Annotated in this window: 107 protein-coding genes (1 of these 107 running past the window's edge); 47 read left to right on the forward strand and 60 right to left on the reverse strand. The window is 65.2% G+C overall.

Annotated elements, in window-relative coordinates; all coding sequences use genetic code 11:
* Positions 1–229: 229 nt before the first annotated feature.
* Complete coding sequence (gene creC / locus DFR40_RS09535; protein ID WP_121458266.1) at positions 230–1,657, reverse strand: two-component system sensor histidine kinase CreC; 1,428 nt, start codon at positions 1,655–1,657, stop codon at positions 230–232.
* Between the two features lie 3 nt (positions 1,658–1,660).
* Positions 1,661–2,335 carry a two-component system response regulator CreB gene (gene creB / locus DFR40_RS09540; RefSeq protein ID WP_121458267.1) on the reverse strand — a complete coding sequence of 225 codons (675 nt, stop codon included), beginning with the start codon at positions 2,333–2,335 and terminating at the stop codon, positions 1,661–1,663.
* A 158-nt stretch (positions 2,336–2,493) separates the two neighbouring features.
* Between creB and purM the strand changes: the two genes are divergently transcribed.
* The 5 genes from purM to DFR40_RS09565 are packed head-to-tail and all read left to right on the forward strand — an operon-like array spanning position 2,494 to position 9,318.
* Positions 2,494–3,534: a phosphoribosylformylglycinamidine cyclo-ligase gene (purM, locus tag DFR40_RS09545; protein ID WP_121458268.1), complete on the forward strand. Its 1,041-nt coding sequence runs from the start codon at positions 2,494–2,496 to the stop codon at positions 3,532–3,534.
* On the forward strand, positions 3,506–4,078 hold the full coding sequence (locus tag DFR40_RS09550) for a septal ring lytic transglycosylase RlpA family protein (RefSeq protein WP_170160195.1): 573 nt from the start codon (positions 3,506–3,508) through the stop codon (positions 4,076–4,078). The genes purM and DFR40_RS09550 overlap by 29 nt, the downstream gene beginning before the upstream one ends.
* Positions 4,075–5,154, forward strand: coding sequence for an efflux RND transporter periplasmic adaptor subunit (locus tag DFR40_RS09555; protein ID WP_245985656.1), 1,080 nt, complete (start codon positions 4,075–4,077; stop codon positions 5,152–5,154). Before DFR40_RS09550 ends, DFR40_RS09555 begins: the two co-directional genes overlap by 4 nt.
* Positions 5,151–8,189 (forward strand): efflux RND transporter permease subunit, encoded by a 3,039-nt coding sequence (locus tag DFR40_RS09560; RefSeq protein WP_121458270.1) that lies wholly within the window; start codon positions 5,151–5,153, stop codon positions 8,187–8,189. Before DFR40_RS09555 ends, DFR40_RS09560 begins: the two co-directional genes overlap by 4 nt.
* Before the next feature lies 1 nt (position 8,190).
* Positions 8,191–9,318: a response regulator gene (locus DFR40_RS09565; protein ID WP_121458271.1), complete on the forward strand. Its 1,128-nt coding sequence runs from the start codon at positions 8,191–8,193 to the stop codon at positions 9,316–9,318.
* On the opposite strand, the gene miaA is transcribed toward DFR40_RS09565, so the two are convergent.
* Genes miaA through mutL form a run of 3 tightly spaced genes read right to left on the reverse strand, consistent with a single transcriptional unit; the run spans position 9,308 to position 14,812 of the window.
* Positions 9,308–10,249 (reverse strand): tRNA (adenosine(37)-N6)-dimethylallyltransferase MiaA, encoded by a 942-nt coding sequence (miaA, locus tag DFR40_RS09570; RefSeq protein WP_121458272.1) that lies wholly within the window; start codon positions 10,247–10,249, stop codon positions 9,308–9,310. The two genes, DFR40_RS09565 and miaA, sit on opposite strands and share 11 nt — an antisense overlap.
* Positions 10,250–10,276: 27 nt before the next feature.
* On the reverse strand, positions 10,277–12,982 hold the full coding sequence (locus tag DFR40_RS09575) for a bifunctional diguanylate cyclase/phosphodiesterase (RefSeq protein WP_211329773.1): 2,706 nt from the start codon (positions 12,980–12,982) through the stop codon (positions 10,277–10,279).
* Between the two features lie 30 nt (positions 12,983–13,012).
* Positions 13,013–14,812, reverse strand: coding sequence for a DNA mismatch repair endonuclease MutL (gene mutL / locus DFR40_RS09580; RefSeq protein WP_121458273.1), 1,800 nt, complete (start codon positions 14,810–14,812; stop codon positions 13,013–13,015).
* Between the two features lie 43 nt (positions 14,813–14,855).
* Here mutL and DFR40_RS09585 point away from each other — a divergent pair, with 43 nt between their 5' ends.
* The 9 genes from DFR40_RS09585 to DFR40_RS09625 all read left to right on the forward strand — a co-directional run bounded on the left by DFR40_RS09585 (position 14,856) and on the right by DFR40_RS09625 (position 22,395).
* Positions 14,856–15,500, forward strand: coding sequence for a DedA family protein (locus tag DFR40_RS09585; protein WP_121458274.1), 645 nt, complete (start codon positions 14,856–14,858; stop codon positions 15,498–15,500).
* Positions 15,500–16,201, forward strand: coding sequence for a hypothetical protein (locus DFR40_RS09590; protein ID WP_121458275.1), 702 nt, complete (start codon positions 15,500–15,502; stop codon positions 16,199–16,201). Before DFR40_RS09585 ends, DFR40_RS09590 begins: the two co-directional genes overlap by 1 nt.
* Before the next feature lie 2 nt (positions 16,202–16,203).
* Complete coding sequence (gene purN / locus DFR40_RS09595; protein ID WP_121458276.1) at positions 16,204–16,851, forward strand: phosphoribosylglycinamide formyltransferase; 648 nt, start codon at positions 16,204–16,206, stop codon at positions 16,849–16,851.
* Between the two features lie 7 nt (positions 16,852–16,858).
* On the forward strand, positions 16,859–17,848 hold the full coding sequence (locus DFR40_RS09600) for a DUF3108 domain-containing protein (protein WP_121458277.1): 990 nt from the start codon (positions 16,859–16,861) through the stop codon (positions 17,846–17,848).
* Entirely contained in the window at positions 17,845–19,107 is a 1,263-nt protein-coding gene (locus DFR40_RS09605; protein ID WP_121458278.1) for an RsmB/NOP family class I SAM-dependent RNA methyltransferase, read from the forward strand. The genes DFR40_RS09600 and DFR40_RS09605 overlap by 4 nt, the downstream gene beginning before the upstream one ends.
* The gene (locus tag DFR40_RS09610) at positions 19,104–20,369 is read left to right on the forward strand and encodes a mechanosensitive ion channel family protein (protein ID WP_121458279.1); all 1,266 of its coding nucleotides are present in this window, start codon (positions 19,104–19,106) and stop codon (positions 20,367–20,369) included. The genes DFR40_RS09605 and DFR40_RS09610 overlap by 4 nt, the downstream gene beginning before the upstream one ends.
* 146 nt (positions 20,370–20,515) lie before the next feature.
* The gene (locus DFR40_RS09615; protein ID WP_121458280.1) at positions 20,516–21,019 is read left to right on the forward strand and encodes a hypothetical protein; all 504 of its coding nucleotides are present in this window, start codon (positions 20,516–20,518) and stop codon (positions 21,017–21,019) included.
* Entirely contained in the window at positions 21,019–22,056 is a 1,038-nt protein-coding gene (locus tag DFR40_RS09620; protein ID WP_147431309.1) for a hypothetical protein, read from the forward strand. Before DFR40_RS09615 ends, DFR40_RS09620 begins: the two co-directional genes overlap by 1 nt.
* Before the next feature lie 159 nt (positions 22,057–22,215).
* Positions 22,216–22,395 (forward strand): hypothetical protein, encoded by a 180-nt coding sequence (locus DFR40_RS09625; protein ID WP_147431310.1) that lies wholly within the window; start codon positions 22,216–22,218, stop codon positions 22,393–22,395.
* Here DFR40_RS09625 and DFR40_RS09630 read toward each other — a convergent pair.
* Positions 22,379–23,158, reverse strand: coding sequence for a ParA family protein (locus tag DFR40_RS09630; RefSeq protein WP_121458283.1), 780 nt, complete (start codon positions 23,156–23,158; stop codon positions 22,379–22,381). The two genes, DFR40_RS09625 and DFR40_RS09630, sit on opposite strands and share 17 nt — an antisense overlap.
* Positions 23,159–23,297: 139 nt before the next feature.
* Between DFR40_RS09630 and DFR40_RS09635 the strand changes: the two genes are divergently transcribed.
* Genes DFR40_RS09635 through DFR40_RS09660 form a run of 6 tightly spaced genes read left to right on the forward strand, consistent with a single transcriptional unit; the run spans position 23,298 to position 27,697 of the window.
* Complete coding sequence (locus DFR40_RS09635; protein ID WP_121458284.1) at positions 23,298–24,470, forward strand: aspartate aminotransferase family protein; 1,173 nt, start codon at positions 23,298–23,300, stop codon at positions 24,468–24,470.
* 3 nt (positions 24,471–24,473) lie between these two features.
* Complete coding sequence (gene argF / locus DFR40_RS09640) at positions 24,474–25,394, forward strand: ornithine carbamoyltransferase (protein ID WP_121458285.1); 921 nt, start codon at positions 24,474–24,476, stop codon at positions 25,392–25,394.
* 32 nt (positions 25,395–25,426) lie between these two features.
* Entirely contained in the window at positions 25,427–26,659 is a 1,233-nt protein-coding gene (locus DFR40_RS09645; protein WP_121458286.1) for an argininosuccinate synthase, read from the forward strand.
* Positions 26,660–26,662: 3 nt separating this feature from the next.
* Positions 26,663–26,884, forward strand: a complete 222-nt coding sequence (locus DFR40_RS09650; protein ID WP_121458287.1) for a DUF2788 domain-containing protein — start codon at positions 26,663–26,665, stop codon at positions 26,882–26,884.
* Positions 26,885–27,196, forward strand: a complete 312-nt coding sequence (gene ppnP / locus DFR40_RS09655; RefSeq protein WP_121458288.1) for a pyrimidine/purine nucleoside phosphorylase — start codon at positions 26,885–26,887, stop codon at positions 27,194–27,196. It begins immediately after the preceding gene.
* A 6-nt stretch (positions 27,197–27,202) separates the two neighbouring features.
* On the forward strand, positions 27,203–27,697 hold the full coding sequence (locus DFR40_RS09660; RefSeq protein WP_121458289.1) for a YajQ family cyclic di-GMP-binding protein: 495 nt from the start codon (positions 27,203–27,205) through the stop codon (positions 27,695–27,697).
* A gap of 56 nt (positions 27,698–27,753) precedes the next feature.
* On the opposite strand, the gene DFR40_RS09665 is transcribed toward DFR40_RS09660, so the two are convergent.
* A complete protein-coding gene (locus DFR40_RS09665) occupies positions 27,754–28,467 on the reverse strand; it encodes a type 1 glutamine amidotransferase (RefSeq protein WP_121458290.1) in 714 nt (237 codons plus the stop codon).
* 16 nt (positions 28,468–28,483) lie between these two features.
* On the opposite strand from DFR40_RS09665, the gene DFR40_RS09670 reads away from it, so the two are divergent.
* The 8 genes from DFR40_RS09670 (at position 28,484) to DFR40_RS09705 (ending at position 36,072) form a co-directional block, all read left to right on the forward strand.
* Positions 28,484–29,122, forward strand: a complete 639-nt coding sequence (locus DFR40_RS09670; RefSeq protein ID WP_121458291.1) for a retropepsin-like aspartic protease family protein — start codon at positions 28,484–28,486, stop codon at positions 29,120–29,122.
* A 9-nt stretch (positions 29,123–29,131) separates the two neighbouring features.
* Positions 29,132–29,389 (forward strand): hypothetical protein, encoded by a 258-nt coding sequence (locus DFR40_RS09675; protein WP_121458292.1) that lies wholly within the window; start codon positions 29,132–29,134, stop codon positions 29,387–29,389.
* Complete coding sequence (locus tag DFR40_RS09680; RefSeq protein ID WP_121458293.1) at positions 29,386–29,973, forward strand: CoA pyrophosphatase; 588 nt, start codon at positions 29,386–29,388, stop codon at positions 29,971–29,973. The genes DFR40_RS09675 and DFR40_RS09680 overlap by 4 nt, the downstream gene beginning before the upstream one ends.
* A 39-nt stretch (positions 29,974–30,012) precedes the next feature.
* The gene (locus DFR40_RS09685; protein WP_121458294.1) at positions 30,013–30,936 is read left to right on the forward strand and encodes a CobD/CbiB family protein; all 924 of its coding nucleotides are present in this window, start codon (positions 30,013–30,015) and stop codon (positions 30,934–30,936) included.
* Positions 30,937–30,960: 24 nt separating this feature from the next.
* Complete coding sequence (locus tag DFR40_RS09690; protein WP_121458295.1) at positions 30,961–32,142, forward strand: acetyl-CoA C-acyltransferase family protein; 1,182 nt, start codon at positions 30,961–30,963, stop codon at positions 32,140–32,142.
* Between the two features lie 217 nt (positions 32,143–32,359).
* The gene (locus DFR40_RS09695) at positions 32,360–33,772 is read left to right on the forward strand and encodes a circularly permuted type 2 ATP-grasp protein (protein WP_121458296.1); all 1,413 of its coding nucleotides are present in this window, start codon (positions 32,360–32,362) and stop codon (positions 33,770–33,772) included.
* Positions 33,773–33,774: 2 nt separating this feature from the next.
* Complete coding sequence (locus tag DFR40_RS09700; RefSeq protein WP_121458297.1) at positions 33,775–34,725, forward strand: alpha-E domain-containing protein; 951 nt, start codon at positions 33,775–33,777, stop codon at positions 34,723–34,725.
* A gap of 132 nt (positions 34,726–34,857) precedes the next feature.
* Entirely contained in the window at positions 34,858–36,072 is a 1,215-nt protein-coding gene (locus tag DFR40_RS09705) for a BaiN/RdsA family NAD(P)/FAD-dependent oxidoreductase (RefSeq protein ID WP_121458298.1), read from the forward strand.
* Here the strand turns inward: DFR40_RS09705 and DFR40_RS09710 are convergent, their stop codons facing one another.
* The 4 genes from DFR40_RS09710 to DFR40_RS09725 all read right to left on the reverse strand — a co-directional run bounded on the left by DFR40_RS09710 (position 36,073) and on the right by DFR40_RS09725 (position 41,212).
* Complete coding sequence (locus DFR40_RS09710) at positions 36,073–37,686, reverse strand: NAD(P)/FAD-dependent oxidoreductase (protein ID WP_121458299.1); 1,614 nt, start codon at positions 37,684–37,686, stop codon at positions 36,073–36,075.
* 1 nt (position 37,687) lies between these two features.
* Positions 37,688–38,140 carry a c-type cytochrome gene (locus DFR40_RS09715; RefSeq protein ID WP_342767611.1) on the reverse strand — a complete coding sequence of 151 codons (453 nt, stop codon included), beginning with the start codon at positions 38,138–38,140 and terminating at the stop codon, positions 37,688–37,690.
* A gap of 111 nt (positions 38,141–38,251) precedes the next feature.
* Positions 38,252–39,706, reverse strand: coding sequence for a HupA family protein (locus DFR40_RS09720; RefSeq protein WP_121458301.1), 1,455 nt, complete (start codon positions 39,704–39,706; stop codon positions 38,252–38,254).
* 207 nt (positions 39,707–39,913) lie between these two features.
* Entirely contained in the window at positions 39,914–41,212 is a 1,299-nt protein-coding gene (locus DFR40_RS09725) for a tetratricopeptide repeat protein (protein ID WP_121458302.1), read from the reverse strand.
* On the opposite strand from DFR40_RS09725, the gene DFR40_RS09730 reads away from it, so the two are divergent.
* Positions 41,177–41,998, forward strand: coding sequence for a transglutaminase-like cysteine peptidase (locus DFR40_RS09730; protein WP_245985659.1), 822 nt, complete (start codon positions 41,177–41,179; stop codon positions 41,996–41,998). The genes DFR40_RS09725 and DFR40_RS09730 overlap by 36 nt on opposite strands.
* Positions 41,999–42,071: 73 nt before the next feature.
* A complete protein-coding gene (locus DFR40_RS09735; protein WP_121458303.1) occupies positions 42,072–44,150 on the forward strand; it encodes an HD domain-containing phosphohydrolase in 2,079 nt (692 codons plus the stop codon).
* Positions 44,151–44,165: 15 nt separating this feature from the next.
* On the opposite strand, the gene DFR40_RS09740 is transcribed toward DFR40_RS09735, so the two are convergent.
* The 8 genes from DFR40_RS09740 to DFR40_RS09775 all read right to left on the reverse strand — a co-directional run bounded on the left by DFR40_RS09740 (position 44,166) and on the right by DFR40_RS09775 (position 49,702).
* Complete coding sequence (locus DFR40_RS09740) at positions 44,166–44,462, reverse strand: hypothetical protein (protein ID WP_211329774.1); 297 nt, start codon at positions 44,460–44,462, stop codon at positions 44,166–44,168.
* 210 nt (positions 44,463–44,672) lie between these two features.
* Positions 44,673–45,278 (reverse strand): urease accessory protein UreG, encoded by a 606-nt coding sequence (gene ureG, locus DFR40_RS09745; protein ID WP_121458304.1) that lies wholly within the window; start codon positions 45,276–45,278, stop codon positions 44,673–44,675.
* Positions 45,279–45,285: 7 nt separating this feature from the next.
* On the reverse strand, positions 45,286–45,972 hold the full coding sequence (locus tag DFR40_RS09750; RefSeq protein WP_121458305.1) for an urease accessory protein UreF: 687 nt from the start codon (positions 45,970–45,972) through the stop codon (positions 45,286–45,288).
* Positions 45,969–46,508 carry an urease accessory protein UreE gene (gene ureE / locus DFR40_RS09755; protein WP_121458306.1) on the reverse strand — a complete coding sequence of 180 codons (540 nt, stop codon included), beginning with the start codon at positions 46,506–46,508 and terminating at the stop codon, positions 45,969–45,971. Before ureE ends, DFR40_RS09750 begins: the two co-directional genes overlap by 4 nt.
* A 1-nt stretch (position 46,509) precedes the next feature.
* Complete coding sequence (gene ureC, locus DFR40_RS09760; RefSeq protein WP_121458307.1) at positions 46,510–48,216, reverse strand: urease subunit alpha; 1,707 nt, start codon at positions 48,214–48,216, stop codon at positions 46,510–46,512.
* Entirely contained in the window at positions 48,216–48,521 is a 306-nt protein-coding gene (locus DFR40_RS09765) for an urease subunit beta (protein ID WP_121458308.1), read from the reverse strand. Before DFR40_RS09765 ends, ureC begins: the two co-directional genes overlap by 1 nt.
* 13 nt (positions 48,522–48,534) lie before the next feature.
* Positions 48,535–48,837 carry an urease subunit gamma gene (locus DFR40_RS09770; RefSeq protein ID WP_121458309.1) on the reverse strand — a complete coding sequence of 101 codons (303 nt, stop codon included), beginning with the start codon at positions 48,835–48,837 and terminating at the stop codon, positions 48,535–48,537.
* A 10-nt stretch (positions 48,838–48,847) separates the two neighbouring features.
* Positions 48,848–49,702: an urease accessory protein UreD gene (locus tag DFR40_RS09775; RefSeq protein ID WP_121458310.1), complete on the reverse strand. Its 855-nt coding sequence runs from the start codon at positions 49,700–49,702 to the stop codon at positions 48,848–48,850.
* Positions 49,703–49,872: 170 nt separating this feature from the next.
* On the opposite strand from DFR40_RS09775, the gene DFR40_RS09780 reads away from it, so the two are divergent.
* A complete protein-coding gene (locus DFR40_RS09780; protein WP_147431311.1) occupies positions 49,873–50,289 on the forward strand; it encodes a hypothetical protein in 417 nt (138 codons plus the stop codon).
* Here DFR40_RS09780 and DFR40_RS09785 read toward each other — a convergent pair.
* The 9 genes from DFR40_RS09785 to DFR40_RS09825 all read right to left on the reverse strand — a co-directional run bounded on the left by DFR40_RS09785 (position 50,274) and on the right by DFR40_RS09825 (position 59,301).
* The gene (locus tag DFR40_RS09785; protein WP_121458312.1) at positions 50,274–52,571 is read right to left on the reverse strand and encodes a hybrid sensor histidine kinase/response regulator; all 2,298 of its coding nucleotides are present in this window, start codon (positions 52,569–52,571) and stop codon (positions 50,274–50,276) included. The genes DFR40_RS09780 and DFR40_RS09785 overlap by 16 nt on opposite strands.
* Positions 52,568–53,680: an ABC transporter substrate-binding protein gene (locus tag DFR40_RS09790; RefSeq protein WP_121458313.1), complete on the reverse strand. Its 1,113-nt coding sequence runs from the start codon at positions 53,678–53,680 to the stop codon at positions 52,568–52,570. Before DFR40_RS09790 ends, DFR40_RS09785 begins: the two co-directional genes overlap by 4 nt.
* Before the next feature lie 84 nt (positions 53,681–53,764).
* Positions 53,765–54,613, reverse strand: coding sequence for an NADPH-dependent 7-cyano-7-deazaguanine reductase QueF (gene queF, locus DFR40_RS09795; protein ID WP_121458314.1), 849 nt, complete (start codon positions 54,611–54,613; stop codon positions 53,765–53,767).
* Between the two features lie 30 nt (positions 54,614–54,643).
* Complete coding sequence (locus tag DFR40_RS09800; RefSeq protein ID WP_121458315.1) at positions 54,644–55,372, reverse strand: amino acid ABC transporter ATP-binding protein; 729 nt, start codon at positions 55,370–55,372, stop codon at positions 54,644–54,646.
* Complete coding sequence (locus DFR40_RS09805) at positions 55,353–56,009, reverse strand: amino acid ABC transporter permease (protein WP_121458316.1); 657 nt, start codon at positions 56,007–56,009, stop codon at positions 55,353–55,355. The genes DFR40_RS09800 and DFR40_RS09805 overlap by 20 nt, the downstream gene beginning before the upstream one ends.
* Positions 56,006–56,674: an amino acid ABC transporter permease gene (locus tag DFR40_RS09810; RefSeq protein WP_121458317.1), complete on the reverse strand. Its 669-nt coding sequence runs from the start codon at positions 56,672–56,674 to the stop codon at positions 56,006–56,008. Before DFR40_RS09810 ends, DFR40_RS09805 begins: the two co-directional genes overlap by 4 nt.
* A gap of 44 nt (positions 56,675–56,718) precedes the next feature.
* Entirely contained in the window at positions 56,719–57,510 is a 792-nt protein-coding gene (locus DFR40_RS09815; protein WP_121458318.1) for a transporter substrate-binding domain-containing protein, read from the reverse strand.
* A 25-nt stretch (positions 57,511–57,535) separates the two neighbouring features.
* Complete coding sequence (locus DFR40_RS09820; protein WP_121458319.1) at positions 57,536–58,213, reverse strand: FadR/GntR family transcriptional regulator; 678 nt, start codon at positions 58,211–58,213, stop codon at positions 57,536–57,538.
* 218 nt (positions 58,214–58,431) lie between these two features.
* A complete protein-coding gene (locus DFR40_RS09825; protein ID WP_121458320.1) occupies positions 58,432–59,301 on the reverse strand; it encodes an outer envelope protein in 870 nt (289 codons plus the stop codon).
* A gap of 400 nt (positions 59,302–59,701) precedes the next feature.
* Between DFR40_RS09825 and DFR40_RS09830 the strand changes: the two genes are divergently transcribed.
* From DFR40_RS09830 to DFR40_RS09840, 3 genes are read left to right on the forward strand one after another with little or no spacing between them, the layout of a single operon-like run.
* Positions 59,702–60,727, forward strand: a complete 1,026-nt coding sequence (locus tag DFR40_RS09830; RefSeq protein WP_121458321.1) for an ABC transporter substrate-binding protein — start codon at positions 59,702–59,704, stop codon at positions 60,725–60,727.
* A gap of 54 nt (positions 60,728–60,781) precedes the next feature.
* Positions 60,782–61,561, forward strand: coding sequence for an ABC transporter ATP-binding protein (locus tag DFR40_RS09835; RefSeq protein WP_121458322.1), 780 nt, complete (start codon positions 60,782–60,784; stop codon positions 61,559–61,561).
* An 11-nt stretch (positions 61,562–61,572) separates the two neighbouring features.
* Positions 61,573–62,349, forward strand: coding sequence for an ABC transporter permease (locus DFR40_RS09840; RefSeq protein ID WP_121458323.1), 777 nt, complete (start codon positions 61,573–61,575; stop codon positions 62,347–62,349).
* 45 nt (positions 62,350–62,394) lie between these two features.
* Here the strand turns inward: DFR40_RS09840 and DFR40_RS09845 are convergent, their stop codons facing one another.
* Positions 62,395–63,354, reverse strand: a complete 960-nt coding sequence (locus tag DFR40_RS09845; RefSeq protein ID WP_121458324.1) for a LysR family transcriptional regulator — start codon at positions 63,352–63,354, stop codon at positions 62,395–62,397.
* Positions 63,355–63,449: 95 nt separating this feature from the next.
* Between DFR40_RS09845 and DFR40_RS09850 the strand changes: the two genes are divergently transcribed.
* Both DFR40_RS09850 and DFR40_RS09855 read left to right on the forward strand, forming a co-directional pair.
* Positions 63,450–64,640, forward strand: a complete 1,191-nt coding sequence (locus DFR40_RS09850) for an MFS transporter (RefSeq protein WP_121458325.1) — start codon at positions 63,450–63,452, stop codon at positions 64,638–64,640.
* Between the two features lie 112 nt (positions 64,641–64,752).
* On the forward strand, positions 64,753–66,633 hold the full coding sequence (locus tag DFR40_RS09855) for a potassium transporter Kup (RefSeq protein ID WP_121458326.1): 1,881 nt from the start codon (positions 64,753–64,755) through the stop codon (positions 66,631–66,633).
* 69 nt (positions 66,634–66,702) lie between these two features.
* On the opposite strand, the gene DFR40_RS09860 is transcribed toward DFR40_RS09855, so the two are convergent.
* The 10 genes from DFR40_RS09860 to DFR40_RS09905 all read right to left on the reverse strand — a co-directional run bounded on the left by DFR40_RS09860 (position 66,703) and on the right by DFR40_RS09905 (position 78,741).
* Positions 66,703–66,921: a hypothetical protein gene (locus DFR40_RS09860; protein ID WP_121458327.1), complete on the reverse strand. Its 219-nt coding sequence runs from the start codon at positions 66,919–66,921 to the stop codon at positions 66,703–66,705.
* A 189-nt stretch (positions 66,922–67,110) separates the two neighbouring features.
* Positions 67,111–68,430, reverse strand: coding sequence for a guanine deaminase (gene guaD / locus DFR40_RS09865; RefSeq protein WP_121458328.1), 1,320 nt, complete (start codon positions 68,428–68,430; stop codon positions 67,111–67,113).
* Positions 68,431–68,436: 6 nt separating this feature from the next.
* On the reverse strand, positions 68,437–69,798 hold the full coding sequence (locus DFR40_RS09870) for an 8-oxoguanine deaminase (RefSeq protein ID WP_121458329.1): 1,362 nt from the start codon (positions 69,796–69,798) through the stop codon (positions 68,437–68,439).
* Between the two features lie 10 nt (positions 69,799–69,808).
* The gene (locus tag DFR40_RS09875; protein ID WP_121458330.1) at positions 69,809–70,729 is read right to left on the reverse strand and encodes an ABC transporter permease; all 921 of its coding nucleotides are present in this window, start codon (positions 70,727–70,729) and stop codon (positions 69,809–69,811) included.
* Positions 70,730–70,741: 12 nt separating this feature from the next.
* A complete protein-coding gene (locus tag DFR40_RS09880; protein WP_121458331.1) occupies positions 70,742–71,800 on the reverse strand; it encodes an ABC transporter permease in 1,059 nt (352 codons plus the stop codon).
* Positions 71,787–73,319 (reverse strand): ABC transporter ATP-binding protein, encoded by a 1,533-nt coding sequence (locus tag DFR40_RS09885; protein ID WP_121458332.1) that lies wholly within the window; start codon positions 73,317–73,319, stop codon positions 71,787–71,789. Before DFR40_RS09885 ends, DFR40_RS09880 begins: the two co-directional genes overlap by 14 nt.
* A gap of 2 nt (positions 73,320–73,321) precedes the next feature.
* Positions 73,322–74,329, reverse strand: coding sequence for a xanthine dehydrogenase accessory protein XdhC (gene xdhC, locus DFR40_RS09890; protein WP_121458333.1), 1,008 nt, complete (start codon positions 74,327–74,329; stop codon positions 73,322–73,324).
* A 1-nt stretch (position 74,330) separates the two neighbouring features.
* Positions 74,331–76,649, reverse strand: coding sequence for a xanthine dehydrogenase molybdopterin binding subunit (gene xdhB / locus DFR40_RS09895; RefSeq protein ID WP_121458334.1), 2,319 nt, complete (start codon positions 76,647–76,649; stop codon positions 74,331–74,333).
* Entirely contained in the window at positions 76,646–78,151 is a 1,506-nt protein-coding gene (gene xdhA / locus DFR40_RS17245) for a xanthine dehydrogenase small subunit (RefSeq protein ID WP_121458335.1), read from the reverse strand. Before xdhA ends, xdhB begins: the two co-directional genes overlap by 4 nt.
* A gap of 95 nt (positions 78,152–78,246) precedes the next feature.
* Entirely contained in the window at positions 78,247–78,741 is a 495-nt protein-coding gene (locus DFR40_RS09905; protein WP_121458336.1) for a nucleoside deaminase, read from the reverse strand.
* Between the two features lie 157 nt (positions 78,742–78,898).
* Between DFR40_RS09905 and DFR40_RS09910 the strand changes: the two genes are divergently transcribed.
* From DFR40_RS09910 to DFR40_RS09935, 8 genes are all read left to right on the forward strand, one after another.
* Entirely contained in the window at positions 78,899–79,978 is a 1,080-nt protein-coding gene (locus tag DFR40_RS09910; protein WP_121458337.1) for a BMP family ABC transporter substrate-binding protein, read from the forward strand.
* Positions 79,979–80,157: 179 nt separating this feature from the next.
* Entirely contained in the window at positions 80,158–80,727 is a 570-nt protein-coding gene (locus DFR40_RS09915; RefSeq protein WP_170160197.1) for a S1 family peptidase, read from the forward strand.
* Between the two features lie 288 nt (positions 80,728–81,015).
* Positions 81,016–82,518 (forward strand): DUF2779 domain-containing protein, encoded by a 1,503-nt coding sequence (locus DFR40_RS09920; protein WP_121458339.1) that lies wholly within the window; start codon positions 81,016–81,018, stop codon positions 82,516–82,518.
* Positions 82,519–82,525: 7 nt separating this feature from the next.
* Entirely contained in the window at positions 82,526–83,485 is a 960-nt protein-coding gene (locus DFR40_RS09925) for a helix-turn-helix transcriptional regulator (protein ID WP_121458340.1), read from the forward strand.
* Between the two features lie 3 nt (positions 83,486–83,488).
* Positions 83,489–83,809: a hypothetical protein gene (locus DFR40_RS09930; RefSeq protein ID WP_121458341.1), complete on the forward strand. Its 321-nt coding sequence runs from the start codon at positions 83,489–83,491 to the stop codon at positions 83,807–83,809.
* Between the two features lie 146 nt (positions 83,810–83,955).
* Complete coding sequence (locus DFR40_RS16995) at positions 83,956–84,276, forward strand: hypothetical protein (RefSeq protein WP_147431313.1); 321 nt, start codon at positions 83,956–83,958, stop codon at positions 84,274–84,276.
* 582 nt (positions 84,277–84,858) lie between these two features.
* Positions 84,859–85,500, forward strand: coding sequence for an FtsZ/tubulin family protein (locus tag DFR40_RS17000; RefSeq protein WP_147431314.1), 642 nt, complete (start codon positions 84,859–84,861; stop codon positions 85,498–85,500).
* A 39-nt stretch (positions 85,501–85,539) separates the two neighbouring features.
* Positions 85,540–86,565, forward strand: coding sequence for an adenosine deaminase (locus DFR40_RS09935; protein ID WP_121458342.1), 1,026 nt, complete (start codon positions 85,540–85,542; stop codon positions 86,563–86,565).
* Positions 86,566–86,601: 36 nt separating this feature from the next.
* On the opposite strand, the gene DFR40_RS09940 is transcribed toward DFR40_RS09935, so the two are convergent.
* The 17 genes from DFR40_RS09940 to DFR40_RS10020 all read right to left on the reverse strand — a co-directional run bounded on the left by DFR40_RS09940 (position 86,602) and on the right by DFR40_RS10020 (position 103,547).
* Positions 86,602–87,225 carry a response regulator gene (locus tag DFR40_RS09940; protein WP_121458343.1) on the reverse strand — a complete coding sequence of 208 codons (624 nt, stop codon included), beginning with the start codon at positions 87,223–87,225 and terminating at the stop codon, positions 86,602–86,604.
* The gene (locus DFR40_RS09945) at positions 87,222–87,950 is read right to left on the reverse strand and encodes a sensor histidine kinase (protein ID WP_147431315.1); all 729 of its coding nucleotides are present in this window, start codon (positions 87,948–87,950) and stop codon (positions 87,222–87,224) included. Before DFR40_RS09945 ends, DFR40_RS09940 begins: the two co-directional genes overlap by 4 nt.
* Before the next feature lie 158 nt (positions 87,951–88,108).
* Positions 88,109–88,600 carry a chemotaxis protein CheD gene (locus DFR40_RS09950; protein ID WP_121458345.1) on the reverse strand — a complete coding sequence of 164 codons (492 nt, stop codon included), beginning with the start codon at positions 88,598–88,600 and terminating at the stop codon, positions 88,109–88,111.
* Positions 88,597–89,409 carry a CheR family methyltransferase gene (locus tag DFR40_RS09955; protein ID WP_121458546.1) on the reverse strand — a complete coding sequence of 271 codons (813 nt, stop codon included), beginning with the start codon at positions 89,407–89,409 and terminating at the stop codon, positions 88,597–88,599. Before DFR40_RS09955 ends, DFR40_RS09950 begins: the two co-directional genes overlap by 4 nt.
* 51 nt (positions 89,410–89,460) lie before the next feature.
* The gene (locus DFR40_RS09960; protein ID WP_121458346.1) at positions 89,461–92,040 is read right to left on the reverse strand and encodes an EAL domain-containing protein; all 2,580 of its coding nucleotides are present in this window, start codon (positions 92,038–92,040) and stop codon (positions 89,461–89,463) included.
* Positions 92,041–92,053: 13 nt separating this feature from the next.
* On the reverse strand, positions 92,054–92,626 hold the full coding sequence (locus DFR40_RS09965; RefSeq protein WP_121458347.1) for a chemotaxis protein CheW: 573 nt from the start codon (positions 92,624–92,626) through the stop codon (positions 92,054–92,056).
* A 17-nt stretch (positions 92,627–92,643) separates the two neighbouring features.
* A complete protein-coding gene (locus DFR40_RS09970) occupies positions 92,644–94,569 on the reverse strand; it encodes a methyl-accepting chemotaxis protein (RefSeq protein ID WP_121458348.1) in 1,926 nt (641 codons plus the stop codon).
* A gap of 27 nt (positions 94,570–94,596) precedes the next feature.
* Complete coding sequence (locus DFR40_RS09975; protein WP_121458349.1) at positions 94,597–96,873, reverse strand: chemotaxis protein CheA; 2,277 nt, start codon at positions 96,871–96,873, stop codon at positions 94,597–94,599.
* Positions 96,874–96,877: 4 nt separating this feature from the next.
* The gene (locus DFR40_RS09980; protein ID WP_121458350.1) at positions 96,878–97,204 is read right to left on the reverse strand and encodes an STAS domain-containing protein; all 327 of its coding nucleotides are present in this window, start codon (positions 97,202–97,204) and stop codon (positions 96,878–96,880) included.
* A 9-nt stretch (positions 97,205–97,213) separates the two neighbouring features.
* On the reverse strand, positions 97,214–97,582 hold the full coding sequence (locus DFR40_RS09985; protein WP_121458351.1) for a response regulator: 369 nt from the start codon (positions 97,580–97,582) through the stop codon (positions 97,214–97,216).
* A gap of 11 nt (positions 97,583–97,593) precedes the next feature.
* A complete protein-coding gene (locus DFR40_RS09990; RefSeq protein WP_121458352.1) occupies positions 97,594–98,811 on the reverse strand; it encodes a methyl-accepting chemotaxis protein in 1,218 nt (405 codons plus the stop codon).
* A gap of 281 nt (positions 98,812–99,092) precedes the next feature.
* Complete coding sequence (locus DFR40_RS09995; RefSeq protein ID WP_121458353.1) at positions 99,093–99,590, reverse strand: GNAT family N-acetyltransferase; 498 nt, start codon at positions 99,588–99,590, stop codon at positions 99,093–99,095.
* A 45-nt stretch (positions 99,591–99,635) separates the two neighbouring features.
* Positions 99,636–100,130, reverse strand: a complete 495-nt coding sequence (locus tag DFR40_RS10000; protein ID WP_121458354.1) for an ureidoglycolate lyase — start codon at positions 100,128–100,130, stop codon at positions 99,636–99,638.
* Positions 100,127–101,155, reverse strand: a complete 1,029-nt coding sequence (gene alc, locus DFR40_RS10005; RefSeq protein WP_121458355.1) for an allantoicase — start codon at positions 101,153–101,155, stop codon at positions 100,127–100,129. The genes DFR40_RS10000 and alc overlap by 4 nt, the downstream gene beginning before the upstream one ends.
* Positions 101,152–102,093, reverse strand: coding sequence for an allantoinase PuuE (gene puuE / locus DFR40_RS10010; RefSeq protein WP_121458356.1), 942 nt, complete (start codon positions 102,091–102,093; stop codon positions 101,152–101,154). Before puuE ends, alc begins: the two co-directional genes overlap by 4 nt.
* 1 nt (position 102,094) lies before the next feature.
* Complete coding sequence (locus DFR40_RS10015; RefSeq protein WP_121458357.1) at positions 102,095–102,829, reverse strand: aspartate/glutamate racemase family protein; 735 nt, start codon at positions 102,827–102,829, stop codon at positions 102,095–102,097.
* A gap of 7 nt (positions 102,830–102,836) precedes the next feature.
* The gene (locus DFR40_RS10020; RefSeq protein WP_121458358.1) at positions 102,837–103,547 is read right to left on the reverse strand and encodes a GntR family transcriptional regulator; all 711 of its coding nucleotides are present in this window, start codon (positions 103,545–103,547) and stop codon (positions 102,837–102,839) included.
* 319 nt (positions 103,548–103,866) lie between these two features.
* Between DFR40_RS10020 and DFR40_RS10025 the strand changes: the two genes are divergently transcribed.
* Positions 103,867–105,300 (forward strand): NCS1 family nucleobase:cation symporter-1, encoded by a 1,434-nt coding sequence (locus tag DFR40_RS10025; protein ID WP_121458359.1) that lies wholly within the window; start codon positions 103,867–103,869, stop codon positions 105,298–105,300.
* A gap of 211 nt (positions 105,301–105,511) precedes the next feature.
* Here the strand turns inward: DFR40_RS10025 and DFR40_RS10030 are convergent, their stop codons facing one another.
* The 3 genes from DFR40_RS10030 to DFR40_RS10040 form a co-directional block, all read right to left on the reverse strand.
* Complete coding sequence (locus DFR40_RS10030) at positions 105,512–105,997, reverse strand: YegJ family protein (protein ID WP_121458360.1); 486 nt, start codon at positions 105,995–105,997, stop codon at positions 105,512–105,514.
* Positions 105,998–106,063: 66 nt separating this feature from the next.
* On the reverse strand, positions 106,064–106,438 hold the full coding sequence (locus DFR40_RS10035) for a hypothetical protein (protein ID WP_121458361.1): 375 nt from the start codon (positions 106,436–106,438) through the stop codon (positions 106,064–106,066).
* 444 nt (positions 106,439–106,882) lie between these two features.
* Positions 106,883–107,182: a hypothetical protein gene (locus DFR40_RS10040; RefSeq protein ID WP_211329775.1), complete on the reverse strand. Its 300-nt coding sequence runs from the start codon at positions 107,180–107,182 to the stop codon at positions 106,883–106,885.
* Positions 107,183–107,226: 44 nt separating this feature from the next.
* On the opposite strand from DFR40_RS10040, the gene DFR40_RS10045 reads away from it, so the two are divergent.
* The gene (locus DFR40_RS10045) at positions 107,227–108,252 is read left to right on the forward strand and encodes an IS110 family RNA-guided transposase (protein WP_121458362.1); all 1,026 of its coding nucleotides are present in this window, start codon (positions 107,227–107,229) and stop codon (positions 108,250–108,252) included.
* A 416-nt stretch (positions 108,253–108,668) separates the two neighbouring features.
* Here DFR40_RS10045 and DFR40_RS17005 read toward each other — a convergent pair whose 3' ends face one another.
* Entirely contained in the window at positions 108,669–109,052 is a 384-nt protein-coding gene (locus tag DFR40_RS17005; RefSeq protein ID WP_147431316.1) for a hypothetical protein, read from the reverse strand.
* Between the two features lie 1,198 nt (positions 109,053–110,250).
* On the opposite strand from DFR40_RS17005, the gene gpt reads away from it, so the two are divergent.
* A protein-coding gene (gene gpt / locus DFR40_RS10060) for a xanthine phosphoribosyltransferase (protein ID WP_121458365.1) crosses the window boundary here: on the forward strand, positions 110,251–110,489 show its beginning. 274 nt of this gene lie beyond the right edge of the window; 239 of the gene's 513 nt are visible here — the first part of the coding sequence; the start codon lies at positions 110,251–110,253; the stop codon falls past the right edge of the window.

Below are 110,489 nucleotides of genomic sequence, written 5' to 3' on the forward strand. Positions count from 1 at the left end.
ACAATTCACCAGCAGCATCTCCATTAGTAATGAATAGCCCGAGTTACATGACTTCCTCGCCCAACACTACAATCCACCGGACCTTCGGCAAGCTGCGCTTGCCTTCGTCCGGTGATTTTCAACGTTGAACTTCCGCTTTCACAAACAACCAGCTTCCGCTTCGGGTCGATAGCTGTTGTCTAGAAATCAGCGGCTGAAACGCCCCTTTGACCGAATTACAACCGGAGTCCTAGGTACGCCGCAGCGTCAACCGCGCTTCCCCGCCACCCTCCGGATGATTCGCAAACCCCGCCTCGCCACCGTGCAGTCGCGCCACCTCCCGCACCAACGCCAACCCCAACCCCGTGCTCTTCTTCCCCGTCGCCGGCCGGGGCAGGGAATAGAAGCGGTTGAAAAGCTGCGCCAGCGCGTAGTCCGGGGCGCCGGCGCCGTGGTCGCGGATGCGGATTTCGGCGGTTTCGACGGTCGACCGCAGAATTAGCGAGATTTCGCCGCCGTCGGGCGAGAACTCGATGGCGTTGTCGAGCAGGTTGAGGACGGCCTGGCGCAGCAGGAAGGCGTCGCCGTTGAGGGTGATACCCGGTTCGGCGTCGATGACGCAATGCAGGTTGCGGGCGGCGAGCGCCAGCTGGCGGTCGGCGACGGCGGTTTTCAGCAGTTCGGCGAGGTCGACCGTCAGATTGGCGCCGGGCGCCTGCAGTTGTTCGACGCGGGCGAGTTGCAGCATGCGTTCGATGATGTCGCTCAGCCGGCCGGCCTGTTCGCCGATGCTGGCGGCGAAGCGGCGGCGGTCTTCGGCCGGGAGTTCGTCTTCGAGGATTTCGGCGGCGCCGATCACGGCGGTCAGCGGGCTTTTCATCTCGTGCGCCAGGTTCTGCACGTAGCGTTCGACGTACTGCTTGCCTTCGAGCTTTTCGCGCATCGTCGCCAGCGCCTGCGCCAGTTCGGAGAGTTGGCGGCCGCCGCCGCTCGGCGGTTCGGCCTTCCGCCCTTCGCTGACGGCGCGGGCGTAGTCGCGCAGGCGGTGGATCGACCAGCTGAGCCAGGCGGTGAACACCAGGCCGATCAGCGCCGTCGCCAGCAGCAGCGTCAGGCCGGAAGCGCGCACGCGGTCGGTGGCGCGCTCGACGAAGGGGGCGATCGAGGTCATCGGCTTGGCCAGCGAGACGACGCCGATCAACTGGCCGTCGCGGCGCACCGGCGCGGCGACGTGCATGACCGAGGTGCTCGGGTCGTTGGCGTCGTAGCGGCTCTGGCGGGCGCCGTATTCGCCGCGCAGGACGCGGGCGACGTCGTTCCATTGGGAAAAATCCTCGCCCCTGGCTTGCCCGGCCGAGTCGTAGACGACGACGCCGCGCGCGTCGGTGAGGTAGATGCGCAGGTCGACGCTGTCTTTCCTGATGCCGTAGATCTCGGCATTCGGATGGCGCTGCAGTGCGGCGGCGACGGCTTTGGCGAAGGCGCCGTCCTCGATGCGCCCGGCGGCGAGTTCGCCGGCGGCCAGTTCGGCGAGCAGGTTGGCGCTGTCGACCAGGCTTTCCTCGGTGGCCTGGCGGATGCTCGGCTCGCTCTCCTTGACGAAGGTGTAGAGCACGAACCAGGCGGCCAGGCCGACCACCAGGAAATAGCCGAAAAACAGGCGGACCGAGATGTTCACGGTTCAGGTCGCCAGGCTGTAGCCGAGGCCGCGATGGGTGAGGATGACCTCGTCGTCGCGCACCGCGCGCAGCTTGCCGCGCAGCGTCTTGATGTGGGTGTCGACGGTGCGCTCCAGGCTTTCGCCGTCGTCCTGCCAGACCGCCGCCATGATCTGCGGGCGGCTCAGGATGCGTCCCGGGCGTTCGAGCAGCAGTGCCAGCAGCAGGTATTCGTAGCGGGTCAGCGCCAGCCAGTGGCCGTGGTAGGCGATGCGCAGGCCGTCACGGTCGACGGCGAATTTCGCCGGTTTTTCAGGTTGACCGCGAGATTCGCCGTTGGCGTGCAGGCGGCGCAGGATGGCGCGCACCCGCGAGGCGACCTCGCGCGGGCTGAACGGCTTGGTGACGTAGTCGTCGCCGCCCAGTTCGAGGCCGACGATGCGGTCGACCTCGTCGGAACGGGCGGTCAGGAACAGCACCGGCAGGTCGGAGTCGCGGCGCAGCGCCCGACAGACGTCGAAGCCGGTGATGTCGGGCAGGCCGACGTCGAGCACGACGAAATCGATGCCGCCTCGTTGCAGCCGCGCCAGCGCCTCGCCGCCCAGCGTGCAGCACTCGGTGGCGAAGCCCTCGGCGCGCAGCGCGTAGCTCAGCGTATCGGCGATGGCCGGTTCGTCGTCGACGATCAGGATCTTCATGATGGCGGCAATGATAAGGCAAGGCCGGCGAAAATCGGCCGCGGCGGCCGGTTGACCGTGACAATCCGCCGGCCGGCGGCAAACCCGCAGCAAACCCTTAGGATGGCGACGGGTTTCGGGTAAAATCCGCGTTTTTCAGCAGCTTGGCCTTGTCCATCATGACCCAGAATACCTCCCTCTCCTACCGTGATGCCGGTGTCGACATCGATGCCGGCGATGCCCTCGTCGAGCGCATCAAGCCCCTGGCCAAGAAGACGCTGCGCGACGGCGTGCTCGGCGGCATCGGCGGCTTCGGCGCCCTGTTCGAGGTGCCCAAGCGGTACAAGGAGCCGGTGCTGGTGTCCGGGACCGACGGCGTCGGCACCAAGCTCAAGCTGGCGTTCGACCTGAATCGTCATGACACCGTCGGCCAGGATCTGGTCGCGATGAGCGTCAATGACATCCTGGTGCTCGGCGCCGAATCGCTGTTCTTCCTCGATTACTTTGCCTGCGGCAAGCTCGATGTCGATACCGCCGCGGCGGTTGTCGGCGGCATCGCCAAGGGTTGCGAACTGGCCGGCTGCGCGCTGATCGGCGGCGAAACCGCCGAAATGCCGGGCATGTATCCGGCCGGCGAATACGACCTGGCCGGTTTCGCGGTCGGCGTCGTCGAGAAATCCAAGGCCATCGACGGCAAGTCGATCGCCCCGGGCGACGTGGTGCTCGGCTTGGCCTCTTCCGGCGCCCACTCCAACGGCTACTCGCTGGTGCGCAAGATCATCGACCGCTCCAAGCCGGACATGAACGCGCCGTTCGACGGCGACCGTTCGCTGGCCGACGTGGTCATGGCGCCGACCCGCATCTACGTCAAGCAGGTGCTGGCGACCATGGAAAAGGTCGCAATCAAGGGCATGGCCCACATCACCGGTGGCGGCCTGCTCGAGAACGTGCCGCGCGTGCTCCCGGAAAACACCGTCGCCGAGCTGGAAAAGGCCGCCTGGCCGCGGCCCAAGCTGTTCGACTGGATGCAGGCCGAAGGCAATGTCGCCGAGAGCGAAATGCACCGCACCTTCAACTGCGGCATCGGCCTGGTTGTCGTCGTCGCTGCGGCCGACGCCGATGCGGCGATGGCCGAGCTGAAGGCGCAGGGTGAAGCGGTTTACCGCATCGGCAAGATCCGGGCGCGGCAGGGTGACGAGGCGCAGACCGTCGTTATCTGATCTCGTCAGGCGGGTCGCGGCGCTCTGCTGCGGCCTCGGCCTGGCCGGCGCCGTGGCGGCCAGCGAGCTGTCGGCGCCGGCGACTGTCGTAGACGGCCTGGCCAGCTTCTACGGCGGCAAGTTTCACGGTCGACCGACGGCCAGCGGCGAAAAGCACGACAAGGCCGTATTCACCGCCGCCAGCAACCATTTTCCACTCGGCAGCATGCTTGCCGTGATGCGCCCGGCCAACGGCCTGTGCGTCATCGTCCGGGTCAATGACCGGATGCATCGCCGGCAGCGCGCGCGCATCGTCGACATCTCGCGTGGCGCCGCCGATTACCTCGAAATGCTCAAGGCCGGCGTTGTCCGCGTCCGCGTCGCGCCGTTGCGCGACGACTGGCGCCAGCGCGGCGTCGCCGCCTGCGGCGATGCCTTCGCACCTTGCCCGGGATGTGCGGCAGTGGCCGAAAGCGCCGCAGCGGCGGGCGAGGCGGGGAATCTTGGGTACAATCCCGAGACTATAACCATTCTCAAGCCGGACACCGGCCTTTCCCACCAATGAACCAGATGACTCGTCGCGGCGTCGTCGCGCTTTCGCTTGTCGGCCTCTGCGGGCTGGCCTATCTTGCCTGGTCGGCCAACCGCGGCGCGGCGCCGGCCGCCGCCCAGGTGGCCGCTGCACCGGGGCCGGTGGTGGTCGAGGCAGCCAGCGTCGCCGCCTTCGATTTCGCCGACGAGACCAGCGCCGTCGGCACGCTCAAGGCGGGCGAATCGGTGGTGCTGCGCCCCGAGGTCAGCGGCCGCGTCGTCGGCATCGGCTTCAAGGATGGCGCCGTCGTCGGCAAGGGCGACCTGCTGGTCGCCTTCGACGCGACGATCCAGGATGCCGAGGTGGCGCAGGCGCGGGCCAACGTCGAACTGGCACGGTCGACCTACCGGCGCAACCAGGAACTGCTCGAGAAGAAATTCATCAGCCCGCAGGCGCTCGACGCCTCCGGCGCCACCTTGAAGGTTCAGGAAGCGGCGCTCCAGCTGGCCGTGGCCAAGGCCGAGAAGATGCGCATCCGGGCGCCGTTCCGCGGCGTCGTCGGCCTGCGCTCGGTGAGCGTCGGCAGCTACGTCAAGGAAGGCGAGGAACTGATCAACCTTGAGGAAATCGGCAGCCTGCGCGTCGATTTCCGCCTCGCCGAAATCTATTTCGGCCGCCTGCAGAAGGGCCAGGCGCTGGAAATGACCAGCGATGCGCAGCCGGGCAAGCGCTTCGCCGCCATCGTCGAGGCGATCGACCCGCAGATCGACCCGAACGGCCGCTCGATTGCCGTCCGCGCCCGTTTCGACAACGCCGCCGGCGAGTTGCGGCCGGGCATGTTCGTGCGCGTCCGCCTGGCTTTCGGCGAGCGCAAGGGGGTCCTGATGGTGCCCGAGGAAGCGGTCATTCCGGGCGGCCAGCCGGCCGTCTTCCAGGTCGTCGACGGCAAGGCGGTACGCACGCCGGTGCGCCTGGGCATGCGCCGCGACGCCCGCGTCGAGATCACCGAGGGGCTCAAGCTCGGCGACGTCGTGGTCAGCGCCGGCCAGCTCAAGCTCAAGCCGGGTGCGCCGGTGCGGGTGCAGCAGGCGACGCAGGCCAAGCCATGAAGATTTCCGAGATCTGCATCGAGCGCCCGGTCTTCGCGACCGTGCTCTCGCTGGTCGTCATGCTGATCGGCATCGTCTCCTACGACCGCCTGTCGGTGCGCGAGTATCCGAAGATCGACGAGCCGGTGGTCACGGTATCGACCGATTACCGCGGTGCTTCCGCCGACATCATCGAGTCGCAGGTGACCAAGCCGCTCGAGGACTCGCTTGCCGGGATCGAAGGGGTCGAGGTGATCACCTCGATCTCGCGCGCCGAGCGCAGCCAGATCTCGGTCCGCTTCAAGCTCGAGCGGGCGCCGGATTCGGCCGCCGCCGACGTGCGCGACCGCGTCTCACGGGTGCGCAGCCGCCTGCCCGACGAGGTCGACGAACCGGTCATCGCCAAGGTCGAGGCCGACGCCAATCCGATCATCTGGCTGGCCTTCTCGTCCGACGTGCATACGCCGCTCGAAGTCACCGACGTCGCCAACCGCATCGTCAAGCCGCGCCTGCAGACGCTGCCAGGTGCCGCCGACGTGCGCATCTTCGGCGAGCGCAAGTTCTCGATGCGGATCTGGCTCGACAAGCAGCGCCTGGCCGCCTACCAGCTGACCCCGGCCGACATCGAGGAGGCGTTGCGCCGGCAGAACGTCGAGGTGCCGGCCGGGCGCATCGAGAGCCGCGAGCGCGAGTTCTCGGTGGTGGCGACGACCGACCTGCGCACGCCCGAGGAATTCGCCGCCGTCGTCGTCCGCAGCGTCGATGGCTATCCGGTACGCATCGGCGATGTCGCCCGGGTCGAGATCGGGGCCGCCGCCGAACGCAGTTCGGTGCGCTTCCGCGGCCGTTCGGCGGTGTCGCTGGGGCTGATCAAGCAGGCCACCGCCAACCCGCTCGAACTGTCGCACGCGCTGCGCGCCGAGTTGCCGCGGATTGCCGCCGAACTGCCGGCGGGGATGACCGTGGACATCTCCAACGACACCTCGATCTTCATCGACCGCTCGATCAAGTCGGTGTTCTCGACCATCGCCGAGGCCATCGTGCTGGTCCTGGCGATCATTTTCTTCTTCCTGCGCAACCTGCGCGCGACGCTGATCCCGCTGGTGACGATCCCGGTCTCGCTGGTCGGCGCCTTCGCGATCATGTTCGTGCTCGGCTTCTCGATCAACACGCTGACCCTGCTGGCGCTGGTGCTGGCGATCGGCCTCGTGGTCGACGACGCGATCGTCGTCCTCGAGAACATCTTCCGCCACATTGAGGAAGGCATGCCGCGGCGCGAGGCGGCGTTCAAGGGGGCGAAGGAAATCGGCTTCGCCGTCGTCGCGATGACGCTGACCTTGGCCGCCGTCTATGCCCCGGTGGCTTTCATGACCGGGCGCACCGGCAAGCTGTTCATCGAGTTCGCGCTGACCCTGGCCGGCGCCGTGCTGGTCTCCGGCTTCGTCGCGCTGACGCTGTCGCCGATGATGTGCTCGGTGCTGCTGCGCCATGAAGAGAAGCATTCGCGCGGCTTCATCCTCGTCGAAAACTTCCTCAACGCCTTGAATTCCGGCTATCGCAGGCTGTTGACCGTCGCCTTGCAGCGACGCTGGATCGTCCTCGTCGGCTTCGTCGTCGTCGCTGCCGCCTGTGCCGTGCTGCTCAAGGCGCTGAAGTCGGAACTGGCGCCGATCGAGGATCGCGGCATCATCGTCGGCGTGATCAACGGGCCGGATGGCGCCACCCTCGACTACACCGAGAAATACGCCCGTCAGCTTGAAGGCATCTACGACAGGACCGCCGACATCGACCGCTATTTCGTCGTCGCCGGCAGCCCGACGGTCAATGATGGCATTTCCTTCGTCGGCCTCACCGACTGGAGCGAGCGCACCCGCCACTCCAAGGAAATCGCCCGCGAGCTGCAGCCGCAGTTCGCCGCCATCCCCGGCGTCCGCGCCTACCCGGTGACGCCGCCGTCGCTCGGCCAGAGTCCGCGCGACCGCCCGATCAACTTCGTCATCGCCACTTCGGCGCCCTACGCCGAACTGCTCGAGGTGACCCAGGTCTTCATCGCCGAGCTGGCCAAGAACCCCGGGCTGACCAACGTCGATACCGATCTCAAGCTGAACAAGCCCGAGCTGTCGGTCGTCGTCCGCCGCGACAAGGCGGCCGACATCGGCGTCCCGGTCGAGACCGTCGGGCGGACGCTGGAGACCTTCCTCGGCGGCCGCCAGGTGACCCGCTTCAAGCGCGACGGCGAGCAGTACGACGTGATCATCCAGGTCGCCAATGCCGATCGCCGCAACCCCGAGGACATCCGCGACATCTACGTGCGCGGCGCCGACGGCAGCATGGTCTCGCTCGACAACCTGCTCGACATCGGCGAAACGGTGGCACCGCGCGAGCTCAATCACTTCGGCCAGCGCCGGGCGGTGACGATCACCGCCAACCTGGCCCCCGGCTACACCATGGGCGAAGCCCTGGCGGCCATGGACGCGATTGCCGCGGCGACGCTGAAACCCGGCTACGCGGTCGATTACAATGGCCAGTCGCGCGAGTTCCGGCAATCGTCGTCGTCGCTGGCGCTGACCTTCGGCCTCGCCCTGGCCTTCATCTACCTGGTCCTGGCGGCGCAGTTCGAGAGCTTCCGCGATCCCCTGATCATCATGCTCACCGTGCCGCTGTCGATGGCCGGTGCGCTGTTCGCGCTGTGGGCGACCGACGGCACGCTCAACGTCTATAGCCAGATCGGCCTGGTCACGCTGGTCGGCCTGATCACCAAGCACGGCATCCTCATCGTCGAGTTCGCCAACCAGTTGCAGGAAAAGGGCATGGCCCTGCGCGACGCCGTGATCGAGGCCGCCGAGCTGCGCCTGCGGCCGATCCTGATGACCACCGGCGCGATGGTCCTCGGCGCCGTGCCGCTGGCCCTGGCCAGCGGTGCCGGCGCCGAATCGCGGCAGCAGATCGGCTGGGTGATCGTCGGCGGCCTGCTGCTCGGCACGGTGCTGACGCTGTTCGTGGTGCCGGCGGTCTACACCTTGCTGGCGGCAAAAAAGAGCAGCGGAGAAAACTGATATGGAGAAACTACTACGAGTCTTTGTCGTCGACGACGATCCGATCCTGCTTGACGTCCTTGGCGCCGCGCTCGAGGACGATTTCGAGCGCGAATTCTTTACCTCGGGCGAGGCCTGCCTGGCGCGCATCGCCGAGTGCCGACCGGACATCATCATCCTCGACCTGACGCTGCCCGGGATCAGCGGCTTCGAAATCTGCCAGCGGCTCAAGGACGACTGGGAGACGCAGGACATCCCGATCCTGTTCGTCTCCGCCAGCGACGACATCGACACCCGCCTGCTCTGCTACGAGGCCGGCGGCGAGGACTTCATCACCAAGCCCTTCGACCCGGCCGAACTGCTGCGCAAGGTCAAGGTTGCCGCCCGCATCCTCGGGCAGAAGCACGCGCTGCACGAGCAGGCCGGCTACGCCCAGCGCACGGCGATGTCGGCAATGGTCAGCATGGGCGAGCTCGGCGTCGTCCTCCAGTTCCTGAGCAAGTCCTTCGCCTGCGGCACGCGCGAGGAACTCGGCGCCGCGCTGCTCGAGGCGGTGCGCCAGTACGAGCTGAATTCGGCGGTGCAGTTGCGCATGGACGACCAGGCGCTGTCGATGAGCGAGAACGGCATCGACCTGCCGCTCGAGGTCTCGGTGCTCAACCACGTTCGCCATTCCGGGCGGATCTTCCAGTTCAAGACGCGCTGCGTGTTCAACTACGGGCACGTGACGCTGCTGGTCAATAACATGCCGCTCGACGATCCCGACCGCTGCGGCCGCATCCGCGACAACGTCGCGCTGCTCGCCGAGGGCGCCGACGCCCGCATGCGGGCGATCGAGGCGGCCGAGCTGGCGCGCCATCGCCGGGCCAGCATCGAGGCCGCGCTGCCACGCGTGCAGACGACGCTGGAGGCGGTGCAGGCGAATTACCGGCGCAACTCGCTGGAACTGACGCAGGTGATGATCGAGTTCCAGGAGGCGCTGTCGAAGTCCTTCTTCACGCTCGGCCTGACCGAGTCGCAGGAAGAATCGATGACGGCGCTGGCCAGCACCTACATGCAGCGGATGGTGGCCAGCCAGGACGCCAGCCTGCAGACCATCGGCCAGCTCCAGGAACTGGCCTTCAGCCTGGAGCAGGTGCTCAGGCGCTGAGGAAGCCGGCGACGCGGGCGGCGACCCGGTCGACCAGCGCGCTGTCGAGGCAGTCGAAATGCTCGGCAGCGAAGGAGTTGCCGAGCCAGGTGATCTGGCGCTTGGCCAGTTGCCGGGTGGCGAAGACGCCGCGGTCGCGCATCTCGTGGCGCGGCATCAGGCCGTCCTGGGCTTCCCAGACCTGGCGGTAGCCGACGCAGCGCATCGACGGCAGGCCGAGGTCGAGCCGGTATTTTTGCCGCAGCCGGGCGACTTCGTCTTCCAGTCCGGCCGCCAGCATGGCGTCGAAACGCTGCCCGATGCGCTCGTGCAGCGCGCTGCGCTGGCTCGGCAGGAGCGCGATCTGCAGGAAATCGTAAGGTGCCGTCTGGCGTTCGCCGGTGGCCAGCAGTTCCGACATCGGCCGGCCGCTGCTCAGGCAGACCTCAAGCGCGCGCTGGATGCGCTGGCTGTCGTTGGGCGGCAGGCGGGCGGCGGTCGCCGGGTCGAGTCGGGCAAGGCGGGCGTGCATCGCCGGCCAGCCGTCGCGGGCGGCCTCGGCGTCGAGGCTGGCGCGCAGTTCGGCGTCGGCTTGCGGCAGTTCGGCGAGGCCGTCGAGCAGGGCGCGAAAGTAGAGCATGGTGCCGCCGACCAGCACCGGCACGCGGCCGGCAGCGGTGATCTCGGCCATCGCGGCGAGGGCGTCGGTGCGGAAGCGGGCAGCCGAATAACGCTCCTCGGGCGTGATCAGGTCGATCAGGCGATGCGGGTAGCGCGCCAGCGTCGCCGCGTCCGGCTTGGCCGTGCCGATGTCCATGTCGATGAACACCTGGGCCGAGTCGACGCTGATCAGTTCGACCGGCAGGCGGTCACAAAGCGCCATCGCGGCGGCAGTCTTGCCCGATGCGGTCGGGCCCATCAGGAGGATGGCGGGGGGAAGGCGGGACGTCATGGCGGCGAATGCTAGCACGAGCCGCCGTCAGTCCGGGATGCGGCCCCCGTCGCCGAGACGGCGCAGCAGCACCTCGGCCTGGACGCCGTCAGCCGGGCGCCCGAAATGGTAGCCCTGCATCAGCCGGCAGCCCTGCGCCAGCAGGAAGTCGATCTGCTGCGGCTGCTCGACGCCTTCGGCGATGACTTCCTTCTGCAGGCTGCCGGCGATGCCGATGATGGCGCGGACGATGGCGATGTCGTCGCCGTTGTCCGGCAGGTCGCGGACGAAGGACTGGTCGATCTTGATCCGGTCGAAAGGCAGCCGTTTCAGGTAGCCGAGGCTGGAATAACCGGTGCCGAAGTCGTCGACCGATAACTTGATGCCCAGCCCGCGCAGTTCCTGCAGCACCTCGACGATGCGCTCGGTATCGCGGACGAAGGCGCTTTCGGTGATTTCGAGTTCGAGCCAGCGCGCGTCGAGACCGGTGTCGGCGAGAACGGCGGCGATGTGGCCGGCCAGTTCGGGCTGACGCAACTGGACCGCCGACAGGTTGACCGCGATCACCACCGGCGGCAGGCCCATGTCCTGCCAGGCGCGGTTCTGGCGGCAGGCCTCGTGCAGCACGCGACTGCCGATCTGGTTGATCAGGTTGCTTTCCTCGGCGATCGGAATGAAGCGGGTCGGCGGTATTTCGCCCTGTACCGGGTGATGCCAGCGGACCAGCGCCTCGAAGCCGATCAGGCGACCTTCGGCCATGTCGACCTGGGGCTGGTAGTGCACGTGAATCTGGTTGTCGTGCAAGGCCTGGCGCAGGCTGTTCTCGAGCGTCACCCGTTCGGAGATGCGGGCGTTCATGTCCGGCGTGAAGAAGCGGTAAGTGCCGCCGCCGGCCGCCTTGGCCTGGTACATGGCGGTATCGGCGTTCTTGAGCAGGGCGCCGATGTCCTGGCCGTCCTGCGGGTAGCTGCTGATGCCGATGCTGGCGCCGACGCGCAGTTCGTGGCCGGCGACGACGAAGGGTTGGGCGAGGGCGTCGTTGAGGCGCTGGGCGATCACCGCCAGGCGCGCCGGCGAGCCGTAACCGCGGATCAGGATGGCGAATTCGTCGCCGCCCTGGCGGCTGATCGTGTCGCGTTCGTCGAGGTTCTCGGCGAGGCGGCGTGCCGCCTGCAGCAGCAACTGGTCGCCAACCTCGTGGCCGAGCGTGTCATTGACGTTCTTGAAGTGGTCGAGGTCGATGAACAGCAGCGCGATCTGCGCCTGGGCGCCGAGCGTCTCGGCCAGCGCGCTGGCCATGTGGTCGGCGAGAAGGACGCGGTTGGGCAGGTCGGTGAGCAGGTCGTGCTCGGCGAGGTGGCGGATGCGCTCCTGGTCGGCGTGCAGCTGGGTGATGTCGCGGGCGACGCCGGCAATGCCGGCCAGCTCGCCGGCATCGTCGAAGACCGGGGTGGCGATGTATTCGAAATGGCGCAGCTTGCCGCCGATGAAGGCCTGGCTGTCGACACATTTTTGTTGACACTGTTGCGCCAGCACCGCGGCATCGAGTTCGGCCAGCGGTTGTGCTGCCTCGGCTGGCCAGACCTGGTCGATGGTGTGGCCGAGCAGGCTTTCCGCCGGCTTGCCGGCGAGCCCGGCGAAGGCGTCGTTGACCGCGATCAGGCGGTGCCGGCGGTCGCTCAGCCAGGCCGGGTCGGGCAGGCTGTCGAGCAGCGCGCGGCTGCGCCGGAAGGTGGTTTCGTAAGCCCGGGTCATGCCCTGGGCGATTTCGCGGGCGCGGTCGTAGGTGCGCAGCCAGACGATGATCCAGCCGCTGAGCACGGCGCCGAGCACGGCAATGCTGAGCAGGCCCCAGAACAGCTGGCGGTGCCAGTTGGCGAGGTAGTCCGCTTCGGCGTGGCCGACCAGCACGTAGAGCGGGTAGTCGGCGACGCGGCGGACGACGTAGAGGCGTTCGACGCCGTCGACCGCCGAGCGCGTGGTGTAGCTGGTCTGCTGTTCGCCGCTGGCGATCATCGCGCTGAGCCGCTCGCTGGCCAGCGGCTGGCCGAGCATCTGGGGCGCCGCCGGGTAGCGGGCGATCAGCCGGCGCTCGCTGTCGATCAGCGTGACGCTCTGGCCGGCGCCGAGGCGCAGGCTGGCGAAGAAGGCCTGGAAGTAGTCGGCGCGCACGGCCGCCTGGACCAGGCCGGAGAACTCGCCGGCCGGGGTTTCCAGGCGGCGGCTGAGGGTGATCACCCAGTTGTGGGTGATGCGCGCGAACAGCGGTTCGGAGATGACCAGGCTGCCACCCGGTTCGTCGCGGTTCTGGTGAAAGTAGTCGCGGTCGTCGATGCGTGCGGAGAACAGCTTGCCGCTGGCGTCGTGGATGAAACGGCCGCTGGCGTCGGCGACGCGCAGGCTTTGCGATTCGGCGGCGATCAGCGACAGGTAGCGGGCCAGCGTCGGGTTGATCGCGCGCCGGTCGGGGGCGCGGCCGGCGATGTCGGCGTTGAGCTGCAGCTGGGTGGCGAGCAGGATGGTGTCGACCTTCTCGACCGTGCTGCGGGCGTGGCCTTCGAGGACCCGGCCGAGGTTTTCCAGCGCCTGGCGGGCAAAGCCGGTTTGGCTGCCGTGCGCCAGGTAGAGACCGCCGCCGACCAGCGCCGTGTAGCTGAGCAACGCCACCAGGCCGAGCGCCAGCAGGATCTTTCGCCGCCAGGGGTCGTGGCTTGAACGGGGCAGCGTCGACGACCGGGCGGTGAAAAAAGTCATTGCATGGGCTATGGCCTTGGTAATACCCGATTATTGTCCGCGCAGAAACAGTTTGTCGAGTTCGTTGAGCGACAGTTCGCTCCAGGTCGGCCGTCCGTGGTTGCACTGGCCGGCGCGCTCGGTCTCTTCCATCTGGCGCAGCAGCGCGTTCATCTCGGGCAGCGCCAGTTGCCGGCGGGCGCGCACCGCGCCGTGGCAGGCCATGGTCGCCAGCAGTTCGTTGCGCCGCGCGGTGGCCAGCTGGCTGATGCCGTGTTCGCGCAGGTCGGCGATCAGCGAGCGCGCCAGCGCCACCGGGTCGCCCGACTGGAGCAGCGCCGGCACGGCGCGTACGCCGAGTTGCCCGGGGCCGAGCGGGGCGATCTGGAAGCCGAGTTCGGCGAGCGCTTCCGCGTGTTCCTCGACCGCCGCGACGTCGAGCGGATCGGCCGAGAAGACGGCCGGGATGAGCAGGTTCTGGGTCGCCACCTGGCGGCTGTCGAAGGCGTTCTTCAGCTTTTCGTAGAGGATGCGCTCGTGCGCCGCGTGCATGTCGACGACGATCAGGCCGCGTGCGTTCTGCGCCAGGATGTAGATGCCGTGCAGTTGCGCCAGCGCGTAGCCGAGCGGCGGACCGTCACGGTCGACGGCGATTTCCGGGCGGAATTGCGGCGCTTCGGCGGCGCTGCCGGCGTGGGCGGCCCGGGCGAAGGCCAGGTAGCTGGCGACTGCCGGCTCCTCGACGCCGAGGCTGGCCTGGCGCGGCGCTGCGGAGAAGGCGGCGGCGGGCGGGCGCGGCGGCGGGCTGGAAATTGGCGCAATCTGACGGTCGACCGTCAGATCCGGCATTTTTTCCGGGGCCGGGGCCTGGATCGGCGTCGCCAGCGTGCGCTGGATGGCGTGGTAAACAAACTGGTGTACGGCGCGCGAATCGCGGAAGCGGACTTCGGTCTTGGCCGGATGGACGTTGACGTCGACCAGCCCGGGGTCGATCTCGAGGAACAGGCAGACGGCCGGCTGGCGGGCGCCGTGGAGGACGTCGCGGTAGGCCTCGCGCAGCGCGTGGCCGATGATCTTGTCGCGCACGAAGCGGCCATTGACGAAGACGTTCTGGCCGTCCTTGGCCTCGCCGGCGCGGGTCGGATCGATGGCGAAGCCGTGCAGCGAAATCGGCCCGGCGGCGGCGTCGACCGTGCGCGATGCGGCGACGAAGTCGTCACCGACCACCTCGCCGATGCGCCGGGCGCGGTCGGCCGGGGCCAGCTGGAACAGGCTGCGCCCGTTGTGCGTCAGGCTGATGGCGACGTCCGGCCGGGTCAGCGCCAGGCGGCGGACGGCGTCGGCGCAGTGGGCGAACTCGGTGCTCTCCGACTTGAGGAACTTGCGCCGCGCCGGGGTGTTGTAATAGAGGTCGCGCATCTCGACCACGGTGCCGGCCATCAGCGCCGCCGGTTCGGGTGCGGCACCATTTTCGCCGCGCAGCTTCCAGGCATGCGCGGCGCCGCGTTCGCGGCTGGTGATGGCGAGCCGGGCGACGGCGGCGACCGAGGCCAGCGCTTCGCCGCGAAAGCCGAAGCTGGCGACGCGTTCGAGGTCGTCGAGGCTGGCGATCTTCGAGGTGGCGTGCCGGGTCAGCGCCAGCGCCAGTTCGTCGCGGGCGATGCCGCAGCCGTCGTCGGTGATGCGGATCAGCTTGACGCCGCCTTCCTCGAGATGCACCTGGATCGCCGTGCTGCCGGCGTCGAGGCTGTTTTCGAGAAGCTCCTTCAACACGGAGGCGGGTCTTTCGACGACCTCGCCGGCGGCAATCTGGCTGATCAGGAGGTCGGGGAGGCGGGCGATGGTCGGCATGCCCGGATTATAATGCGGCCTCGATCAAAGCCCGGTCCTGCGCATGGAACTGCTCACCCAATTCATCGACATCATCCTCCACCTCGACCAGTACCTCGCCGTCCTCGTCCAGGACTACGGGTTGTGGATCTACGCCATCCTCTTCTTCATCGTCTTCGCCGAGACCGGATTCGTCATCTTCCCCTTCCTGCCCGGCGATTCGCTGCTCTTCGTCGCCGGCGCGCTGGCCGCGCTCGGCCAGGGCGGCATGGACATCACCACGCTGTGCGCCGTCCTCCTCGTCGCTGCCGTGCTCGGCAACACGGTCAATTACCAGATCGGCCGCTTCCTCGGGCCGAAGGTCTTCCACTGGGAGAACTCGCGCATCTTCAACAAGGCGGCGCTGCAGAAGACGCACGCCTTCTACGAGCTGCACGGCGGCAAGACCCTGATCATCTCGCGCTTCCTGCCGCTGTTCCGCACCTTTGCGCCGTTCGTCGCCGGCATCGGCGCGATGTCCTGGGCCAGATTCACCTTCTACAACCTGGTCGGCGCCGCCGCCTGGGTGCTTTCGCTGTGCCTGGCCGGCTACTGGCTGGGCAACCTGCCCTGGGTCAAGCAGAACCTGTCGCTGCTGATCGTCGCCATCATTGCCGTCTCGCTGGTGCCGGCGGCGATCGGCTACCTGCAGCACCGGCGGACCGCCTGATGCGCTGGCTGCTGCTCGCCTGCCTCGCCGTCGCCCTGGTCGGCTGCTCGACCCGGCTCGGCCGCGACGGGCGCAGCGATACCACGGTCAACGCCCGTTACCTGCTGAAAACCGAGGTCGACCGCATCGCCGACACCACACGCCGCGAGATCGGCGACGGCCTGCTGCTGATCGCCGACAAGCTGTACAAGCGCAATCCGCGCGAGTGGAAGCGCGCCGGCCTGGCCAGCCGCGAGGCTGCCGTCGACCGCCTGCGCCAGCGTGTCCGCCACGACTGGCCCGAGCTGGGCGGCCAGCGCGAGCGGCTGGCCGCCCAGCAGGCGTTCACCGAGACTTACGCCGGCGACCGCGTCGCGGCGCTGATCTTCGGGCTGCTGACGATGGTCGACGCCGCCTTCGAGCACAAGGACGATTTCTACGTCCTCGACAGCCTGAACGAGATCAAGCTCTACAACGCCGCGCGCAACATGGAGATCGCCATCTGGAAGCTCGGCCACGACCGGCGCACCGGCGGCGAGCTCTTCCTGCTCTCGAACGAACTCGATCCGGCCAACCGCAACCTGTCCTTCGAGCGCGAGTTCGGCCGCGTCATCGGCCTGCTCGACCTGATGGCGCAGGTCGTCGCCGACCGCAACGGACGCACGCTGTCGCGGGTCACGCAATCGGTGGCGACGGCCATCTTCCTTCCCGTAGGTTTCTGAACATGAAAAACATCGTCATCCTGATTTCCGGTCGCGGCAGCAACATGGAGGCGCTGATCGGCGCCCGCGACCGCGGCGATCTCCCGGTCAACATCGCCGCCGTGATCAGCAACCGGCCCGACGCCAAGGGGCTGGAAATCGCCGCCGCCGCGGGCATTGCCACCCGCTGTCTCGATCACAAGGCCTACGCCGGGCGCGACGCGTTCGACGCCGCGCTGGCCGCCTGCATCGACGAATTCGCCCCCGACCTGGTCGTCCTCGCCGGCTTCATGCGCATCCTGACGCCGGACTTCGTGCGCCATTACGAGGGCCGCCTGCTCAACATCCATCCCTCGCTGCTGCCGTCCTTTCCCGGCCTGCACACGCACCAGCGCGCGCTCGACGAGGGCGTGCGCATCCACGGCTGCACCGTGCATTTCGTCACCGCCGAACTCGACCACGGCCCGGTCGTCATCCAGGCCGCGGTGCCGGTGCTCGACGGCGACGACGAGGCGAGCCTGGCGGCGCGCGTGCTGGGCCAGGAACACCAGGTCTACCCGCAGGCCGTGCGCTGGTTCGCCGAAGGCCGGCTGAGCCTCGCCGACGGACGCGTCCGCGTCGCCGGCGAGGCTGCCGCGGCGACCGCGCTGGTCGCCCCGGGTTTGCGTTGAAGGTGCGATGCGGCGCCTGCTGATCGCCGCCCTCGTCGTCTCCTTGCTGGTGCACGCCTGGGCGCTGTTCGGCATCGATTTCGGGATGTTCGGCGAAAGCGAGCCCGAGCTGCCGCCGCTGCAGGCCGAACTGCGCCCGCTGCCGCCGCCAGCGCCAGCCGTGCCGGCCCCGCTGCCAGCGCCGGTGGTCGAAGCGGCGCGCGCCGAGCCGCCGGCCGCGGCGCCGGAAATTGCCGAAAACCGACCGTCGACCGTGGACGCCGTGGCGCCGCCCGAGCCCGTCGACAGCGAAAGCGCCGCCGTACCGCCGCCGGCGCCTGAACCGATGGCCGCGGCGCTCGCTGGCGGCGGCCGGCTGGCCTTCGTCGTGGTCAAGGAATCGCTCGGCATGCAGATCGGCCGCGCCGTCCATCGCTGGGAATTCGCCGCCGACGGCAGCTACCGCCTGCACGCGATGATCGAGACCAGCGGCCTGGCGGCGCTGATCAAGCCGCTGCGCCAGGAGCACGAAAGCCGCGGCCGGCTCGGCCCCTACGGCCTGCAGCCGGAACAGTTCCGGGTCTTCCGCAACGGCCGGCCGCGCGGCGAAAATGCCGATTTCGACTGGTCGACCGCGGAAGTCCGCCTCGAACGCGACGGCAGCGTCCATCGCGTCGCCCCGGGGACGCAGGACCTGCTCTCGCTGAACTACCAGCTGGCCTACCTGAAGGCGCCCGAGAACGGCGCCACGATCGGCGTCGTCACCGGCCGCAAGTACGAGCGCTACGCCCTCGATTCCTTCGGCGAGGAAGAGATCGAGACGCCGGCCGGGCGTTTCCGGACGCTGCACCTGCGCGCCGCCGGCGAAACCCTGAGCGAAATCTGGATTGCGCTCGACCACTACCGCTTGCCGGTTAAAATCCGCTTTACCGATCGCAAGGGCGACAGCTACACGCAGCTCGTCACCGAACTCGACGGCGCCGAACCGGCGCCGCCGCAAGACTTAGGAAAACCATGAAAGCCCGCTTCACCCCAGCCCTCTTTGCCCACGCCGAAGCCGTCCTCGGCGAGGTGCTGCGCTTCGCGCATCCGGCCGATGCCGTCGTCTCCCGCTACTTCCGCGAGCATCGTCAGCTCGGTCACGCCGACCGCGGCTTCGTCGCCGAGACGGTGTTCGCCGTGCTCCGCCGCGGGCGCAGCATCGAGGCGCGCTGCGCCGGCCGCCTGTCCGACCGCCAGCGCCTGCTGGTGACGCTGGCGCTGACGCGCGGCTGGGGGCTGCGCGAACTGGCGCCGGTGCTCAACGCCAACGAGCAGGCCTGGCTCGAAGCCGCCCGGGCGCTGCCCGAGGCCGGGCTGCCGCCGGCGGTGCGCTGCGACCTGCCGGACTGGCTGCACGCCCGCCTGCTCGGCCAGTATCCGGAAGCCGAGGTCGAACAGCTGGCCGCCGCGCTCAACCGTCCGGCGCCACTCGACCTGCGCGTCAATACCTTGAAGACGAATCGCGAGCAGCTGCTCGGCGAACTCGCCGCGGCCGGCATCGAGGCCGTCGCCGGCCAGTGGTCGTCGCTGGCCGTGCGCCTTGCCGACAAGCCGGCGCTGGCCAAGCACCCGCTCTTCCTCGGCGGTGCCTTCGAGGTCCAGGACGAGGGCAGCCAGCTGCTCGGCCTGCTGGTCGAGGCCCGGCGCGGCGAGATGGTCGTCGACTTCTGCGCCGGCGCCGGCGGCAAGACGCTGCTGCTCGGCGCCCAGATGCGCAACACCGGCCGCCTCTACGCCTTCGACGTCTCGGAAAAGCGCCTCGCCAACCTGAAGCCGCGGCTGGCCCGTTCCGGGCTGTCGAACGTCCATCCGGTGCGCATCGAGCACGAGCGCGACCTGAAGATCAAGCGCCTGGCCGGCAAGGCCGACCGCGTGCTGGTCGATGCGCCGTGTTCCGGCCTCGGCACGCTGCGCCGCAATCCCGACCTGAAATGGCGCCAGGACGCGGCGGCAATCGCCGAACTCGGCGCCAAGCAGACCGCCATCCTCGATTCGGCAGCGCGCCTGGTGCGCCCCGGCGGTCGCCTGGTCTATGCCACCTGCAGCCTGCTCGCCGAGGAAAACGAGGCGGTCGTCACCGACTTCCTCGCCCGGCATCCGGATTTCGTGCTGATGCCGGCGTCGACCGTGCTCGAACGCCAGGGCATCGCCCTGCCCGGCGACATGCTGCGCTTGCTGCCGCATCGCCACGATACCGACGGCTTCTTCGCCGCCGTGCTGGAGAAGCGGGCATGACCGAGCACCAGGCGCTGCGCCTGCTGAGCAACCTGCTCGACGATTTCAGCGACCCCGCCTTCATCTGGCAGCTGGTCGCGCTGTTCGCCAGCCTGTTCGGCGCCTGGCTGGTCGCCCGTTACTGGCAGACGCGACCGGCCCAGGGCGAACGCGGCCGTCTCGGCCAGATCGGTGCACGCCTGGCCTTCCCGCTGACCGGGATGCTGCTGACCGGCGTCGCGCAACTGGCGCTCAAACCTTTCTTCGCGGTCACCCTGCTCAAGCTGGCGATGCCGCTGCTCGGCTCGATGGCGCTGGTGCGCGGCGTCATCTTCGTGCTCCGCCAGGCCTTTCCCGGCGCCGGCTGGCTGACCGCCTGGGAAAAACTGATCGCGACGCTGGTCTGGGGCTGGCTGGCGCTGTACATCACCGACCTGGCGCCGTTCGTGATCGAGGGGCTGGAGCAGGTCGATTTCCGCATCGGCAAGCAGCACCTCAACCTCTGGCTGATCGCCAGCGGCGCGGTGACGATCTTCCTCACCGTGGTCTTCGCGCTGTGGATCGCCGGCGTCATCGAGGCCCGCCTGATGGGCATGCGCAGCCTCGACGCCAACCTGCGCATCGTCGGCGTGCGCGTTGCCAAGGCGGTGCTCACCGTTGTCGCGATCATTTCCAGCCTGGCCCTGGTCGGCATCGACATGACCGCGCTCTCGGTATTCACCGGCGCCCTCGGCGTCGGCCTCGGATTCGGCCTGCAGAAGATCGCCAGCAACTACGTGTCCGGCTTCATCATCCTGCTCGAGCGCTCGATCCGCATCGGCAACATCGTCCAGATCGGCAGCGACGCCGGCGAAGTCACCCAGATCACGACGCGCTACACGGTGCTCAAGCACCCCGGCGGCACCGAGTTCATCGTGCCCAACGAGACGCTGATCGGCAGCACGGTGCAGAACCAGACCTACTCGGACCGCCGCCTGCGCCTGGCGACGACGCTCGGTGTCGCCTACGACAGCGATCTCGAACTGGCGATGCAGCTGATGGTCGATTGCGCCCAGGCGCAGGCGCGCGTGCTCGCCGATCCGGCACCGAAGGTGGTGCTGACCCAGTTTGCCGACAGCAGCATCAACCTCGAACTCGGCTTCTGGGTCGACGACCCGGAGAATGGCCGCATGAACGTCGTCTCCGAGATCAACCTGGCGATCTGGCGCGCCTTCCGCGAGCACGGCATCAGCATTCCCTTCCCGCAGCGCGAAGTGCGCATCCTCAAGGGCGCCGGCGAGTAGATCGGGAATCTGACGGTCGACCGTGCCCGCCGGCCATTTATCGGTGGCAATGTCATTGGTTTATGTTGTTGACATTGTCGTTGCCGGCGCCTAACTTGGCCTGATCGGGATGCGAGGGGGCGGCGATGCGGGCGAGGGCGGTCGGGATGGCGGGCTTGTGCCTGTGGCTGGCAGGGCCGGCGGCGGCACAGGATGAACTGGTCGAGATCGCCGAGGTGCGCTGGACGCGTGCCGTCGATCCGCTGACCCGGCAGCCGGGGGCGGCGCTGGTGACGGCGCCGGCGCGGACGCCGCTGACCCTGTGGATGCGTCTGCGCGCCGGCGAGGCCGGGCTGGCCAGGCTCGCCGCCGACGGCCGCCTGCCGTTGCGCCACCGCTGGTTCCGCGAGAGCTTCGCTGGCGTCAGTGCCGAGGGCGTCAGCGAAATGACCGATTCGATCGTCCTCGAGGCCGGCAAGCGCGAACTGCTCGGCCGTCTGCGCCGCGAGGCCGAGGCGCGCGGCAGTTTCGACTGGCGTACCTGGAGCGGCAAGGCCAGGCCCGGGCCGGGCCGCTGGAGTGTCGCCGTCGTCTATGCCGACAACACGCCGGTGCTGTGCCGCGGCGACGGCGCGCCGCAGCCCTGCCGTTATGCGATCACGGTGAAATGATGACGAGCCATCGCGACCCCGTGCTCGCCGGCGCCATCGGCGAAGCCCGCCTGCTCCTGGCCTATGCCGCCGAGAACGGCATCGCGCTCGATCCCGCGCTGGTCGCCACCATCGTCGGCGCCCAACTGTCCGGCGATCCGGCCAGCGCGGACGATGTCGATGCCCAGGCGCGCTTCTGGCTCGCCTTTGCCGCCGTCGCCCGGGCCGTGCATCCGGTTTCGGCCGACAGCATCGCGGCGACGATGACTCGCCACGAGCGCCGCGGCTTCGCCGCCGGCCTGCTCGATCGCCTGCTCGGCAACAAGCCCACCAGCCATGCCGAACGCAGCATCTACCGGTTTTCGCTGCTCTCCTTTGTCGTTCTCGTCTGCCTGCTGGCGACGCAGATGTACTGGGTCATCGGCGCCCGCCTCGAGGCCCAGTCGGGCCAGCTGATCGGCCAGGCCGAGGCGCTTTCGGGGCAGATGCTCAACCTGCGCAAGGCCCGCCTCGCCGACGATGCGCCGGAAGTCCTCCAGCTCGAGGCGGCCGGTGAACAGCTAGACCTCGAGCTGGCGATCCGGGTCGATGCGCTCGATCGCTGGAACGACGTCTGGCAGGCCTTGCTTCCCGGCATCCGTCGCGACCACGATGACGCTGCCGCGGCCAGTCCATTCACCACGCTGCGCAAGGCCAGACTGGAAGCTGGCCTGGCCAAGGAATGCATCGAACTCTACCTGCTGCCGCTGCTCTACGGACTGCTCGGCAGCTGCCTGCATGTGCTGCGCTCGCTGTCGGCCGGCATCGAGCGGCGCACCCACGTGCCCAGTCGGCTCTATCAGGTGCGCATCTACACCGGTGGGCTGGCCGGCCTGGTCGTCGGCTGGTTCGGCCTGGGCGGAGAAGCGGCCGGGTCGCTGGCCTCGCTGACGCCGTTCGCGCTGGCCTTCCTCGCCGGCTACAGTGTCGAAGTCCTGTTTGCCTTCATGGACCGCCTGGTCGCCGTCTTTGCCGGGCGGCGCGACGCCGCCGGCAGCGAGGCCGGTCCGCGCCGCTGAGGCGGATTTGCCGAGGCTGCCCGGTGATTTGCATGCGAATCGATTGTAATTCTCGAAACGACTGCATATACTCGGCGTACAGCTTTGATCTAGCGGGGGTTTTCTATGCTGGCTGGAACAATCAGCAAGTATCTGTTCCGGATCCGGACACGCAATGGCGTGATCGTCGAACACCTTTCGTTCTACGGTCGCGACGAAACGGAGGCGCGGCGCAAGGTCGCGCAGATCTACAACCACTGCGAGGTCCTGGAATGCGTGCCGCACCAGGTGACGATGAACGGCCGCCTGGGCACGGTCAACTACGAGGACGTGGTCGACCTGATCAGCGCGTCGTCCTGATCGGCAGGCTGCCGCGTTCGACCAGTTCGTCGAACAGCGCCCGGTAGTCGTGGGCGCCGGTGCTGCTCGCGTTGTGCCGGAAGACATCCTGGTTCATCGACGGGCTCTCGGCGACGGTGACGTTCTCCGAGATCGCGGTGTCGAGGACTTCGTCGCCGTAGCGTTCGCGCAGCTTGTTGCGCACGTCGTCGCTCATCCGCCGCCGGCGGTCGAAGCGGGTCAGCAGGTAGTAGCGGGGGATGCGCCGCTTCATCACCGGTTCGAGCACCTGCAGCGTCCGCGTGATCTGGTCGGCGGCCTGCAGCGACAGGTAGTCGGTGGACACCGGAATGACCAGGCAGTCGCTGGCGAAGATCGCATTCAACGCGAGCACGCCGATATACGGACAGCAGTCGATCAGGCAGTGGCGCTCCGGGTGTTTTTCCTCGAGCACGTCTAGACCGTGGCGCAGCTTGTTGAGGATCGCCGGTCCCTTGCCGAAGATCGAATCGACCTTGATCAGTTGCTGGTGGGCCGGGATCAGGCGGCCGATGTTCTCCCAGTCGACTTCGAGTTCCTCGAGCGCGCGCAGGTCCTGGAAGAAGGCAAACAGGCTGTGTCCGGATTCCAGCGGCGTCTTGCCGTGGATGCTGGATAGATGGCCCTGCGGATCCAGGTCGATCAGCAGCGGCGGGTTGCCGGAGCGCTGCAGCGCGGCACCGAGATTGAGCGCGGTAGTCGTCTTTCCGACCCCGCCTTTCTGGTTGAAGATGGCGATTCGCATGGTTTGGCCGTTCTATACAAGGCGCTATTTTTCACTTAACATTCAGCTTTCTGCAACTCTTTCCGGATATTTTTGCCGGTCCGCGTTGCAATCGTTCCGGCGGCGATGGCCGCCGTTTTCGTTTTATGGGGTTTGCCTCATGTCGCATGTCATGAACACCTACGCCCGCCTGCCGGTGGCTTTCAGCCATGGCAAGGGCAGCCGGGTCACCGATACCGAGGGCCGCGAGTACCTGGATGCGCTCTCCGGGATCGCCGTCAATACCCTCGGCCATGCCCATCCCAGGCTCGTTGCCGCGATTGCCGAGCAGGCCGGACGCCTGATCCACACTTCCAATCTTTACGGTGCCGTCGGCCAGGAGCGTCTTGCCGACCGCCTGTGCGCGCTCTCCGGGATGCAGGAAGTCTTCTTCGGCAATTCCGGCGCGGAAGCCAACGAGGCCGCGATCAAGCTGGCACGTTTCTACGGCCACAAGAAGGGCATCGAACTGCCGACCGTGATCGTCATGGAAAAGTCGTTTCACGGACGGACCATGGCCACCCTGTCGGCGACCGGAAACTACAAGGTCCAGGTCGGTTTCGAGCCGCTGGTCGCCGGTTTCGTCCGGGTGCCTTACGGCGATCTCGATGCCATTCGCGCCGTCGCCGAACAGAACCCCAACATCGTCGCGGTGATGCTCGAGGTCATTCAGGGCGAAGGCGGCATCCACCTGCGCGAGCCGGCCTACTATCAGGGGGTTCGCCAACTTTGCGATGCCCATGACTGGCTGATGATCTGCGACGAAGTCCAGTGCGGCATGGGCCGGACCGGCAAGTGGTTCGGCTACCAGCAGGTCGGCGTCCAGCCGGACATCGCGACCCTGGCCAAGGGACTCGGTTCCGGCGTGCCGATCGGTGCCTGCATGGCCGGCGGCCGTGCCGCCGGACTGTTCGGTCCGGGCAATCACGGTTCGACCTTCGGCGGCAATCCGCTGGTCTGCGCAGCGGCCCTGACGACGCTCGACTGCATCGAGGAAGAGGGCTTGCTCGCCAACGCCGAAAACATCGGCAAGCTGATCCGCCAGCGTCTGGCGGCCGGACTGGCCGATGCCCAGGGCGTCGTCGATATCCGCGGCCACGGTCTGATGATCGGCATCGAACTGGATCGCCCGTGCGGGGTGCTGGTCACCCAGGGGCTGGCGGCCGGTCTGCTGATCAACGTTACCGGCGATACCGTGGTGCGCCTGCTGCCGCCGCTCAACTTCAGCGAGCGTGACGCCAGCGAACTGGTTGACCGCATGATTCCGCTGATCAAGGCCTTCCTGGCGGGGTAAGACATGGCGATCAAGCACTTCCTGCAGTTCAAGGATTTTTCCCGCGACGAACACCAGTACGTTTTCGAGCGTACGCGCTGGATCAAGGACCAGTTCAAGTCCTACCAGAAGTACTGGCCGCTGACCGACCGCACGCTGGTGATGATCTTCGAGAAGGCGAGCACGCGCACCCGCCTGTCGTTCGAGGCCGGCGTCCAGCAGCTCGGTGGCTCGGCGATCTACCTGAACACCCGCGACTCGCAACTGGGCCGCGGCGAGCCGGTCGAGGACGCGGCCCAGGTGATCTCGCGGATGAGCGACATCGTGATGATCCGCACCTTCGAGCAGGAAATCATCGAGCGCTTCGCCGCCAATTCGCGGGTGCCGGTGATCAACGGCCTGACCAACGAATACCATCCCTGCCAGATCCTCGCCGACATCTTCACCTACATCGAACATCGCGGCTGCATCCAGGGCAAGACGGTGGCCTGGGTCGGCGACGCCAACAACATGTGCAACACCTGGCTGCAGGCGGCGGAAGTCCTCGATTTCAAGGTGCATGTGTCGACGCCGCCGGGCTACGAATTGAACCCGGCCCTGATCGCCGGGGTCGACGCTTCGCGCTACGCGGTTTTCGGCGATCCGATGGACGCCTGCCGCGGTGCCGACCTGGTGACCACCGATGTGTGGACGTCGATGGGCTACGAAGCCGAGAACGAGGAAAGAATGAAGGCCTTCGCCGACTGGTGCGTCGACGCCGAGATGATGGCGGTCGCCGACCCGAAGGCGGTGTTCATGCACTGCCTGCCGGCGCATCGCGGCGAGGAGGTCACCGCCGAGGTCATCGACGGTCCGCAGTCGGTGGTCTGGGACGAGGCCGAGAACCGGCTGCATGTCCAGAAGGCATTGATGGAATACCTGCTGCTCGGCCGGCTGAAGGTCTGAGCGGCATTGTCAAAACGTAACGGGAAAAGCAAATGAGCGACGTCAAGAAAGTGGTTCTCGCCTATTCGGGCGGTCTGGATACCTCGGTCATCCTCAAGTGGCTGCAGGATACCTATCAATGCGAGGTGGTGACCTTCACCGCCGACCTCGGCCAGGGCGAGGAGCTCGAGCCGGCACGCGCCAAGGCGCTGAAGTTCGGGATCAAGCCGGAAAACATCTTCATCGACGACGTGCGCGAGGAATTCGTGCGCGATTTCGTCTTCCCGATGTTCCGTGCCAACACTGTCTACGAAGGCGAATACCTGCTCGGTACCTCGATCGCCCGGCCGCTGATCGCCAAGCGCCTGATCGAGATCGCCAATGCCACCGGCGCCGACGCGATCTCGCACGGTGCGACCGGCAAGGGCAACGACCAGGTCCGCTTCGAGCTCGGCGCCTATGCGCTCAAGCCGGGCGTCAAGGTGATCGCGCCGTGGCGCGAGTGGGACCTGCTGTCGCGCGAGAAGCTGCTTGCCTACGCCGAGAGCAACGGCATCCCGATCGAGATGAAGCACCGCAACGGCGGCTCGCCCTACTCGATGGACGCCAACCTGCTGCACATCTCCTTCGAAGGCCGTCACCTCGAAGACCCGGCGGCCGAAGCCGAGGAAAGCATGTGGCGCTGGACGGTGTCGCCGGAAGCCGCGCCGGATGCCGCGCAGTACCTCGATCTCGAGTTCGAGAAGGGCGACCTGGTCGCCATCGACGGCGTGCGCATGAAGGCGCACGAACTGCTGGCCAAGCTCAACGAACTCGGCGGCAAGCACGGCATCGGCCGTCTCGATCTGGTCGAGAACCGCTACGTCGGCATGAAGTCGCGTGGCTGCTACGAAACCCCGGGCGGGACGATCCTGCTGCGCGCCCACCGTGCCATCGAGTCGATCACCCTCGACCGCGAAGTCGCCCACCTCAAGGACGACCTGATGCCGCGCTACGCCAGCCTGATCTACAACGGCTACTGGTGGAGCCCGGAGCGGCGTGCGCTGCAGGCCCTGATCGATCACACCCAGTCCACGGTCAACGGTTCGGTACGTCTGAAACTGTACAAGGGCAACGTCATCGTCGTCGGTCGCGACTCGAAGAGCGATTCGCTGTTCGACCCGACCATCGCCACCTTCGAGGACGATGCCGGCGCCTACGACCAGAAGGACGCGGGCGGCTTCATCAAGCTCAACGCCCTGCGCATGCGCATCGCCGCCAACCTGCAGGCGAAGAAGGGCAAGTAAGCGATGGAAGGCACCGTATTCGGCCTGAACGAGGAACAGATCGCCGATTTCTTCTCGACCTGGGGCGTCGGTGCCTTCATCCTGTTCATGCTGTTCATCATCGGCGAGATCGCCTGGAAGTCGAAAGCCGGCAAGACGGGCACCTTCGTGCTGTTCTTCGTGCTCGCTTTCGGCATGGTCGGTTTCATCGCCAAGTCCGTCATCCAGAAAATGTGGGGAATTTGAATGTCGCAATACGACAACGTTTCGGTGGTCAAGCAGGCCAATGTTTATTTCGACGGCAAGTGCGTCAGCCATACCGTCATCCTTGCCGATGGCACGAAGAAGACGGTCGGCGTGATCCTGCCGTCCAGCCTGACCTTCAATACCGGCGCGCCGGAAATCATGGAAGGCGTCGGCGGTTCCTGCCGCGTCAAGCTCAAGGGCGAGAGCGAGTGGAAGACCTACGCAGCCGGCCAGTCCTTCGACGTGCCCGGCAACTCGAGCTTCGAGATCGCCTGCGACGAGCCCTATCACTACGTCTGCCACTTCGGGTAAGCGACCATGCCGAGCTTTGACTTCACCTCCGAAGCGGACATGGTGGCGTTGAAGAACGCCGTCGACATCACCGCCCGCCAGATCGACAATCGCTACGACTTCAAGGGAACCTCGGCCAAGGTCGAGCTGAACGAGAAGGACAAGGTCATCACCCTGCACGGCGACTCCGATTTCCAGCTCGACCAGATCAAGGACATCCTCTTCCCGGCGATGGAGAAGAAGGAGGCCGAGAGCACCAAGCGTCTCGATCACCAACCGGTGCAGAAGGTCTCGGGCAACAAGGTCAAGCAGGAACTGAAGATCAAGAACGGCATCGAGACCGAGATGGCGAAGAAGATCGTGAAGATGATCAAGGATGCCAAGCTCAAGGTCCAGGCTTCGATCCAGGGCGACGAAGTGCGCGTCCAGGGGGCCAAGCGCGACGATCTGCAGGAGTGCATCGCGCTGGTCAAGAAGACGATCACCGACTTCCCGATCCGCTACGGCAATTTCCGCGATTGATCACGGTCGACCGTCGAAAAGGCACAAAAAAGGCAGCCGCGGCTGCCTTTTTTCGTTTACCGGCGCAGTCCCTCGATCCACACCGAATAAAGCCGCTCCGACAACCGCCGCATCGCCGGCAGCCCGGCCGCGATTCCCGCCTGCATTTCGGCCGGCGTCTGGGCGCTGGGCAGGTCGGCGACAGCCAGTGCCTCGTCGGCCCATTGCTCGCACCAGGTGGCGATCATCTCCGGCGTCATCTCGACATGGCACTGCATGCCCAGGTGCGGACCGAGCGCGTACATCTGGTTGGCGCAGTAGGCGCTGGCGAACAGGCGGCTGGCACCGGGCGGGATGCTGAAGGTCTCGCCGTGCCACTGGAACACCGTCGCCGGCTGCGCGGCCAGTTCGCCCAGCCAGTGGCGGGCGATGTCGTCATCGGTGGCCAGTGCCTCGCCCCAGCCGATTTCCTTGACCGGGTTGCCGCTGACGCTGCCGCCGAGCGCCTTGCTGATCAGCTGGCCGCCCAGGCAATGCCCGATCACCGGGATGTCGCGGGCGACGGCGTCGCGGATCAGGGCACAGACCGGCTCGATCCAGGGCAGCGGATCGTTGACGCTCATCGGCCCTCCCATGAAGCAGAGACCGGCGTAATCGGCGGCCGATGACGGCACCGCCACGCCTTCGTCGATGGCCACCAGCGTCCATGGAATCCCGTGCTGCTCAAGGAATATGGCAAAATAGCCCGGACCTTCTGTGGGGGAGTGGCGAAAAATGGCAACAGGTTTCATGGCAGCTTGGCTGAGGATGTTCCGGTTGCGGCATTTTACGCTTGCCGGCCTGGCCTGTCTGGCCGCTGCGGCGTCGGCGCAGGAGGTCGGCCTGGCCGGGATCATGGGCAGCAAGGCGCTGCTGATGATCAACGGCGCACCGCCGCGGGCAGTGCCGGTGGGGACGACGGTCGACGGGATCAAGGTGCTGTCGATCCAGGGTGACCAGGTGGTGGTCGAGATCGGCGGGCGCAAGCGGCCGTTGCGCGTCGGCCAGCATGCCGTCGGCACGATTGCCGACGACGCCGGCGACAAGGTCGTGCTGACTGCCGACGGGCAGGGGCATTTCGTCACCACGGGAACGGTCAACGGCGTTTCGGTGCGTTTTCTGGTCGATACCGGGGCCAGCATGATTTCGCTCGGTGCCAGCGACGCGCGGCGGATGGGGCTGGACTTCAACCGCGGCGAGAAGGGTATCTCGCAGACCGCCAACGGTCAGACGATGATCAGCATCGTCAAGCTCGACAAGGTTCGCGTCGGCGGCATCACGCTGCACCAGGTCGACGCGGCGATTCACCAGAACGACCTGCCGGTCGCGCTGCTCGGCATGAGTTTCCTCAACCGGATGGAAATGCTGCGCGACGGCAACACGATGACGCTGAAAAAGCGCTTTTAGGAGAGAACGATGCCGCAAAGGGATCAGGAAGTTGCGCTGCTGCGCGAAGAATTGGAAATGCTGATGCGCGAGCGCCAGGGGTTGCTGCGCGTCGTCGGCGCCAGCGCCGCACTGATCGCCTCGCTCGACAGCAAGCGCCTGCCGGTCGGTGCCGTCGAGGCGGCCGACGTTGTTGCCACGACGATCAACGGACTCGCCGAGGAAACCCTGCAGGATGCGCTGGCCGCGGTGCACGCCGAAATCGAGGAGGGACCGGCGGCGGCATGAGCATCGACCTGGCACGCCTGCGGCAAAGCCTGCTGGCGCAACCGCCCGATGGCGAGGCAGTGATCGAGGATGGCGCGACGCAGGCGGTGCTGACACCGGCTGCCGTGCTCTTCCCGATCGTCCGGCGCGCCGGCGGCGATACCGTGCTGCTCACCCAGCGCACCGCGCATCTGCGCGACCATGCCGGACAGGTCAGCTTTCCCGGCGGCCGTGTCGAGGCCGACGATGCGTCGCCGCTGGCGACCGCGTTACGCGAAACCGAAGAGGAAATCGGCCTCGCCCGCAGCCATGTCGAGCTTCTCGGCTACCTGCCCGAGTACCGTACCGGCACCGGTTTTCGCGTCGTTCCGGTGGTCGGGCTGGTGACCCCGCCCTTCGAGCTGAAGCCCGATCCGTTCGAAGTTGCCGAGGTTTTCGAGGTGCCGCTTGCCTTCCTTCTCGACGAAAGCAACCACCAGCGCCATTCGGTCCATCTGCGCGGCGCCCTGCGTCATTACTACGCCATGCCTTACGGCGACTACTTCATCTGGGGGGCAACCGCCGGCATGATCCGTTCGCTGACCGAAAGGCTTGTGGTATCTTGATGTTCTAGTCCAACCCGCCGCCCACGGTCCTCTGTTTCCATGAGCCTCTTCTCGCTGATCGCCGTCTTCCTGATCGAGCAATTCAAGCCGCTGGACTATCGCCGGATCGTCGCCGAACCCTTGTCGGCCTGGGCCGCTTTCGTCGAGTCGCGCTTCAACGCCGGCGGTCGTCACCACGGTCTGGCTGCCTGGATGATCGCCGTCGCCGTGCCGGTCGTTCTGCTGGCCATCGTCTATCTGGCGCTGCATGCGCTGAACCCGCTGCTCGGTTGGGTACTCAACGTCGGCGTCCTCTACCTGACGATGGGTTTTCGCCAGTTCAGCCATCACTACACGGAAATCCAGCTGGCGCTGCGTCTCGGCGACCTCGAGCGCGCCCGGCTGCTGCTCGGCGAATGGCAGGATCGTCCGACCCAGGGCCTGAGTGCCGGCGACGTCGCCCGCCTGGCCATCGAGGGCGCGCTCGGCGCCTCGCATCGCCACGTTTTCGCCGTGCTGCTCTGGTTCGTCTTGCTGCCCGGACCTTGCGGCGCCTTGCTCTACCGTCTGGCCTTGATCGTGCGCGACCGTTGGACAGCGGCCGAGGCGGCGGAGCATAATGAATTTGCAAGCTTCGCCAGGCAAGCTTTCGCCGTCATCGACTGGCTGCCGCAGCGGACCACCGCCGCCGCCTTCGCCGTCGTCGGCGATTTCGAGGATGCGGTGCACTGCTGGCGGACCCAGCCGGCATTCTGGCCGGAGCGCGAACTCGGTATCGTCCTGGCCAGCGGTGCCGGTGCACTCGGTGTTCGGCTGGGCGGTTCGGTGATCGACGAAGGCGAGGTTGCCGACCGTGCCGAGCTTGGCCTGGGCGATCCGGCCGATGTGGATTTCATGCAAAGTGCCGTCGGCCTGGTCTGGCGTGCCACGGTGCTGTGGATGTTGTTGCTCTTTTTGTTGGGGCTTGCCAGTCTGGCAGGCTGAAGAAATTTTTACGAGGAGTTCTACATGAGCAGAGAAGTTGTCGTTCTGAGCGCAGTCCGTTCCCCGATCGGTTCCTTTGGCGGTTCCCTGGCCGATTTCGAGACCAGCGAACTGGCCGGTATCGTGATGAAGGAAGCGATCGCCCGCTCCGGTGTCGATCCCCAGCAGATCAACTACATCACCGTCGGCACCACGATGCCGACCGATTCGCGCTACGCCTATGCCTCGCGCGTCGCCTCGATCCAGGCCGGCCTGCCGATGGAGTCGGTGGCCATGCAGGTTTCCCGCCTGTGCGCCTCCGGCCTGCAGGGCATCGTGACCACGGCCCAGAACATCATGCTGAACGATGCCGACTACGGTATCGGTGGCGGTGTCGAAGTCATGTCCAAGGCCGCCTACCTGATGCCGGCGCTGCGCTCCGGCGCCCGCATGGGCGACACCAAGGCGATCGACTCGATGGTCGCCGTCCTGACCGACCCGTTCGGCGTCGGCCACATGGGTATCACCGCCGAAAACCTGGCGGCCAAGCACGGCATCAGCCGTGAAGCGCAGGATGAGTTCGCCGTCGAATCGCAGCGCCGTGCCGCGGCTGCCATCGACGCCGGCCACTTCAAGTCGCAGATCGTGCCGATCGTCAAGCAGACCAAGAAGGGCGAGGTCGTTTTCGATACCGACGAATACGTCAAGCGTGGCACGACCCTCGAAGCCCTGGCCAAGATGAAGCCGGCCTTCAAGAAGGACGGTACCGTCACCGCTGGTAACGCTTCCGGCATCAACGACGGCGCTGCCTTCTTCGTGCTCGCGGCGGCCGATGTCGCCGCCAAGGCTGGTTACAAGGCGCGTGCCCGCATCGCCAGCTACGCCGTTGCCGGCGTGCCCAACGATGTCATGGGCGAAGGCCCGATCCCGGCGACCAAGCTGGCCCTGAAGAAGGCCGGCCTGACGCTGGACCAGATGGATGTCATCGAATCCAACGAAGCCTTCGCCGCGCAGGCCCTGTCGGTGTCCAAGGTGCTCGGCCTGGATCCGGCCAAGACCAACCCGAACGGCGGTGCCATCGCCCTCGGCCACCCGGTCGGCTGCTCCGGTGCCTTCATCGCCACCAAGGCCCTCTACGAACTGGAACGCGTTGCCGGCAAGTACGCGCTGGTCACCATGTGTATCGGCGGCGGCCAGGGCATTGCAGTGATTCTCGAGCGCGCCTGATTCGCGTCCAGCGATCGCGCACAACCCGCCGGAGCGATCCGGCGGGTTTTTTTATTTGCACCAAACTGTTTCGCTGCACCACGCTGTCAAAAAATTGCACCAGCATGGGGCGTTCGGTTTCATCGGGATTTCCTAATCCGCTGTTTCAATGTGCTTTTCCGTTATGGCACGGATTCTGCTGATTTCGTGTCGCAAGCCTTCTCACAAAGAGTCCGACATGAACTTCTATAACGAGATGTATGACGCCAACGGAGGCGTCCGGGAGCACTACAAGGGATATGCAGCCTGGCTGGCAGCGACGCCGCCGGAGCGCATCGAGCGCAAGCGGGCCGAAGCCGACCTGGCCTTTCACCGCGTCGGCATCACCTTCGCCGTCTATGGCGAGGAAGCGGGCAAGGAACGGCTGATTCCCTTCGACATCATTCCGCGGATCATTCCGTCAAAGGAGTGGAAGTCGCTGGAGCGCGGCATGCGCCAGCGGGTCAAGGCGCTGAACATGTTCCTCTGGGACATCTACCACGAACAGGAGATCCTCAAGGCCGGCAAGATTCCGGCCGAACAGGTGCTCAACAACGCGCAGTATCGCGCGGTGATGCGCGGTGTCGATGTCCCGGCCGGCATCTATGCGCATATCGCCGGTGTTGACGTGGTCCGGGCCGGCGCCGGCGAGTTCTACGTGCTCGAGGACAACCTGCGCGTACCGTCCGGTGTGTCGTACATGCTCGAGGACCGCAAGATGATGATGCGGCTGTTCCCCGAACTGTTCGCCAAGCACAAGGTGGCGCCGGTCCAGCACTATCCGGACATGCTGCTGGAGAAGCTGCGCGCGGTGGCGCCGCAGGGCATCGCCGATCCGACCGTGGTCGTGCTGACGCCGGGGGCCTACAACAGCGCCTATTTCGAACACAGCTTCCTGGCCCAGCAGATGGGCGTCGAACTGGTCGAGGGTCGCGATCTCTTCGTCAAGAACGAGACTGTCTACATGCGTACGACCCAGGGGCCGCAGCGGGTCGACGTGATCTACCGCCGGATCGATGACGATTTCCTGGATCCCCAGGCCTTCCGTGCCGATTCGGCACTCGGCGTGCCGGGCATCCTCAAGGCTTACCAGGCCGGCAACGTGACGCTGGCCAACGCCATCGGTACCGGCGTCGCCGACGACAAGTCGATCTACCCCTATGTCCCGGAGATGATCCGCTTCTACCTAGGCGAGGAGCCCATCCTCAACAACGTGCCGACCTGGATGTGCCGCAAGAAGGACGATCTTGCCTACGTCCTCGATCACCTGGGCGAACTGGTGGTCAAGGAGGTGCACGGCGCCGGCGGCTACGGCATGCTCGTCGGCCCGGCTTCGACCCGGGAGCAGATCGAGCATTTCCGCCAACTGCTGCTGGCCAAGCCCGACGGTTACATCGCCCAGCCGACGCTGGCCCTGTCCAACTGCCCGACCTTCGTCGAGGAGGGCATCGCGCCGCGCCATCTCGACCTGCGCCCCTTCGTGCTGTCCTCGGGCAAGTGCGTGAACATGGTGCCGGGCGGGCTGACCCGGGTCGCGCTGACCAAGGGCTCGCTCGTCGTCAATTCGTCGCAAGGCGGCGGTACCAAGGACACCTGGGTTCTGGAGGATTAATCATGCTGAGCCGTACTGCCGATCACCTGTTCTGGATGTCGCGCTACATCGAGCGCGCCGAGAACCTCGCCCGCCTGCTCGACGTCACCTGGCAGATGTCGCTGGTCCCGCAATCCGAAGAGGCCGCCAACCAGAGCTGGGCCGGGATCATCGCCCTGAACAGCCTGGAGGAGGCCTACGCCGCCAAGTATTCGACGGTCAACGGCGAAAATGTGCTGCGTTTCATGGTCAGCGATCACGACAACTTCTCGTCGATCCACAGCTGCCTGCGGCTGGCCCGCGAAAACGCGCATGCCGTGCGCGGCACGCTGACCACCGAGATGTGGGAGACGATGAACTCGACCTGGCTGGAGGCGCGGGAAAGAAGCTTCGAGCAGATCGCCAACGCCGGTATCGGCGACTATTGCGAATGGGTCAAGATGCGTTCCTCGCTGTCGCGCGGGACGACGCTGGGCACGCTGCTGCAGGACGAGGCCTTCCATTTCATCCGCCTGGGTACCTTGCTCGAGCGTGCCGACAACACCGCCCGCATCCTCGATGTGAAGTACCACGTGTTGCGTCCGCACGGCGAGGAAGAGGAGGCCACCGATTTCTACCAGTGGGGGGCGCTGCTCCGCTCGGTGTCCGGTTTTGAGGTCTATCGCAAGGTTTACCGTGACGTGATCACCCCGGAGCGGGTCGCCGAGCTGCTCATCCTCAACAGCGACATGCCGCGCTCGCTGCGCTTCTGCCTCAGCGGCGTGGTCAAGAACATCGAACTAGTGGCCAACAGCCATTCCGGCGAGACCTTGCGCCAGGCCGGACAGCTGTACTCGCAATTGCGCTACGGGCGGATCGAGGACATCCTCAAGGACGGTCTGCACGAGTGGCTGACCGACTTCATGGATCGCATCTACCTGCTCGGCGACGGCATCAGCAAGGATTTCCTGGTACCGATGAGCGAGGCCGCCTGACGCAGGTTCGCCGAGTCAGGCGTTCTCCAGCACCACCGGCGCGCTGCCGGTATCGGCCGGGGGGCGGCAAGCATCGGCTGCCATCGGGCGGTGCTAGAATGCGCCGCCTGATGCCCAGCGAAGCGATTTTCCATGCAATTTGACGTGATCGTCATCGGTGCCGGCGCCGCCGGCATGATGTGCGCCGCCCAGGCCGGCGCCCGCGGCCGGCGCGTGTTGCTGGTCGACCACGCCGACAAGCTGGGCGAGCGCATCCGCATTTCCGGTGGCGGGCGCTGTAACTTCACCAACCGCAGCGTCAGCGCCGACAACTACCTGTCGCAGAACCCGCATTTCTGCCGCTCGGCGCTGGCCCGTTTCACCCAGCACGATTTCATCGCGATGCTCGACAAGCGGCGCATCGCCTACCACGAGCGCGAGCACGGCCAGCTGTTCTGCAACGATTCGGCCGAAGAGATCATTGCCATGCTGCGCGACGCCTGCGTCGAGGCCGGCGTGCGCTGGGCGATGCCGTGCGCCGTCGCCGGCGTCGAGCGCCTGGAAAATGACACGCTGCTGCCGTGGCGGGTGCTGACCGATCAGGGGACGTTCCGCAGCCAGTCGCTGGTCGTCGCCACCGGCGGCCTGGCGATTCCGAAGATCGGTGCTTCGCCCTTCGGCTATCGCCTGGCCGAGCAGTTCGCCATTCCAGTGGTCCCGCCACGGCCGGCGCTGGTACCGCTGGCGCTGGCCCCGGAGCTGCTCGAGCCGCTCAAGCCGATGGCTGGCGCGACGCTGGACGCCAGCGCCCGCTTTGATCAAGCCGCCTTCCGCGAAAACGTGCTGATCACCCATCGCGGCCTGTCCGGGCCGGCCATCCTGCAGATATCCAGTTACTGGCAGATGCAGGAATACCGTAGCGGCAAAAAGCGTCCGGTCGACATCGACCTGCTCCCGGGGATCGACGCTGGCGATTGGCTGGAAAGCCAGCGCCAGGGCCGCGTGCATCTGCCCAACCTGCTTGCCGAGCGCCTGCCGCGGCGTTTCGCCCATGAATGGTGCATGCTGCAGGGCGGCGACAAGGCGGTGAACCGGCCGATCGGCGAACTCGGGCGCCGCGACCTCGAGCGCATCGCCGGCCTGCTCAACGCCTGGCCGCTGATGCCGGCGGGCACGCTCGGCTTCGCCAAGGCGGAAATTACCCTCGGCGGCGTGTCGACCGTCGCATTGTCGTCAAAGACCATGGCTGCGCGCGACGTGCCCGGCCTCTACTTCATTGGCGAAGTGGTCGACGTCACCGGCTGGCTGGGTGGTTACAACTTCCAGTGGGCCTGGTCGTCGGGCTGGGTCGCCGGCCAGTTCGCCTGATCAGGCCTGCATCATCGCCCGGGCCACTGCCTCGGCGACCTTGATCCCGTCGACGCCGGCCGAGAGGATGCCGCCGGCGTAACCGGCGCCTTCGCCGGCCGGATAGAGGCCGCGCGTGTTGATGCTCTGGTAGTCGTCGCCGCGCTTGATGCGGATCGGCGACGAGGTGCGCGTCTCGACGCCGGTGAGCACCGCGTCGGCCATCGCGAAACCGTGGATCTGCCGGTCGAAGGCGGGGATGGCTTCGCGCAGCGCGTCGATGACGAAGGCCGGCGCGCAACTGCTCAGGTCAGTCATGTGCACGCCCGGCTGGTAGGACGGATCGACCTGACCGAGGACGGTCGACGGCCGTCCGGCGAGAAAATCGCCGACGCGCTGGGCCGGTGCGTCGTAGTTGCTGCCGCCGGCGAGGAATGCCTGGCTTTCCCAATGACGCTGGAAATCGACGCCGGCCAGCGGGTTCTGGCGGTAGTCGCCGGGAAAGTCTTCCGGCTCGACATTGACCACCAGCGCCGAATTGGCGTTGCGCTCGGCGCGGGAGTACTGGCTCATGCCGTTGGTGACGACGCGGCCGGGTTCCGAGGTAGCGGCGACCACCTGGCCGCCCGGACACATGCAGAAACTGTAGGCGGCGCGGCCGTTGGCGCAGTGATGGACGAGCTTGTAGTCGGCGGCGCCGAGCAACTCGTTGCCGGCATTGGGGCCGAAGCGGGCCTTGTCGATCAGTGTCTGCGGGTGCTCGATGCGGAAGCCGATGGCGAAGGGCTTGGCTTCGACATAGACGCCGCTGTCGTGGATCATCTGGAAGGTATCGCGAGCGCTGTGGCCGATCGCCAGCACCACATGGCGGCTGGCGATACGCTCGCCGCCGGCGAGTTCGACGCCTTCGACCTGGCCGTTGGCGATCTGCAGGCGCTCGACGCGGGCGCCGAAGCGAATTTCGCCGCCCAGTTCGCGGATCGTCGCGCGCATGTTCTCGACCATCTTGACCAGCCGGAAGGTGCCGATGTGCGGCTTGCTCACGTACATGATCTCTTCAGGCGCGCCGGCCTTGACGAATTCGGCCATGACCTTGCGCCCGAGGAAGTTCGGGTCCTTGATCTGGCTGTACAGCTTGCCGTCGGAGAAGGTGCCGGCGCCGCCTTCGCCGAACTGGACGTTCGACTCCGGGTCGAGCACGTGCTTGCGCCACAGGCCCCAGGTGTCCTTGGTCCGCTCGCGCACGGCCTTGCCGCGTTCGAGGATGATCGGCCGGAAACCCATCTGCGCCAACAGCAGCCCGGCCATCAGGCCACAGGGGCCCATGCCGATGACCACCGGGCGCTCGTTCAGGCCTTCGGGGGCGCGGGCGACGAAGTGGTAGTCCATGTCCGGCGTCGGCACGACGTGGCGGTCGTCCTTCAGGCGGGCGGCGACGCGGGCTTCGTCGCGCAGTTCGACGTCGATCTGGTAGAGCAGGACGATGGCCGATTTCTTGCGCGCATCGTGGCTGCGCTTGAACACCGTGTAGCCGATCAGTTCGTCGTCGGCGATACCGAGCCGGGCACACAGCGCCGGGCGCAAGGCTTCCGGCGGGTGATCGAGCGGCAGCTTGAGTTCGGTCAGGCGCAGCATCTCAGCGCGCCTTGAACGGTTTGTGGCAGCTCTGGCAACTGTCGTACACCGCCTGGTAGGTTTTTTCGACGGCCGTCTTGTCCTTGCTGCGGGCGGCGGCGAGGAGGGCGTCGGTGGCGGCAAGGAATTTCTCCTTCTCCGCGATGAAGCGTTCCGGCTCCTGCCAGACCCGCTCGGTGGCCTTGGTCGGCGGATAGTTGGTGTCCGGACCGAAATGCGCCCAGGGCGCATCCCGGCGCTCGACCAGCCGCGTTGCCAGGTTCAGGAAGCGGTCTTCCTCGTAGCGCTTTTCGCGCAGCATCACGCCCATCGGCTCGAAGCTGCGGATGATCTCCTTGAATGCCTCCTGACGCGTCTTCACCGGCTGGCCGGGGCGGGTATCTTCGACCTCGCCGCAGGCGGCAACGAAAATCAGGGAAACGAGGGCAAGGGCTTGATAAATCCGGTTTTTCATCATCTGCTGCACGAGATTCTGGCGGAGGGCGGATTATACCTGCCGCTCCCGCCTTCGCTGAGCAGCAAAGAAAAAGGCGCCCGCAGGCGCCTTTTCCGGAGCAAGCTGGTCTTACTTGTTGCCGGTTTGCGATGGCGTCACGACCGGCGCAACCTTGTTGACCAGGAAGAGGGCGTTCTGGGTTTGCACCACCTGCTCGCTGACCACCTTCTGCACGCTGGAGACACCACCGATCGAGGCGGCGTCGCTGCCATAAATCCGGCCATTGACCGAACCCTGGTAGCTGGTTCCGCTTTGATTGAACTGGCTGGCAGAAATGTTGTTCGAACTGATCTTCGAGCCACTGATGGTGCCCGAGGCATTGAAGTTCATCGCCTGGGCGTCATGCCCGCCATACCAGCTGCCGTTCCAGGTGGCGTCACCGAATTTCACCTGCATCGCGACGTAGCCCTGACGATTCCCGTCATAGCTGCCGCCCAGATAGGAGGCGGTGATGTTGTTTGCCCGCAGGGCGCTCAGTTGCTCTTGCGAGGTTTCCAGGCCGGCGACGTAGTAGCCTTCAATTCCGTTCATCATCGGGCGACGTTCCATCTCCGACTCGCCGCCGCCGCCGTAGGTGTAGGCAGCAATCCGGCCAACTGCGACATTTTCGTCGGAATAGCGGATGGCATCGGTAAAGGGGGAAACTTTCTTGACGATCGGGTACCAGTCCCAGCCGTGGCGGGTCGGCACCGGAATGTAGCCTACGACCATCGAGGTGTCCGGAATATACGAGCTTGCTTCATCGGCCTTGCGATTATGGGAAAATCCGGAGGCGAAGGCGTAGCCGTTTTCGCCGCTTCCCCAGGCGTCAAAATGGTGCAGGCCGTCATCCCGGTTGTCGTAGCGCTGGCCTTCGCCAACGATCTGATAAGGAACCCAGCGGAAACCGCGGCCGGGAATCCAGACCAGACGCTGCCCGTATTCGGCAAGATTGTAGGAGCCGCCGCCAAAATAGGCGTTGAGCGGGCCTGAAGATGCGACCTCGGTGGTCCCGTCGAGCGTGCGCAACTTCCACGATGCCGTACCGGGGTAGTCCGGGGCGTAACCCTCGCCGCCTTCGTCGAACATGAACTTGGCGAAAGCAGGGAGTTCTTCTCGCGGCGTCGGCGTCAGGGTCATCGCAAACTCGCCGGCAGCGTAGTTGCTCGACGGGCCTTCCTCGCTGACAAGGGCTCTCTTTGGCGAGTCGCTGTTGCTTGAGTAGATGGCATAGCCGCACCAGTTGCCGGTGCCACAGAAGTTGTCATTGGAGAGCGTCGGGCTTTGGACTTCCGGCAGGGTTCGGTAGGGGGCCGAATTGCCGCCTCCGATGAATGCCAAAGGATTTATGGTCGGACCGCCGGCGGCAGGCTCGACAAAGGCTGACCACGGCCCCCATTGATCAACGGAATCATCGGCAACCGTAACGTTTGCATACGAGCGGGTGCGCTTCCAGTCGTCCTCATTGAAGGTGGCAGCCTGCGCCAGCGAGGCGCTGAGGATTGCCGAAATGGCTGCAGCGATGAGTGTCTTGGTGTTTTTCATGATGGCTCCTCAGGTGGGTGTCTGGCGGGCAAGGGCAAACGCATAAATTATGAGATCATCTTACGGAGGCGAGGAGAGGCGGGCAATTGTACTTAAGTGCAGTTGTCTGCATCTTTCCGGGGGGTTCGCTTCCAGTTTAGTTCGGTTGGCTGTATCCGCAATAAAAAACGGCCCCTCCTGGGGCCGTTTTTGGTAAGTGTCTCAGCTTCAGAACATGCGGGAAAGACTGAAGCCGGTGACTTCGCGAGCGTAGGTGTAGATATCGACATTCGAGTCGGTGTCGGTACGCTGCCAGTTACCGGAGAATTTCCAGTCTTTCAGTAGTCCTTCACTGAATGTATGGGTCAGCCCGATTTCCAGTCGCTGTTCCGATTCCTTGCGGGCGATACCGAATACTGGTTCCTCCCCCTTGAATTTGGCCTTGCGGTAGGTATAACGGGCGTAGACGCCGCCTTTTTCCCAGGCTGAAGCATTGGCGCCGGCAAAAGCTTCCCAGCCCTTGTTGTCGAAGCGCAGCGTTTCTGCATTTTCGCTGAATCCCTTGGCGCCGATCTGGGCGGCAAGCTTGCCTTGCAGGAAGATGTGTCCATAAGATGCGCCGGCCGAGAAGAAGTCGGCATCACGACCTTGGTCTACCGTGCGCACGAAGTTTTTGTGCATGGCGAGAGCTTCGATGTTGATTTCGCCGTTTTTGTGCAGGAATGTCATGGTTGGCGAAACCGAGTAGAAAGTGCCGAGGCGGTTGTCACCCAAGGCCAGCTCGTCAACCTGGAAATTGACCTTGCCGCGCCACTGATTCGGTGCAATCCAGCCGGGGCCGGTGGCCAGGGTCACTGCGGTCAGGTTGAAATCGTCTTCCCTGAAATAGCCTTTGTGATATAGCGAGGCGCTGCTCTGCCAGATGAAGCGGGTCGGGCTTTCGCCGATGCGGACGACGAAGGGGGAGTTATAGGTGTGGATGGCGCTGATCTGCGTCATGCCAGCCCAATCACTACGGGGTTTCGAGCCAGGGTTCAGGACCAGTCCACCGGGCAGTGTCGTGGAACTCGGGCCGACATTGACGTTGGTATCGTATTGCAATCCTGCATCGAAACTGAAATTCCAGTTGTGCGGTTTGGCCGACAACGCAACCTCGTCGCGTTTGATCTGGGCCATGAAGGCAAGTACTGCGAGGCGGACGTTGTCTGGGGTTTTGGGATCGTCCAGTACGCGTTGGGCTTCGGCCGTTGCACGCGCATAGTCAAGTGCGCGGAAATAAGCGACAGCCAGTTCCAGGCGGGCACGTTGCAGGGTAGGGTTGTTGCTGAGAACGGTTTCCAGCGCTTCGATCGAACTGTAAATCTTTGCTTGCTCGCGCAGGAAGATGCCTTGCTTGAACAAACGTTCGGTATCGGCTGTCGTGGCGCTTTCCTCGCCCTGGGCCAGCGGAGGCAGCAATGCCAACGCCAGCGATGCGAGCACGAGTTTGCCGTGGCCGCCGCCGTTTCCGGTTTTTGCTTTGATCATGTATCGTTTCCCCCGAAGCGCGGAATCGTTTCCGCATGTTCCATTGAATTAAAAGAAATTTATTATATGACGATGTGGGCGGCGGAAGTGAATTCTGTCTGCCGCTTTTTCTTGCGGCGGCCGCCTTGTGTTTTTTCTGCCTCGTGCCGCCTTGCTGTGTGGGCGGGACGTGGATTTCTCGGCCTTTTCTTCCTGTGTTTTTCGCTTGCCACTCTGGCGGTTGATCAGTCAGACGTTGCAGGTCTGTTCGGCTACAAGGAACGGCGAAACGAAGGTTTCGGGATGTTCCCGCAATGGGTTTCGGTGATGCAGCGCCATGCGGTGGATATGGCGGCGCCGCAGAATTGTCCGGTCAACCTGTGCCGGGTGCCGGAATGGCAGAGCCTGATCGCATCGCTGCAGGGACGTGGCCTGCGCGAGCAGGTACTGGCGGTCAACGAGTTCGCCAATCGCTTTCGCTACGTGCTCGATCAGGACAACTATGGCCGGTCCGACTACTGGGCGATACCGCGCGAGTTCCTGACGCTGGGCGGCGATTGCGAGGACTACGCGATCATCAAGTATTTCTCGTTGCGACAACTCGGGGTGCCGGCCGAGGTGCTGCGCGTCGTCGTCGTGCAGGATACCAACCTGCGCATTCCGCATGCTGTGCTCGCTTTGCGCGTGCAGGACGATATCATCGTGCTCGACAACCAGATTCGGGATGTCGTCTCGCACCGCAAGGTCGCCCACTACCTGCCCGTCTTTTCGGTCAACGAACAATACTGGTGGATGCACCTGCCATGAAGCCGGTTTCCGCCATCCGTTTTTGCAGCCCTGTCCCAACCCTTGACGATTCCGTGCATCCGAAGGAACAACCATGAGCCAAACCCTGCCAAGAAAACAGCTGATTCCCGCATTGCTGGGGTTCATCCTGATCTTTGCGATCGGCGCCCTGTCGATTTCGTCCTTCGTCGACCGGGCCCGGCAGCGTGACCTGCGTGCCTGGGAAAGCATGCTCGGTGTTCTCGCCGACAGCCGGCAGCAGGATGTCGAGCGCTGGCTCGAGGTCCAGGCCGCGGTGATGCAGGAGCTGGCGGACAATGCCTCGCTGCGCTTCTACGTCTCCCAGCTTGATGCTGCGCAGGCCGCCGGGGCCGGTGACGGCGAGGGCAACGCAGCGCAGGCGGCCTACCTGCGCAACCTGGTCGAGGCGACGGCTGAGCGCGCGCTGTTTTCCGGTGGCACTCAGGGCAAGGTCCAGGCCAACATCGACCGGGCTCTCGATTCCGGCATCGTCGTCGTCGATTCAGCCGGCCGGCCGCTGGTCGAGACCTCCGGCTTCCGGCTCGACGACACGCTGCGCACTTCGATGCTGGCGGCGATCAAGGACGGCAAGCCGCAGTTGCGCGATGTCTACGAGAATGGCCGGGGCGAACTGGTGATCGGCTTCGTTGCGCCGGTCTTCCCGGTCCAGATGACCGGCGGTGCCCGGCCGCTGGGGGCGGTGGCCGGGGTCAAGCGGGTGCGCGACGAGCTGTTCCCTTTGCTCAAGCGGCGCGGCGGTCTGGCGGCGCACGAGGAAACCGTGCTGCTGCGCAAGGACGGGGCCGAGCTGGTTTTCGTCTCGCCGACGGCCGACGGCGCCCAGCCCTTGCGCCGGCGTCTGCCGGCGACCGCCGGCGGTCTCGTCGAAAGCGCCGCGATCGAAGCCGTCGGCGGCTTCTTCAGCGGCAGCGATCATGCCGGGCGCGAGGTCCTGGCGGTCAGCCGGGCGCTGCGCGCGGCACCATGGGTGCTGCTCAGCGCGGTCGATGCCGGCGAGGCGCTGCGCGAGTCGCAGGACCATCGCCGCTTCCTGCTGACGGCCTTCTCGCTCGCTTCGTTGCTGCTCGGCTGCGCGCTGGTGGCTGCCTGGTGGCACGGTTCGTCGGTACGGGCGCGGGCATCGGCGGCGGCGCTCGAGGCAAAGACGCGGCAGCTGTCGCACCAGTCGGCGCTGATGCAGAGCGTCATCGACGGCAGTCCCGATCTGATCTTCACCCTTGACGACGGTCGTCTCGGTTTCAGCAACCAGGCCTTTGCGCTTGCCGTCGGCGGTCATGCCGAGACGCTTGCCGGCAAGACCCTGTCGAGCATCATCGGTCCGGCCGCGGCGACCAGCCTGGCGGCCCTGCTGGCCGACAGCGCGGCCAGCGGGCAGCCGGTGTCGCGGATGCTCGAGATCGAACTTCAGGGCGTCGCCCGGACGATGTACTGCACGGTGCTGCCGATCGTCGGGGCGACGGCGTCGGCGTCGGTGCTGTGCATCGTTCGCGACATGACCGAGGCGCAGCGCGAGCAGTCCCGCCGGCAGCGGCTGATGCAGCAACTGGTGGCGGCGCTGACTTCGATCGTTGATCGCCACGACCCCTACTGCGCCGAGCATTCGATGCGCACCGCGCTGGTCGCGACCGCGGTCGGGCGCGAGCTCGAGCTGCCGGCGGCGGCGCTCGAGCGCCTCGACATGGCGGCGCGCCTGGCCAACCTGGGCAAGATCTTCCTGCCGCGCGAACTGCTGACCAAGGCGGAGACGCTGTCGGCCGACGAGCAGAAGCAGGTGCAGTCGCACGTCCAGCTGACGCTCGACGTGCTCAGTGACATCGATTTCGACGGGCCGGTCCTCGACATCGTCGCGCAGAAGAACGAGTACCTCGATGGCAGCGGCTATCCGGCCGGGCTGGCGGGCGACGCGCTGTGTCTCGAGGGGCGCATCCTGGCCGTGGCCAATGCCTTCGTCGCGATGGTCAGCGCGCGCTCCTACCGCGCCGGGGTCTCGCTCGAGGAAACGCTCGGCCTGCTGCTGCGCGATGCCGGCGTGCGCTATGACCGCCACGTCGTCGCGGCCCTGTTCCATGTCGCCGAGAACCGGCCGGAGTGGATCGACTGGTCGGCGCCGGCGCCGCGCGATCCGGCCTGAGCGTCTGCACGCGCCTTACCAGGCGCGGGCGCCCATCAGGTAATTGCGGGTTTCCTGCGGTTTTTGCCGTTCTTCACCGGTCGACGGTGAAATTGCCGCCGGCTGGCCGACCGGCAGCAAGTGGTCGCGCAGGCGCAGGACCATGACCAGCAGATCCTCGTCGGCGGCAGCTTCCTCGATTTCGTTGAGGCGCTGGCGGGCGTAGGCCGGGTCGCGGGTCAGGCGCTCGAGATCGACCGTCTCGCCGAGCGCGCGCTTGACCTGCAGTTTGAAGCGGGCGAGCAGCTGGGCCATTTCCATCTTGTTGTCCATGCGGCGTTTTCTCCTCGTCGTTGCAGCGTCCCGTTGGGGTCGGGGCTGAACTGCAAGGTAGCGAGAATCGTGCCGGATGTTGCGCTGCAAAAAATGCCTTGAAAATCAGTTTTTTGCAGTTTGCTCGCGAAATGGCGGTGCGTTTCGACGCCAGCGACTGGTGCGGCAGGCGCGCCTTTCGGGCGAAATTGGTGCGCTGCCGCAGCCGGATCAGAGCATGCCGCGCTCGCGGATGAAGGCGATGATCGTCTCCAGTCCCTCACCAGTCTTCAGGTTGGAAAACACGAAAGGCCGTTCGCCGCGCTGCGCCTTGGCATCGTGCGCCATGACATCGAGCGAGGCGCCGACCAGCGGCGCCAGGTCGATCTTGTTGATCACCAGCAGGTCGGACTTGGTGATGCCGGGGCCGCCCTTGCGCGGGATCTTCTCGCCGGCGGCGACGTCGATGACGTAGATGGTCAGGTCGGAGAGCTCCGGCGAGAAGGTCGCCGCCAGGTTGTCGCCGCCGGATTCGACGAGGACCAGCTCGACGCCGGGAAAGGCGCGTTGCAGGCGGTCGACCGCTTCCAGGTTGATCGAGGCGTCCTCGCGGATGGCGGTGTGCGGGCAGCCGCCGGTCTCGACGCCGATGATGCGCTCGGGCGCTAGCGCCGAGTGATTGACCAGGAACTTGGCATCCTCGGCGGTGTAGATGTCGTTGGTCACCACGGCCATGTCGATCTTGTCGCGCAGGGCCTGGCACAGCGCCAGGGTCAGGGCGGTCTTGCCGGAACCGACGGGGCCGCCGATGCCGACGCGCAATGCTTGTTTGCTCATGTTTTTCCTAGGATCTGAAGAGACGGGAATACTGGGTTTCGTGGCGGGCGCAGGCGATGGCGAAGGCCGGGGTGAAGTTCGACCAGGCGCTTTCCGGCAGTGTCAGCGCAGCGGCAGCCACCGCCGGGATGCGCCCGCCGAGTTCGGCGAGCAGGCGCTGGCCGCTGGCCTGGCCGAGCGGCACCGCCTTCAGCGCGGCCATCACCTGGTTTTCGGCCCAGGCCCAGAGGTAGGCGGTCAGGGCCGCTTCCGGGTCTATCCGCCAGCTCGCGGCGAGGCCGGCCCAGCCGGTCGGGAAGGCGATCTCGTCGAGTCCGGCCAGCGTCGCTTCGACATCGGCGAGCGCCGGGTCGCGCAGGTCGCGCACCAGCCGGTGCAGCGAAAAGCCCATCTGGGCGGTTTCCGCGCGCAGCTCGGCGGATTCGCGGCTGGCCAGGAATTCGCCGTTGAGGCGGGCGATTTCGTCGCGGTCGTTGACGGTCCACGCCGCGATCAGGGCAAAAACCAGCGGCGCCTCGTAGCGGCCGATGCCATGCGCGAGCAGGTCGGCGATCCAGCGGCCGGCGCTTGCCTCGTCGCGGATGACGCCGGATTCGACCGCCCATTCCAGGCCTTGCGAATAGGTGTAGGCGCCGACCGGCAGCGCCGGACTGGCCAGCTGCAGCAGGCGGGCGAGTTGCAGGGAAGCGGTCAACGCGGCTTGAACTCGTGGATTTTCGGTACCGAGCGGTGTGGACCGTGACCGGGGTTGTGCAGGTCGGCGTGTTCGGGCTCGTCGCCGTGGTGATGGTGCCCGCCATGTGCCCCATACGCGCCGGATTCCGGCTGGAACGGGGCTTCCGTTTCGCTGATCGCGCAACCAAGGCCGCGCGCCATGTCGGCCAGCACGTGGTCGGTCTGGAAGCGCAGCTTGCCGCCGTTTTCGGTCGGCAGGATCTGCACCGGGACGTGCCGGTTACCGAGATGGTAAGCAGCGCGGGCGAACAGCAGCGGGCTGTCGGCGACGGCCTCGATCAACCTTTCCGGCGCGGCGAGGATTTCGACGACGGCCGAACCGTCTTCCGCCGCCAGCTTGTCGCCGCCGTGCAGGTGGTCGCCGCGCTCAAGAAAAATGCCGGCTTCGGTGCCGGAAGCGAGCTTGACCTTGAGGCGGCTGCGCTTGCGTTCGTCGTAGGCGAGCGCCACCGAGTCGGTGGCGGCTTGTTGCGTGCGTTGGTTGAGGATGAGCATGTCAGAACAGGAAGTAACGTTGCGCCAGCGGCAGTTCGGTGGCCGGCTCGCAGACGAGGTGCACGCCGTCCGCCTTGACCACGTAGGTTTCGGGATCGACGGTGATTTCCGGCGTGGCGCCGTTGTGCACCATGTCGGTCTTGGTCAGCGTGCGCGTGCCGGAGACGGCGACCAGCGGTTTGGCGAGGCCAAGCGCCTTGATGGCCGGATTTTGCAGCGCTGCTTGCGACACGAAGGTCACCGAGGTTTTCAGCGCCTTGCCGAAGCTGCCGAACATCGGCCGGTAATGCACCGGCTGCGGCGTCGGGATCGAGGCGTTGGGGTCGCCCATGGCGGCGGCGGCGATCATGCCGCCCTTCAAAATCAGCGACGGTTTGACGCCGAAGAAGGCCGGTTTCCACAGCACCAGATCAGCCAGCTTGCCGACTTCGATCGAGCCGACGGTGTGCGCGATACCGTGGGTCAGCGCCGGGTTGATGGTGTACTTGGCGATGTAGCGTTTCACCCGGAAATTGTCGTGGCGGGCGCTGTCTTCCGGCAAGGCGCCGCGCTGCAGCTTCATCTTGTGCGCCGCCTGCCAGGTGCGGATGATGACTTCGCCGACGCGGCCCATGGCTTGCGAATCGGAAGACATCATCGAGAAGACACCGAGGTCGTGCAGGATGTCCTCGGCGGCAATCGTCTCGCGGCGGATGCGCGATTCGGCGAAGGCCACGTCCTCGGCAATCGCCGGGTCGAGGTGGTGGCAAACCATCAGCATGTCGAGATGCTCGTCGATGGTATTCACCGTGTACGGCATGGTCGGGTTGGTCGAGCTGGGCAGGACGTTGGGCAGGCCAGCCGCCTTGATGATGTCCGGCGCGTGGCCGCCGCCGGCGCCTTCGGTGTGGAAGGTGTGGATGGTGCGGCCCTTGAAGGCGCCAATCGTCGCCTCGACGAAGCCCGATTCGTTGAGCGTGTCGGTGTGGATGGCGACCTGCACGTCCATCTCGTCGGCGACCGACAGGCAGCAGTCGATGGCGGCGGGCGTCGTGCCCCAGTCCTCGTGCAGCTTGAGGCCGATGACGCCGGCCTCGACCTGCTCGCGCAAGGCTTCCGGCAGGCTGGCGTTGCCCTTGCCGAGGAAACCGAGGTTCATCGGGAAGGCGTCGGCGGCTTCGAGCATGCGGTGGATGTGCCAGGGGCCGGGTGTGCACGTCGTTGCATACGTGCCGGTCGCCGGGCCGGTGCCGCCGCCGATCATCGTGGTGACGCCGGAGTAGAGCGCTTCGTCGATCTGCTGCGGGCAGATGAAGTGGATGTGGCTGTCGATGCCGCCGGCCGTGACGATCATGCCTTCGCCGGCGATGACTTCGGTGCCGGGGCCGACGACGATGGTCACGCCGGGCTGGATGTCCGGGTTGCCGGCCTTGCCGATGGCGGCGATGCGGCCGTCCTTCAAGCCGATGTCGGCCTTGACGATACCGGTGACGGCATCGACGATCAGCGCGTTGGTGATCACGGTATCGACCGTTTCAGCGGAAACCCGCTGGCTCTGGCCCATGCCGTCGCGGATGACCTTGCCGCCGCCGAATTTCACTTCCTCGCCGTAGATCGTGTAGTCCTTCTCGACCTCGATGATCAGTTCGGTGTCAGCCAGGCGCAGGCGGTCGCCGGTGGTCGGGCCGAACATTTCGGCATAGGCCTGACGGGTGATTTTATTAGCCATTACAAAGCTCCCTGAACGAGGCCGCGGAAACCGTAGACCTTGCGTTCGCCAGCCAGCGCGACCAGTTGCACGGTGCGGCTCTGGCCCGGCTCGAAACGCACGGCGGTACCGGCGGCGATGTCGAGGCGGTAGCCGCGCGCGGCGTCGCGGTCGAAGCTCAGGCCGGCGTTGGTCTCAAAGAAGTGGTAGTGCGAGCCAACCTGGATCGGCCGGTCGCCGGTGTTGGCGACGACCAGCGTGATCGTCGGGCGGCCGGCGTTGAGTTCGAGTTCGCCGGCTTCGGCGAGGAGTTCTCCGGGGATCATCGCGTGCTCCAGATCAGACAATCGGATGGTGAACGGTCACCAGTTTGGTGCCATCGGGGAAGGTCGCTTCGACCTGGATCTCCGGGATCAGCTCGGCGATGCCGTCCATCACGTCGGCGCGGCTGAGCACCTTGGTCCCGGCGTGCATCAGTTCGGCCACGGTCTTGCCGTCGCGGGCGCCTTCCATGATCGCGCAGGTGATCAGCGCCACCGCTTCCGGGTAATTGAGCTTCAGGCCCCGGGCCAGGCGCCGTTCGGCGAGCAGGCCGGCGGTGAAGATCAGCAGCTTGTCTTTTTCTCTTGGCGTCAATTCCATGACGACTCCTTCAGGTATTCCAGATTCTGGGCAAAACGGCCGGTCGGCCGCAGCAGGCCGGACGCAGGATTTTCCATAATTCGATGCACCACAGCCGGGCGGCCTCGCTGTTGTCGCCGAGATAGCGAGCAAGCAGCATGCCCGGCAGTACGGTGATGCCGTGGCCTGCGCCATCGCCGGGGGCGACGGCGCGCAAGGCCTCGAGCAGGCCGGCGGCCTGCTGCGGCAGTTCCGGGAAGCTGCACTGCAGCGTCGCGCAGACGGTCGCGCCGGACCAGCCGGCCGGGCTGGCGAGCATGGCGTCGCCGCCATCGACGCGGCCGCGTTCGATCCACAGCGGGCGCTGTTCACGGTCGACCCGCGAAAACAGCGAAAAATGCCCGCGCGTGAAACGTTCGCCGGCGGCGGCGCGCCCCAGGCAGAGGATGTCCCAGCCCAGGTAGCGGGCGTCTGCGGCGAGGCTGACGCGGGTCTCCATGCGGGCGAGCGCGCCGTCGAAAACGATCGCCTCCTGCGGCAGCCATTCCAGCGTCGCGCCGGGGCCGACCTCGAGCCGCACCGTCTGCGATGCCTCGGCGCCGCCCGAGCGATACCACTTGCCGGCGCCCGGGGTGGTGATTTGTGCGTGCGTCTGACGGTCGACCGTGATGCCGATCGATAAATGGTCGCCGCCGGCGATCCCCGACGGCGGGTGCAGCAGCAGCGCCTGGCAGACGCCGTCGCCTTCCGGGTAGAGCGCCTTCTGCACGCGCAGCGGGCCGCGGTGGCGATTCTCGCCGAGCACGCTGCGTTCGCCCTGGCGGTGGAAGGCAAGGTGGAGCTCGGCTTGCCAGGTCGGCGCGGCATCGGGAAGGCGTGAATTCATGCGCGGGATTATGGGCCAGCCGGGCCATCCCGGGAATACGCAACAATACGCAGGCGACTACCGGCAAGGGCTTGCCCTAGGTGCATGCCGGGTGGATCGGGCGTAGCATCCGCGATGGTTTTTTTGCCGGCGCCGGTGCGCCGGCCGGACTGCTGACCAAGGAGGGGGCGATGGCGTGCGAACTGCTGTGGGAACCGGAAGGCGTGCTCGCGCGATTTTCCGGCGTCATTGGCGGTCCCGAGTTTCTCGCCGCGGTTGCCCGCATCCAGAGCGATCCCCGCTTCGACGATGTCCATTACGTCATCCACGACCTGAGCGCGGCAACCCCGGCCGGGCTTGGCGAGAACACGCTGATCGAACTGGCGGCGCTGCATCTCGGGGCCTGCGCCTCGACGCCGAACTGCCGCATCGTCTTCGTCGGCTGCGCGCCGACGCTGGCCGCGAACATCCTGAAAATCCTGATGGCGCCGCTGGCGATGTCCTACGAGGTGGCGGTGCACGCCGACGTCGAAGCGGCCCGCGACTGGCTGGCAGCGCAGCCGCAGCTGTTGCGGATGAGCGACGTGATGGGCTACTGGCGCGCCTGAGCGCGGCGGGTCAGCGTTTCCAGCAGCAACCGGTAGAAACGCTCGGGGTCGATCGGCTTGGTCAGGAAATCGTCCATGCCGGCGGCCAGGCAGCGGGCGCGGTCCTCGGCGAAGGCGTTGGCGGTCATCGCCACGATCGGCAGCAGCGCGCCGCCGGGTAGCCGGCGGATCTGCCGGGTCGCCTCGAGGCCATCCATGCGCGGCATCTGCATGTCCATCAGGACCAGGTCGTAAGCCCCGGCGGCCACCTTGTCCACCGCCACCTGGCCGTCCTCGGCAGCCTCGGCGACCAGGCCGGCCTCGTCGAGCAGCATCAACGCGATCTCGCGGTTGACCGGTTCGTCCTCGACCAGCAGCACGCGGCGGCCGGCATGGCGGCGGCGCAGCTGCAGCTCGATGTCCTCGCTCGCCGGCGTCGCCGCCGTCGCGTCGGCGGCCGGTTTCTTCAGCCGGGCGGTCAGCCAGAAGGTGCTGCCCTCGCCGGGCACGCTGCTGACGCCGACTTCGCCGCCCATCGCCTCGGCGATGCGGGCGGTGATCGCCAGGCCCAGGCCGGTGCCGCCGTACTTGCGCGTGGTCGACGCGTCGGCCTGCTCGAAGGCCTTGAACAGCCGCGCCTGCGTCGCCGGCTCGACGCCGATGCCGGTGTCGCTGACTTCCAGGCGGATCAGTGCTTCGTTCCCGCTATCCTCGAGCAACAGGCCGCGCAGGCGGATTTCGCCGCGCTCGGTGAACTTGATCGCGTTGCCGGCGTAGTTGAGCAGCGCCTGCTGCAGGCGGGTCGGGTCGCCGAGCAGGCGTTCCGGCAACTCGGTGAAATCGGTGTGCAGCGCCAGCGACTTGGCGCGCGCCCGCTCCTGGATCATCGAGGCGACGTTCTCGAAGAGGCTGCCCGGGCGGAACGGTGTTTCCTCGAGTTCGAGCTTGCCGGCCTCGATCTTCGACAGGTCGAGGACCATGTTGATGACTTCGAGCAGGTGCTGGCCGGCCGCTTCCAGCTTGTCGAGACGCACCGACTGCTCGGGCGGCAGGCCGCCGCGGCGGATCAGGTGGGCCATGCCGCTGATCGCGTTGAGCGGTGTCCGGATTTCGTGGCTCATGTTCGCCAGGAAGGTGCTCTTGGCCAGACTGGCGGCCTCCGCCGCTTCCTTGGCCTGCGACAGCGCGGTGGTCCGTTCGACAACGCGGGCCTCGAGGCCGCTGTTGAGTTCGCGCAGTTTCTGCTCGCGCTCGAGGATGGTGTCGGCCATCCGGCCGATGTTGGCCGAGAGCCGGTTGAATTCGACGATGCGTCCGCGTGGCCAGTCGCTGACCGCCTCGCCGCGGGCGACCCGGTCGGCGCGCCGGATGATGCCGGTGAGCGGGCGCAGCAGGCGCGAGGCGCCGTAGAGCGCGAGCAGCGAGCCGATCAGCAGCGAGGCCAGGAAACCGCCGCAGACGATGAGCACGGTCATCCGGATTTCCGGATGCTCGAGGCCGGCCGGCAGGCGGGCGATGAAGATCCAGCCGAGCTGCGCCGAGCGGGCGCCGCCGACGTAGTGGTTGTGGCCGTCGATGGCGAACTGGCGCGGCAGCGGCTGGTTGGCGAGGATGGCGGCGAGCAGCGGCGACGAATAGAGATTGACGCCCATCCGCGTCTCCGACTCGGTGTCGGCGAGCACCTCGCCGCGCTGGTCGATGACCCAGATCGCGCGCTGCTGGTCGACGGCGCCGTGGCGGCCGATGTCGAGCAGGTAGGACAGCGGCAGTTCGGCAATCAGCGTGCGCCGGTCAGCGAGCGGCACGGCCAGGCCGACGGTGACCAGGCCGGTGAGCGGCGACAGGTACTTGTCGCTCCACACCGCCGTCCGCTTCTGCTGGACCTCGCGCAGCAGCGGCGCCGCCGACAGGTCGCTATCGACCACCTCGGCCTGCAGGTGGGCGTAGCTCGGTGCCAGGCCGGCGGCGCTGACCCGGCCCTGCGGCGAGATCAGGTAGAGGGCGCGGAAACTGCGGCCGTTCTCCGCAGCGTGGTCGAGCAGGCGGTCGGCGACGCCGCCGTTCTCGACGGCATTGGCGAGCAGCGCCAGTTGCTCCTGCAGCGCGCCGAGCTGCAGTTCGATGCGCAGCCCGAGTTCGCGGGCATCGCCCTCGGCGCGGGTGCGGATCTCGTCCTCGAGTTGCGGGATCCGGTTGAGCAGGAAGATCGAGCCGACGATGGCGAAGCTGAGCACCGAAGTCAGTGCCAGCAGGGCGCCGAGGTAGAGGTGGAGTCGCCATTCGCGGCGCCGGCGCTCGCTCATCGGACCTGGGTCAGCCGGCCGCTGCGGATTTCGGTGAAGAACACCTGCCGCGTGGTGTCGCCGTTGGCGTCGAAAACGATGCTCTGCTGGGCGCCCTGGTAGGGGCCGTAGCTGAGCAAGGCGTGCTTGATGTCCTCGCCCGGCCGGCGCTTCTGCAGGGCGGCGATGACCACATTGGCGGTGTCGAAGGCGAGCAGCGAGAACGAGCCGAACTCGCGCTGGAAGCGCTGGCGGTAGCCGTCGCGGAACGCCTGGAAGGCGGCACCGGGATCGTCGCGGTCGTAGGCGTGGGCGATCAGCAGGCCGTCGACGGCTTCGCCGCCCATCTCGCTGAGCAGTTCGCCCGAGGCCGCCCATTCGGTCGAGGTCAGGCGCAGCCCGGGGGCCTGCCGGCGCGCCTGCTGGCAGAGGCGGGCGGTGTCGAGCGAGCTGGCGACGAAGAGCAGGGTGTCCGGTCGTGCCGGCAACAGGCGGGCGATGACCTCGGCGAAGCTCGGCGTCGCCGCCGATTCGAACAGGCTGGTTTGCGGCACGCTGCCGCCGAGATGCTCGAACTGGGCGCGGAAGGCTTTTACCCAGGTGTCGGAGTAGGGCAGGTTGGAGGCGTCGAAGGCGATCCCGACGCGGCGGGCGCCGCGCTCGTAGAGCACCGTTGCGTGGTGGCGGGCGGCTTCGCCGGTGGTGCGGTTGACGCGGAAGAAGTTGTCGTCCTTGCCGTGGAAGTCGGTCGAGGCGACGGTCGGGCTGATCATCACCTGGCCGGCGCGGTTCATCAGCGGAACGACGATACTGGCCATCGAGCTGGTCACCGGGCCGATGATGATCTCGGGTTTGAGGGCGATCAGTTCCTCGGCGGCGCGGATCGCCTGTTCGCGTTCCTGGCCGTCGTCGCGGACGATCAGCTCGATCGGCCGGCCGTTGATGCCGCCGGCGCGGTTCTGCCGCTCGACGGCGAGGATGACGCCGTTGCGCACGCTTTCGCCGAAATCCGAGCCGCGGTCGGAGAGGCCGGCGAGCAGGCCGATGCGTACCGGCTCGTCGCTGCCGCAGCCGGCCAGCAAGGCGAGCAGGCCAGCAATCAGCAGCGGCGCACGCAAAGGACCCTTCACTCGTCTCTCCCCCCTGGATAACGAGCCAACAGTCTAGCGCGTTCCGGCGCCGCCGGCACCAGTCTGGTGCAGGGTCGGCGGCGTTTACTGGCGGATTTCGCGGGTGTTGCCGGGCAGCGCGAACTCGCCGCTGCTGCGGAAGGGGTTGATGTCGAGGCCGCCGCGCCGGGTGTAGCGGGCGTAAACCGAGAGCGCCTCGGGGGCGCAGCGGCGGCTCAGGTCGCAGAAGATGCGCTCGACGCACTGCTCGTGGAACTCGTTGTGGTTGCGGAACGAGACCAGGTAGCGGAGCAGGCCGGCGTGGTCGATCGGCCGGCCGCGGTAGCGGATGATCACCATCGCCCAGTCGGGCTGGCCGGTGACCAGGCAGTTCGACTTGAGCAGGTGCGAATACAGGGTTTCCTCGGTTTTTGCCGTTTCCGGGGCGTCGACCGTGGACAACAGTTCCGGCATCGGCTGGTAGTCGGTGCAGTCGATGTCGAGCTCGTCGAGGGCGATGCCCTGCGGGTATTCGATGACATTTTGCGGTCGACCGCGCAAATCCTCGATTTTTGCCGTCACCGGCGCCCCGGCCGCGGCCGAGAGGTCGCGCTGCAGTGTCGTGACGACCGCGGCGAGGTCGGCGAAGACGGTCTGGTTGAAGGAGTTCAGGTAGAGCTTGAACGACTTCGATTCGATCAGGTTCGGGCTGTCGGCCGGAATCCGGAAGCTGCCGACGGCGACCACCGGTTTGCCGCGCGGGTTGAGCCAGGACAGCTCGTAGGCGTTCCAGATGTCGGCGCCGACGAAGGGCTGCGTGCCGGCCGCGATGCCCAGCTCGGCGCGCTTGAGCTGGCGCGGGATCGGGTAGAGCAGTTCCGGCGCGTAGTCGCTGCGGTACTCGGTCGGCTTGCCGAGCGGGGAAAGGGTGCTGGGGTCGAGGGTCGGATTCATCGCCGCGATTTTACCGGAGCACCCCGCCGTTCAGTTGATCGAGCCGATGAAGCTGGCCAGCTCCGGCGTGCGCGGGTTGGCGAACAGCTCCTGCGGGTCGCCGGCCTCGTGGATGCGGCCCTGGTACATGAACACCAGCTTGTCGCCGACTTCGCGGGCGAAGCGCATCTCGTGCGTCACCATGATCAGCGTCATGCCCTCGGCGGCGAGGGTCTTGACCACGGCGAGCACCTCGTTGACCAGCTCCGGGTCGAGCGCCGAGGTGATTTCGTCGCAGAGCAGCACGCGCGGCTGCATCGCCAGCGCCCGGGCGATCGCGACGCGCTGCTGCTGGCCGCCGGAGAGCTGGTCGGGAAAGGCGTCGAACTTCTCGCGCAGGCCGACCTTGTCGAGCATCGCCAGCGCCAGCTCGCGGGCCTCGGCGTCGCCCAGCTTGCGGACGATGCGGGTGGCAAGCATGACGTTCTGGCCGACCGTCAGGTGCGGGAACAGGTTGAACTGCTGGAAGACCATGCCGACCTTCTGGCGCAGTGCGCGCAGGTCGGTTTCGTGCGGGTGGATGCGTTCGCCGTCGACCTCGATGCAGCCTTCGTCGAAGCTCTCCAGGCCGTTGATGGTGCGCAGCAGCGTGCTCTTGCCCGAACCGCTGCGGCCGATCAGGGCGATCACCTGGCCTTCCTCGATGTCGAGGTCGATGCCGCGCAGCACGTGGTTGCTGCCGAAATGCTTGTGCAGGGCGTCAATGCGCACGAGAGCCATGGATTTTCCTTTCGAGGATGCGGGAGTAGGCAGAAAGCGGGTAGCACAGGGCGAAGTAGCCGAGGGCGACGAAGCCGAAGACGAGGAAGGGCTGGTAGGTGGCGTTGGCGAGCATGGAGCCGGTCTTGGTCAGCTCGACGAAGCCGATGATCGAGGTCACGGCGGTGCCCTTGACCACCTGCACCGAGAAGCCGACGGTCGGCGCGATGGCGATGCGCAGCGCCTGCGGCAGGATCACGTAGCGCATCTGCTCGACGTGGGTCAGCGCCAGGCTGGCCGAGGCTTCCCACTGGCCTTTCGGGATCGACTCGACGCAGCCGCGCCAGATTTCGCCGAGGTAGGCGCTGGTGAACAGCGTCAGGCCGATGGCGGCGGCCAGCCATGGCGAGATTTCGAGGCCGATCAGGCTGCCGCCGAAGAAGATGATGAACAGCTGCATCAGCAGCGGCGTGCCCTGGAAGACCTCGATGTAGCCCTGCGCCAGCCGGCGTGCCAGCGGGTTCCTGGCGATCCGGGCGAAGAGCAGGAGCAGGCCGGCGATGCCGCCGAGGACAAAGGCGGTCAGCGACAGGCCGATGGTCCACAAGGCGCCGTCGAGCAGGTTGCGGGCGATGTCCCAGGTCGAGATGTCGTTCATTTCGTTCTCCGGGCGATCAGTCGCTGGCCGGCCTGGATCAGCACCTGGCGGACGGCGATGGCGAGCAGGAAGTAGATCGCGGTGACGACGAAGTAGGTTTCGAAGGCGCGGAAGTTGCGCGACTGGATGAAGTTGGCGGCGAAGGTCAGCTCCTCGGCGGCGATCTGCGAGCAGACCGAGGTGCCGAGCATGACGATCACCACCTGGCTGCAGATCGCCGGCCAGACCTTGAGCAGCGCCGGCGGCAGGACGACGTGGCGGAAGATCTGCGCCCGGCCCATGGCCAGCGACTGCGCCGCCTCGATCTGGCCCTTGGGCGTCGCCTCGATGCCGGCGCGGATGATCTCGGTGGTGTAGGCGCCGAGATTGACGACGACGGCGAGGATCGCCGCCTGCCATTCGTTGATCTGCACGCCGAGCGAGGGCAGGCCGAAGAAGATGAAGAACAGCTGGACGAGGAAGGGGGTGTTGCGGATCGCCTCGACATAAACCGCGAACAGCCGGTCGAAGGGTGCCAGTTTCCAGGCCCGCGACACCGCGCCGAGGATGCCGACGGCGAGTCCGAGGACGGTGCCGATGGCGGTCAGCGCCAGCGTCTTCAGGGTGCCGTCGACGAGTACCTCGCGGTATTCGAGCACGGAAGCGAAATCGAATGCGTAAGCCATCGGCTATCCTCCGGCGCCGCCCGCGGGCGGCGCCATGCGTGTGATCAGAGGCCGGCCGGCAGCGGGGCCTGCAGCCAGCGTTGCGAGACCTGGTTGAGTTCGCCGTTGGCCTTGAGCTTGCCGATGACCTCGTTGACCTTGGCCAGCAGCGCCGCTTCGCCCTTGTTCACACCGACGTAGCAGGGCGAGTTCTTGATCAGGAACTTGGTGTCCAGGCGGCGGATCTTGGTGCGTTCGTTGACTGCGGCGGCGACGACGTTGCCGGTGGCGATCAGTTGCACCTGGCCGGACAGGTAGGCCGAAATGGTCGCGTTGTTGTCCTCGAAACGCTTGATGTTCACGGTCGACGGGGCGATTTTGCTGAATTCCAGGTCCTCGACCGAGCCGCGGGTGACGCCCAGCGTCTTGCCGGCGGTGTCGGCGGCGCTCTTGACGACGGCGTCGGCCGGGCCGAAGACGCCGTTGAAGAACGGGGCGTAGGCGACCGAGAAATCGATCACCTTCTCGCGGTCCGGGTTCTTGCCCAGGCTGGAGATGACCAGGTCGGCCTTGCCGGTGGTCAGGTAGGGAATGCGGTTGGTGCTGGTGACCGGGATGATCTCGACCTTGAGCTTGAGTTCGCGGCCGATCAGGTTGGCGACGTCGATGTCGTAGCCGCGCGGCTTGAGGTCGGGGCCGACGGTGCCGAAGGGCGGGAAGTCCTGTGGCACGGCGACGCGCAGCACACCGTTCTTCATGGCGTCGGCGAGCACGTCGGCGTGGGCGCCGGCGGACAGCGCGGCGCTGCCGATCAGCGCGGTGGCGAGGAGGCTGCGGAGGAATTGGCGTTTCTGCATGGTCGATCTCCTGGAGGGCAAAGGGTCAAGGGTGGGAAAAACGGATGCCGACCCGGCCGGCGGCCGAGTCGAGGTGTCTGGCCATCGCCACGCGGGCGGCGGCGGCGTCGCCGGCGCTGACGGCAGCAAGGATGGCGGCGTGTTCGTCGGCCGGCTGCCAGAGATGGCTGCGGTCGGCAAAAGGCAGACGCAGGCTGTAGGCGAGCTGGGGCTGGAACTGGCGGGTGATCGCGGCGAGCGCCGGATTGCCGGAAAAATCGGCGAGCGCCAGGTGGAAGCGCAGGTCGCTGTCGGCGGCGCCGACCAGGTCGCCGCTGTCGAGCGCCCGCGTCATTTCGGCCTGGCAGTTCTGCAGGGCGGCCAGTTCGTCGGCGCTGCGCCGGCCGGCGGTCAGGGCCGCGCTGGCCGGCTCGATGACGTAGCGCATCTGGAAGATCGCGTCCGGCGGCATCGCGTTCGGCCCGGCCGGCAGATCGGCCGCGGCGACCTGGCCACCGCTGGTGACGAAGACGCCCTTGCCCGGCTGTGCGCGCAGCAGGCCGAGGGCTTCGAGCATCGAGATCGCTTCGCGCAGCGAGGCGCGGCTGATACCCAGGCTCTCCGACAATTCGCGCTGGCCGGGCAGTGTCGCGCCGGCGGCATAGTGGCCGTCGAGGATGCGGCGTTGCAGGGTTTGGGCGGCGATGTGGGAAACGGAAGGCATGTGCTTGACAGTTCAGACCGGTCAGACCAGATGCGGTCTTCTAAGCGTCTTTCGTGCCAGCTGTTGTCAATGCCGGTTTCTTGTGGCTATCCCAATGATTGTTAAGTGGTTTTTCCGGATGCAAAAAACGGGACGCCGCCTGCCGGCGGTGCCCCGTTTTCGTGAATCCTGTCGTCAATGCGCCGGTTTCTGGTGCATTGACGACCCGCTGGCGACGCTCAGAAGTGGTATTCGGCGCGCAGCATCGGCGTCTTGGCGAAAGCGCCGTCGCCGGCGGCGGCGCTATGGTCGTTGCCGAACTTGTTCTTCCAGTACTGGTAGCCGACGCCAGCCTTGAAGGTGTTTTTCTGGGCGCCGACCAGGCCACTGAAGTCGTAGAGCAGCGCCATGTCGATGTTGGTTTCGGCCTTGGTCTTGGTCTTGGCAACGTTTTCGTTATCGCCCTTGGCAGCGATGAAATTGGCGTAACCGCTGAACGAGAAGCCGCTGTTGCCGAGCGGGATGCCCCAGGCCAGATTGAGCATCGGATGCGGGTCGTAGTGATAACGGCCCGGTTTGCGGAAGACGGCGCGTGCCGGTTCGTTGCTTTCCCACAGTTGCAGCAGGCTGATGTTGAGGAAACCCGGGACATCCATCATCACCGTCGGGCCGGCGACCAGCATGCGCTTCTTCGACTGGTAGCCGTCGCCGCTCTTGTTGTTGAAGTCGAAACCGGCGGTGAAACCGAAGCCGCGGAAGGGGCCGACGGCCAGGCTCTTGCCGGTGATCTTGCCGAAGTCCAGGGTGTGGCGATAGACGACATAGACTTCGTGCGCCTGGCTTTGCTTGTTGGGGATGCCGTTGGTCGTCGGCGAATCGTTATTGTCGGACATCAGCATGTCGACGTTGAAATAGTTGCTGCCGTACTTGTAGCCGCTGGCATGCGTGAGGTTGAAGATGTTCTTCTTGATGTCCTTGTCGTTGAACGGCTCGGCGAAAGAGGTGCCGTAGCGGTAGCCGATCGAGGTGTCGCTCCAGTCGGCCGCCTGGGCGCCGAGGCCGGCGGCGAGCAGGGCCAGGCCGATGATCGAGGATTTGCGGGAAAACATGATTGAACCTCCTGTTATGAATGAATCGAGATGCCCGGCGCCAGCGATGTTGCATGGCAGCAATGAGGCGACGGGGCAAAATTTAACAGGCAGGCGGCTTTCGGCGAGTGATACCCGGTATCAGCAAAAACGTATAAGGCATCCCATATATCTCATTGAATATAATGGAGTAATCTGACAAGCAATATGCAAATAAAATGCACCGGAAGAGGGCGTCGCGGCGGTTTTTGCACCGAATTAATGCGCTGTTTTCGGCGGCTCGATGCGTTTTCGCCGGAGGGTGCCTCGTAAAATCCAATTGGCATTCATGTAGTTAAAATAAGTTGTTTGTAAACAATGGTTTATTTTGTGGCATGGCGATTGCTATGGATGGCTCACTTCAACTAACAGGAGCTGCACCATGTCCATCCCGTTCAATGCCTGTCGTCGTCTCGTCATCGCTGCCGGCCTCGCCTGCCTGACCGTGCCGGCGTTCGCCCAGGCGCCGCAGAAGATCAAGTTCACGCTCGACTGGCGCTTCGAAGGCCCGTCGGCGCCCTTCCTGCTGGCCAAGGCCAAGGGTTACTTCGCGGCCGAAGGCCTCGATGTCGAGATCGATTCGGGCTCGGGCTCCGCCGGCGCCGTGACGCGCGTCGCCACCGGTGCCTACGACATGGGCTTTGCCGATTTCAACGCGCTCGCCGAATACGAGGCGAAAACGCCGGGCTCGAAGATCCAGGCGGTGTACATGATGTACAACGCGACGCCGGCGGCGGTGCTGGTGCTCAAGAAGTCGGGCATCAGCAAGCCGGCCGACCTGGTCGGCAAGACCCTGGCGGCACCGGTTTTCGACGGCGGGCGCAAGGCCTGGCCGGCATTCGCCAAGTCGAACAAGCTGGCGGTCGATGCCGTCAAGTGGCAGACGGTCGAGCCGGCGTTGCGCGAAACCCTGCTCGCGCGCGGCGATGTCGACGGGATCACCGGTTTCTACTTCACCAGCCTGCTCAACCTTGAAGCACGCGGCGTCAAGACCGAGGATATCGTGACCCTGAAATACCCGGATTTCGGCGTCGATTTCTACGGCAACGCGATCATCGCCAGCCCGAAGATGATCGCCGACAAGCCCAAGGCCGTCGCCGGCCTGCTGCGCGCCTTCAACAAGGCGCTCAAGGAAGTCATCGCCAACCCGGATGCGGCGATCGCCTACGTCAAGGAACGCGATCCGCTGATCAACGTCGCCCTTGAGACCCGGCGCCTCAAGCTGGCGCTCGAGTCGAGCGTGGTCACCCCGGAAGTCAGGGCCAACGGCCTCGGCGGCGTCACCCCGGAGCGCCTCAAGCGCTCGCTCGCCGAAACCGCCGAAGCCTACGGCCTGGCCACGGTGCCGCCGAGCGAGTTGTTCACCGACGCCTTCCTGCCGGCCAAGGCCGAACGGCTGCTGAAGTAAGCCGCAGGCCCCGTGTTCGCACGGGGCCCCGATGTTCCCGCAGAGGAAACCGAGATGTCTTTTGTCACCTTTGAAAACGTCAGCCTGGCCTATGCGCCGGGCGGCGCCAACGCCATCGAGGATGTCAGCCTGAACATCCGCGAGGGTGAATTCGTCGCCGTCGTCGGCCCCTCCGGCTGCGGCAAGTCGACGCTGATGAAGCTGGTCTCCGGCCTCAAGCCGCCGAGCAACGGCTATGTCTTCGTCGACGGCCGCGAAGTCGGCGGGCCGCTGAAGATCGTCGGCATGGCCTTCCAGGCGGCCAACCTGCTGCCCTGGCGGAGCACGCTAGACAACGTGATGCTGCCGCTGGAGATCGTCGAACCCTTCCGCAGCAACCTGAAGAAGGAGAAGGCCAGGTACACCGCCGATGCCGAGGCGCTGCTCGCCCGCGTCGGGCTGGCCGGCTACGGCGACAAGTTCCCCTGGGAGCTGTCCGGCGGCATGCAGCAGCGGGCGTCGATCTGCCGCGCGCTGATCCACCAGCCGCGCCTCCTGATGCTCGACGAGCCCTTCGGCGCGCTCGACGCCTTCACCCGCGAGGAGCTCTGGTGCATGCTGCGCGATCTCTGGCAGGAGAAGCCGTTCACCGTCATCCTGGTGACCCACGATCTGCGCGAGGCAGTCTTCCTCGCCGATACCGTCTACGTGATGAGCAAGCGCCCGGGGCGCATCCTGGTGCGCAAGGAAATCGACCTGCCGCGCCCGCGTCCGCTCGACGTCACCTACACCGACACCTTTGCCGCCTATGTGCACGAATTGCGTGAGCACATCGGCCGCATCCGCGAATCCTGAGGAGCGCCCGCATGGCCGTCAAACAATCCACCGTCGTCAAGGTCGCGCCGTGGGCGCTGACCGTGGCGCTCTTCCTGGTCTGGGAGGCCGTCTGCACCGGCCTGAAAATCCCCGATTACCTGATGCCGGCACCGAGCGCGATCTGGGTCGCCGGCCTCGAATACGCCGGGCCGATCATGATGCACGCGCTGCAGACGCTGTGGACGACGCTGGCCGGCTTCGCCATCGCCGTCGTCGTCGGCATGCTGCTCGGTCTTGCGGTCGGTGCCTCGCCGCTCGTCTACCAGGCCTGCTACCCGCTGCTGGTCGGTTTCAACAGCATTCCCAAGGTCGCCTTCGTGCCGGTGCTGGTGGTCTGGTTCGGGATCGGCACGATCCCGGCCATCCTCACCGCCTTCCTGATCTCCTTCTTCCCGGTGGTGGTCAATGTCGCCACCGGCCTGGCGACGCTCGAGCCGGAACTGGAGGACGTGCTTCGTTCGCTCGGCGCCCGCCGCTGGCAGATCCTCTACAAGGTCGGCATCCCGCGCTCGCTGCCCTTCTTCTTCGCCTCTCTCAAGGTGGCGATCACGCTCGCCTTCGTCGGCTCGGTGATCTCGGAGACGGTGGCCTCCAACCTCGGCATCGGCTACCTGATGATGTCGGCCAGTTCGTCGATGAACATGCCGCTGGTCTTTGCCGGGCTGATCGTCATCGGCGTCATGGGCGTGGTCATGTACGAACTCTTCGCGCTGGCCGAGAAACGCCTCACCGGCTGGGCCCACCGCAACCCCAACGCACCGGGCTGAGAGGCCCCCGCGAGAAGTGACGACGGCGCCCGCGGGCGCCGTTTTTCATGCGCCGGCGGTGACGTCGCCGAAAATCGCCGGGGCGTTGGCGCGGACGATCTCGACGAAGCGGCGCAGGCGCGCCGGGTAGAAGCGGGCGTAGGGATAGACCAGGCTGATCGGCAGCGGTTGCGCCTGCCACTCGGGGGCGAGATGGACCAGGTCGCCGCGGGCGATGTCGTCGGCGAGCATCCAGGCCGAGGCGATGCCGGCGCCGATGCCGCGCAGCATCGCGCTGCGCAGCGCATAGAGGTTGTCGGTGCTGAAGCGCGGGGTGATCGGAAAACGTCGCCGCTTGCCGCTGCCGATGTGGCTGAGCGAGACCTCGGTGCGGTAGTAGGTGCGCAGCGCCAGCCAGGGCAGATTTGCCAGTTCGCCGGCGTCGACCGGCAATGGCCGGCCGGCCAGCACCGAGGGCGCGGCGACGGCGATGCGATGGACTTCGCCGAGGCGGATCGCCACCAGCCCGGGATCGGCGATCTCGCCGACCTGGATGGCGCAGTCGATGCCGGCGGCGATGTAATCCTGGATGCTGCTGTCGTCGTGCAGCATCCATTCGACGGTGATCCGCGGCCAGCGCTCGAGGTACTCGGCGAGTGGCTCGATCAGCCGGGCCTGGCCGAAGGCGTGCGGGACGATCACGCGCAGCGTGCCTTCCGGTGCATCGCCGGCGCCGCGCAATTCGGCCTCGAAGGAGGCCCAGCTGGCGAGCAGTTCGCGGGCGCGTTCGTAGCAGCGTTCGCCGTCCTGGGTCAGGCCCATGTGGTGCGTCGTCCGCTGCAGCAGGCGCAGGCCGAGCGAGCGTTCGAGCGCCTGCAGGCGGCGGCTGACCGTCGGTTGCGTCGTTCCCAGCTGTTCGGCGGCGGCCGACAGGCTGCCGGCCTCGACGATGCGGACGAAGGTCTGCATCAGTTCGATGCGGTCGCCGCTGCTTGCGGCCGGTTCGTGGCTGGTCGGCTTTGTCATGCGTGAAATGTATGGCAAATCTGCGTTTTTGCCTACTACACAGTTGGCTTTTGAATGATCAAGATGGCGCCTGTCCAATTTCCCCGGGGTTCCCGATGTCCGCGCCATCTTCCGCCGAGAGCGGCCTGTCGCCGCTGTTGATCCTGCTGCTGGCGCTCAGCGCCGGCCTCTCGGTCGCCTCGCTCTATTACGCCCAGCCGATGCTCGGCATCCTCGGCGCCGATCTCGGTGCCGGCGAGGGCGAACTCGGCCTGGTGCCGACGCTGACCCAGCTCGGCTACGCCCTCGGCATCCTGCTGCTGGCACCGCTCGGCGACCGCCACGACCGGCGGCGCATCATCCTGCTCAAGAGCGGCGCGCTGATCGCGGCGCTGCTGCTCGCCGCGGCGGCGCCCTCGGTCGGCTTCCTGATCGCCGTCAGCCTGGCCGTCGGCCTGGCCGCGACGCTGACCCAGGACATCCTGCCGGCCGCGGCGACGCTGGCCAACGCCCAGCAGCGCGGCCGCGTCGTCGGCACGGTGATGACCGGCCTGCTGCTCGGCATCCTGCTTTCGCGCGTGGTCAGCGGGCTGGTCGCCGAGTGGTTCGGCTGGCGCGCCACCTTCGTCTTCGCCGGCGCCAGCATCGTGCTCGTCGCCTATGTCGCCTGGCGCCACCTGCCGCGTTTCGCGCCGACCACCGACCTGGCCTACGGCCGCCTGATCGGCTCCTTGTGGACGCTGTGGCGCGCGCATCCGCCGCTGCGCCGGGCGGCGCTGGCGCAAGGGCTGCTCGCGGTCGGCTTCAGCGCCTTCTGGTCGACGCTGGCGATCATGCTGCACGGCGCGCCTTTCCATCTCGGCAGCGCCGCTGCCGGCGCCTTCGGGCTGGCCGGTGCGGCCGGGGCGCTGGCCGCGCCGCTGGCCGGCCATCTCGCCGACCGCCGCGGCGCCGGCCTGGTCACCCGGCTCGGCGCCGGCCTGAGCGCGCTGGCTTTCGCCGGGCTGGCGCTGGCCGCGCTGTACGCCCCGGCCGCCTGGCAGCTCGGGCTGCTGGCGGCGGGCACGGTGCTCTTCGACCTCGGCGTCCAGGCGACGCTGATCGCCCACCAGACGCTGGTCTACCGCATCGATCCGGGCGCCCGCAGCCGGCTCAACGCGGTCCTCTTCGTCGGCATGTTCACCGGCATGGCCAGCGGTGCAGTGAGCGGCAGCCTGCTGCTCGCCGCCTACGGCTGGGCGGCGGTGATGGCGGTGGCGGCGCTGGCCGCGCTTGGCGCCCTGTGGCTGCGCTGCCGGGGCGACTGATCGGCGCTTGTTGCAGCGCAGCAGAATTTACGCTTTTTTTATGCGCGGCTTGCCAGAATGGGCGGCAGCAAACGGCGGGCGACGCTCCGCCGGCATAAAAAAGGGGTAAGGCATGGACAAGGCACAAGACAGGAAGCGTCTGGCGACGCTGACACTGGCCGCGCTCGGCATCGTCTACGGCGACATCGGCACCAGCCCGCTGTACGCGATGAAGGAAGTCTTCGCCGGCGGCCATCATCCGGTCCCGGTAACGCCGGAGAACATCCTCGGCGTGCTTTCGCTGTTCCTGTGGTCGCTGATCGTCGTCGTCACGATCAAGTACGTCTTCTTCATCATGCGCGCCGACAACAAGGGCGAAGGCGGCATCATCGCGCTGATGACGCTGGCGCTGCAGAAAGGCACGCCGGGCAGCCGCTCGCAGCGCCTGCTGGTGATGCTCGGCCTGTTCGGCGCGGCGCTGTTCTACGGCGACGGCGTGATCACGCCGGCGATCTCGGTGCTCTCGGCGGTCGAGGGCCTGGGCATCATCACGCCGGCCTTCGATCCCTACATCCGGCCGATCGCGCTGCTCGTGCTGGTCGGGCTGTTCCTCTTCCAGCGCCAGGGCACGGCCAGCGTCGGCGCGCTCTTCGGGCCGGTGATGGTGCTCTGGTTCGCGGTGCTGGCGCTGCTTGGCGGCCTGGCCATCGCCGCCAATCCGGCGGTGCTGGCGGCGGTCGACCCGCGCCATGCCTTCGCTTTCCTGCAGCACAACGCGCTGCTCGGCTTCCTTTCGCTCGGTGCCGTCGTCCTCTGCCTGACCGGCGCCGAAGCGCTTTACGCCGACATGGGCCACTTCGGTGCCCGGCCGATCCGCTATGCCTGGCTCGGCTACGTGATGCCGGCGCTGCTCATCAATTATTTCGGCCAGGGCGCGCTGCTGCTCGCCGATCCGTCCGCCGCCGAGAATCCCTTCTACCTGCTGGCGCCGGAATGGGGCCGCTACCCGCTCGTGCTGCTGGCCACGGCGGCGACGGTGATCGCCTCGCAGGCGGTGATTTCGGGCGCCTTCTCGATCACCCAGCAGGCGATCCAGCTCGGCTACGCGCCGCGCCTGGCGATCCATCACACCTCGGACAAGGAGATCGGCCAGATCTACATTCCGGCGGTGAACTGGATGCTGCTCGCGGCGATCGTCGTCCTCGTCCTCGAATTCGGTTCCTCGTCGCGGCTGGCCGGCGCCTACGGCATCGCCGTCACTGGCACGATGCTGATCACCAACCTGCTCGCCATCGCCGTCGCCGTCCGCCTGTGGCACTGGAGTCCGCTGCGCGCCGCGCTCGGCGCCTTGCCCTTCCTGTGCATCGACTTCGCCTTCTTTGCCGCCAACTCGCTGAAGATTCCCGAAGGCGGCTGGTTTCCGCTGGCTTTCGGGCTCGGCATCTTCACGCTGCTGACGACCTGGAAGCGCGGCCGCGAGCTGCTTGCCCGGCGTCTCGCCGAGGAAGGCATGGAACTGCGCCCGTTCGCCGCCGCGCTGGCCGCCGACGGCGCCGGGCGGATTCCCGGCAGCGCGGTGTTCCTGACCACCAACCCGGACAGCGTCCCGCATGCGCTGCTGCACAGCCTGAAGCACTACAAGGCGCTGCACGAGCGTGTCATCGTGCTCAGCGTCCGCGTCTTCGACGTGCCCTACGTGCCGGAGATCGACCGCGTCGAGATCAGCGCGCTGCCCGGCGGCTTCTTCCAGGTGATCGTCCAGTACGGCTTCAAGGATGAGCCGGACATCCCGGCGGCGCTGGCGCTGTGTCCGCCGGAAATGGTCACGGTCGACCTGATGGATACCTCGTTCTTCCTCGGCCGGGAGACGCTGATTCCGCGTCTCGGCTCGGCCATGGCCTACTGGCGCGCCTTGCTCTTCATCGCGATGTTCCGCAACGCCGGTAGCGCCACCGCCTTCTTCCGGATTCCGTCGAACCGCGTCGTCGAACTCGGGGCCCAGGTCGTGCTCTGACCCGGCCGCGGTTTTTGCCCGGATTTGACGGTCGACCGTCAAATCCGGGCATTTTCCATCGAACGCGCCTCAGCCGCGCCGGGTCGAGAAGCGCAGGTCCTTGCGATGCAGGAAGGTCAGCGCCGCCTCGTAGCGCAGCGCGAGTTCGCGCAGTAGCGGGTCGTCGGCCTGGGCGGCACGGTCGAGCAGGGCGGCATTGCTGCTCGCGCTCAGGGTTTCCGCCAGGGCCTGCGGGCTGAGGCTGGCCGGCAGCGGGGATGGGCGGTCGCTGCGGTGACTGGTCGTCATGATCTTGTCTCGTCAATGAATGCAAGATCATCTTATAAATTTGACAATTATTTGTCAAATTTATTCTTTTGCGTATTTATTGCCTGGTGATGCCAGGCGTCGGGACGCATGAAAATGGCGCCGGTCAGGCGCCATTTTTTGCCGGATTTGACGGTCGACCGTCAGCGTCGGCGATTTTCCGGGCGGCCCTCAGCGGCCCGTTTTCTGGCCGAGCACATGCGTTGCCGTCACGCAGCGTTCGTCGCCGAGGATCATCAGCGCGAACAGCGTCGCCGCCAGTTCGTCGGTTTTCTCCAGGCGGAAGTCGAGTTCCGGCGTCGCGCGCGGGTCGAGGACGATGAAGTCGGCTTCCTTGCCGACCGCGAAGTTGCCGATGAACTCGTCGAGGTAGAGCGCCTGCGCGCCGCCCAGGGTGGCCAGGAACCAGGCGCGCAGCGGCGGCAGCGGGCGGCGGTGCACCTGCGAGACCTTGTAGGCTTCGTCAAGCGTGCGCAGCATGCTGAACGAGGTGCCGCCACCGACGTCGGTGGCCAGGCCGACGCGGATGCCGCCATCGACAGCGGCGGCGTGGTTGAAGAAGCCGCTGCCGAGGAAGAGGTTGGAAGTCGGGCAGAAGGCCGCCGCCGTGCCGGTTTCGGCCATGCGCGCGGCTTCGGCCGGCGACAGGTGGATGCAGTGGCCGTAGATGCTGCGCGGGCCGAGCAGGCCGTGGCGGTCGTAGACGTCGAGGTAGTCGCGCGCTTGCGGGAACAGCGACTTGACCCAGGCGATCTCGTCGAGGTTCTCGGCCAGGTGCGACTGCACGTGCAGGTCCGGTTTGCTGCGGTAAAGCTCACCGGCCAGCGTGAGCTGGGCCGCGGTCGAAGTCGGCGCGAAGCGCGGCGTGACGCAGTAGCGCAGCCGGTCCTTGCCGTGCCAGCGTTCGATCAGCGCCAGGCAGTCGCGTTCGGCGTCGGCGACGGTGTCGCACAGCGCCGGCGGCGCGTGGCGGTCCATCATGACCTTGCCGGTCAACATGCGCAGCCGGCGTTTTTCGGCGCCGGCCATGAAGGCGTCGACCGAGCCGGCATGCACCGTCGAGAAGACGGCGGCGGTGGTCGTGCCGTGGGCGAGCAGGCGGTCGAGGAAGTAATCGGCGGTGCGCGCGGCGACTTCCGGGTCGGCGAAGGCGGTTTCGGCCGGGAAGGTGTAGTCGTTGAGCCAGTCGAGCAGTTGCCGGCCGAAGGAGGCGATCACCGCCGATTGCGGGTAGTGGCAGTGAGTGTCGACCAGGCCGGGCAGGATCAGTCGGTCGCCGTAGTCGATGACTGTGGCGGCGGCGCGTTCGGCCGGCGCGATGCCGGCTTCGACCGTGGCGCGCGGGCCGGCGGCGGCGATGCGGCCGGCGACGATCCACAGCGCGCCGTCGGGAAAGTATTCGTAGCTGTCGGCGGCGTCCTGCTCGCCGGGGTCGGCGAGGAAGTGGAGGACGCGGCCGAGGACCAGTTGCGATGTCGGGCTGGCGTTCATGGGTTCTCAGTGGGCGGCGTTGGCGAGCTGGCGCGCCAGGCGGTTGTGGGTGGCGACCAGCGGCGGCAGGTCGAGCGGCAGCAAGTGGCCGTCGGCGACCACCGGCTTGCCGTTGATGATCGAATGGCGCACCGTTTGCGGCGTGCAGAAGACCAGCGCGGCGACCGGGTCGTGTACGGCGGCGCCGGCCAGGTCTAGGCCGCCAGTCGGGAAGGCGACGAGGTCGGCGCTCATGCCCGGGGCCAGGGCGCCGATGTCGTCCCGGTTGAGCACCTTGGCGCCGCCCAGCGTCGCCAGTTCCAGCGCCTGGCGCGCATTCAGCGCCGCCGGGCCATGGCCGACGCGGGCCAGCAGCATTGCCTGGCGCGCTTCGCCGAGCAGGTGGGCAGCATCGTTCGAGGCGCAGCCGTCCACGCCCAGACCGACATTGACGCCGGCGGCGCGCAGCGCCGGGATCGGCGCGATGCCGGAAGCCAGTCGCATGTTCGAGCAGGGGCAGTGGGCGACGCCGGTGCCGCTGCGGGCAAAGAGATCGATGCCCGGTGCGTCGAGCTTGACGCAGTGGGCGTGCCAGACGTCGTGGCCGACCCAGCCGAGCGATTCGGCGTATTCGGCCGGCGTCATGCCGAACTTCTCGCGGCTGTAGGCAACGTCGTTGTCGTTCTCGGCCAGGTGGGTGTGCAGTGAAACGCCGTAGCTGCGCGCCAGTTCGGCGGCGTCGCGCATCAGTTCGCGGCTGACCGAGAACGGCGAGCAGGGGGCGACGACGATGCGCTGCATGGCGTGGCACTTGGGATCGTGCCAGGTTTCGATCAGGCGCTGCGTGTCCTTGAGGATGCTCGCCTCGTCCTCGACCAGCCGATCCGGCGGCAGGCCGCCCTGGCTTTCGCCGACGCTCATGCTGCCGCGCGCGGCGTGGAAACGCATGCCGATGGTCGCGGCGGCTTCGATGGAATCGTCGAGCCGGCTGCCGTTCGGGTAGAGGTAGAGATGGTCGCTCGACGTGGTGCAGCCGGAGAGGATCAATTCGGCCATCGCGGTCAAGGTCGAAATCCGGATCATTTCCGGCGTCAGCCCGGCCCAGATCGGGTACAGGCGGCGCAGCCAGCCGAACAGTTCGGCGTCCTGGGCGCCGGGGATCGCCCGGGTCAGGCTCTGGTACATGTGGTGGTGCGTGTTGACCAGGCCGGGCAGGGCGACCGTGCCGGCCAGCGAGATGACCTGGTCGGCGGTGGCCGGCAGGTCGGCGGACGGGCCGACCGCCTCGATCACCCCGTCGCGGATGAAGACGCCGCCGCCGGGGATTTCGCGGCGGGCAGCGTCCATCGTCACGAGGACGTCGGCGTCCTTGAGCAGCAGCGTCGGCATGGCGTCCTCGTCAGGGCAGGAAGGGCTTGCCGAGCGAGGCCGGCAGGTTCAGTTGCAGCAGTTTGCGGTCGCGCGAAATCAGCACCAGGACGACGATGGTCGCCAGGTAGGGCAGCGCCGCCAGCAGTTGCACCGGCACCTGGAGGCCGAGGCCCTGGGCGTGGAACTGGAGGATGGTGACGAAGCCGAAGAGGTAGGCGCCGAGCAGCAGCCGGGTCGGCTTCCAGGTGGCGAAGACGACCAGCGCGACGGCGATCCAGCCGCGTCCGGCGCTCATGTTCTGGACCCACAGCGGCGTATAGACCGTGGACAGGTAGGCGCCGGCGATGCCGGCCATGGCGCCGCCGAAGACCACCGCGCCGTAGCGGATGGCGATCACCGGGTAGCCGATCGCGTGGGCAGCCTCCGGCGCCTCGCCGACCGCCTTGAGCAGCAGGCCGAGGCGGGTTTTCGCCAGGGTCCAGGCGACCAGCGCGAAGGCGGCCAGCGACAGGTAGACCACCCAGTCCTGCTTGAACAGCACCGGTCCGAGCAGCGGGATGTCGCTGAGCAGCGGCACGACCACCGGCTGCAGCCCGGGCAGGCTGTAGCTGACGTAGTGCTGGCCGATGAAGGCCGACAGGCCGATGCCGAAGATGGTCAGGGCGAGGCCGCAGGCGGCCTGGTTGGCGGCCAGCGACAAGGCGAAGAAGCCGAACACGGCGGCCGCCGCAGCCCCGGCCAGGGCGCCGGCGGGCAGGCCGATGGCGGCGCCGTGGCCGGTTTCGGCGGCGGCGGCGAAGCCGGCGATGGCGCCGATCAGCATCATGCCTTCGACGCCGAGGTTGATGACGCCGCTGCGTTCGGCGACCAGTTCGCCGAGGCCGGCGAAGATCAGCGGCGTGGCGGCGGCAAGCGTGCCGGCGAGGATCAGGGGGAGGTAGTCGAGCATCGCGGTCTCCGGTCAGCGGGCGCGGCGGCGCAGGCGGTTGTCGATGAAGGCGTCGGCGCCGAGCAGGAAGAACAGCAGCATGCCCTGGAAGATGCCGGTGATCGCCGCCGGCATCTGCAGGCTCAGCTGGGCCGCTTCGCCGCCGAGGTAGATCAGCGCCATCAGCGTGCCGGCGAGGACGATGCCGAGCGCGTGCAGGCGGCCGAGGTAGGCGACGATGATCGCCGCGAAGCCGTAGCCGGGCGAGATGTTCAGGTTCAGCTGGCCGACCGGGCCGGCGATTTCGCCGACGCCGGCGAGGCCGGCGGTCATCCCGGAAACGACCAGGCTGAACCACACCGTCTGCTTCGCCGGGAAACCGGCGTAGCGCGCCGCGGCCGGCGCCTGGCCGCCGACTTCGAGGCGGTAGGCGAGGAAGCTCCGGGCGTTGAACAGCCAGAAGGCGAGCACCGCAAAAATGACGATCCAGAGCGAGCTGTTGATCCGGAAACCTTCGGCCAGCAGGCCGAACAGCGCCGCGTCGGCGAACATCACCGACTGCGGGAAGTTCATCCCCTCGGGGTCGCGCCAGGCGCCGTGCATCAGGTACGAGAGGATGAAGGTGGCGATGTAGGTGAGCATCAGCGTGGTCAACGTCTCCTCGGCGTTGAAGCGCGTCTTGAGCAGCGCCGGTATGGCGCCCCAGAGCGCGCCGCCGAGGGCACCGGCGACGACCATCGCCGGCAGCACCCAGGCGCTGCCGCTGTCACCGTAGAAAATGCCGATGCCGCCGCCGAACAGCGCGCCCATGATCAGCTGGCCTTCGGCGCCGATGTTGTAGATGCGCGCCTTGAAACCGATCGCCAGGCCCTGGGCGATGAGGATCAGCGGGCAGGCCTTGATCAGCAGTTCGCTCCAGCCGTAGCCGCTGGTCAGCGGCTCGACGAAGAAGACGTGGAAGGACTCGAGCGGCGATTTGCCGAGCGCCCAGAAGAGCAGCGAGCCGACCAGCAGCGTGGCGGCGATGGCGATCAGCGGCGCCGTCCAGCGCATCAGCTGCGACGGCTGGGCACGGGGTTCAAGCAGGTGCATTGCTGGTCTCCGCTTCGTTGAACAGGCCGGACATCTGCAGCCCGACCGATTCGGCGTCGGCCTGCGCGCGCGGCTGGGTGGCGGAAAGGCGGCCGGCGGCAAGGACGGCGATGCGGTCGCTGATTTCGAACAATTCCTCGAGCTCCTCGGAAATGACCAGGATGGCGACGCCGCTGCGCGACAGGTCGAGCAGCGTCTGGCGCAGGAAGGCGGCGGCGCCGACGTCGACGCCCCAGGTCGGCTGGGCGACGATCATCAGCTTGGGGGCGAGCATGATCTCGCGGCCGACGATGAATTTCTGCAGGTTGCCGCCCGAGAGCGAGCGGGCGGCGGCGCCCGGCCCGCCGCAGCGGACGTCGAAGCGGGCGATGCACTGCTCGGCGAAGGCCTGCGCCTTGTCGAAGGCGACCAGGCCCCAGTGCTTCATGCCCTGGCGGTGGCCGGTGAGCAGCGCGTTGCGGGCCAGCGACAGTGCCGGCACCGCGCCGCGGCCGAGGCGTTCCTCGGGAACGAAGACGAGGCCGCGGTCGCGCCGCCGGCCGGCGTCGAGGTGGCCGACCGCTTCGCCGTCGAGCCAGATCGTCTCGCGGTCCACCGTTGCTTCGCCGGACAGGGCCGCCAGCAGCTCGGCCTGGCCGTTGCCGGAAATGCCGGCGATGCCGACGATCTCGCCGGCATTGACGGTCAGCGAGACTTCCTTGAGTTCGGTGCCGAAGGGGTCGTCGGAGGTCAGGCTGAGCCGTTCGACCTGCAGCACCGGGCGGACCAGGCCGTGATAGGGCGGTGCCTCGCAGACCGGCAGCTCGCGCCCGATCATCAGGCGCGCCAGCGTCGCCGGCGTTTCCTCGCGCGGGATCGCCTCGCCGGTCACCTTGCCGCCGCGCATGATCGTCGCGCTGTCGCACAGCGACTGGATCTCGTGCAGCTTGTGGCTGATGTAGAGGATGGCGACACCTTCCGCGGCCAGCCGGCGCAGCGTCTCGAACAGTTTCTGCACGGCCTGCGGCGTCAGCACCGAGGTTGGTTCGTCGAGGATCAGCAGCTTCGGGTCCTGGAGCAGGCAGCGGACGATCTCGACGCGCTGGCGTTCGCCGACCGACAGGCTGTGCACCAGCCGGTGCGGGTCGAGCGGCAGGCCGTAGCGTTCGGAGACTTCCTTGACCCGCAGCGCCAGCGCGGCGAGGTCGAAGGGTTCGTCGAGGACCAGGGCGATGTTCTCGACCACGGTCAAGGTCTCGAACAGCGAAAAATGCTGGAAGACCATGCCGATGCCCAGCTTGCGCGCCTGCGCCGGGTTGGCGATGGCGACCTGCTGGCCGTTCCACAGCATCTCGCCGGCGTCGGCCTTGACCGCGCCGTAGATGATCTTCATCAGCGTGCTCTTGCCGGCCCCGTTTTCGCCGAGGATGGCGTGGATCTCGCCGGGCATCACCGACAGGCTGACGTCGTCGTTGGCGACGACGCTCGGGTAGCGCTTGGTGATGTGCAGCAACTGCAGGCGGGGCTCGGTCGGATGCATGCTTACTCCGGCTGGACGGGGCGGACGGGTTGGTCGATCAGGCGCGGTCGACCGGCCTGTTGCAACAATTGGCGCGCATTGTGAATGCTGTAGAGCTCGGCGGCAACGGCCAGCGCGATTGCCGCCGGTGCCTTGTCGACGATGCCGGCGATGCCGATCGGGCAGGTCAGCTCGCCGAGACGCTCGCGGGCTAGGCCGCGGTCGAGCAGGCGGTGCTCGAAACTGGCGCGTTTGCTGCGCGATCCGATCAGGCCGAAATAGGCGAAATCGCGGCGGCGGAAGATCGCCTCGCAGAGCGCGAAATCGAGCGTGTGGCTGTGCGTCATGACGACGAAGAAGCTGCCCGGCGGCGCCAGCGCGACCTCGTCTTCCGGGCGCTCGCTGACGCGGGTGTCGAGCCCGTCCGTGGCGAAATCGGCGAAGGCCTCGTCGCGGCTGTCGATCCAGGTGATCGCGGCGGCCAGCGGCTGCAACTGGCGGACCAGCGCGCGGGCGACGTGGCCGGCGCCGAAAATCCATACCGGAAAGCGGTCGACCGTCACATCCTGGCTCAGCGTCCACGCCTCCGGGCCGCCGTCGAGACGGGTGCCGTGGCCGGCGCTGCCGGGCGTCCAGGTCGAGGCGGCGGCATCGTGGCGCAGGCGGCGCTGCAGGCCGCCGGCCGCCGCCTGGGCGCGGCGCGCCTGCCAGGCGGCGAGGGCGCTTGCCGGCACCGTCTCGTAGAGCAGCCAGACGACGCCGCCGCAGCACTGGCCGAGGCGGGCGCCGAGGTTGTAGCGGATCACCTCGGGGCCGCCGTCGGCGGCCGCCAGGCGGCGCCGGGCATGCGCCGCGGCCTGCCATTCGAGGTGGCCGCCGCCGATCGTCAGCGCCTGGCCGGCAGCGTCGACCAGCATCGTCGTGCCGGCGCCGCGCGGCGCCGAGCCCTGGACCCGGGCGACCGTCACCAGCACCGTGTCGGTGCCGGCGGCGAGCCGCGCGACCAGGGCGTCGAGCCAGTCGGCAGCCATCTCAGGCGGCCTCGCCGGGGTTGAGCGCGCGCAGGATCGCCTCCGGCGTCGCCGGCGCGTCGAGGCGCACCGGCCGGCCGGCCGGCAGGGCCGCACCGACCGCGTCGCGCAGCGCCTGGAAGACGGCCAGGGCGAGCATGAACGGCGGTTCGCCGACCGCCTTCGAGCGGTGGATGCTGTCCTCGGCGTTGGCATTGGCGTAGAGGCGGACGTTGAAGATCGCCGGCAGGTCGCTGGCGGTCGGGATCTTGTAGGTCGACGGCGCGTGGCTCATCAGCTTGCCGTCCGGGCGCCACCACAGTTCCTCGCTGGTCAGCCAGCCCATGCCCTGGATGAAGCCGCCCTCGACCTGGCCGATGTCGAGCGCCGGATTGATCGAGCGGCCGGCGTCGTGCAGCAGGTCGGCGCGCAGCACGCGGCTTTCGCCGGTCAGCGTGTCGATCGCCACCTCGCAGCAGGCGGCGCCGTAGGCAAAGTAGAAGAAGGGGCGGCCGAGCTTGCTGACCGGGTCGAAGTGGATTTTCGGCGTCTTGTAGAAACCGGCGTCCCAGAGCTGGATGCGCGCCCGGTAGGCGGCCATCGCCAGCTCGCCGAAGGGCATCGCGAAGGCGCCGGCGCGCACCTGGCCGCCGGAAAATTCGACTTTTTCGGGGTCGACCGTCAGCGTGCTCAGTTCGCCGATGAAGGCGGCCAGCCGCGCCTTGATGTTGCGGCAGGCGTTCTGCGCCGCCTTGCCGTTGAGGTCGGTGCCGCTGGAGGCGGCGGTGGCCGAGGTGTTGGCGACGCGGCTGGTGTCGGTGGAGGCCAGGCGGACGTCGGCGAAGGGCAGGCCGAATTCGTCGGCGACGATCTGGCGGATCTTGGTGTACAGCCCCTGGCCCATTTCGGTACCGCCGTGCGAGACGAGCACGGTGCCGTCGGTATAGACATGGACGAGGGCGCCGGCCTGGTTGTAATGCGTGGCGTTGAACGAGATGCCGAACTTGACCGGGGTCAGCGCGATGCCGCGCTTGAGCACCGGGCTGGTGGCGTTGAACTCGGCGATGGCGGCGCGCCGGGCGGCGTAGTCGCAGTCGGCGGCGAGCTCGGCGACCAGTGCCGGGGCGACGTTGTCGGTGACGACCATGCCGTAGGGCGTGGTGCTGCGTGCGCCGGGCTCGACGTCGTAGAAATTGGCGCGGCGGACGGCCAGCGGGTCGCAGCCGAGGTGGCGGGCGATGTCGTCGAGCACGTTCTCGATGACGAACATCCCCTGCGGCCCGCCGAAGCCGCGGAAGGCGGTGTTGGAGACGGTGTTGGTCTTGCAGCGCAGGCTCTTCAAGGCGAGCGCGTCGAGGTAGTAGGCGTTGTCGATGTGGCAGATGGTGCGGTCGTTGACCGGCCCCGAGAGATCGGCCGAGAAGCCGCAGTTCGAGGCCATCTCGAGCTTCAGGCCGAGCAGCCGGCCGCGGTCGTCGAAGGCCGATTCCCAGGCGTACTGGAAGCCGTGGCGCTTGCCGGTGGCGACCATGTCGTCGTCGCGGTCGAGGCGCATTTTTACCGGTTTTCCGGTGTTGACCGCGAGTATCGCCGCCAGGCAGGCCCACTGCGCCGACTGCGATTCCTTGCCGCCGAAGCCGCCGCCCATGCGCCGGCATTCGACGCTGACCTGGTGCGAGCGCCAGCCGAGCGCGTGCGCGACCAGTTGCTGCATCTCGGTCGGATGCTGGGTCGAGCAGAGCAGGTGCAGGCTGTCGTCGTCGCGCGGCTGGGCGAAGGAAATCTGGCCCTCGAGGTAGAAATGCTCCTGGCCGCCGAGCACGGCGCGGCCGGCCAGGCGATGCGGGGCGCCGGCGAAGGCCGCGTCCACCTCGCCGCGCTGCATGGCGAAGGGCGGCAGGACCCAGGATTCGGCGGCGATCGCCGCGTCCATGTCGAGGATCGGCGTGGCGACGTCGTATTCGACCTTGGCCAGGCGCACCGCCTGACGGGCCGCGTCGCGCGTGTCGGCGGCGACGGCGAAGATGACCTGGCCGTGGAACTGGATTTCGTCGCCGGCGATGATCGGGTCGTCGTGCAGGATCGGCCCGCAGTTGTTTTCGCCGGGAATGTCGGCGGCGGTGATCACGCAGCGCACGCCGGGGTGCGCGCGCACCGCGCTGAGGTCGAGGCGGCGGATGCGGCCGCGCGCGATGCCCGACAAACCGGGCGCCGCGTGAAGGGTGCCGGCCGGCTCGGGCAGGTCGTCGATGTAGCTGGCGCGGCCGCTGACGTGCAGGCGGGCGCTTTCGTGCGGCAGCGGCCGGCCGACCAGGCCGGCGGGGGTTTCGGCGTGGCTCATTGGCGGGCCTCCGGGTCGATCGGCGCCAGTTCGGCCAGGCGCAGCGGTGTCACGGTCGACGCGCCGGCCGGCGCGGTTTCCAGCCAGAAGCGCTGGAGCAGGTTGGCGGCGACGCTGAGCCGGTAGGCGCTGCTCGCGCGAACGTCGGTGAATGGCGCGTAGTCCTCGCGCAGCGCCGCCATGCCCAGGCGGATCGTCGCCGGCGACCATGGCCGCCCGAGCAGCGCCGCCTCGGCGGCGGCCGCCCGCTTCGGCGTTGCCGCCATGCCGCCGAAGGCGAGGCGGGCGCGGCGGACGACCTGGTCGGCGTCGAGATGCACGGCAAAGCCGGCAGCCACCGCCGAGATGTCCTGGTCCAGCCGCTTGGCCACCTTCCACGCCCGGAAATGCCGGACCAGGGGCGCCGGCGGCGCGTCCAGGCGCAGCGCGCGGACGAACTCGCCGGGCTGCAGCGCGGTTTTCTGGTAATCGAGGTAGAAATCCTCGAGCGCCAGCGTCCGCGTCGTTTCGCCGCGCTGCAGCACGATCGTCGCACCGAGGGCGATCAGCGCCGGCATCGAGTCGCCGATCGGCGAGCCGTTGGCGACGTTGCCGCCGAGCGTGCCGGCGTTCTTCACCGGGGTCGAGGCGAAGCGCCGGGCGAGTTCGGCCCATTGCGGCTCGAAAGCGGTCAGCGCGGCGAAGGCGTCGGTCAGCGTGACGCCGGCGCCGATTTCGAGCTGGCCGTCGCCGACGCGGATGCGCTTGAGTTCGTCGACGGCGCCGAGCAGGATCAGCTCGCCGAGGTCGCGTCCCTGCTTGGTCACCCACAGGCCGACGTCGGTGCCGCCGGCGACCAGCCGCGCCTCGGGCAGGCGCAGGCGCAGCGCCGCCAGTTCGGCGAGCGTGCGCGGACTGTGGCTGCGCCGGCCGTCGGCGACGTAATCGAGCGGCGGCAGCGCGGCCAGCTGGCGCAGCGCGGCGATCACCGGCTGCCGGTCGAGCGGCCGGCGCGGCAGCGCGTAGGCGTCGCGGGCGGCGTCGACGATCGGCCGGTAGCCGGTGCAGCGGCACAGGTTGCCCGACAGCGTGTGGTCGATCTCGTCGCGCGGCGGGCAGCTGTCGCGGTTTTCGTAGAGGGCGAACAGCGACATCGCGAAACCCGGCGTGCAGAAGCCGCACTGCGAGCCGTGCCGGTCCACCAGCGCCTGCTGCACCGGGTGCAGGTCGGCGGCGGCCGGGGCCAGGTCCTCGACGGTGAACAGCGCCTTGCCGTCGAGCGCGGGCAGGAACTGGATGCAGGCATTGACCGCGCGCAGCCGCAGTTCCTCCCGGCCCGGCTCGCCGGCCAGCTCGCCGACGACCACCGTGCACGCGCCGCAGTCGCCCTCGGCGCAGCCTTCCTTGGTGCCGGTCTGGTGCAGATCCTCGCGCAGGTACTGGAGCAGCGTGCGGGTCGGCGCAGCGCCCTGGACGGCGTGGATCTCGCCGCGGAAATAAAACTGGATGGGACGTTCGGACATGGGGCCTGGATCGGTGTGACGTATGGCTTTCAAGTTAGCACAGGCGACCGCCCGGCGTTCAGCGGCGGCGGCCGATAAGGATTATCTGCGCTGCCTTATGGCGCGCCCCAGAAGCCGGCGTGGGCGGCGGCGGCCTCGTCCTCGAGGCAGGGGCCGAGGGTCTCGATGCGGCGCTGGCCGCGTGCGAAAACCTCGCGGCAGGGCAGGGCGAAGGTCGGGTTTTCCGGATGGTCGCCGGTCAGGCCGAGCAATCTATGCTCGGACAGCGCATAGACGACGCGGCCGATGCCGCACCAGTAGATCGCCCCGGCGCACATCGCGCACGGCTCGGCGCTCGAATACAGCGTCGCCTCTGCCAGTTGCGCCGGCGTCAGCAGGCGGGCGGCGCGAGCGGCGGCGAGCAGCTCGGCGTGACGCGTCGGATCGCCGTCGGGGGGTAGCGAATCATTGCCCGCCTCTGCGACAATCCGCCCTTCGGCGTCGACCACCAGGGCGGCGAACGGGTGCTTGCCGGCAGCGCGGACGCGGCCGGACATCTCGATCGTGCGGCGCAGGTAGTCCAGGTCGGTAGCGGAAAGGGTAGCGGTCATCGGCGGTCTCCTGAAGATGCGGGCATTATCGCGTCAGGTGCCGGCCGGCGGGCGCTGCTTCGAGCAATACTGGTCATAACGTTGGCGAGATGGGTCCGGCCCATCGGGATTGCTACAGTGCAGCAATCCGTTTCTTAACCCTGAAGGAGAACCGAGCATGCTGCTTTCTCGTTTGAAGACCCTGACCGCCGCCGCCGTCCTGGCGGTGACCGGCCTCGCCGGCGCCCACGCCGCCGACCCGCTCAAGGCCGGTTTCGTATACATCGGCCCGACCGGCGACCACGGCTGGACCTATTCCCACGACGTCGGCCGCAAGGCGGTCGAAGCCCAGTCGGGCGGCAAGGTGAAGACCAGCTTCGTCGAGAACGTGCCGGAAACGGCCGACGCCGAACGCGTCTTCCGCGACATGGCGCAGAAGGGCCACAAGGTCGTCTTCGCCACCTCCTTCGGCTACATGAACCAGATGGTCAAGGTCGCCAAGGCCTTCCCGAACACCGTCTTCATGCACGCCACCGGCTACAAGACCGACAAGAACCTCGGCGTCTATGACGTCCGTACCTACGAAGGCGCCTACATGCTCGGCGTCGTCGCCGGCAAGATGAGCAAGGGCAACAAGCTCGGCGTCGTCGCCTCGATCCCCATCCCGGAAGTCATCCGCAACATCAACGCCTTCACCATCGGCGCCCGCAGCGTCAATCCGGCCGCGACCACCCGCGTCGTCTGGGTGAACAGCTGGTTCGACCCGGGCAAGGAACGTGAAGCCGCGCTGGCGCTGATCGCCCAGGGCGCCGACGTGCTCATGCAGAACACCGATTCCCCGGCCGTCGTCCAGACCGCCCAGGAAAAGGGCGTGCTCGCCTTCGGCTGGGATTCCGACATGAGCAAGTTCGGCGGCAAGGCCCAACTCGCCGCGTCGATCCTGAACTGGGGCGTGATCTACAAGAAGACGCTCGACGACGTCCAGGCCGGTACCTGGAAGAGCGGCGACATCTGGTGGGGCGTCAAGGAAGGCGCGGTCAACATCGACAACTTCGGCCCGGCCGTCTCCGCCGACCTGAAGAAGCTCGCCGAACAACGCCGCGACGAGATCAAGGCCGGCAAGCTGCACCCCTTCACCGGCCCGCTCAAGGACCAGTCGGGCAAGGTCGTCCTCGCCGCCGGCAAGAGCTACACCGACCCCGAGCTGAAGCAGATGAACTTCTACGTCGAAGGCGTCGAAGGTTCGATCCCGAAGTAAGCGGCAACGCCAAACAGGCCGGTTTCGCCCGGCCAATACACAAAGCCCCCGGCCTTGGTCGGGGGCTTTGTTTTTTGGTGGCCTGGTCTGCCGTACAACCTCGCCAGGTGAGCAGCGAGTGTCATCTCGGCCTTCCGGCGATGGCGGCAGAAGAACTGTGTTTGGTGTTTAATCCCGGCATGAAATCCATCGTCATGCTGTTCCTCTGCGCGGTATCGGCTTCTGTCCTTGCTGACAATCCGTATGCCCTCGAATCCTCGATCTATAAGGTTGTTGTTCCAGTCGGCAACTCCAGCTATTTCGGCACGGGCGTGCTGTTGTCACCCGACAAGATTTTGACGAACTGCCATATCGTCCAGGGCAAGGGTGGATGGCCTAAAGTCATGCAGCGAAAGACTGGTGACTGGTTCAAGGTGGCAAAGTACTACCAGCTCGGAGAACTAGATGCCTGCGTTCTCGTCGGAGCTTTCCCGGGGCGGTCGGTCGCGCTCAGCGCGAAGATCGTCGAGGGGGAAAACATCTGGCTGTATGGATACCCGTCGGGTATTCCGGTAATCGGCCAGGGTTCTGTCCTTGGCTATGCCGATGGTGGGAAAACCATGAAGCTTGGGGCGTTTTGCTCCGGTGGCTCGTCGGGTGGCCCGGTGCTGAATGCTCGTGGCGAACTGATCGGCCTCAATTTCGCCGTCTATCGCTATCAAAAATCCTGTCTCGCCATTCCTGTGAGCGAATTGCGGCCGTATCTATAGTTGCGATCGATGTGCTTCCCGATTTGGCCCGTTTGCACTCAATGGGCGTGCTTGTTGTGACAGGTGGAAATTAACCGATGTCAGGATATCGGCCGAAGCTGCCTGACAGTAGCATGGTTACAAATGGGGGCTTTAAACAGAACATCGGACTCTCACCTGAAATATCCCAAACAAGGGCATTTTCAGGAGTCCTGCGTCATAATTTGTCGCGTAAGTGATGCGACATGTTACGACATGAAATGTCGCAAGCAGACTGAAGATCGCAGCATCTCATTTTCTTGAAAATCCATGCGTAATTTTTCGAAATCAAAACTGATGGCCTTGCGCCAGTGCGAGAAACGACTCTGGCTGGAGGTTCATCACCCTGAGCTTCGCGATGATTCCGAGCAAGCAGAATGCCGCTTTCAGGTCGGCCATCGGGTTGGCGAGATGGCACGGGACCTGTTCGATCCTGAGCACAAGGGCATTCTCATCGATGTAGAGAAAGAGGGATTTTCTGCCGCTTTTGCCCTTAGTGCGGCACTGCTTCAACACAATCAACCTGTTTTCGAGGCGGGGTTGTGTGGCGGTGGCGCGTTAGCATTTGCCGATGTAATGCTCCCATCTGTGGATAGCGGCAAGTTGTCCTGGCGGATGATCGAGGTGAAGTCGTCGACCTCGGTCAAGGAGTATCACCGTGACGACATTGCCGTACAGGCTTATGTTGCGACGGTGAATGGCATTCCGCTCGAATCGGTCTCGCTGGCTCACATCGATAGCTCTTGGACTTATCCCGGGGGTGGTGATTACTGCGGATTACTCAAGGTCAATGTTTTGACCGAGGAGGCCCTATCCCGCCACGAGGAAGTGCAGGCGTGGATAAAGCGCGCGAATGCTGTTGTTGAAAACCCCCAAGAACCCAGCGTGGCAATCGGCGCCCATTGCGATGCACCTTTCGAATGTGGCTTTTACCCTTACTGCAGCCGTGACGAGCCCAAGCCGGAGTTTCCAATTTACTGGTTGCCACGCTTTCCTTCCGCCAAGATACGAGAACTTGCTGAATCAGGAATCGACGATCTCCGCGATGTCCCTGACGAGATGCTCAACGCGCGGCAACGCCTTGTAAAAACGCATACCTTGGAGAACCGCACCTACTTCGATGCTTCGGGTGCTGCGGCTGATCTCGCAGGCTATCCGCTGCCTGCCTACTTCCTGGATTTCGAAACCATACAATTTCCGGTGCCGATCTGGGCCGGAACTCGTCCGTATCAACAGATTCCGTTCCAGTTCAGCCTGCATGTCGTAACTGCAGAAGGGCTCCTTGAGCATTCGGAATTTCTCGATCTATCTGGAGGCGACCCATCGTTGCCGTTTGCCGATGAATTGATCCGGCTATGTGGAGAAAACGACCACCCAGTCTTCGTTTACAACGCTGCGTTTGAACGTTCGCGGATCAGCGAACTGGCCCAGCGATTCCCCGAAAAATCGTCGCATTTGCTGGCCATCAACGAACGCATTGTTGATCTGCTGCCGGTAGCGCGGCAGCGCTACTATCACCCCAGCCAACACGGGAGCTGGAGCATAAAAGCGGTTTTGCCCGCTGTCGTTCCTGAACTCAAATATCAGGATCTTGAGGGCGTTCGAGATGGCGGGATGGCGATGGAGGCGTTTCTTGAAGCCCTACACCCCCAAACCAGTACTGACGCTAAAGAATGTATTCGCAAACAGTTGCTAGCGTATTGCCAACTGGATACCTATGCCATGGTTCGCTTGTGGCAGGTATTCTCTGGTCATCCAGAACTCGCGCTCTGATTCCGCCATGCCAAAACGTCCAGAATCACTGGAAACCCTGCAAATCGCACTTGAACTAGTGCGCCGTATACCCAAGGGGCGAACGATTACCGCGCCCGAGTTAAGGCAGCAACTGACCGAAGCGGGATTCGAGCGGGACATGCGCACGATTCAGCGCCAGCTTGAAACCCTCTCCGAGTACTTTGATATCGACCGGGACGATACCGCCAAGCCCTATCGCTATTGCTGGAAAGAGAGAGCAAAAGGACTTTCACTGCCCAGCCTCAGTCCGCAGGAGTGCCTGCTCCTGACGCTTGCCGAACAGCAGATGGGGCAGTTGCTGCCACCACGGTTGATGAAATCGATGGAGGGGTTTTTCGTTCAGGCGCGCACGCAACTCAATGAAAAGTCGAGCGCGAAGCGGGAGCTTGATTGGTTGAAAAAAGTTCGGGTGGTCAGCACCAGCCAGCCCCTGTTGCCGCCCAAAGTCGATCCTGCGGTTTTTGAGCAGGTGAGCAATGCTCTCTATGGTGACCAGTGGCTGAACGTCAAATACAAGAATGCGGCAGGGAAAACGCTCGAAAGCCGTGTCATGCCCTTGGGCCTGGCTCAGCAAGGGCAGCGGATGTACCTGGTTTGCCGCTTTGATGGTTACGACAACGAGCGCAGTCTGGCATTGCATCGAATTCAGTCAGCCAGCGTATCGGCGTTCACGTTCCAACGACCACCAGAGTTTGATCTGAAGAAATTCGATGACGATGGGCGATTCGGATATGGACGGGGGAATAAGATAAAACTCAGCTTCTTGATTGAGAAAGATGCTGGACTTCATTTGCTGGAGTCCCCGTTGTCAGAAGACCAGCAGGTCGAGGAAGAAGCAGATCAATACCGTATCACGGCCACCGTTGTGGATACGGATATGCTGGACTGGTGGCTGCGGGGGTTTGGTGATGTAGTCAGCGAAATTTCAAAACACGGAAAGGAATAAGCAATGGCTAACTCGATTGAACTTCCTAAGAGCTGGGTCTGCGACGGTTCCGAACTGAAACCGAAAATTGGAGCCAATTTCTCAAACACCTGGATTCTTAACGGAAAGGAGATTAAGCCAAAAACAGGAGCGAATTCATCAAATACCTGGCTCTGGGATGGCAAGGAAATCAAACCAAAATCAAACGCCAGTTCCTCAAATACGTGGGTGATTGAGCGGGAAAAGGTAAAGCCGAAAAGTGGCGCAAATTCGTCAAATACCTATGAGGCTAATGGTCACCCCATATTGGTTATTGCTGCGCAGCTTGTATTAAGGCTTTGGTAGTCAATAAATACCATTTTAATTAAATATGCGATTTTAAGATGACTGAAAATTCCAAAATAGTTCTCCAAACATGTAGGCTGTTGGTGTCGCATTTTCGGCACTGTCTTGAATATGGCAGTGGATTTCACTCCAGATTATTCGAGCACATGCTCCATCCGGAGATCCAATTTGTGTTCGTTGGTAAATCGGTGTCAATTAGCAAAGACACACCAACACATCCAGAACACGTTGTACCTTGTGCATTCATGATAAATGAGTGCAAAAGGCTAATAAAAGAAGGGGTGTCGGATGAATTGATTGCGTCTCTCTTGGAAAAGCATTGGAAAGTAGCTTTAATTAGCAAAGAAGAGCAACATCGTCTTGATTTCGAGCTTGGGTGGAAGTCAACAATGCCTTCAGGATGGCGCTTTGAGGATGGAGATACCTTCGCTAGGCTAAAGCTGGCAAATATTGATCTTGCCAAATAATAGAGATGGTGGCGGTACAGCATGTTGAGATTTTCACGTTTTTTCCGTTAAACCATTACCGCCTTAGAAATCATAGAAATCCAATCGGGTTTTTCTGCCAATTTTTACAGCATATTCTGCCTCCAGCGCCGAAATGAGGGCGGCTGCAGATTCGATAGGCCGAAACCGATGTTGGCACAATACCGCCGTAAAATCCCTAGGGGTTAATTGCGGCAAAAGCCTCATCCTGTTCAGCATTTGCGGTTGTGGCGCGGCTAGGCCAAGTCGCCCACAATGCCTGCGCAATAGCTCCCAGGCCTGCTCGGGTTGGAGCATTGTCGACTCCTGCGTCTTGTGCCGCAGGACTTCGCCTGTTCCTGATTGCTCGTATCACCATATTAGCCATTTCGCCCTGGCCGTTGAGTTAAATTCGGCCTTGATGGCACGCGTCCGAAATCTCATGCAAGGCATTGCTACTGCTTAAAGATATCGAAATAGAACTGGAAATTCGCAGGGATGTTGTGACTTCGTGGAACGATTTTAAAAGGATTAATTTTGAGACAACCCATACCGATCGAAGACCATGGCAAAGTTTTCAAGTTAATGGAAGAAGCTTTGCCTGGTATTGACAGTGCATTAGTTGAAGAATTTGCTACTGACTTTCTCCTAGAGGCATTTATCTGCATAGACTTTGACGACCTGAATTATGTGCTAATACGTCCCGGCCAATTTTTGAGCGGTGTATCACAAGCATCGCCTGCTGCTGATTTTAAGAATTCTGCAAATAAATTGCTGAATAATTTACTAGAAAAACGAGTGGCTTGTGGTGCGCCAAGCGGTGTGCTCGTCATGGTTCGATCTTCTACTGGCTTAATTTTTAGTCAGTTTGTTGAGTATGCAAAATACATTAAAAAACTCTTACCAGAGGCAACTGAATGCTTTTTCGGTTTTTTTTACGATCCAGATGGCGCAAATGTAAAGATACGAATTTGTCTAGCGGGGGAAGTTGAGATTCGCGATTCGCCACCAATCGGAGGCCATTTCAGACCGCTGCGAAGATATTCGAGACTGAGATGGATTGATAGTCCGCAGAATGGCGCATTGCCACCTGACAGACCTATTAGGGCAATGACCGTTCAGGCCGACAAGCAGCCTCCTGTCTCACTCCTCCCGCCAGAGCCCCCAATCCCTCATCCCCGATCCCGGATGCCGGTTATACGCCCGCCGCACGGCCGCTTCTCGTAGAATCGGGCCGACGCCGCGCTTTCACGGAGAATTTCTGCGATGACCACCCACGACCCCGTTCTCGATCTTGCCTGCCGCATGCCCAAGGCCGAGTTGCATGTGCATATCGAGGGCACGCTCGAGCCTGATCTGGCCTTTGCGCTGGCCCGCCGCAACGGCATCGCGCTGCCTTATGCCGACGAGGCGGCGCTGCGGGCGGCCTACGATTTCGACAGCCTGCAGTCCTTCCTCGACCTCTACTACGCCTGCGCCGACGTGCTGCGCACCGCCGACGATTTCCGCGACCTGATGCTTGCCTACCTCGAGCGGGCGGCGGCGGATAACGTCGTCCATGCCGAGATCTTCTTCGATCCGCAGACCCACACGGCGCGCGGCATCGCCTACCGGACGGTGCTCGACGGCCTCGAGGAGGGCCTGCGCATCGGGCGCCAGCGCTGGGGCATCAGCGGCCTGCTGATCCTCTGCTTCCTGCGTCATCTCAGCGAGGAGGAGGCGTTCGCCACGCTGGCCGAGGCCGAGCCCTGGCTCGACCGGATTCATGGCTTCGGCCTCGATTCGTCGGAGCAGGGGCATCCGCCGAGCAAGTTCGCACGGGTTTTCGCGCGCTGCCGCGAACTGGGCAAGCCGGTGGTCGCCCACGCCGGCGAGGAGGGGCCGCCGGCCTACGTGGTCGAGGCGCTCGACCTGCTCGGCTCGGCGCGCATCGACCACGGCGTGCGCTCGGTCGAGGACCCGGCGCTGGTCGCCCGGCTGGCGCGCGAGGCGATCCCGCTCACCGTCTGCCCGCTGTCCAACCTGCGCCTGTGCGTCTTCGGCACGATGGCCGAGCACACGCTGCCGCAACTGCTCGCGGCCGGCGTGCGGGTCACGGTCAACAGCGACGATCCGGCATATTTCGGTGGTTACCTGAACGACAACATCCGCGCCGTCCAGGCGGCTTTCGCTTTCGATGCGGCGACCTGGCAGCGTATCGCGCGCAACAGCTTCGAGGCCAGTTTCGTCGATGCGGCGCAGAAGGCGGCGTGGATCGCCGAGCTTGACCGGATGTGCACGGTCGACAGCTGAAACAGGGCAAAAACCGCCCGGCGGCGGTGCGCGGGCTCAGGCCATGCCGTGCCGGAGCCCGTAACGGACCAGCTCGGCATTGTTGTTGATGCCGAGTTTCTGCATCGCGCGTGCCTTGTGCGTGCTTACCGTCTTGGCGCTGACGAAGAGGTTGCTGCCGATTTCGGCGAGCGACAGGCCGCGCACCAGCAACTGCAGGACTTCGTATTCGCGATCCGAGAGCGCGGCGTGCGGCGGTCTGTCTTCCGGCGTGCTGAAGACGATCGCCTCGACCAGGCTGGGGTCGATGAAGCGGCCACCGGCGGCAACCTTGCGGATGGCCGCGAGCAGGGTCGCCGGGTCGCTGCTCTTGGTCACGTAGCCGGCGGCGCCGGCGCGCAGCACGCGCGAGACGAGCTGGCTCTCGTTGTGCATGCTGAGGACGATGATCGGGACTTTCGGGGCTTCCTTGCGTGCCCGGGTGATCAGGTCGAGCGCACTCAAGCCGGGCATGCTCAGGTCAGTCAGCAGGATATCGATGCCGCCTTGCTGCAACTTGCAGAGCACTTCGCTGCCGTGGCTGGCTTCCTCGGTGACGGCGAGGTCCTTGTTGGAGGTGATGATCTGTTTCAGACCGCTTCTGAGGATGTGGTGATCGTCGGCGAGCAGGATGCGAATCATGGTGTGTCGTCATGGATCGGCATGCTGATGCTGAGCCTCGTGCCGCGGCCCGGCGCACTCTCGATGTACAGCTTGCCGGCCAGTGTTTCCAGGCGCTCGCGGATGCCGATCAGGCCGAAGGAGTTGCCGGCGATCTCCTTGCTGTCGAAACCGCGGCCATTGTCAGCGATCGTCAGCCAAAGTGTGTCGTTCTCCATTTTTATGTCGATGGTCGTGGCGCTGGCGTCAGCGTGGCGGATGATGTTGGTCAGTGATTCCTGAATGATACGAAACAATGTCGTCGATTGCGTATCGTTCAACGCGATTTCGTCATTCGCAATGACTTGGCAGCAAATGCCGCTGCGTTGCCGGAAATTTTCGGCCAGCCATTCGACCGATGCCAGCAGGCCAAGATTGAGCACGACCGGGCGCAGATCGCTGGCGACCTGGCGGGTTACCAGGATGGCGTCCTCGATCAGGCGTTGCATCGAATCCAGGCGTTGCTGGAGTTCATCGCGTATTTCCCGGGTTTCCAGGGTGAGCAGCGCCAGTTCCAGTTTCATGGCGGTCAGCAGCGAGCCCAGCTCGTCATGAATGTTCTGGGCAATGCGTTTGCGTTCCTGTTCGATCGCGGTATGGGCATGCGCCATCAGGTCGCGCATCTGCTGCTGCGAATTGGTCAATCCGCTGGCTCCGCCAGTCAATTGGATGTCGCTTCCCGTTGGGCTTAATTCGGAAAAATCCACTTGTTTCTCATGTCTGCTAGGTGCCGCTCGGGTTGGCACATGGTTTCCAACGTTTGCCCACGGTAGCGTATCGCTAAGCGTCAGCTTCCGTCGGCAATGATCTCCTGCAGCAGCGCTTTGGCGGCGGCGATCATCACCTTGATCCGGCTTTTCATCTGTCAAATTCCCAACATTTTCTGATGGCGATGCGCGGTCAGCCAGACATCGCCGTTGGCCAGGTCGAGATAGAGGCGACGGCGACTGGTGCCGCCGACATGCTCGGCCATCAGGTTGAAGCCGTGGCCGGCCAGGGCGCGTCGGGCCGCTGCGATGTTGCGTTCGCCGATGTCCATGGCGCGGGGGCCGGGAAACATGTTGCCGCCGCCGAAGAGTTTGACCTGGCAACTGGCCGGGAGGATCCGGCGGCTGCGCAATTCGTTCACGAACAGCTCGACGCTTTCGTCAGCGTAGCGTCCGTCGAGCGGCTGGCCTGGCGCCCGCTTGCGCGCCGGCAGCAGGATATGGCACATGCCGCCCAGCTGATGGACAGGGTGCCAGACGGTGACCGAAACGCAGGAGCCGAGCAGGGTGCCGATCCGGCCCGGGCCCGAGGCGAAATGCCATTCGCCGGGGTGGAGGAAAATGTTGTCCGGTTTCGTGGCCGCTTTCATGGTGCGTCGCGGAGGTGGTAAATGGTCGGCGCGATCGGAAGCAGGCGGTCGGTCAGACCGTTGAGCGACTCCGAGTGGCCGACAATGAAATGGCCGTCGGCTTTCAGGTAGGGCAGCAGGTTGTGGATGACCTTGCGCTTGGTGTCGTTCTCGAAATAGATCATCACGTTGCGCAGGAAAATCACGTCGAACTGGCCGAGGCCCTTGCTCGGTTGCATCAGGTTGGAGTGCATGAACTTGACGCGGTCGCGCAGCTCGCGGGTGATCAGCAGCGTCCCGGCGTGTTCCTGCATGCCTTTCAGGCAGTACTTCTTCAACAACTCGCCGGGAATTCCCCGGGTTCTTTCAAGCGGGTACTGTCCCCGCTGCGCCTTGGCCAGAACGCGGCTGCTGATGTCGGTGCCGATGATTTCCCAGAGTCCGTCGCCCAGCACTTCGGCCAGGACCATGGCCATCGTGTAGGCCTCCTCGCCGCTTGAGGAGGCCGCGCTCCAGGCCCGGAAAACACTGCCCCGGCGGCGGTTGACCGCCAACTGCCGCAAGTGGTCGAAGTGCTTCGGCTCACGGAAGAAATAGGTTTCGTTGGTGGTCAGCAGATCGACCATGGTCTGGCGTTCGGCGGGGTCGTCACCGCCCGTGACATGCTTGTAGTACTGGCTGAAATTGACGAAACCCAGCGCCTTCAGGCGCTTCGACAGCCGCCCGACGAGCAGGACTTGCTTGGCTTCGGAGAGGTTGATGCCGGCGATTTCGAAGATCAGTTTCTGGAACAGGCCGAATTCGGCGCGGCTGATGCTGATGTTGGCGATGGCGGATGATTCGTGCACGGTGATGTCCTGTTGGGCGACCTCTGGCTCGGCTCAGGGTTGCTGCGACTGGGGCGCTCGGCCTGCGTTCTTCTGGCGGCAGGCGAGCATCAGCGGGTGGGCTTCGAAGCTGGCCTGGGGCATCGGCTTGCCGTAGCGGTAGCCCTGGCCGAAATGGCAGCCGAAATCCTGCAGGAACTGTTCCTGAACCGCGTTCTCGATGCCCTCGGCAACCAGTTCCAGGCGCAGGCTGTGGGCCATGGTGATGATGCCCTTGACCAGTTCGGTGCTGTCGCGATCGAGCATGACGTCGTTGATGAAGGAGCGGTCGATCTTGAGCACGTTGATCGGAAAGCGCTTGAGGTAGGCCAGCGACGAATAACCGGTACCGAAATCGTCGATGGCGATGCTGATGCCCATCGCCCGGAAGGCTTTCAGGGCAATGCCGATTGCTTCGTTGTCTTCGAGCAGCAGGCTTTCGGTGATTTCGAACTCGAGCCAGGCCGGACTGCATCCCGTGGCCTGCAGGTAGTCGCTCACCAGCGCCACCAGATCGTTGTCGCGGAACTGGCGCGACGACAGGTTGACGGCAATCTTCAGCGCCTGGCTGCTGTTTTCGTTCCAGCGCCTGGCGGTCCGGCAAGCCTGTTTCAACACCCAGGCGCCAATGCCGACGATCAGGCCGGTGTCTTCGGCGATGCCGATGAACTTGTCCGGCTGGACCAGTCCGAGACTGGGATGCTGCCAGCGCAGCAGGGCTTCGGCACCGACCAGGCGGGTGCTGGCGAGATCGATCTTGGGCTGGTAGAAGACCACCAGTTCGCCGGCCGATTCGGCGCGTCGCAGCGCGGTTTCGAGCATTCCCCGTTGTTTCGCCTGGGCGGTCAGTTCGGCCGAGTAAAAACGGAAGCCGGCGCGTCCGCGACCCTTGGCGTCATAGAGGGCGGAATCGGCGTACTGGAAGAGTTCGTTGGCACAGGTGCTGTCGCTCGGGAAGACGGCGATGCCGATGCTCGCCGAGACGAAGGCTTCAAGTTGGCCGAGTTGAAACGGTTGGGCCAGGGTATCGAGTATCTTGCGCGAGATGCTGCCGAGATCGTCGGCGGCGCGGATGTTGGGCAGGACCAGGGCGAATTCGTCGCCGCCCAGACGGGCCACGATATCGTAATCGCGGACCAGTCGCTGCAGACGTTCGCCGCATTCGCGCAGGAGTCGGTCGCCGAAGTCATGGCCGTGGCTGTCGTTCACTTCCTTGAAACGGTCGATGTCGAGGATCAGCAGGCCGAGGATGGTCTTGTTGCGAGTTGCCTTCTCCAGATTGTGGGCCAGGCGTTCGCCGAGCAGCGTGCGATTGGGCAGGCCGGTCAGCGAGTCGTGATAAGCCATTTTCTGCAGGCGCGATTCGTAGTTCTTCAGATCGCTGACGTCACGCGTGGTTCCGCTCAGGCGGCGGGTTTGGCCGGTGGCGTTGTATTCGGCCTGGATATGGGTGTGCAGATGGAGGATCCGGTTGCCGACGCGAATCCGGTAGCTGTCCAGGGTGAATTCGCCGTGCTGCTGCCGGCAGGCGTTGCGCATGGCTTGCAGCAGGGCTTTCCGGTCTTCGCCGATGACCAGGCGGAGAATCTGGCGGGGTCTTGCTTGCCAGTCGCTTGCCTGTCCGAGGATGCGCGACATTTCGCTGGAAATCCGGATTTCCTTGCTCGGGCAATCCCATTGCCAGTGGCCGAGTCGGGCCATCGCTTCGGCCTGGCGGAGGCGGCGTTCGCTTTCCTTGAGCGCGGTGATGTCGCGGCCGACGGCGACGACGCCGGTAATCCGGCCGTCGGTCGAGAATTCCGGCTTGAGGATCAGGTGCCAGCTGATCATCCTGCCGTCGGCGGACGGCCAGTTGTGTTCGTACTCGCGCTCCTCGCCACTGGCGATGACCGTGCGCAGGGCATGTTCATAGGCCTGCGAGGTGCTGTTGAGGACGTTGTCGGTCGGCCGTTTGCCGAGCAGCTTGGCGGCTGGCAGATCGAGTAATCGGGCCAGGCTGCGGTTGCCGTAGCGGCGGCGCAACTGGCAGTCGTAGCGGGCGATGGTGTCGGGCGAGTTTTCGACCAGTGCGCGGAACTCCGATTCGCAGCCGAGCGCGGCGCGATCCTGGTCGGTGGTCGGCCGCACCAGGACAATCCGGTAAGGGGAGCCCGTCAATTCAAGACCGGTGCAACTGACTTCGACCGGAATCAGGCGCCGGTCCTTGCGCCGATGTCGGGTGTGATGGGTTTGCGGCTGCTGCCGCAACAGTTCGAGCCAGCGGTGCAGCGAGTAACTCGGGTCGATGTCGAGAAAGCTCTTGTCGGCGAGTTCGCCGTAGTCGTAGCCGAGGATGCGGTGGCCCTTGTCGTTGGCGTGCAGCACGCGGGCGCGCTCGTCGATCAGGTAGGCGGGATCGGCAAGGCGATCGAGAAGAAAGCGGAACAGGTCGAGTTGCCCGGGCGCCACGTCCGGCGGACTCGTGCCTTTGTCGTTCCGGGCGTTCGCGTCGTTCAGTCCGGTTTTTGCCGGTTTTTCGCGGTCGACCGTGGACAACGCCGCCCGGTCGCTGACCGGGGGCGTCTTGGGGGAGCCGAAGTCGTGCGGGAGTGGCATCGCCCCGGGTCGATCAACTGGCGCCGCGTTCCGGCGCCGACATCGCGGCAAGCACGGCGACCTCGTCAAGGGCGAGGATGCGATTGACGTCGAGCATGACGACGAACTTGCCGTTGACCTTGCCCATGCCGCTGATGAAATCGATGCGGATGCGGGCGCCGAATTCGGGCGGCGGTTCGATGTCGGCCGGCGGGATTTCCAGCACCTCCGATACCGCGTCGACGACGATCCCCATCTGCTGGCCGTGGCTGCCGGCGACGCTCGGGTCGAGATCGCTGGTTTCGATGATGACGATGCAGGTGCGCTTGGTGATTTCACCGGCCGGACGGCCGAAGCGCACCGCCATGTCCACCACCGGCACGACTGCGCCGCGCAGGTTGATGACGCCGCGGATGAACGGCGGCACCATCGGGACTTCGGTCAGGTTGCCGTATTCGATGATTTCGCGGATGGCGAGAATGCCGATGGCGAACATTTCCTCCCCCAGGCTGAAGGTCAGGAATTGCTGCTGCTCGGTCAGGCCCGCCGCGACGGCCGACTGGTCGGCCGCGGGCGTGGGGGCGAGTTGAGTGGTCGGGCTGCTCATGATGGCCTCAGCGATCCTCAGAAGCGGGCGAAGTTGGTTTCGTCGGCGTGGTTGCCGCTGCCGCTCTTCTTGACCGATGCCGGCCCGTAGCTGCCGCCGGCATGCGCAGCCTGGCTTTTGCCGGTGCTCGGACGGGCGTGGCTGCGTCCGGTTTCCACCCGGAAGAAGGACATGATTTCCTGCAGGTTGGTCGCCTGCGACGACATTTCCTCGGCGGTCGCGGCCAGTTCCTCGGAAGCGCTGGCGTTCTGCTGGGTGATCTGGCTGAGCTGGCTCATCGCGGTATTCACCTGGTTGACGCCGACCGTCTGTTCTTCGGAGGCGGAGGTGATTTCCTGGACCAGATCGGCGGTCTTCTTCGTCGCGGGCACGATCTCGTCGAGCAGCTTGCCCGCCTTTTCGGCCATGCCGACGCTGTTGACCGCCAGTTCGCCGATTTCCTGGGCGGCGACCTGCGAACGCTCGGCAAGCTTGCGCACTTCCGCGGCAACGACCGCGAAGCCCTTGCCGTGCTCGCCGGCGCGGGCCGCTTCGATGGCGGCATTGAGGGCGAGCAGGTTGGTCTGGTAGGCGATGTCGTCGATGATGCCGATCTTCTTGGCGATCTGCTTCATCGCGCCGACCGTTTCGCTGACCGCCTGGCCACCCTCGGCGGCCTTGGTGCTGCCCTGCGCCGACATGCCGTCGGCGACCTTGGCGTTCTCGGTGTTCTGCTGGATCGACGAGGCCATCTGCTCGATCGAGGCCGAGGTTTCCTCGACCGACGCCGCCTGTTCGCTTGAGGCCTGCGACAGCGACTGGGCCGTGGACGAAACCTGGGTGGTTGCCGAGGCCAGCGTTTCAGCGGTGTTGTTCACCTCGGAAATCGTCTGCGCCAGCTTGTCGACGGTGTTGTTAAGGCTCTGCTTGACCTGGTCGAAGGCGCCCATGTACTCGCGGCTGACCTTGCGCGTCAGGTCGCCTTCCTCGAGCGCCTGGGCAACTTCGATGGTGTCCTTGAACACCGTGTCGACGGTGTCGGAGAGCTGGTTCAGTTGTTCGGAGAGTTCCCGGGTGTAACCCGCCTTGCCGTTCAGGCTCATCTTGCTGTTGAAATCGCCCTTGTTGGCGGCGCTGACCATGTCCTTGATCTCGCCGACAATTGCGTTCAGCGAGTTCTGCATGGTTTTCATCGCGCTCAGCAGGCTGGTGCTGTCGCCCGACTTCAGATCGATCTTGCTCGACAGGTCGCCGGCGGCGATCTTGTTGGCGATTTCGGTGACCAGTGTCGGCTCGCCACCCATCTGGCGCAGGATGCCGCGGGTGAGCAGCAGGGCAATAAGGCAGCCGATGGCAAAAGCTGCGGCACTCAGCCCAAGGACGATGGTTCTGGCGCTGTCGGCGGTCGTGATGGCGGTTTGCCCGGATTTTTCGGCAAGTCCCTTCTGGAAGTCCGCGAATTTCTCCGCGGCTTCGATGAATGGGCCGGCAGCTGCGCTGTAATCGCCAAACAGGTATTCAACAGCTTTGGCTTTGTCATGTTTTGGCGATCCGCTATCAGCCAGTGCGACGAATATTTCCATCGAGTTGCGGAACTTGGCTCGGGATTCGACCATGTGATCAAACAGTTCTTGGCCCTTCGGCGAGTTGATCATCGGTTTGAGTTTGTCGAGCAACTCGGCATTTTTTTTCCCGGCTTGTTGGCCGATTTCGATTTGCGCTTGTTCAACTTTCTTGTCCTGAGTCAGCGCCAGGTTGCGCATGGCTCTGCCCTGCATCAGGACATTCTTGAGAATCTCGTCGCTCATGATGATTTTCGGCAGACGGTCATCGACCACTTCGGTGGTCAGTTGGGTGATGTCGCCGATGCGGATCGTCGCGATGGCCGCAACGATGGCCAGCAGCACGAGCACGGCGGCGAAGCCAAGCCCGAGACGGACGCCGAGTTTCATATCTTTAAACATTGGATGGCTCCTTGGAAAAGTGGGGGGTCATTCGGTGATGCGGTGTTTGGTCAGTTGCCGGTTGCGCCTGCTTTCACTGTCGGCGACGCGGCGGATCAAGCCTGGGATGTCGAGGATCAGGGCGACCTGGCCGGAGCCGAGGATGGTGAAGCCGCTGACGCCCTGCAGGCCGTTGAAGACGGCGCCGAGCGGGCGGATCACCGTCTGGTATTCGCCCTGCAGCATGTCGACGACGAGGCCGGCGCGCATGCCGGCGTAATTGACGACGACGACGTTTTCCCGCTTGATCGGTTGCAGCAGGAAGGCCAGTTCCTCGTCGACCGATGCGAGCAGCAGTTTTTCCGCTTCGCTGCGCTCGGGCGGCGGTGCCTCGGGAATCCCGAACAGGTCGCGCAGGCGGATGAAGGGCAAGACCTCGCCGCGCAGGTTGAGCTGGTCGCGCCCTTGCGCCGCCGCGATCTCATCGTCGGTCAGCTCGACGCATTCGACGACCATTTCGAGCGGGACGACGAAGGACGAGTTGCCGACGCCGACCAGGAAGCCGTCGATGATCGCCAGGGTCAGCGGTAGCCGGATGCGCATCGTCGTGCCCCGGCCTTCGACGCTCTCGATTTCGATCGACCCGCGCAGCGCGGTGATGTTGCGGCGCACGACGTCCATGCCGACGCCGCGGCCGGAGAGGTTGTTGACCTGCTCGGCGGTGGAGAAGCCGGGTTCGAAGATGAGGTTGTGGATCTCGTTGTCGCTGAGCACCTGGTCCGGCTTGACCAGGCCGCGCTCGATGGCCTTGGCCAGGATGCGCTCGCGCGGCAGGCCACCGCCGTCGTCGGAGACTTCGATGGCGATGCTGCCCGAGTCGTGGTAGGCGTTGAGGCGCAGCGTGCCGTGTGCCGGCTTGCCGCGGGCGAGACGGAGTTCGGCGGCTTCGATGCCGTGGTCCATCGAGTTGCGTACCAGGTGGGTCAGCGGGTCGCCGATCTTCTCAATGACCGTCTTGTCGAGTTCGGTCTCGGCGCCGCTGATTTCGAGGCGGATGTCCTTGCCGATCTCCTTGGAAACGTCGCGGACGACGCGCTGGAACTTGTTGAAGGTCGCGCCGATCTGGATCATCCGCAGTTGCAGGGCCGAATCGCGGATGTTCTCGACCAGCCGGTTCATCACCGATGCCGCTTCGAGCAACTCGGGAATGCCCGTCTTGAGGGCCGCCAGGTTGATGCCGGCGCTGGCGATGATCAGTTCGCCGATCTGGTTGATGTGTTCGTCGAGTTTCTCGGCGTTGACCCGGATCAGCGCCGCGTCGCCCTGTTTGCTTTCCTTGACCTGCCGCTGTTTCTGCAGGGCGGCATCGACCACTGCGGGTTGCACGACCTGCTGGGCGAGCAGCACTTCGCCGATCGCCGGTTCCCTTTCGCCGCTGTCGCGGGCTGCCGCCTGAGTCGCCAGCGCCGCATCGATTTCGGCCTGGGTCAGGGTGCCGCAGCGGACGAGAATCTCGCCCAGGCGCATTTCCTCTTCCGGCAGGCCGTTGATCAGTTCGAGGTATTCGTCGATCTTGCTGTGCGGCGGCAGGATGCGGATGCGGGCGTCGTCGCGGACGAATTCGAAGGCGCTTTCGATGGTCTGCTTGTCGGCATCGCTACGGAAATTGATTTCAAAGCCGAGGTAGCAGCATTCGGGGTCCATCTCGGGGCCGCCGGGAATGCTCTCGGTCAGCGTGACGATGGTGACGATCCGGCCGAAGGTGGTCAGGTAGCGGATGAAGGCGACCGGATCCATGCCGTGCTTGAGGACGTCGGCCCCGAAGCGCAGCGAAAGGTGCCAGTTGTCGGACTCGACGCCCTCGCCGTAGTTGGTGTTGTCGCGTTCGAGCGGGGTTTCGTGGCGGACAGGCGGCGTGTTTTCCTCGGCGGCCGGGCGGCCGGCCAGGGTTTTCAGGCTGCCGACCAACTCGGCGCTGCGGGCATGCGTTTCGACAGTCGGCTCGGTGCCGGCCTCGATGTGGTCGACCAGCAGCCCCATGTGGTCGCAGACCTGCAGGAAGAGGGCGACCAGTTCGCCGGTGATGCCCAGTTCGCCGGAACGAACCATGTCGAGGACATTTTCGGCGTTGTGGGTGAAGGAGACCACGTGGTCGAGCCCGAACAGTCCGGCCGAGCCCTTGATCGTGTGCGCGGCGCGGAAAATGGCGGCGATCAGGTCGCGGTCCCCGGGCGACTGCTCGACCCTGAGCAGCGCTTCCTCCATGCTTTCGAGGAGTTCGCGGCTTTCGATGACGAAGGTCTTGAGTGCGTCGTCAAGATTCATGGAATTAGCCTTGTTGTCGGGAACGGATCAGGACCGGATCGCCGAAAAAACCGGCGAGGTCGCAAAGGTCGAGCAGGTCGAGGACCGGGTCGCTGTGGCGGCAGAAATGCAGGGTCTTGCCCTGGCTGGTGGCATGCCGCTTGGCCATCACCATCAGTTGCAGGCCGGCCGAGTCGATTTCGCTGACTTCCGAGAGATCGATTTCGATTGCCCCGCCGTTGCAGTGGTCGATCGTGTCGAGCAGGCGGTGCTTCAGTTCGCCGGCCGTGAAGATGGTGAACTCGCCGCTGATGCCGAGGCTGGCGGTTGCCGTTTCGGTGCTTTCGCTCATGATCGATCCTCAGGGCAGGATCAGCTTGGCTACCGCCGCGAGCATCTGCGCCGGCTGGAAAGGCTTGACCACCCAGGCCTTGGCGCCGGCCGCCTGGCCTTCGGCCTTCTTGCCTTCGCCGGCCTCGGTGGTGAGCATGATCACCGGCGTGAATTTGTAGGCCGGCAGTTGCTTGGCCGCCTTGACGAAGGAAATGCCGTCCATGTTGGGCATGTTCACATCGCTGATGATCAGGTGAAACTTGCGCCCGTCGAGCTTGCTCAGTGCGTCCCTGCCGTCGCAGGCTTCGATCACCTCGTAGCCGGCGCCTTTCAGTGCGATGCCGACGACTTGCCGCAGCGAGGCTGAGTCGTCGACGATCAGGATGGTCTTGGCCATGTGTTTTCCCCCTAGAAAAATGTGATTTCGCTATCGCTGGCGGCCTTGTTTGCCGATCCGCCGCGATGGACAGCGTGCTGTTCCGGCATGGTGTAGGTCTGCGACAGTTCATCCAGCCACTGCGCGGCATTGACCGGCGTCGTCTGGCGTTCGCTTTCGCTGATGTTCTGCTGCAGCTTCTTCAGGTCGTTGCTGACGTGGCTGAGTACCTGGCTGACCCGATCCTGGAACTGCAGGTCGACCAGCACCTCGGCGACTTCCTGGCCGATGGCGATGCCCTGCTGGCGCAGTTGCTCGGAGTTTTCGGCGAGTTCCGTGGCGGCATCGCCGAAACGGCCGATCACCGAGCCGATGACCTCGCTCGAATGCCTGACCAGGGTTTCGTCCTGGGCTGCGTATTGGTGCGAGATCTGCAGTGTTTCGGCGATTGCCTGGTTCACCGTCTCGACGGTGTCGGCGATCTTTTTTCCGGTCTCGCCGGATAGCGTCGATAACTTGCGGACTTCGTCGGCGACCACCGCGAAGCCGCGCCCGACTTCGCCGGCGCGGGCAGCTTCGATGGCGGCGTTGAGGGCGAGCAGGTTGGTCTGCTTGGCAATGTCGCCGACATCCTGGGCCATGCGCTGCAAGGCGATCGTCTGGTTCGACAGCTTGGTCACTTCATGGAGCAGGGTTTCCTTGGTGGAGAGTGCGGCCCGCAGCGCGCTGACGATCGAATCCAGTTCGTCGCGGGCGTTGTGGAGCAGGGAAATCAGCGGGTTGTCGGTGCTCGTTTCCGGCGTTCCGGAAAGGCTGCCTTCGAGCCGTTGGGAGATGTCGGCAAAACGCTGGGCAAGATCGATGGTTGCCTGCTCCGTATGGTTTTGCGCCATTTCGATTTGTCCCGACCAGACCGGCAGGACGCCCAGGCAGAGTTGATCGAGGCCGGGAATGCCCGCCGCGGTGGCTTGCGCCTGCGAGCGTGCGGCGGCGGCGTTGGCGGCGGCCTGGATGGTGCCGATATGCCGGCGGTGGCGGGCGTTGGTCCAGAAGCCGAGGGCGATGCTCAGCGCGCCAAGGAGCAGGGCGGCAAATGTGCCGGCCAATCCCGGCGTGGCCAGGTAGGCGGTCGCTCCGCTGACAGCAATTCCATGCAGGAAGAATGGAAGTTGTCGATAAGCAAGTGCCTCGCCAGCTCCCTCGTGATCGGTGTAATTCCTTGGGGCGCCAGTGTCTACAGTGTTTGCCATGGGTTGCTAGGGGGGTCGTCGATCACCGTAGCATGAGTGAGTATGGCGTCGAGATATATCAGCCGTCGTTGATTTCGCTGTAGCCTCGGGACGACATGACGTAGGGAAATGCCTACATCTTTTGGTCTAGTCCGGCGAGCGCAAGGCGTGCTCCCGTCGCCCTGGAGAAAGGCCGCTGCAGCAGCGATTGGCGGGGGTAAGCGAGCAGGCTGGCGAGGGCGCGAAAAAAAAGCCGCTCATGGTTGAGCGGCTCTTGGCTGGGGCGGTGCGTGGTCAGTTTTTCAGGTAGCGATGTCGTCGAGAAAACGGTACATCACGTAGGCGTCCACCTCGCCCAGTTGCTGGTGGCGGAAGGCTTTCGGCAGCGTGCCGACGATCGCGAAGCCGAGTTTCCGCCACAGCGCGACGGCGGCGGTGTTGGTGCTGACCACGAAGTTGTACTGCATCGCCCGGTAGCCGGCCAGGCGCGCCTGGCGCAGGCAGTGCTCGCCGAGGGCCTGGCCGATGCCGCGGCCGGCGGCGTCGGTGGCGACCATGAAGGAGGCGTTGGCGACGTGGTTGCCGAGGTCGCGCTGGTTGGGGATGAACTTGTACATGCCGACGACGCGGCCGTCGTCTTCGGCGACGAAGCAGGTGACGCCGGGGCCGAACCAGTACTGCCAGGCGTCCTCGCGCGGCGTGTCGGGGGCGAAGACGTAGGTCGAGCCGCTGGCGACGACGGCCTGGAAGATCGCCCAGATGGCGTCGAAATCGGATTCACGGGCGGGGCGGATGAGCATGGGCGTCTCGCGGGTGGTGGGGCGCCGTATTCTAGCCGAGCCGGCTCAGGCCAGCGCCAGCAGCACCGGCGGCGCGATCGGCGTCTCGTCGCAGTTGTGGCCGGGGCCACTACGGTCGACGACGAGAAAATCGCAAATTTCGTTGAGCGCCAGCAGCGGGTGGTGCCAGGTGCCGGGCGCGTAATTGACGCCCTCGCCGGGCTGCGCGAGGAAGGCGCGCAGGTCGTCCGGGCCGGGCGCCGGGCCGGGCCGCGCGACGACCACCAGGTAGGGCTGGGCGGCGAGCGGCACGAAGGCCTGCGAGGCGAGCGGATGGCGTTCCATCATCTCGATGGCGAAGGGCAGCGGCCGCGGCTGGCCGCGGAAGATGCTGACGATCATCTTGCCGTCCGGGCCGGGCACCAGTTCGGCGAGGTCGTGGTAGCGCTCGGTGTTGCCGCCGTTGATGGAAAAGTGCCGTTTGGCGGCGTCGACCGAGATCACCTCGCCGTAGGGGGCGAAGGCGCTGACGGTCAACGCCTCGGGAAGCAGTTTTTTCACCGGGCCACCTTGCCCCACAGGCGCAGCCTTGAAACGCCGCCGTCCGGGATGATGTTCAGCCGCACGTGCGTCACCGGGCCGAGGTCGGCCAGGCCGTCGAAGGTGTGGATGGCGTCCATCGACAGTTTCTGTTCGGCGAGCAGCACCGGCCAGAACATGCTCTGGGTGATCACCGACTGGTCGGTGCCGCCGTCCATGCGCGCCGCCTGGATCGAGCAGCGGTCGGGGAAGTTGCCCTTGAAGTGGGCGGTGTCGACCTCGACCCGCTCGATGATGCCGGGCGCGCCCAGTTGCAGGATGCACCAGTCGTTGCCCGGTTCGCGGCGGCGGCGGGTTTCCCAGCCGTCGCCCATGTTGATGCCGCGGCCGGGGGCGATCAGGTTGGCCGCCGAGCCGAAGTGGGCGTCGTTCCAGGCCACTGCGCGGCCGCCGTTTTCCAGCGCGACGAGGTCGTAGATGCGGTCCGGCTCGCTGGCGTCGAAGACGCCGACCGGCTGCCCGTAAGCACGCAGGCGGGCGATGCCGCCGTCCGGGTACATGTTGATGCGCAGGTGGCTCCAGGTGTCGGCGCTGTCGACGGCGAGCAGGTGGTGGCTGTTGCCGGTCAGCGTGGTGGACGGCAGGATGCGCGTCCAGCGGGCCTTGGCCAGGACTTCGGGGTCGTCCGACTCGCAGTCGGTGGCGTCGATCGAGACGGCCGGCGCGAAGTTGCCGGTGAAGTGGCTGGTATCGACGTCGAAGCCGCGCAGGATGCCGCGCCGGCCGAGCTTGACAAGGCTCCAGTCGTAGCCGGTGGTGCGCTTGCGGCGGGTTTCCCAGCCGTCCATCCACTTGCCGTTGGCGTCGTACTTGCCGGGCACGAAGACCGCCGGCTCGGGGTTGAGCATGCGTTCGAGCGGGGCGAAGAATTCGTCGGTGGCGAACAGCGCGCGGGCGCCGATGCGGGTGTCGGCGAGGTTGACCGAACGTTTGGCCCAGTCGGGCAGGTCGGCGGCGGCGGAAACGATGGGGGCGGCGTGGATCATTTTTTGGCGTCCTGGCGGTAGGGGTGGGTCGCCTGCCAGTGGCGGGCGATGTCGAGGCGACGGCAGACCCAGACGCGGTCGTGCCGTTCGATGTAATCAAGGAAGCGCTGCAGCGCGAGGAAGCGGCCGGGCCGGCCGAGCAGGCGGCAGTGCATGCCGATCGAGAGCATCTTCGGCGCCTCGTCGCCTTCGGCGTAGAGCACGTCGAAGCTGTCCTTCAGGTACTGGAAGAACGGGTCGCCGTGGCTGAAGCCCTGCGGCAGGCAGAAGCGCATGTCGTTGGTGTCGAGCGTGTACGGCACGATCAGGTGCGGCACCGTGCTGCCGTCGGTTTTGGTGACTTCGGTCCAGAACGGCAGGTCGTCGCCGTAGTAATCGCTGTCGTAGAGCAGTCGACCGTCATCGGCGACCAGGCGGCGGGTGTTCGGCGAATCGCGGCCGGTGTACCAGCCGAGCGGGCGGCTGCCGGTCATCTGCTCGATGACTTCCAGCGCCAGGCGCATGTGCTCGCGCTCGGTCGCTTCGTCCATCGTCTGGTAGTGAATCCAGCGCCAGCCGTGGCAGGCGATCTCGTGGCCGAGTTCGACGAAGGCGGCGGTGACTTCCGGGCTGCGCTGCAGCGCCATGCCGACGCCGAACACGGTCAGCGGCAGGCCGCGTTTCTCGAATTCCTTGAGGATGCGCCAGACGCCGGTGCGCGAGCCGTATTCGTAGATCGACTCCATCGACAGGTGGCGGTCCGGGTAGCTGGCCGGGTTGAACATTTCGGAGAGGAACTGCTCGGAGCCGGCGTCGCCGTGCAGCACGCAGTTCTCGCCGCCTTCCTCGTAGTTGAGGACGAACTGGACGGCGATGCGGGCCTGGCCCGGCCATTGGGCGTGCGGCGGATTGCGGCCGTAGCCGGCGAGGTCGCGCGGGTAGCTGGGGGTCGGTGACATGTCAGGCACTCCGGGTCAGATGCTGGAAACGGCCGGCGAAGGGCTTCGCCGGCGGCAAGGCGTAATCGCCGTGCTTGCTGGTGTGCAGGCCGAGGCCAACGAGCGCTTCGGCGAGCTTGACGGCGGCGGTGACGCCGTCGATCACCGGGATGCCGAGCGCCTCGCCCATTGTCCCGGCGTAGTCGGCCATGCCGCCGCAACCGAGGACGATGGCGCCGGCACCGTCCTCGTCACGGGCGCGGCGCGCTTCGGCGAGCAGAATGCCGCTGCAGGCGGCGCCGTCTTCGAGCTCGAGCACCGGGATTTCGGCGGCACGCACGCGCTGGCACTGGTGGGCGTAGCCGTAGGCGGCGAGCAGGTGTTCGGCGATGACCACGGTGCGTTGCAGGGTCGTCACCACCGAGAAGCGGGTGGCGAGCATCGCGGCGACCTGGAAGGCGGCCTGGGCGATGCCGAGCACCGGCGCCTTGGTCAGCTCGCGGGCGGCGGCCAGGCCGGGGTCGCCGAAGCAGGCGATGACGTAGGCGTCGGCGCCGGCCGCCTCGCCGCGCAGGATTTCTTCGCAGACGCCGACCGCAGCCACTGCCTCGTCGAAATGGCTTTCGATGGAAATTGGCCCGTCAGCCGGGTTGACCGCAACAATGCGCGTGCCCGGCGCGGCGACGCGTTCGGCGGCGCGGCCGATGCCGGCAGTCATCGCGGCGGAGGTGTTGGGGTTGATGACGTGGATCAGCATTGCCGCCTCACTTGCCGCGACCGGCCGCCGAGCCGTCGATGAATTCGCGCAGGACCGCCTGCAGGTCGGGGGTTTCCTGTTCCCAGCGCAGGCTGCGCTCGATGGTGGTCAGGTGCTCGCCCATCCATTGCGCGGCCTCGGTGAAGGCGCCGCGGGCAATCAGGTCGATGATCTGCTCGTGTTCCGAATGCCGGCAGGTGACCGAGATCGGCGAACCGTAGGTGGCGATGATCAGCGAACTGCGCGCGATCAGGCGGGCGACCAGTTCGCTGAGCACGGCGTTGCCGGCGAGGTCGACGAGGCGGACGTGGAACTCGCCGGAGAGGCGGATCGCCGCGGCGCGGTCGCCCTTCAGCTGGGCTTCGTCCTCGGCGGCGTTGATCGCCTTCAGCGCGGCGAGGTCGGCGGCGCTGACCTTGCCGGCCATTTCGGCGAGCGCGCCGCATTCGAGGATGCGCCGGGTGGCGAAGATGTCGCGCGCTTCCGGCACCGAGGGTTCGGCGATCAGCGCGCCGCGATTCGGGCGGATCTCGATCAGGCCGTCGTAGGCCAGCCGCTGCAGGACCTTGCGGATGATCGTCCGGCTGGCGCCGAAAGTCTCGGCGAGCGTGTCCTCGGGCAGCCGGGTGCCGGGCAGCAGGCGCGAATCGCAGATGGCGGCGTGCAGGTGGCTGTAGATCGTTTCGTCGCGTTCCGGGGTGAGCGAGGTTTCTTTCATGTGCTTCAGTGCGTGGTCTGGCGGTTGGTCGGTGGCTTCAATTTGGTGCAGTCCGGGGCAATTCTGCACCAAACTTGTAATCAGTTTGCTTTTTCATTGTATACAAACTACTTTGTTTTCTTCAACGATTCTGATAAAAAGTGTTCTGTTTCATCGCTTGCCGCGCCCCTTTCAGGTCGTTGCTGGTGTTCTCGAAGAGGTGTGGCACGTTCGTTGCTGTTGTCGCTGTAAAAGGAGGCTTCGGTTTGTTTTTGGGCTTCCTTGTTGATTGTATACAACCATACCCCAACCCCTCGCCTTTTCCTAGAAAGGAAAGCAGATGAACGATATAAAGCCGGCCACATACAGCGACCGCCTCTACAACGAGGACCTCGCCGCGTTGAAGGACAAGAACTGGAACTGGTACAACATCTTCGCCTTCTGGATGTCGGATGTGCATAGCGTCGGCGGCTACGTCTTCGCCGGCAGCCTGTTCGCCCTCGGGCTGGGCAGCTGGCAGGTGCTGGTCGCGCTGCTGGTCGGCATCGTCCTGGTCAACATCCTGTGCAACCTGGTCGCCCGGCCCAGCCAGATGGCCGGCATTCCCTACCCGGTCGCCTGCCGGATGTCCTTCGGCATCTGGGGCGCCAACATCCCGGCGATCATCCGCGGCCTGATCGCGGTCGCCTGGTACGGCATCCAGACCTTCCTCGCCTCGTCGGCGCTGACCATCGTCCTGCTGCGCTTCTTCCCCGGGCTGGAAAGCCTGGCGCACAGCCAGTTCCTCGGGCTGTCGCACCTCGGCTGGATCGGCTTCATGACCATGTGGGTGCTGCAGGCGGCGGTGTTCTGGCACGGCATGGAATCGATCAAGCGCTTCATCGACTGGGCCGGTCCGGCGGTCTACGTGGTGATGTTCGCGCTGGCCGGCTGGATCGTCTGGAAGGCCGGTCCGGAGAACATCTCGCTCAACCTTGGCGAAGTGAAGTACAGCGGGATCGAATCGCTGGGCATGATGCTCACCGCCATCGCCCTGGTCGTCTCCTACTTCTCCGGCCCGATGCTCAACTTCGGCGACTTCTCGCGCTACGGCCGCACCATGGAAGAAGTGAAGCGCGGCAACTTCTGGGGGCTGCCGGTCAACTTCCTGGCGTTCTCGGTGGTCACCGTGGTCATCACCTCGGGCACCATCCCGGTCTTCGGCCACATGATCACCGACCCGATCGAGACCGTCAGCCGCATCGACAACACCACGGCGGCCGTGCTCGGTGCCTTCACCTTCGTCACCGCGACCATCGGCATCAACATCGTCGCCAACTTCGTCTCGCCGGCCTTCGACTTCTCCAATGTCGCGCCCAAGCACATCAGCTTCCGCACCGGCGGTTTCATCGCCGCCATCGCGTCGATCTTCATCACCCCGTGGAACCTGTTCAACTCGCCGGAAGTGATCCACTACACGCTCGACATGCTGGCCGCCTTCATCGGCCCGCTGTTCGGCATCCTGCTCGTCGATTTCTACCTGGTGCGCAAGCAGCAGATCGTCGTCGACGACCTGTACACCGAAAGCCCGGACGGCGCCTACTGGTACGACAAGGGGGTGAACAGCCGGGCGGTCTACGCGCTGATCCCGGCAGTGCTGATCGGCATCGTCATCACCCTGTCGGGCGCCAAGGCGGTGGCCGACTTCAACTGGTTCATCGGCTGCCTGCTCGGCGGGCTGTTCTACAGCGCCCTGATGAGCCGCCGCCCGGCGCTGGCCGGAGCGAGCGCCTGATCAGGTTTTCAGCAACGAAAAAGCCGACCTGCGGGTCGGCTTTTTTGTGTCTGGTGGTAGCTCGGGAAATGGCGTTTTGCTGGTTGTTGAGTGGCGGTGAATTGGCGGATGGCCAGGAGCATGTGGCGTGCTTGAAGGTCTTCGAGCGCACAGCGCGGAGGGAAAGCAAAAATGGAGCTTTTGGGCGGTCGGTTCGAAGCGTTTGTTGGGCTTAGCAATCGAAACCATGGTTCTTCCTGTAGTAATCAGCTTGCTCTGTCGGCATTTTCTTGAAGAGGACGCAGACTGTGAAGCTACCGACTTGCCGGCCATCTTTGGTGTAACCCCAATCGGAGATTAGGGAGTCATCAAAGCGCACAACTTGGCCCGCTTTGACGTTCCTTACCACTTTCGGATCATTTGCCAGAACACCAGCGAATCCTTCGGGCAATACCTTGAAAGGGGTGACCCAAAAGTGTTCAGTCTTGGCTCCGTCGATAACCATGACTTTGAGTTTGTAGCCATCTGTGCCGACTGGAGGGTTGGCCGCCAGCTTCAGGAAATCAACCAGAGTGGTTCGTGCATGTTGGATTGCAGCAATCATGTCTGGGTCGGTTGTACCAACAAACACTATTTCGTTTTCGTCTCGCTGCTGTGGGAATGCAAGAGATGAAATAGTTGCAAACAGAATAGCAATTACAGTCTTGGAGAAGTGCATATGGAGCCTAACGGAAGGTCAGCGGACGGCAAAAAGCGCAGTTTTTTGACGGTCCGGTGGATTGTGTTAGCCATTGAGCGCCTCGACGATACGGCTCCACCGCGATGCGAAATAGCGCGAAATGAAGATGGCTGGGAAAAGAACCGCAAACGGCAGGAGAGCCCACCACCATGCAACGACAAAATCTGCGACGGCTAAAAAGACGGAGTTTTTCAAATAACCTTGGTCTTTGAGTGCCGGGACGATGAAGACCAGAAAGGCCGAAATTGGCACACAAATGGCCATGAGAAACACGACGAGCAGGCCATATGTTGCACCCATGACAGTGCCAACAAACAAGACTCGACGTGGCATTGTCTTTCGCTGGCACCACACAGCAACTAGAGCTAATAGCACAGGACTGTGCACAGCGAAAAAATAGGCGATGGCGATCATGGCCATGGAGACAGCCGTCGCGATGGGGAATCCAAATACTTCGGTCATAAGATGGCTAACGTGCTAGCTGGGCCGGCCGCTTGGAGCGGAATGTTAGGAACTGACTGCTAGTTTTGATAGGCATATGTCGATAGCGATACCAGCGATGAGCGCAATGGCAAAGCTTTCATAAGACCTGATAGCTCTATATGTGGCTGCTCCGCCGACAATGATTAGACACGTTACCCAAGAGGAGCGGGAAATAACTAAATTTGATTTACAGGCATGGCATTCAGTGCGACCAGTCGAGCCACTAAACATTGCCTTGAGCGGCAGAATCAAAGTGGAGCAACAAGGACAACGTAATAGCATGCTGTGATTCCAGATAGTGGAAATAACCCGACGGCCGTCAGACCGGTAGGTTCGATTGCAAGGTTAAGAGTCTGAGGCACAGTTTTTTTCATGTTGTTCTCAACTGGCTGCAATGCCGCCGGTCACGAGCATGAATATGCCGCCATACCAAGCCCAGAGAAATGGTCTAGCACGAGGTTCTTTTTGTGCATAGACATAAACAAACAGGGGAATTACAAGACATAGGGCTGCTTTGCCCGGTGAGTTTTTGACGGCAATAAAGAAAATCACAATCTGCATTGTGATGATCAGGAAAAATCCACCAAGTATTAGTGCTGATGACATAAGAGTCCTAGCGAATGAAAGGGACTTCCCCGTCCCGAGGTAGCGGCGGAAGCCGCGTGCAGCGGTCGCTGCCATGATTGAGTTTCCACACCAAATCATTCGCTCGAAAGGGGAAGTCCATGGATATTGTCACCGTCGGCATCGATCTCGCCAAGAATGTATTCGCTTTGCATGGCGTTGACCAGAGCGGCAAGGCGGTTTTCATCAAGCCCAAGGTGGCGCGCAGTCAGCTGCTGGAAATGGTCGCCCACCTGCCGCCCTGCCTGATCGGCATGGAAGCCTGTTCCGGCGCGCACCACTGGGCAAGGGAATTCAGCCGCTTCGGCCATACCGTGAAATTGATGGCGCCGAAATTCGTGGCGCCGTACCGCATGAGCGGCAAACGCGGCAAGAACGATGCGGCCGACGCTGCCGCCATCTGCGAAGCCGTCACCCGGCCCAACATGCGCTTCGTGCCGGTCAAGGACATCGATCAACAAGCCATCCTCTGCCTGCATCGCACCCGGCAGGGCTTTGTCGAAGAACGCACCGCGCTCTACAACCGCTTGCGCGGCCTGATCAGCGAATTCGGCATCGTTCTGCCGCAGAAAGTCGAACGCCTGCGCCGGGAAATCGGCGCCCATCTCGAAGCACTTCCCTGTTGGGCCAACCGCTGCGTCGGCGACCTGCTTGCTCACGCCGACCGGCTCAACGAACGCATCGAGGGATACGACAAAGCCATTGCCCAGGCTGCCCGCCAGGACGCCAGAAGCCGACAACTCATGCAACTCCCCGGCATCGGCCCGACCACGGCCAGCGCCCTGGTCGCCAGCCTGGGCGGTGGTCACGACTTCAAGAATGGTCGGCAACTCGCCGCCTGGGCCGGACTCGTTCCTGGCCAATATAGCAGCGGCGGCAAAGCGCGGCTGGGTAGGATCACCAAGGCCGGCGACGCCTACCTGCGCAGCCTGCTCGTCATGGGCGCCCGCGCCGTTCTCGCCGGACTGGGCGACAAGCAGGATCGCTTCAGTCGCTGGGCCAGAAATCTGGTCGAACGACGGGGTTACTGGAAAGCGGCGGTTGCCATTGCCGCCAAGAACCTGCGGCTCGCCTGGGCGGTATTGCACTACGGCGACGATTTCCGACGCATCGAAGAGACCGCCTGAACCACAAAATCGTCTGTAGGGAAAAACCGGAAAGGAATCACCGGCTGATCGCTGGCAGCCCAAGACCAGCGAAGCACTGCCAGCGTTGATGTGAAGCGGGTTGGACCCGCGCGGGGAGAGCCTGATCACCTCCAGGAGAGGAAGTCACTCTCGGCTAACGAATGAGGCCCCCGCGCGCGTCTTTCATCAGGGTCCGGGCAAACGCCCCAAATGACCGGTTGTAGTACCGCAGTCCTTCACCTTCTCGCATCGACACGGCAGGAATGGATGAATCGCAGGAAAACAGGATCAGGAATGAAACGATAAAACTTCAGAACGTCGCTTGCGGAAAACGGGGAAGCCCTTGTAGTTTGAGGTGAAGGGCGGCCCGCTTGCGTGACGTCCAGCGACCGGAGGGAGGGGCTTTGACCACAATGTTAGCCATCATCGCCCCCCAGGATGCCGCGTAATGCGGACAGATCAGACTCGGCAAACTGCTGGGTGAATTGGCCCGAGTTGTTGTAAACGATCACAGAGTTGCCGAGGATATTTACTACCGAAACCTCTCCATTGGAATGTTTTATCCTGACCGCCAAGGCTGGGACATAGCTGACCACGCTAGAAGACCACCCGGACGAGTGCTGCGAGAACCAGCCCATTAGCGCATTTGCTTGAGATTGGTTTAGCTCGACCTTGGAAATTGGGCTGCCCGATGAATGATGCTCCACCAAAGCGGATGAAATGGGAGGGAGCGTGAAATTACACGCGGTTAGCAACAAGAGCGCTGTTGCGGCGATGAGTCGTGCCAAGAGCGGTTTCATGACGGATAACGTTGAAAATACCGGACGAAGGCAAGCGCAGCTTGCCGAAGATCTGGTGGGTTGCAGTGTTGGGCGCGGAAGTCATGTAGAAAACCAATAGGCTGTATGAATGACTTGGTTTTTATCGTTGAACTCTACTGACCACGCAGTGAGGGTCTTGAATACGGGATGCTCCCACCACACTCGAAAAGTACATGGTGCTCTACAGGCTTGGGCTGGCATCGCATAGCGTAAAAATGGTTGCTCTGGAAACTCGATGACGCTTGGTTCGCCAAAGCGCTGGACTACAAGCGAGTAAGGGTCGCCTTTAATGGTGGCCTCGAAAGCTTGCTCATACCGAGACACGGTGTATGAGCATGAAGCTACACCGCCAACAGAGATAGCTAATACCGTTAGCGCTATGAATTTCGCGGGTTTCATGACGCTCAACGTGAGAATTCACCGGACTTGCGCGGCTTTATGCGCAAGGTTCGGTGGAATGATGGGTTGGGCGTCGGTGATGACATAGATATGTTTGCCTTTGCGGACTACCGGGCCTTAAGGTATGCGTCGACACAGAATACCTCCCGATAACCGGCGTTCGTTTCAATACGAAGCTGTGACCACCTGTCATGCGTTGCCACAACGGCAACGGACAAGATAGTTGGAGAGCCTTCAAGCGGCCCCTCAAATTCTTTGTATCCGTATGCATTCTCGAAAATCACGGTGCGTTCCGCATAAGAATTGGATCGCCACTCCTCCGGGTAGAGGAGGCGCATTTCGATCAGATCTTTCTCGGGTGTAATGCGAACGCTCAAGATCAATGAGTCGTGCCAGTGGATGTCTTCGTCAATGGTCATGAGTGTTGTTGAGACGCCCAACTAGTAGTAGGCGACAGAAGTGTCCAATAAGCTGGACCTATGTCCGATAAGCTGGCATACGCGACAGGCCGAAGCCCTTGCCTGCAGGGTTTTTTCAGGAAAACGGATTTTATGCAGCATATGGGCGAGAGACTGAAACCGGACAGCTTCCCATTGTACTGACGCGTTCATGCAATGGACATTCCGCTGAGAGTCTGCTTTACGGAAATTTTCTGAGCGGCAGCAGTTGGCCAAAATCTCCCGTGAGCCGTTCATCCGCCCCGATTTCGGCTGCTCGACTCGGTCGGGATGGCGCTGTGCCCTCTATAATTCACCCTTTGCCAACACAGGACAGCACCATGGAACACTCGCCCGCCAGCCCCTACCGTGACGACATCGTGATCTCGTGGCCCGAACTCCACCGCGATACGCGTCTGCTCTGCCACCAGTTGGTCGAGAAGGGGCCGTTCAAGGGCATCATCGCGATCGCCCGCGGTGGCCTGATTCCGGCGGCGCTGGTCGCGCGCGAGCTGGAAATCCGCCTGGTCGACACGATCTGCGCGTCCAGCTACGAAGCTGCTGCCGACGACAGCGCGCA

Origin of the sequence: Azonexus fungiphilus, from assembly GCF_003634965.1 — a bacterium.
GTDB classification, from domain to species: Bacteria; Pseudomonadota; Gammaproteobacteria; order Burkholderiales; family Rhodocyclaceae; genus Azonexus; species Azonexus fungiphilus.

What these genes read in the sequence shown, in the direction of transcription:
- creB (WP_121458267.1), bottom strand. Translation starts at nt 2,335, where the DNA reads ATGAAGATCCTGATCGTCGACGACGAACCGGCCATCGCCGATACGCTG.
- purM (WP_121458268.1), top strand. Translation starts at nt 2,494, where the DNA reads ATGACCCAGAATACCTCCCTCTCCTACCGTGATGCCGGTGTCGACATC.
- DFR40_RS09555 (WP_245985656.1), top strand. Translation starts at nt 4,075, where the DNA reads ATGAACCAGATGACTCGTCGCGGCGTCGTCGCGCTTTCGCTTGTCGGC.
- DFR40_RS09560 (WP_121458270.1), top strand. Translation starts at nt 5,151, where the DNA reads ATGAAGATTTCCGAGATCTGCATCGAGCGCCCGGTCTTCGCGACCGTG.
- DFR40_RS09565 (WP_121458271.1), top strand. Translation starts at nt 8,191, where the DNA reads ATGGAGAAACTACTACGAGTCTTTGTCGTCGACGACGATCCGATCCTG.
- miaA (WP_121458272.1), bottom strand. Translation starts at nt 10,249, where the DNA reads ATGACGTCCCGCCTTCCCCCCGCCATCCTCCTGATGGGCCCGACCGCA.
- DFR40_RS09575 (WP_211329773.1), bottom strand. Translation starts at nt 12,982, where the DNA reads ATGACTTTTTTCACCGCCCGGTCGTCGACGCTGCCCCGTTCAAGCCAC.
- mutL (WP_121458273.1), bottom strand. Translation starts at nt 14,812, where the DNA reads ATGCCGACCATCGCCCGCCTCCCCGACCTCCTGATCAGCCAGATTGCC.
- DFR40_RS09585 (WP_121458274.1), top strand. Translation starts at nt 14,856, where the DNA reads ATGGAACTGCTCACCCAATTCATCGACATCATCCTCCACCTCGACCAG.
- DFR40_RS09590 (WP_121458275.1), top strand. Translation starts at nt 15,500, where the DNA reads ATGCGCTGGCTGCTGCTCGCCTGCCTCGCCGTCGCCCTGGTCGGCTGC.
- purN (WP_121458276.1), top strand. Translation starts at nt 16,204, where the DNA reads ATGAAAAACATCGTCATCCTGATTTCCGGTCGCGGCAGCAACATGGAG.
- DFR40_RS09600 (WP_121458277.1), top strand. Translation starts at nt 16,859, where the DNA reads ATGCGGCGCCTGCTGATCGCCGCCCTCGTCGTCTCCTTGCTGGTGCAC.
- DFR40_RS09605 (WP_121458278.1), top strand. Translation starts at nt 17,845, where the DNA reads ATGAAAGCCCGCTTCACCCCAGCCCTCTTTGCCCACGCCGAAGCCGTC.
- DFR40_RS09610 (WP_121458279.1), top strand. Translation starts at nt 19,104, where the DNA reads ATGACCGAGCACCAGGCGCTGCGCCTGCTGAGCAACCTGCTCGACGAT.
- DFR40_RS09615 (WP_121458280.1), top strand. Translation starts at nt 20,516, where the DNA reads ATGGCGGGCTTGTGCCTGTGGCTGGCAGGGCCGGCGGCGGCACAGGAT.
- DFR40_RS09620 (WP_147431309.1), top strand. Translation starts at nt 21,019, where the DNA reads ATGACGAGCCATCGCGACCCCGTGCTCGCCGGCGCCATCGGCGAAGCC.
- DFR40_RS09630 (WP_121458283.1), bottom strand. Translation starts at nt 23,158, where the DNA reads ATGCGAATCGCCATCTTCAACCAGAAAGGCGGGGTCGGAAAGACGACT.
- DFR40_RS09635 (WP_121458284.1), top strand. Translation starts at nt 23,298, where the DNA reads ATGTCGCATGTCATGAACACCTACGCCCGCCTGCCGGTGGCTTTCAGC.
- argF (WP_121458285.1), top strand. Translation starts at nt 24,474, where the DNA reads ATGGCGATCAAGCACTTCCTGCAGTTCAAGGATTTTTCCCGCGACGAA.
- DFR40_RS09645 (WP_121458286.1), top strand. Translation starts at nt 25,427, where the DNA reads ATGAGCGACGTCAAGAAAGTGGTTCTCGCCTATTCGGGCGGTCTGGAT.
- DFR40_RS09650 (WP_121458287.1), top strand. Translation starts at nt 26,663, where the DNA reads ATGGAAGGCACCGTATTCGGCCTGAACGAGGAACAGATCGCCGATTTC.
- ppnP (WP_121458288.1), top strand. Translation starts at nt 26,885, where the DNA reads ATGTCGCAATACGACAACGTTTCGGTGGTCAAGCAGGCCAATGTTTAT.
- DFR40_RS09660 (WP_121458289.1), top strand. Translation starts at nt 27,203, where the DNA reads ATGCCGAGCTTTGACTTCACCTCCGAAGCGGACATGGTGGCGTTGAAG.
- DFR40_RS09665 (WP_121458290.1), bottom strand. Translation starts at nt 28,467, where the DNA reads ATGAAACCTGTTGCCATTTTTCGCCACTCCCCCACAGAAGGTCCGGGC.
- DFR40_RS09670 (WP_121458291.1), top strand. Translation starts at nt 28,484, where the DNA reads ATGTTCCGGTTGCGGCATTTTACGCTTGCCGGCCTGGCCTGTCTGGCC.
- DFR40_RS09675 (WP_121458292.1), top strand. Translation starts at nt 29,132, where the DNA reads ATGCCGCAAAGGGATCAGGAAGTTGCGCTGCTGCGCGAAGAATTGGAA.
- DFR40_RS09680 (WP_121458293.1), top strand. Translation starts at nt 29,386, where the DNA reads ATGAGCATCGACCTGGCACGCCTGCGGCAAAGCCTGCTGGCGCAACCG.
- DFR40_RS09685 (WP_121458294.1), top strand. Translation starts at nt 30,013, where the DNA reads ATGAGCCTCTTCTCGCTGATCGCCGTCTTCCTGATCGAGCAATTCAAG.
- DFR40_RS09690 (WP_121458295.1), top strand. Translation starts at nt 30,961, where the DNA reads ATGAGCAGAGAAGTTGTCGTTCTGAGCGCAGTCCGTTCCCCGATCGGT.
- DFR40_RS09695 (WP_121458296.1), top strand. Translation starts at nt 32,360, where the DNA reads ATGAACTTCTATAACGAGATGTATGACGCCAACGGAGGCGTCCGGGAG.
- DFR40_RS09700 (WP_121458297.1), top strand. Translation starts at nt 33,775, where the DNA reads ATGCTGAGCCGTACTGCCGATCACCTGTTCTGGATGTCGCGCTACATC.
- DFR40_RS09705 (WP_121458298.1), top strand. Translation starts at nt 34,858, where the DNA reads ATGCAATTTGACGTGATCGTCATCGGTGCCGGCGCCGCCGGCATGATG.
- DFR40_RS09710 (WP_121458299.1), bottom strand. Translation starts at nt 37,686, where the DNA reads ATGCTGCGCCTGACCGAACTCAAGCTGCCGCTCGATCACCCGCCGGAA.
- DFR40_RS09715 (WP_342767611.1), bottom strand. Translation starts at nt 38,140, where the DNA reads ATGAAAAACCGGATTTATCAAGCCCTTGCCCTCGTTTCCCTGATTTTC.
- DFR40_RS09720 (WP_121458301.1), bottom strand. Translation starts at nt 39,706, where the DNA reads ATGAAAAACACCAAGACACTCATCGCTGCAGCCATTTCGGCAATCCTC.
- DFR40_RS09725 (WP_121458302.1), bottom strand. Translation starts at nt 41,212, where the DNA reads ATGATCAAAGCAAAAACCGGAAACGGCGGCGGCCACGGCAAACTCGTG.
- DFR40_RS09735 (WP_121458303.1), top strand. Translation starts at nt 42,072, where the DNA reads ATGAGCCAAACCCTGCCAAGAAAACAGCTGATTCCCGCATTGCTGGGG.
- DFR40_RS09740 (WP_211329774.1), bottom strand. Translation starts at nt 44,462, where the DNA reads ATGGACAACAAGATGGAAATGGCCCAGCTGCTCGCCCGCTTCAAACTG.
- ureG (WP_121458304.1), bottom strand. Translation starts at nt 45,278, where the DNA reads ATGAGCAAACAAGCATTGCGCGTCGGCATCGGCGGCCCCGTCGGTTCC.
- ureE (WP_121458306.1), bottom strand. Translation starts at nt 46,508, where the DNA reads ATGCTCATCCTCAACCAACGCACGCAACAAGCCGCCACCGACTCGGTG.
- ureC (WP_121458307.1), bottom strand. Translation starts at nt 48,216, where the DNA reads ATGGCTAATAAAATCACCCGTCAGGCCTATGCCGAAATGTTCGGCCCG.
- DFR40_RS09765 (WP_121458308.1), bottom strand. Translation starts at nt 48,521, where the DNA reads ATGATCCCCGGAGAACTCCTCGCCGAAGCCGGCGAACTCGAACTCAAC.
- DFR40_RS09770 (WP_121458309.1), bottom strand. Translation starts at nt 48,837, where the DNA reads ATGGAATTGACGCCAAGAGAAAAAGACAAGCTGCTGATCTTCACCGCC.
- DFR40_RS09775 (WP_121458310.1), bottom strand. Translation starts at nt 49,702, where the DNA reads ATGAATTCACGCCTTCCCGATGCCGCGCCGACCTGGCAAGCCGAGCTC.
- DFR40_RS09780 (WP_147431311.1), top strand. Translation starts at nt 49,873, where the DNA reads ATGGCGTGCGAACTGCTGTGGGAACCGGAAGGCGTGCTCGCGCGATTT.
- DFR40_RS09785 (WP_121458312.1), bottom strand. Translation starts at nt 52,571, where the DNA reads ATGAGCGAGCGCCGGCGCCGCGAATGGCGACTCCACCTCTACCTCGGC.
- queF (WP_121458314.1), bottom strand. Translation starts at nt 54,613, where the DNA reads ATGAATCCGACCCTCGACCCCAGCACCCTTTCCCCGCTCGGCAAGCCG.
- DFR40_RS09800 (WP_121458315.1), bottom strand. Translation starts at nt 55,372, where the DNA reads ATGGCTCTCGTGCGCATTGACGCCCTGCACAAGCATTTCGGCAGCAAC.
- DFR40_RS09805 (WP_121458316.1), bottom strand. Translation starts at nt 56,009, where the DNA reads ATGAACGACATCTCGACCTGGGACATCGCCCGCAACCTGCTCGACGGC.
- DFR40_RS09810 (WP_121458317.1), bottom strand. Translation starts at nt 56,674, where the DNA reads ATGGCTTACGCATTCGATTTCGCTTCCGTGCTCGAATACCGCGAGGTA.
- DFR40_RS09815 (WP_121458318.1), bottom strand. Translation starts at nt 57,510, where the DNA reads ATGCAGAAACGCCAATTCCTCCGCAGCCTCCTCGCCACCGCGCTGATC.
- DFR40_RS09820 (WP_121458319.1), bottom strand. Translation starts at nt 58,213, where the DNA reads ATGCCTTCCGTTTCCCACATCGCCGCCCAAACCCTGCAACGCCGCATC.
- DFR40_RS09825 (WP_121458320.1), bottom strand. Translation starts at nt 59,301, where the DNA reads ATGTTTTCCCGCAAATCCTCGATCATCGGCCTGGCCCTGCTCGCCGCC.
- DFR40_RS09830 (WP_121458321.1), top strand. Translation starts at nt 59,702, where the DNA reads ATGTCCATCCCGTTCAATGCCTGTCGTCGTCTCGTCATCGCTGCCGGC.
- DFR40_RS09835 (WP_121458322.1), top strand. Translation starts at nt 60,782, where the DNA reads ATGTCTTTTGTCACCTTTGAAAACGTCAGCCTGGCCTATGCGCCGGGC.
- DFR40_RS09840 (WP_121458323.1), top strand. Translation starts at nt 61,573, where the DNA reads ATGGCCGTCAAACAATCCACCGTCGTCAAGGTCGCGCCGTGGGCGCTG.
- DFR40_RS09845 (WP_121458324.1), bottom strand. Translation starts at nt 63,354, where the DNA reads ATGACAAAGCCGACCAGCCACGAACCGGCCGCAAGCAGCGGCGACCGC.
- DFR40_RS09850 (WP_121458325.1), top strand. Translation starts at nt 63,450, where the DNA reads ATGTCCGCGCCATCTTCCGCCGAGAGCGGCCTGTCGCCGCTGTTGATC.
- DFR40_RS09855 (WP_121458326.1), top strand. Translation starts at nt 64,753, where the DNA reads ATGGACAAGGCACAAGACAGGAAGCGTCTGGCGACGCTGACACTGGCC.
- DFR40_RS09860 (WP_121458327.1), bottom strand. Translation starts at nt 66,921, where the DNA reads ATGACGACCAGTCACCGCAGCGACCGCCCATCCCCGCTGCCGGCCAGC.
- guaD (WP_121458328.1), bottom strand. Translation starts at nt 68,430, where the DNA reads ATGAACGCCAGCCCGACATCGCAACTGGTCCTCGGCCGCGTCCTCCAC.
- DFR40_RS09870 (WP_121458329.1), bottom strand. Translation starts at nt 69,798, where the DNA reads ATGCCGACGCTGCTGCTCAAGGACGCCGACGTCCTCGTGACGATGGAC.
- DFR40_RS09875 (WP_121458330.1), bottom strand. Translation starts at nt 70,729, where the DNA reads ATGCTCGACTACCTCCCCCTGATCCTCGCCGGCACGCTTGCCGCCGCC.
- DFR40_RS09880 (WP_121458331.1), bottom strand. Translation starts at nt 71,800, where the DNA reads ATGCACCTGCTTGAACCCCGTGCCCAGCCGTCGCAGCTGATGCGCTGG.
- DFR40_RS09885 (WP_121458332.1), bottom strand. Translation starts at nt 73,319, where the DNA reads ATGCATCCGACCGAGCCCCGCCTGCAGTTGCTGCACATCACCAAGCGC.
- xdhC (WP_121458333.1), bottom strand. Translation starts at nt 74,329, where the DNA reads ATGGCTGCCGACTGGCTCGACGCCCTGGTCGCGCGGCTCGCCGCCGGC.
- xdhB (WP_121458334.1), bottom strand. Translation starts at nt 76,649, where the DNA reads ATGAGCCACGCCGAAACCCCCGCCGGCCTGGTCGGCCGGCCGCTGCCG.
- xdhA (WP_121458335.1), bottom strand. Translation starts at nt 78,151, where the DNA reads ATGTCCGAACGTCCCATCCAGTTTTATTTCCGCGGCGAGATCCACGCC.
- DFR40_RS09905 (WP_121458336.1), bottom strand. Translation starts at nt 78,741, where the DNA reads ATGACCGCTACCCTTTCCGCTACCGACCTGGACTACCTGCGCCGCACG.
- DFR40_RS09910 (WP_121458337.1), top strand. Translation starts at nt 78,899, where the DNA reads ATGCTGCTTTCTCGTTTGAAGACCCTGACCGCCGCCGCCGTCCTGGCG.
- DFR40_RS09915 (WP_170160197.1), top strand. Translation starts at nt 80,158, where the DNA reads ATGAAATCCATCGTCATGCTGTTCCTCTGCGCGGTATCGGCTTCTGTC.
- DFR40_RS09920 (WP_121458339.1), top strand. Translation starts at nt 81,016, where the DNA reads ATGCGTAATTTTTCGAAATCAAAACTGATGGCCTTGCGCCAGTGCGAG.
- DFR40_RS09925 (WP_121458340.1), top strand. Translation starts at nt 82,526, where the DNA reads ATGCCAAAACGTCCAGAATCACTGGAAACCCTGCAAATCGCACTTGAA.
- DFR40_RS09930 (WP_121458341.1), top strand. Translation starts at nt 83,489, where the DNA reads ATGGCTAACTCGATTGAACTTCCTAAGAGCTGGGTCTGCGACGGTTCC.
- DFR40_RS16995 (WP_147431313.1), top strand. Translation starts at nt 83,956, where the DNA reads ATGCTCCATCCGGAGATCCAATTTGTGTTCGTTGGTAAATCGGTGTCA.
- DFR40_RS17000 (WP_147431314.1), top strand. Translation starts at nt 84,859, where the DNA reads ATGGAAGAAGCTTTGCCTGGTATTGACAGTGCATTAGTTGAAGAATTT.
- DFR40_RS09935 (WP_121458342.1), top strand. Translation starts at nt 85,540, where the DNA reads ATGACCACCCACGACCCCGTTCTCGATCTTGCCTGCCGCATGCCCAAG.
- DFR40_RS09940 (WP_121458343.1), bottom strand. Translation starts at nt 87,225, where the DNA reads ATGATTCGCATCCTGCTCGCCGACGATCACCACATCCTCAGAAGCGGT.
- DFR40_RS09950 (WP_121458345.1), bottom strand. Translation starts at nt 88,600, where the DNA reads ATGAAAGCGGCCACGAAACCGGACAACATTTTCCTCCACCCCGGCGAA.
- DFR40_RS09960 (WP_121458346.1), bottom strand. Translation starts at nt 92,040, where the DNA reads ATGCCACTCCCGCACGACTTCGGCTCCCCCAAGACGCCCCCGGTCAGC.
- DFR40_RS09965 (WP_121458347.1), bottom strand. Translation starts at nt 92,626, where the DNA reads ATGAGCAGCCCGACCACTCAACTCGCCCCCACGCCCGCGGCCGACCAG.
- DFR40_RS09970 (WP_121458348.1), bottom strand. Translation starts at nt 94,569, where the DNA reads ATGTTTAAAGATATGAAACTCGGCGTCCGTCTCGGGCTTGGCTTCGCC.
- DFR40_RS09975 (WP_121458349.1), bottom strand. Translation starts at nt 96,873, where the DNA reads ATGAATCTTGACGACGCACTCAAGACCTTCGTCATCGAAAGCCGCGAA.
- DFR40_RS09980 (WP_121458350.1), bottom strand. Translation starts at nt 97,204, where the DNA reads ATGAGCGAAAGCACCGAAACGGCAACCGCCAGCCTCGGCATCAGCGGC.
- DFR40_RS09985 (WP_121458351.1), bottom strand. Translation starts at nt 97,582, where the DNA reads ATGGCCAAGACCATCCTGATCGTCGACGACTCAGCCTCGCTGCGGCAA.
- DFR40_RS09990 (WP_121458352.1), bottom strand. Translation starts at nt 98,811, where the DNA reads ATGGCAAACACTGTAGACACTGGCGCCCCAAGGAATTACACCGATCAC.
- DFR40_RS09995 (WP_121458353.1), bottom strand. Translation starts at nt 99,590, where the DNA reads ATGCTCATCCGCCCCGCCCGTGAATCCGATTTCGACGCCATCTGGGCG.
- alc (WP_121458355.1), bottom strand. Translation starts at nt 101,155, where the DNA reads ATGATCCACGCCGCCCCCATCGTTTCCGCCGCCGCCGACCTGCCCGAC.
- puuE (WP_121458356.1), bottom strand. Translation starts at nt 102,093, where the DNA reads ATGTCACCGACCCCCAGCTACCCGCGCGACCTCGCCGGCTACGGCCGC.
- DFR40_RS10015 (WP_121458357.1), bottom strand. Translation starts at nt 102,829, where the DNA reads ATGCTGATCCACGTCATCAACCCCAACACCTCCGCCGCGATGACTGCC.
- DFR40_RS10020 (WP_121458358.1), bottom strand. Translation starts at nt 103,547, where the DNA reads ATGAAAGAAACCTCGCTCACCCCGGAACGCGACGAAACGATCTACAGC.
- DFR40_RS10025 (WP_121458359.1), top strand. Translation starts at nt 103,867, where the DNA reads ATGAACGATATAAAGCCGGCCACATACAGCGACCGCCTCTACAACGAG.
- DFR40_RS10030 (WP_121458360.1), bottom strand. Translation starts at nt 105,997, where the DNA reads ATGCACTTCTCCAAGACTGTAATTGCTATTCTGTTTGCAACTATTTCA.
- DFR40_RS10035 (WP_121458361.1), bottom strand. Translation starts at nt 106,438, where the DNA reads ATGGCCATGATCGCCATCGCCTATTTTTTCGCTGTGCACAGTCCTGTG.
- DFR40_RS10040 (WP_211329775.1), bottom strand. Translation starts at nt 107,182, where the DNA reads ATGGCAGCGACCGCTGCACGCGGCTTCCGCCGCTACCTCGGGACGGGG.
- DFR40_RS10045 (WP_121458362.1), top strand. Translation starts at nt 107,227, where the DNA reads ATGGATATTGTCACCGTCGGCATCGATCTCGCCAAGAATGTATTCGCT.
- DFR40_RS17005 (WP_147431316.1), bottom strand. Translation starts at nt 109,052, where the DNA reads ATGAAACCGCTCTTGGCACGACTCATCGCCGCAACAGCGCTCTTGTTG.